Origin of the sequence: Sphingobium sp. LMC3-1-1.1, assembly GCF_040676285.1 — a bacterium.
In the GTDB taxonomy this organism is placed as follows: Bacteria; Pseudomonadota; Alphaproteobacteria; order Sphingomonadales; family Sphingomonadaceae; genus Sphingobium.
In genome coordinates, this window is the sequence record NZ_JBEGHQ010000056.1 from 1 (window position 1) to 111895 (window position 111895).

Below are 111895 nucleotides of genomic sequence, written 5' to 3' on the forward strand. Positions count from 1 at the left end.
CCAAGTTCATCCCGGCCTGCACCCTGCCGCTGACCGGCAGGAATGTGGTCGACATGATCGTCACCGACCTCTGCGTCTTCCAGCGGCCCGACCATGACAGCCCCTTCCGCCTCGTCCAGCTCGCTCCAGGCGTGACAGAAGACGACGTCGCCGAAAGGACAAGCGCGCATTATCTGGCTTAGGGCTTCGATCGGATTCATTCGCATCGAAGCGCCAAGCTTTTTTGTTTACCGCGATTTCCCGATCGGCGATCCAGTCGGATCAGTTGGAAATCGCTCTGAGGAAGCACGATGAGCCTCGACGGCACTTATGACGAGGGCAATGTCTTTGCCCTGATCCTGGCAGGGAAGATCCCTTCGATCAGGCTTTACGAGGATGAGCACAGCTATGCCTTCCTCGACATCCAACCGCAGTCCAAGGGGCATAGCCTGGTCATTTCCAAATGGTCGAAGGCGCGGAACATATTGGAAGCCGAGGATGAGGCGCTGGCGCAGGTGATTGCGACGGTGAAGAAGGTCGCCAACGCCACCCGCAAGGCGCTGGATCCCGACGGCATCCATGTCGCGCAGTTCAACGGCGCGCCCGCCGGGCAGACCGTGTTCCACCTGCATTTCCATATCGTGCCGCGCTGGGAAGGGCAGCAGCGCGGCTTCGTCGCCCATGCGCAGGGCGATTTTGCCGATCCGGTGGAACTGCAGAAGCTGGCCGAAGAGATACGCGCCCAGTTCTGATGCGCCAAATGCTCGTGAAAGCGCGCTGACATGGCGCTCAGGCCGTTCAAGGTTCCGGGCTGGCGCGGATCGCGGCATGGCGGGCGTCGACATGGCGGGATTATCTCGACATCGTCACCGGCATGCGGGACGAAATGACGCTTCGCGCTTCCGCTTGACGTCCTTGTCCCGGGCCATCACAGAAGCTGTTGTATGGATTGCGTTTTCGAGTGGCTGAAGCGTCGCTCCATTCGCGCTAATATAGTCGTGACGGGGGACGGCTTTTCAACGTGAACGCGACACCATTTCTGCGCTCTCCCCCCTTTCCGGGCGTCGCGCCCGCGAGTGCGGCGATAAGCCGCGTGCGCCGGGATGGGGAAGGCGTCGTCGCCGTCCCTGACGCGCTGCTTGATGCCGTTGCGGAGGCGCGGGTCGGCGGCACCTTCTGGGGGCGCAGGCCCGACGGTATCAGGCTGGTCGCACGGGCCGGCGTGGCTGTCCCGCAGGCCCTGATGGACGGACTGGCGCGGCGGGAGATCGGGATAGTGGGGAAATCGGGGGGCGGTGCCGGCCCCGGCCCCGATCCCGATCCCGGCCATGCCCTGCCGGAACCCACCGACCTTTGGACCCTGGTCGCGGGCGCGCGCTCTGTCCATGCCGCTGCGGACGACGAACTGGCGATCATCGCCGGACTGCTGCATGTGCCGGTCTTCGGCGCGGACGGCGCGGCCATCGAGCCGGCGACCCTGCGCGACAGCGCGCGCGCGGCGATCGCGGCGGCGACCTATCACGACTGTTTCAGCGGGGAGGATGTCGACGCCGCGCAGGCGGTCGCGCAACTGGCCGACTGGCGACGTCATCTGGACGGCAATCACGGCATTGCGGCGGCGAGCGGCATGGCGCTCTGGAAGCGGGAGGCGATCCGGCGGTTCCTGTGGGACGGTGTGGGGTCACCGCCCTTCCTGCCTGCGCGCAAGGGTTTGCGGCGGGCCGCCAGGCGGGATGGCGTGCTGGCGGTCTGGCCATCGCGCGTGACGCCGGACATGCTGGAGGAAGCGCGCCGGCAGGGCGTGGCCATTGCCCGGGTAGAGGATGGCTTCCTGCGGTCGAAGGGGCTCGGCGCGGCGCTGCATCCGCCCGGATCGGTGGTGATCGACCGGACAGGCATCTATTATGATGCGCGTTCGGCCAGCGATATGGAAAAGCTGTTGTCGACCACGGTCTTCACGCCCGCGCTGGAACGGCGGGCGGCACGGCTTCTGACGATGATCCAGGCGTCGGGCGTCACGAAATATGGCGCGGGCGGGGGGCAGATGATCGATCTGCCTCACGGTCGCCGCACGGTGCTGGCGGTCGGGCAGGTCGAGGATGATCTGTCGGTCGAATATGGCGGCGCGGGGGTGACGGGCAATCTCGACCTGCTGGAGCGGGTGCGCGCGGCCGAGCCAGATGCCTATATCGTCTATCGCCCGCATCCCGACGTGCAGGCGGGCCTGCGCAAGGGGCATCTGAGCGATGCGGCGGTGCTGGGGCACGCCGATGCCATCGATACCGGGTCGCCGCTGATGGAGCTGGTGCAGACGGTGGACGAGGTCCATGTCCTCTCCTCCCTCACCGGGTTCGAGGCGCTGATGCGCGGCCGGCCGGTGACGGTCCACGGCATGCCCTTCTATGCCGGCTGGGGGCTGACGCGTGATCTGGCGGCGCCCAATGAACGCCGCGGGCGCCGGCTCACGCTCCATCAGCTCGTGGCGGGAGCCTTGATTCTCTACCCACGCTATCTGGACCCGGTCACGCGTTTGCCATGCGGACCTGAAATCATGGTCGAGCGCTTGGCAAGCGGGGCGCCGTCCCCGACGTCATGGTTGATCCGGCTGCGTACCTTGCAGGGGAAGTTGCAGAGATTCATGACTTTGTCCGCGGATTATTTCCATCGTTGATGCCCGGCGCAGGACCTTGCTCTTCCTCCGTCGCCTTTCCCGTCAAAGGGCGATGATCTGATCGGCCAGCCGGTCGACTTCGTAGCGGTCGTGGCTGACATAGAGCATCGGCATGGCGAGATCGCGCTTCATCCGTTCGATCACGGTCAGGATTTCCTCGCGCCGTCCCGGATCGAGCGAGGAGAGTGGCTCATCCAGCAGCAGGAACCGGGCCCCGGACAACAGCGCCCGCCCGATCGCCACGCGCTGCGCCTCCCCGCCCGAGAGGGTCGCCGGCCAGCGGTCGAGCAGATGGCCGATGCCCAGAAAGTCCAGGACCGCGTCGAACGATAGCGGCGCGTCGCCATGGCGGCCGTAGAGCAGATTGGCGCGCACGCGCATATGCGGGAACAGGCGTCCGTCCTGGAAGACATAGCCGGCACGCCGCCGGGCAACGGGAATGTCGATGCCCGCGCTGCTGTCGAACAGCGTCTCGCCGTCCACCGCGATCCGGCCGTTATCGGGAGTCAGGATGCCCGCGACCATGTTGAGGATGCTGGTCTTGCCCGCGCCGGAGGGGCCGAAAAGTGCGACAAGGCCTGCACCGGCCTGTGCCCGCAGGTGGATGGGACGGTCGCCGATGCGATGGTCGATGGCAATTTCAAAGGACATGGTTGGTCCGTCCGCCGCTCGCCCGACGCGCCAATGCCTCCGATGTCACGAGCGCGCCGAGTGACAGCAGGATCGAAATGACGGCAAGCCGGGTCACCGCCGCTTCCGCGCCCGGCAACTGCAAGGCGGAATAGATGGCGATGGGCAGGGTGCGGGTTTCGCCCGGAACGTCGGAAACGAAGGTGATGGTGGCGCCGAATTCCCCGATGGAGCGGGCGAAGCCGAGCACCAGTCCCGCCACTATGCCGGGCAGCGACAGCGGCAGCGAAATGGTGAGGAACACGCGCCACCGGCCCGCGCCCAGCGTCTGCGCTGCCTGTTCCAGCCGCCGGTCTATGCCCTCGATCGACAGCCGCATCGCGCGCACCATCAGCGGCATCGCCATGATCGCGGAGGCAAGCGCCGCGCCGGTCCAGCGGAACATGAAGCTGAGGCCGAACGCCTGTTCGAACAGCCTGCCCAAAGGACCGTTCGCGCCGAAGAGGACGAGCAGCAGCCATCCGGTGACGACCGGCGGCACGACCAGCGGCAGATGGACGAGCGCGTCGACGAGCAGCTTGCCGGGAAAGCGCCAACGGGCAAGCAGCCAGGCGAAAGCGAAGGCGACCGGCAGCATCAGCCCGACGGCCACCAGGCTGACCCGGAGCGAGAGCGTAACGATGCCCCATTCTTCGGGAGAGAGGATCATGCCGCCCTCTTTCGGGCAGGATAGGGGAAAACACCAGCCCCCATCATCAACCCCGTCATCGGCATTGCGTCGCAGGGAGCCAGAGGGCAAAGGCGAACGGCCCTTCAGACCGGAGCATGCGCATGAAAGACCTGATCGCCTTCGACCTTGACGGAACGCTGGCGGAGAGCAAGCAGCCGCTGGGCGAGCCGATGGGCGACGCGCTGGCGCGGTTGTTGCAGGTGGCGCATGTCGCGGTGATTTCCGGCGGCGACTGGCCGCAATTCGACAAGCAGGTGGCGAGCCGACTGCCGGAGCGTGCCGACCGTTCGCGCCTGTGGCTGATGCCGACGACGGGCACCAAGCTGTACACCCATCGCGAAGGGCAGTGGGCGCCGGTCTATGCCGAACTGTTCGAGGAGGCGCAGAAGCAGGCGATCCTGGCGGCGTTCGACGCCTCGCTGGAGGCGACGGGCTTCGTGCCGGAAGAGGTGTGGGGCGAACGGATCGAGGATCGCGGCAGCCAGATCACCTTTTCCGCGCTCGGCCAGCAGGCGCCCATCCATGCCAAGGAAATATGGGATCCCGACTTCGCCAAGCGCAAGGTGATCCAGGCCGACCTGCGCCAGCGCCTGCCGGGGCTGTCCATCAACATGGGCGGCGCGACCTCCATCGACATCACGCGGGAGGGGGTGGACAAGGCCTATGGCCTCAAAAAGCTGCGCGATGCCAGCGGGATCGCGCTGGAGGCGATGATGTTCATCGGCGATGCGATCTTCCCCGGTGGCAACGACTATCCGGCCAAGGAGCTGGGGCTGGATACGGTGCGGGTGCGCGATCCGCAGGAAACGCTGGCGGTGATCGACGCGATCGTCGCCTGCCAGAAATAGGGCATGAACATCCCTCGCGCGCTGGCGGGAGGGTGGGATCAACGCCGGCTGAACCCGTAGCGCGCGAGAATATCCTGTCCCGCCCGCGACAGCAGGAAGCGGCGGAAGCCTTCCGCCTCCGGGTTCCGGCTCGCGCTCAGGCGGGCGAGCGGATAGCGGATCGGCGCGTGGCTGCCCGCCGGAAAGCTGTCGACCAGCACAACCGCCTTCGATGCCCGGGCGTCGGTCGCATAGACGATGCCCAGCCGGGCTTCGCCCCGTTCCACCAGGGTCAGCGCGGATCGCACATTGTCGCCCAGCGCCAGCCGGTTCGCGACGTCGGGCCAGACGCCCAGCGCGGTCAGCGCGGCCCTGCCATATTTGCCCGCGGGCACGCTGTCGGGATTGGCCATGGCCAGCCGCGAGCCGCCCAGCGCCCTGGCGATCGGCATGCCGCGCGTGATCCGAAGCCGCAGCGGCGCGCGCGCCGGGGCGATCAGCACCAGGCGGTTGCCCGCCATGTCGGCCCTGCTGCCGCGCTGGACGAAGCCGGCCTTCTCCACATCGTCCATCCACTCTTCATCGGCCGAGACGAACAGGTCGGCCGGGGCGCCGCTCCTGATCTGCCGCGCCAGGGCGGAGGAGGCGGCAAAGGACAGGACCGGCCGGGCATGGCGCTGGGCTACCCAGGCATTGGCGGCGGCGGTCATCGCCTCCTGCAGGCTGGCGGCGGCCAGCACCAGCGGGCCACGCTGCTGCGCCATGGCTGGCACCCATGATATATGGAAGAATATAGAGATGCAGGTGAGAGTGCGGAGAATCAGTTTCGACATGGCCGCGCTTCTGCCAGATCCGCGCCCATTTGTCTCGTTCTGCCATTGGTCAGGCGGAGGCGCATGAGGATGTCACGACGCCGGCGTGGACGGCAGGCGACGATCAGCCCGGCTGACCGGCGATGGAGCGCAGATGTTCCAGCAGGGTGTCGCCATTCGCGGCCCAGGTGAAACGCAGTGCGGCCTGGCGCACCGCCTCCCGTTCGGGCGGCTCGACCAGAATTTCGCTTATGGCGGCAGCCAGCGCTTCGGGTTCGCGCGCGACGATCCGCCCGGCCTCTGGACGGTCGAGCAGTTCGCGCGCGCCGCCGACATCGCTGATCACGATGGGGGTGCCGCAAGCCAGCGCCTCGACCCAGGCATTGGCGAGGCCTTCGGACGAGGAGGGAAGCGCCATGACGTCGGCCGCGGCATAGATGCGCGGCAGACGGTCGTGCGGAACCGACCCCAGAAAGCCGATGCGCCGGTCGACGCCCAGCTCCTCCGCCTGCTTTTCCAGCGCCCGGCGATATTGCCCCTGTCCGGCGAACAGCAGCGTGACGCCCGGCAGTTGCGGCAGTGCGCGGACGAGCAACTCCTGCCCCTTGCGGGGAATGAGCGCGCCGACGCACAGCACCACCGGCCCTTCGAAACCCAGGCTTTCCTTGGCAGCGGCGCGATCGCTTATTTCGAAGCGATCAAGGTCGACGCCGGTATAATGAACCCGAATCTTGTCGGCATCGATGCCCATGTGCGCCATCGATCGGCGCATCGCACCCGACACGGCAAGCAGTCCGGCGGCATCGTCGGCGGCGCGCTTCACCATCTTGCGGGTGCCTCTGCGCGTGCCCCAATAATGGATGTCGGCGCCGCGGGCCTTCACCGAATAGGGAATGCCGAGCGCGCGGGACAGGCGCTGCGCCACCGGGCCGTCGGGGAAGAAGAAGCTGGCGTCGATGACGTCGAAGGGCTGCTGCGCATGGAGGTGCCTGACCAGCGGCAATATGGCGCGCGTCATGCTGTGGACGTTGAAACGGCCGCCGAATTTGGGAACGATCGGGAAGACCGGGCGGTGGACGGTCAGGTCCTGCCATCTCTCCTTGGCCGGCAGGGCGCGCAGGGCGGCGTAGCGCTTCGCCATCGACAGCGGCCATGGCGGAATGCCGAGCGGCGCGACCACGGTGACGCTGACGCCGTCCCGGCTCGCCAGTTCGCGTGCCTGCCGTTCCACGAAGACCCCGAAATTCGGGCGGCTCATGTCCGGGAACAGGGTCGACAGCATCAGGACGTTCAGGGTCATCGCATCCAACTATCTCTTTTTCCCGCATTGTCCGAATCGTCAGGCAAGGCGGCCTGACGTGAAAATGCATGGGCGGATCTGTTTTCGGCAGACATGATCAGGACAGGGTTAAGGATGAAACCGCCTTTGTCTACAGTCGTCTGACCAGTTGGACCGCCACGGCGCCCCAAGGTGGATCACTTATCACCTGCTGGCGCGTGCCGCTGCCCAGCGGGAGGATGTGCAGCCGGTCATCCTCCCGCCCGATCAGCCGCCCGAACAGGAAGCGTCCGGCGTGGCGCGGCAGCAGCAGGTCGCGGTTCAGCACGCTGGAAAATTCCTCCGGCGTGATGCGGCGGCACCAGATTTCATCACCGCTGCGGTAATCCCCGATGCTGCCCGACACCTGCACGCCCAGCATCGCATCGGCCGGGGCGGGCGGGGGAAGAGAGAGCGGGCGGGTCGGCGCGCGGGCGCCCTCCGGACCCAGCAGTGCGGCGACGGGAACCACATTCTGGCCGGGCAGGGCGACCAGTTCGGAAGAGGCGACGCCCAGCGCCTGGGCGATGCGGTTCAGCCAGTTGACCGATACGGTTCGGGTGCCGGTTTCCAGGCGGCCGATGGTCTGGGCCGTGGTGGGCGGGATGCACAGGGCGCCGACTTGTTCCAGCGTCAGCCCCTTGGCCTTGCGTACCTCCCGGATACGGGTGATCATGATATGTCCTGCTTTACCTATTTGGTTTTAATGCTTTCCTACAAACAGGCTGGCATGGCAAGCCCCCGCTTCCGATTCCTGCAGGGAGAAGCGCCATGGCCACGCAATGCATCGAACAGACCATAGAGGATCCCTTCGGCCGCGCGCAGAAGGTCGCGGTCAACCTGCACGAATCGCCGCTCGCCTGGCTGCATGCGCGGGGGCATTTGAGTGAGCGGCATTATCTTGCCGGGGACAGGCTGCGGGGCGATTGGGAAAAGGCGGGACTGGGGCCGCGCGTCACGATGCGCTGGGATGCCGCGCCGGGGCGGCAGCGCGGCGGCGCAGCGGCGGCCGAGCCGGGCCTGGCGCAATTGTCCGCCCGGGAGCGATTCGACGGTGCGATTCGCGCTGCGGGTCCGGGCCTGGCCGACGTGCTGTGGCGGGTCGTCTGCGCGGGCGAGGGATTGAGTGCGGCGGAAAGGGCGCTGGGCTGGCCGACGCGCGCCGGCAAGCTGGTGCTGACGCTGGCGCTGGATCGCGTGGCGGCATGGTACCGCATCAGCTGAAGCGATTTCCGACCGATCTGGTTCAATCAGATCGAAATCTGCCCTTGGAGAAACAGGAAAGGGGCGCTGACCGGGTTCCGGCAGCGCCCCTTTTCCGCGATGGTCGCGGGTGTCGCCAGCCTGCTTACTGGGCGCGCGGCGCCGCGGCCGCAGCATTGGCGGGCAAGCCGCCGAGCTGCGTCACCAGCTTGGTATAGGCGTCCAGATAGGCGAGCACGATCACCTGGCCGATCTCCGTATTCTGGTAGCCGCCGCCGCCGGCCGCGGCGAAACCGCCCCACCAGCCCGCGCCGCCGCCGCCGCCGAAGCTCAGGTCCGACTTGCGGGCATAGCCCTCGGTCAGCGCCTCTTCCTCGGTCGTGCGGGCGTTGACGATCGACAGCGTCACATTGGCCTCGCTCTTCTTGATCGAGATGCCGCCAGCGAGCGCGCCGAAGGTACGGCCGCCCAGCATTCCACCCAGCATTCCACCCAGCGCGTTGCCGCCTGAATTCTTGTTGGAGGAGACGATGTCGGGCTGAAGATAATAGTCAGCCGCCTTCACCTGTCCCTTGCCCAGGTTCGACCCGGCCTGAAGCTCGCCGGAGTCGGCCATGGCGCGCTCCATATTGCGGCTGGCCATGGCGCGGCCGCGATTGACGATGCCGAAGCAGCCCGACTGCTGGATGAACACCTTGAGGATCGCCTCCGGGCTGCCCAGGTTCAGTTCCCGCCACCACTGGTTGTCGGGCTCGACGATCGCCACCGTGCCGAGGCGCCGGGTGCAATGAGGAATTTCGGCGGTTTTCTTCGCCTGCTGCTGGCGGGCGGACGAACCCTTGTCGGCGGCCATCGCCGGAGAAGCCGCGACAGCCAGGCCGGCTGCGGCAGCGATGAACTTCGCGAACACACGCATTGTCATGCACCCCTGAAAGTTGCTGAACTGGTTTTGATTTGTAGCGCCCCGATATTGGACCCATCCTCTAGCACAACCGCGCAGACGCGCAAGCAATGCAAACGGTTATCGCCGCCATAGCCTTAACGGGCGGGCTCACGGCGAGAGCCTGCTGACAGGCCCGCAAATGACTGCTATCGGCGCGGGCCATGACCGACCTTTCGCACATCCGCAACTTTTCGATCATCGCCCATATCGACCATGGCAAGTCGACCCTGGCCGACCGCCTGATCCAGCGCACCGGGGGCCTGACCGACCGCGAGATGAGCGCGCAGGTGCTCGACAACATGGATATCGAGAAGGAGCGCGGCATCACCATCAAGGCGCAGACCGTGCGCCTCGACTATGTCGCGAAAAACGGCGAGACCTACGAACTGAACCTGATGGACACGCCGGGCCATGTCGACTTCGCCTATGAGGTGAGCCGATCGCTCGCCGCGTGCGAGGGCGCGCTGCTGGTGGTGGACGCCGCGCAGGGGGTGGAGGCGCAGACGCTCGCCAATGTCTACCAGTCGATCGAGCATGATCATGAGATCGTGCCCGTCATCAACAAGATCGACCTGCCCGCCGCCGAGCCGGAGAAGGTGAAGGCGGAGATCGAGGAAGTGATCGGCCTCGACGCATCGGAGGCGGTGCTGGCGAGCGCCAAGGCCGGGATCGGCATTGACGACATATTGGAAGCGGTGGTCGCCAAGATCCCCGCGCCCAAGGGCGATCGCGAAGCGCCGCTGGAGGCGATGCTGGTCGACAGCTGGTACGACCCCTATCTGGGCGTCGTCATCCTGGTGCGCGTCGTCAACGGCGTGATCAAGAAGGGCCAGAACATCAAGTTCATGATCGGCGGCACCGAGCATCTGATCGACCGTGTCGGCTGCTTCCGGCCGAAGATCGAGCAACTGAGCGAGCTGGGGCCGGGCGAGATCGGCTTCATCACCGCGCAGATCAAGGATATCAGCCAGACCCGCGTCGGCGACACCATCACCACGGTCAAGAATCCGGCGAAGGAGCCGCTGCCCGGCTTCAAGGAAGTGCAGCCGGTGGTTTTCTGCGGCCTGTTCCCGGTGGACGCCAATGATTTCGAGAAGCTGCGCGAATCGATCTCCAAGCTGCGGCTGAACGATGCCAGCTTCTCCTTCGAGATGGAGACGTCGGCGGCCCTGGGTTTCGGCTTCCGCTGCGGCTTCCTGGGGCTGCTGCACCTGGAGATCATCCAGGAGCGGTTGAGCCGTGAATATGACCTGGACCTCATCACCACCGCCCCGTCGGTGGTCTATGAGATCCACATGAATGACGGGACAACGCGGCATCTGCACAATCCCGCCGACATGCCCGATGCCAACCATATCGACTATATCGAGGAGCCGTGGATCGAGGCGGTGATCTATTGCCCCGACGAATATCTGGGTTCGATCCTGAAGCTGTGCCAGGATCGGCGCGGCATTCAGAAGAACCTGACCTATGTCGGCGGGCGCGCTCAGGTGACCTATGAACTGCCGCTCAACGAGGTGGTGTTCGATTTCTACGACCGGCTGAAGTCGATTTCGCGCGGCTATGCCAGCTTCGACTATCACCAGATCGGGGCGCGGGAAGGCGACCTGGTCAAGATGAGCATCCTCGTCAACAATGAGCCGGTCGACGCGCTCAGCATGATCGTCCACCGTGGCACCGCCGAATCGCGCGGGCGCGGCATGTGCGAACGGTTGAAGGACCTGATCCCCCGGCACCTGTTCAAGATTCCGATCCAGGCGGCGATCGGCGGCAAGGTGATCGCGCGCGAGACGATCGCGGCGATGCGCAAGGATGTGACCGCGAAATGCTATGGCGGCGACATCACGCGCAAGAAGAAGCTGCTGGAGAAGCAGAAGGAAGGCAAGAAGCGGATGCGGGAATATGGCTCGGTCCAGATTCCCCAGGAAGCGTTCATCGCCGCGCTGCGCATGGGGGATGACAGCTAGGCTGTTCCTTCCGCCGCCAGACGGTTGCAGTTGCAGTGTCCCGCGCCCTTGACGGCGGCGGGGCGTCCATGGTCAATGCAGGCGGCAAGCTATAGGAAACCGGCATGAGCGAGACATGGCTGTATGACGAGCATCCCGCGATGTTCCGCGCCCATCCCTTCCTGTTCATCCTGCTGCTGATTTCCGTTGTTGGCATCCTTGCCATCGGTGTGTGGTGGGTGTTGCACAAGGGGGAGCGTCTGGCGCTTTCCGACAGGGAAGTGCTGCTGGAACGGGGTCTGCTCGCCAAGCAGCGGACGGAAATCGCGCTTTCCAGCATCCGCAGCGTGCGCATCACCCAGACGCTGGGCCAGCGGATCTTCAACGTCGGCAATGTCGAGCTGTTCAGCGCCGGCGACATGGCGGAAATCGCCATCAAATCCATGCCGCGGCCCGACCGCATCCGGGCGATCGCCGCATCGCGCAACCTCGACCTGCTGCCCCAGCGGTAGGAGATCGGTGAGCAGCCTCTTGACTTGTCCGCATTTATTCCAACGATAGCGCAATAGCGAGAAGGGGCGCGTTGGAGCGCCCACGGCCAGCAGGAAGGACGCCGGAGGAACGCCGGTCCGCAGTGGCGCGGGCAGGCGATAGCAAGGGGTCGTCGTGCATGGGCTTGCGTGTGATGCCGTCGCTGCCAGAACTGACCGCGCAGCAGCAGGACGAGATACGTCAGGCTTGCGGTTTCGCCTGCGTCCGGTGCGGCGTGACCATCTACCGCTATCTTCGCCTGCCCGAAGGTCATGGGGTGACGCTGCTCTGCCCGACCTGTCACGGGCTGGTCGAGGAAGGTCGCCTGACGCCGATGCAGGTGCAGGGGTTCCACGCCAATCCGGTGGTGCGGCAGCGTCATTTCGCGCGGGACCGCCTGCCCTTTTCACCGGATCTGCCATCGCTGATCATGGGCGGATCGCAACTTTTGAGGGATACGCCGATTCCGCTGACGCTGGAGGGAGAGCCGATCCTGATCTTCGCTCCGCCCCGCCGAAGCAATGGCGCGACGCGGATCAGCGTGCGCATGGGCGGCGCGGATGGCGAGCCGGTTCAGGTGGTGAACGGCAATGAATGGATACCGACCGACGGTAGCTGGCATTTCCTGCTGCGCGGCGACCGTTACAGCATGATGGCGGCGCGTGGCGAGGGGCTGGCGGTGCTGCGCATCGTCGCGCGCAACCGGATCGCCGTCGAGCATCTGCGCACGACCATTCGCGGTCGCCGGCTGGAGGTGACGCCGGACTGGCTGGAGATTGACGGCAAGCGCTATGTCGGCCGGATCGGAAGCGGAACGTTGATAGGGCTGGAATGTTGATCAGGCGCGCGCTGCATTCTCGCAGCATGTGATCGACCCTGAGATGCGTACGCCAGCGAGGAGAGGAGCGCCGGCTCCCGATCTCAACCCTTCTTCTTCTGCTTGCTCCGGTTGAGGGCGACTGCGGCGTGGATCAGCGCCTTGAACGCGTCCGCATCGATCGGCTCATCCTCCCTCAGATCGATGGCGCGGCGCACATTGCCGTCGAGGCTGGCGTTGAACAGGCCCGCCGGGTCCGCCAGCGCCGCGCCCTTCGCGAAGGTCAGCTTGACCACCGCCTTGTAGCTTTCGCCGGTGCAGAGGATGCCGTCATGCGACCAGACAGGAACGCCGCGCCATTTCCATTCCTCGACCACCTCGGGATCGGCTTCCCTGATCAGCGCGCGAACATGGGCTAGCGTTTCGCCGCGCCAATCGCCGAGTTCCGCAATGCGTTGGTCGATCAATGCGGAGGGAATGGGGGTGTCGGTCATCGAGCGGTCCTTTCGCCGGCTGCGCAAGGCGATTTCATCAGCCGGAAGAACGCTTTAGAGCGATTTCCAGGCGATCGGAACCGATCGCTGGTTAAGAAATCGCGGAAACAAGGAATCCGGAGCGGCGATCTGGTTCAATCAGATCGAAACCCGCTTTGGACCGATCGCGGCGAACGAAAATGGCGTAGCGATGGTGCCGGGAGGGGCCTGCCTCCCGGCCCCACCGCTACGCTGCCCTTTGGGGACCACCCGTGGGGACGGCCGGCCGCGATCGGGAGGATTGCGACCGGCACCACATCGAATACGGTTGTGCGTAAAGTTTTATTCCATCGCGATCTTCAGCCGCATCGCGCGGTCGTGATCACCATCTTGCCGTCATAGCTGACCGTCAGCCGGTCGGGGCGGAAATCCATGGTCATCGCCATGCCCGGCGCGCCCCAGCGCAGCGTGCGTGCGCCGGAAGCCCTGAGCATGTCCGCGCCGATCGCCGCACTCGCGGTCTGGCCGATGAAGCGGTCCAGCCCCTCGTTGCGGCATGACCCTTCAGCGGTGGGTGGAGGCGTGGCGGGGCCCTGGCCGCTCACGCCCGCGCAGGCGGCAAGCAGGGAAAGAAGGGGCAGCACGGCGGTCCGCATCGTCCTGAACTCCTATTGCGTGCGCGTCATCTTGAGACGGCCATTCTTGACCGCGAAGGCCAGGCGCCCCTCGACCAGGTCGACTGCATCGCGACCGAACTGTTCATAGCGCCAGCCTTCCAGTATGGCGAGGTCGTCCCGCACGCCCGCCGCCAGTGCGTCAATGTCGTCGCTGCGGGCGATGAGGCGCGCGGCGACATTGATGTCGCGCGAACGGATTTTCAGCAGCAGCTTCAGAAGGTCCGCCACCAGCGCGCCGTCCTTGCCCAGGCCCGGCCTTTTGGGGTCGCGCTCGGGCATTTCGTCCTTGCCCAGCGGCTTGTGTTCGGCAAGGGCGAGCATCAGGCGGTTGCCGATATCGTTGGTCTTCCAGGTGGCGGACAGGCCGCGCACCTTGCCCAGATCCTCCTGCGTGCGGGGCGGGTGGCTGGCGATGTCGGCCAGCGTCTCGTCCTTGACGATGCGGCCGCGCGGCAGGTTCTTGTCCTGCGCCTCCAACTCGCGCCAGGCGGCAAGCGCCTTGAGCCGGCCCAGCACATCGGCCTTGCGGCTGGCGATGCGCACGCGTTGCCAGGCCTCGTCCGGCTTGTTCTCATAATTGGAGGGGTCGCTGATCCGCTCCATCTCCTGGTCCAGCCAGTCGCCGCGGCCGGTGCGGCGCAGCTCCTCCAGCATCTTGGGGAATATCTGGATCAGGTAAGTGACGTCGCCGATCGCATAATCGATCTGCCGCTTGTCGAGCGGGCGGCGCGCCCAGTCGGTGAAGCGCGCGCCCTTGTCGAGCTGCACGCCGAGCCAGGCGTCGACCAGATTGCCATAGCCGATCTGCTCGCCCAGCCCCAGCGCCATCGCCGCGATCTGCGTGTCGAACATGGGATGGGGCGTCTTGCCGGTCAGGTTGTAGATGATCTCCAGATCTTGCCCGCCCGCATGGAAGACCTTCAGCACATCCTCATTGTCGACCATCAGGTCGAGCAGGGGCGAAAGGTCGAGGCCGGGCGCCTTGGGATCGATGGCCGCCGCCTCATGTTCGTCCGCGACCTGCACCAGGCAGAGATCGGGCCAATAGCTGTTTTCGCGCATGAATTCGGTATCGACCGCAATATAGGGCGATTTGGCGATCCGGGCGCAGAATTGAGCGAGAGTCTTGCTGTCGGTAATCAGCGGATGGATTTGCATATGGTCTTCGATCTTATTATGGGCTGGCCCGTCGCGCACGGGCTCGTCAATGCTTGACAGCACTGCCCATAGCGGCGCCGCAACAATTTGTCATTTCCGTAAAACGAAGCTGAAAGACCAAAAACGCCATGCATGCCTATCGCACCCATAACTGCGGCGCCCTTACGACGGCGGAGGTCGGCAATGAGGTGCGGGTGTCCGGCTGGGTGCATCGCAAGCGGGACCATGGCGACCTGGTCTTCATCGACCTGCGCGACCATTATGGCATGGTGCAGATCGTCACCGAGGTCGACGGCCCGGTGTTCAGGGTGATCGAATCGCTGCGGGCCGAAAGCGTCGTGACGGTGACGGGCAAGGTCGTCGCCCGCGCGCAGGAAGCGGTGAACCCGAACCTGCCCACCGGCGAGATCGAAATCCGCGCGCTGGACGCCGTGCTGCTGTCCGCTGCCGCCGATCTGCCGCTTCCCGTGGCGGGCGAGCAGGAATATCCTGAGGATATCCGCCTGCGCTACCGCTTCCTCGACCTGCGGCGCGAGACGCTGCACGCGAACATCGTCAAGCGCACGCAGATCATCCGCGACATGCGCCGCCGCATGGAGGATGCGGGCTTCACCGAATATTCGACGCCGATCCTGACCGCTTCCTCGCCAGAAGGCGCGCGCGACTTCCTGGTGCCGAGCCGCATCCATGCGGGCAAATTCTACGCGCTGCCGCAGGCGCCGCAGCAGTACAAGCAGCTGCTGATGGTCGCCGGCTTCGACCGTTATTTCCAGATCGCGCCCTGCTTCCGCGACGAAGACCCGCGCGCCGACCGTCTGCCGGGCGAATTCTACCAGCTTGATCTGGAAATGAGCTTCGTCACGCAGGAAGACGTGTGGAACACGATGGAGCCGGTGATCGCCCAGGTGTTCGAGGCGTTCGCCGACGGCAAGCCGGTGACGCCCGCGGGCAGCTTCCCGCGCATTCCCCATGCCGAGGCGATGATGAAATATGGGTCGGACAAGCCTGACCTGCGCAACCCGATCATCATCCAGGACGTGACGGAGCATTTCCACGGCAGCGGCTTCGGCATTTTCGCTTCGCTGGTGGAGAGCGGCAGCGTGATCCGCGCCATTCCCGCGCCGGGTGCGGGCGCGGGCAGCCGCAAATTCTTCGACGACATGAACAATTGGGCGCGCAGCGAAGGCTATTCGGGGCTGGGCTATATCAACATCAAGGACGGCGTGCCCGGCGGCCCGATCGCCAAGAATCATGGCGAGGAACGGACGGCAAAGCTGATCGAGGCGCTGGGCCTTGGCCCCAATGACGGCGTGTTCTTCGCCGCGGGCAAGGAAAGCCAGGCGGCCAAGCTGGCGGGCCTTGCGCGCATCCGCGTGGGCGAGCAGCTCGACCTGATCGACAAGGATCGTTTCGAGCTGTGCTGGATCGTCGATTTCCCCTTCTACGAATATGACGAGGATACGAAGTCGATCGACTTCGCGCACAACCCCTTCTCCATGCCGCAGGGCGGGCTGGATGCGCTGGAGAACCAGGACCCCCTGAGCCTCAAGGCCTATCAATATGACATGGTCTGCAACGGTTATGAGATCGCTTCGGGTTCGATCCGCAACCAGTCGCCGGAACTGATGGTCAAGGCGTTCGAGAAGGTCGGCCTGTCGCAGCAGGATGTGGAGGAGCGCTTCGGCGGCCTCTATCGCGCCTTCCAATATGGAGCCCCGCCCCATGGCGGCATGGCGGCCGGCGTGGATCGCGTCGTCATGCTGCTGTGCGGGGCGCAGAATCTGCGCGAGATCACGCTGTTCCCGATGAACCAGCGCGCGGAAGACCTGCTGATGGGTGCGCCCAGCGCGGCAGAGTTCAAGCAGTTGCGCGAACTCAACATCCGGGTCGTGGAGCCGCAGGCCAAGGCCTGATTGCCCCGATTTGAGGAAGCTGTGCTCCTGCCCTCGCGGGAGCATGTCGTGCGTGGGGCTTGTCTCTTCTCCTTCCCTTCTATGTAAGGGAGGAGAGGGGACCAGATCATGCTCGACGAACAGATGCTGCCGGACAAGCCGCCGGCCCTGGCGCGCAGCCTGGGCGTGGCGGGCGTGCTGTTCCTGACCCTGTCCGCGACCACCCCGGCATCCTCCGTCTTCGTCATCATTCCTGGCATGTTGCAGGCGGCCGGGACGGGCGCGATCTGGGCGATGATCCTGGCCAGCCTGATCTGCGTCGCCACCGCCTTCATCTATGCCGAGCTCTCCTCCGCCTGGCCGGTGGCGGGCGGGGAATATGTCGCGGTGGCGCAGACGCTGGGCCCCATGGCCGGTTTTGTCATGCTGGGCGTCAATGTCTTCAACAATGTGCTCTTCCCGCCCGTCGCGGCGCTGGGCATCGCCTCGGTCATGGCGACGGTGGTGCCGGGACTCCCCGCCGTGCCGGTCGCCGTCGCGGTGATGATCGGGTCGACGCTGGTGGCGATCCTCAACATCCGCGTGAATGCGGTCATCACCGGGCTGTTCCTGCTGGTCGAGCTGGCGGCGGTGGCGGTGGTGATGGTGCTTGGCTTTGCCGATCATGCGCGGCCGGCGCTGCAATTCCTGACCCATCCAATGGTGGCGACGGGGCAGGGCTTTGCCCCGGCCAGCGCGGCCTCCGTCGGGGTGGCGACGACGATCGCGATCTTCGCGCTCAACGGCTATGGCATGGCGGTCTATTTCGGCGAGGAGATGCACGAGGCGCCGAAAAGGATCGCCCGGACCATCCTCGCCGCCCTGGCGCTCGCGCTGCTGTTCGAAGGGGTGCCGTTGCTGGCGCTGCTGCTGGCGCGGATCGACCTTGCCACCCTGCTGACCGTCGATGATCCCTTTGGCCTGCTGGTGCGGCAACGGGGAAGCGCGGGCCTTTCGGCGCTGGTGTCGGTTGGCATCGTGCTCGCCATCGTCAACGCCATCATCGCCTGCATCCTGGCCTGTGCGCGCTTCTTCTATTCGACGGGGCGGGACCGCGCCTGGATTCCGCGCATCGACGACTGGCTGGTGGCGATCCATCCACGTTTCGATTCGCCCTGGATCGGCACGCTGATCGTCGGCGGGATGGGGACGCTTGCCTGCTTCCTGCCGATGTCGATGCTGCTGGTGCTGAACGGTACGGGGCTGGTGGCGATCTATGGCGGCATCGCGCTGGCCGCCATGGCCGGACGGCGCGGCGGGGCGAGCGCCCATGCGCCCTATCGCATGCCGCTTTATCCGCTTGCGCCGGCCGTCACCCTGCTCGCGCTGGCCTATGTCGTCTGGACAAGCTGGCTGGACGTCGGGGAGGGGCGGCCAGGACTGATTGCAACCGCTGCGCAGATTGCGGGTTCGGTCCTTTGGTATAAGCTCGTGCTTTGCCGCCGTGGCCAATGGAAGGTGCAGACATGACCATCGACCTTGCCGATTATGAGAAGGGCGCGACGTTCAAGGGCGATTATGAGGCGAAGCTGGCCGAATTGCAGCAGCGGCTCGCCAAGATCCAGGTCGCGCACATCATCCACGACCGGCGCAGCGTCATCCTGCTGGAAGGGTGGGACGCAGCGGGCAAGGGCGGCATCATCAAGCGCATGACCGCCGACTGGGATCCGCGCTATTACAAGGTGCACCCCATTTCCGCCCCGACCGAGGAGGAGCGGGACAGGCACTTCCTCTGGCGCTTCTGGACGCGGCTGCCGGCGGGACGCAACATCGCGATCTTCGACCGGAGCTGGTATGGCCGGGTGCTGGTCGAGCGGGTCGAGGGCTTTTGCTCCAAGGGCGAGTGGAAGCGCGCCTATGAGGAGATCAACGCCTTCGAAAAGCAGCAGGTCGATGCCGGGACCAATATCGTCAAGCTGTTCGTCCACATCACCCAGGAAACGCAGGACGAGCAGCTCGCCCAGCGGCTCGACACCCCCTGGAAACGGTGGAAGACCGGCGCGGACGATTATCGCAACCGCGCCCGGCGGGCCGATTATCTCGACGCCATGCACGACATGTTCCGCAAGACCGACACCAAGGCAGCGCCCTGGCAGGTGATCGACAATAATCACCGCCGGGCGGGACGGATCGCGGCGCTTTCCCATGTCGCCAAGCGATTGGAAAAGCTGGTGCCGATGAATTTTCCCGAAGCCGATCCGGAAGTGGTGAAGCTGGCCGCCAAGGCCTATGGCTATAAGGTGCCATAGAAAAATCTCTTTTAATCAGTGACTTGTAACAAAACTGTCATCAAATGCTAACGGCTCATTTACCATTGGGGGCTTAATCGGTGCCCATGTACGCGCCGTCCTTGCTCGACCGTTCCCTGGCCCATTCGGCTGGTCCGACCCTGGTGACGCCCAGCCCCGCGATTCGGCTGGGGCGGCCGCTGTGCGAGGCGGTCGACCATTTCCAGCATGACCCGGCGCTGCGCCTGTTGCCGGTGCTCGATGCCGCCGACCGGCCCGTGGGGGCGATCTATGAACGGGACATGCGGCGCATCCTATTCAATCCCTTCGGCCATGCCCTGTTGCGCAATCCCAGCTTTGGCGGGCGGCTGGACGATCATGTCCGGCACTGCGCCACGGTCGAGCGGTGCGCCAGCATAGAGGTGCTGATCGATCTCTATGCGGCGCAGGGGCAGGGTTGCGAGGGGCTGATCGTGGTCGATGGTGATCGTTATGCCGGAATTGCGGGAGGGCAGCTTCTGCTCAAGCTGGCGGCGGAGCGCGATGCTCGGGTGGCGCTCGCGCGGGTGGAGCGGCTGGAACGGGTGACGCGCGAGAGCGCGGTGTTCCGGGGCGATATCCGGGCCCTGATCAGCGACATGGTGGCGATGGCGGACATGCTGTCGCGCCTGTCCGAGGATGCGGCGGGGCGGTCCGCGCATAATGGGCGTGCCTCGGCCGGCATGGCCGTGGCGGCGGCGCAGACGGCGGACAATCTGGCCGGCATCGCCGCATCCGGGCGGGAGCTGGGGCTGCTGTTCCAGGCGATGGAGGATGAAGTGCGAGAGGCGGGCGCCGCCATTCGCGCCGCCGTCGACCAGACGCAATCCGGCGCGGCGCAGACACGGACGCTGAGCGCGCAGGCCGACGGCATTGGGGAAGTGACCGCGCTGATCGATGCGATTGCGCGGGCGACGACGACGCTGGCGCTCAATGCGGGGATAGAGGCGGCGCGGGCCGGCGATGCGGGTCGAGGCTTTGCGGTGGTCGCGCGGGAGGTGAAGACGCTGGCGGGACAGACCCGCGACGCGGCGGCGGAGATTGCACGGCGGATCGACCATATCCGTACCACCGTCGGCCAGGTGGCGGAGGGGCATGCGCATATGGATGCAGCGATCGCGACCGCGGACCGGCTTTCCGCCTCCGTGTTCGAGGCGGTGGCGCGGCATGGCGCGTTCAGCCGGGCCATTGCGGACAGCGTAGCGGAGGCGGGCGAGGCGAGCGGGCATGTTCGCGCCAGCGCCAGCCAGATCAGCGTCAATGCGGGATCGGCGGTGGAGGATGCCCAGGCCATGCGCGACGCGGCGACGCGCCTGTCGGAAGAGGCGCATCGGCTGGATGATCGTGCCAGCGCGTTCATCCGGGCAATTCAGGCGGCATGAAGGGAAAAGGGCTGGCGTCGGGAGGAATTCGGGCTAGGCTCTTCTTCCAGAAAGAAGGAGAGGATGCATGCTCGTCATGTTCGTGGGCGCCGACCGGACCGAAACCGCCGTCAATGCCGCGCAGGTCACCTTCGTGTCATCGGTGACCGACGGCACCCGCATCCGCTTTGGAGAGGGACGCAGCGTCACCGTCACCGAACCGATCGGGGAAGTGATGGAACGGCTCAACCATTCGCTGAGGCCGCATGATTAGAGTGGGAATGCGGGCGCGCCGCGCGCCTGTTTCCGCAAAAGGCGATCACGCCGGATAGCTGATCGCCATCACCTCATATTCCCTCTCGCCCGCGGGCAGCATCACGCGGCGCAGGTCGCCCACGGCGGCGCCTCGCAACGCGCGGGCTATCGGCGTACTCCAGCCGATGCGGCCCGCAGCGGCATCCGTCTCGTCATTGCCGACCAGCGTCACGGTGCGGTGCCGGTCATCCTCGTCCGCGATGGTGACGGTCGCGCCGAAATAGACCTTGCCCTTGTCCGGTTGCTGGCGCGGGTCGACGACCCTGGCGTCCTTCATCTTGCGGGAAAGGCGCTTCAACTGGCCATCGATCTCCCGCATCCGCTTGCGGCCGTAGAGATAGTCGCCATTTTCGCTGCGATCGCCATTGCCTGCAGCCCAGCTCACCACCTCCACGATCCGGGGGCGCTCGACGCCGAGCAGATGGTCATATTCGGCGCGCAGCTTCGCGAAGCCTTCGGGGGGGATGTAATTGGGGTGAGGGGTGCTCATGATGAACCCTGCCTAGCTTTCCGAACCGCCCTTGTCGAAGCCCCGTGGGTTCCCCAGGGGGTTCAGCCCGGCGTCTGCTTGCCCAGATATCTGGACAGCGGCGTCGTGGTGCCCCGGAAACGGGCGCGCTGCGGGTTCATCGCCTCATAGACGACGGCGTTTTCCAGCACGCGCTGGACATAGTTGCGCGTCTCGAACAGCGGGATCTGCTCGATCCAGCGCAGCATGTCGGCGCCGGGCAGGCGCGGGTCGCCATTGGCCGCGATCCAGCGATTCACATTGCCCGGCCCGGCATTATAGGCCGCCACCGCCAAGGGATAGCTGCCGCCATAATAGTTAAGCATCCGCTGGAAATAGGCGGAGCCGAGCATGATGTTGTAGCTGGGGTCGTTGAGCGAGCTGGCATCATAGCTCATCCCCAGCTTTCCCGCCTGTTCGCGGGCGGTGCCGGGCATGAGCTGCATCAGCCCGCGGGCGCCCGCATGGCTGACGATCTGACGGTCGAACTGGCTTTCCTGGCGGGCGATGGCATGGACCATGGTCCAGTTAAATTGCGCCTCGGACGGGACAGGTACGCGTGGGAAGGCGCTTTCGCCATAGCCGGTGAGGCCGCTCGACACGGCGCGGCGGCCGACCATCACGCCCATGTCCGGCCGACCGATGCTCTGCGCGAGCTCCACCGCCAGATAATGATCTGCATCGCTGTCGGCATTATTGGCGATGGCGCGGGCGAATTTGCTCTGGTCTTCCCAATAGCCCATCTGGCCCAGCGCCTTCACCGCACGGACGACCGAGCGGTTGGCGAAGGCCGCGCGTTCCGCGGCGGAGATCTCGACCGGGCGTTCGACGGTGGCGGGGGCCGGGATCGGCCGGCCCAGCCGTTCGAGCGCGAGCTGCCCGTAAAACTGGTCGGGAAAGGAGCTGGCGCGGGCGAAATAGCTGTTGGCGGTCGCCGCGTCCCCGGCCTGGAGCGCGGCGCGGCCCGCCCAGTAGAAGCCCTTGGATTGCGTCTGCGGCGACTTGGCGGCGGTGGCGTAGCGGCGGAACATCTCCATCGCGTCCAGCGGTCTGCCCAGATTGTAGAAGGCCGTCGATCCCGCAAGCCAGGCCAGGCTGGTATAGTCGTCGCGCTCGCCTATGGGCCGGGTGTTGACGTCGGTGCCGGGCAGATAGGCGTCGTCCAGCTTGCTGGCGATGCCATAGGCGAAGCTCCACTGGCTGTCATTGGCGGCGGCGCGCGCCTGCGTCAGCAGCGCTTCATACCATTTTTCCGGATCGCCCGGACGGAAGGCCAAGGCCGGGCGGTTGGCGAGATACTGGCGACCGGCGACCCAGTTGCCCGTGTTGAGCAGCCATGTCGCCTTGTCAGCGACGAAGCCGGCGTCGGTCGCGCCCACGGCCTCCGCCAACTGCATCTTCATCGCCGCGTCGGGCGCCTTCTGGCGGAAGGCGATCCGCGCCTCATAGACCGGGCGGCGCGCCGGCGAGACATAGGCGAGCCTGCGCTGCGCGCCGATGATGTCGCCCTTCCACAGCAGCGCGTCGGCGCGTAGGTCATGCTCGACCGCGGTCCAGCCCGAACCGAAGAGGGAAAGCAGTCGCGCCTCGTCATCGGGCGAGAGCGTGCCGCCGATCCATGCGTTGCGGGCGGCGACCCGCGCCTCGCCCATGCGACCCTGCTGCATCAGCGCCAGCGCGTAGCGGGCATTGCCGGTCGCGGTGCGCGGCGGGAAGCGGGTGAAGAAGGCGATGACCTGCGCGGGATCGTAGCTGTTCGGATTGATGCCGGTTTCCGCCAGCCGCCGCATCCGGTCCTCGCCCGGCCAGCCCGGATTGGCCATGATGAAGCTCATATAGGTGGAGGAGCCCAGGCCGTCGCTCTGCTGGAGCGCGCGCCACTGGCTGATCGTGCCGGAGATCGAAGGATCGCTCGCCACGCCGATTCGGCTCTGCGCGCGCTGCCAGGGGCTGGGTTCGCTGGAGCTGGGGACCGCCTGAACCACGGCGCCGGGCGGATAGGCCGCAGCCGGCGCAGGGGCAGTGGTTTCGGTCTGGGCGCTGGCGCCGGCTGTGAAAAGCAAAAGGGCAATCAGAGGCATACGAACCGTGAGGGCTTCCGAAGCAGTTTCAAGGCAGAAGAGCGACACCCTACTGGACATTATCGCAATTGCATCCTTATCAGGCCCTGAATGACGCGCTATAGCGCGCCCTTCGCGTGTTTCACGCTATTATGCCCCGGAATCCCGGTGAGTTGAAGGAGTTTGTTGCATGTTTTCCGGGTCGATTCCGGCGCTGATCACGCCCTTTCGCAACGGGGCAGTGGACGAGGCGGCTTTCCGCGCCTTCGTCGACTGGCAGATCGAGGAAGGCAGCAGCGCGCTCGTTCCCTGCGGCACCACGGGCGAAAGCGCGACCATGACGGTCGAGGAACATAATCGCGTCATCGCCGTCTGCGTCGACCAGGCGGCGGGCCGCGTGCCGGTGATCGCAGGATGCGGTTCCAACGACACGCGAATCGCGCTGGAGCACATGTTCGCCGCGCAGGCGGCGGGCGCCGATGCGGCGCTGGTGGTCGCGCCCTATTACAACAAGCCCAATCAGGAAGGGGTCTACCAGCATTTCGCCTATCTGGCCGAGCGCTGTTCCCTGCCGATCATCCTCTACAACGTGCCCAGCCGCACGATCACCGACATCGGCGTCCCGGTGATCCACCGCCTGTCGGAGGAATTCCAGACGATCGTCGGCATCAAGGACGCCACCGGGAATCTGGGGCGGGTCAGCGCACAGCGCCTCGCCTGCCGCGCCGATTTCTGCCAGCTTTCCGGCAATGACGAAACGGCCTTGGGTTTCAACGCTATGGGCGGCAAGGGCTGCATTTCGGTCACGGCCAATGTCGCGCCGCGCCTGTGCGCCGAATTCCAGCAGGCGATGGCGAGCGGCGACTGGCATGGCGCCCTCGCGATCCAGGATCGTCTCTACCCGCTGCATGACGCGCTGTTCAGCGATGCTTCACCCGGCCCCGTCAAATATGCCCTTACGCGCGTTCGGCCCGACATGCCCGGCGACGTCCGCCTGCCGATCACCTGGCCGTCGGAATCGAGCCGGACCGCCGTCGACAGGGCGCTGGAGATCGCGGGACTGGTTTGAGCGCCCTGCGGGCCTATATGATGAAGCGAGTTGATAGAGAATAATGGCCCGTCCCCGTCCCGAAGCCTTCGACAAGAAGAAGATCGTCGCCGAAAACCGGCGCGCCCGATTCGAATATTTCCTGGAGGATGTGTTCGAGGCGGGCATCGCCCTGCAAGGAACCGAGGTGAAGTCCCTGCGCTTTGGCGAGGGCAATATCGCGGAAAGCTATGCCGAGGTGAAGGGCGAGCAGGTGTGGCTGGTCAACAGCAACATCCCCGAATTCAGCCATGGCAACCGCTTCAACCATGAGCCCAAGCGCCCCCGCAAGCTGCTGCTGCACCAGCGGGAGATCGCCCGCATGCACGGCGCGGTCGAGCGCAAGGGCATGACGCTGGTGCCGCTGTCGATCTATTTCAACAGCCGCGGCAAGGCGAAGGTCGAGCTGGCGCTGGCCAAGGGCAAGAAGACCCATGACAAGCGCGACACGATCAAGGAACGCGACTGGAAGCGCGATCAGCAGCGCATCATGAAGGCGCATCGCTGATGGGTGCCAAGGAAGGGATGGGGAGGCTCTCCCGCTGGTGGCACGCCAATGCACCCACCCGCGAATCGCTGGAGAACAACCGCTTTTTGGCCCCGGTGGCGCACCGGGTGCTGGAACCCTCGCTGTGGCGCTTCACGCGGCGTTCGGTGCCGCGCGGCGTGGCACTGGGGCTGCTGGTGGGCATCTTCCTGCTGATCCCCGGCGTGCAGATTGCGGGCGCGGCGCTGCTGGCGCTGCCGTTCCGGGCGAACATCCCGCTGGCGGCGGCGATGACCTTCCTTTCCAATCCGGCGACAACGCCGCTGTTCCTGATGGCGTCCGTCTATATGGGCAACTGGCTGCTCGGGCGGTCGGCGGATGCTTCGGGCTTCATGGCGCTGATCGACCGGCATGCCTCGATCCGCGAATGGTGCGCCTGGCTGTTTTCGGAAGCAGCGCCTGCCATGTTGCTGGGGCTGGCGCTGATTTCGCTGGCCTTTGCGGTGGTCGGCTACTTCCTGGCCGACTGGATCTGGCGCCATCGCATGGGCCGGAAATGGCATGCGCGCAAATTGAGGATTGGCAAGGCACGCGAAAGCAGCGCATTGGAGGAAATCGCTTCAGCCTGACCGGCGGGAGCGGGCAGTCCATTGTGAATGCAGGGGGATAGCCGGGCCGTGTCCGTGCGTGTGATCAGGGATGGAGACGCCTGGGCGGCAGACCGATCGTCGCCCCTTGCCCTGCCGCTGCTCATCCTGATGGCGCTGATGTCAGCCGGGCTGGTCGTCTATGCCGCGGGCAACTGGGCGCTGGGCGCCGGCTTCGGCGCGGCGGTGCTGGCCGGGGCGGCGCTGCTCGGCTGGTATCGTCGGCTTTATCCGCAGGAAGTGGCCATGGGCGAGGCCGTGCCGGACTGGACCGTGGCGCGGGCCGCGGCCGACGCCTCCAACATGGCGATCGCGGTCACCGATCGTGCCGGCCGGCTGGTCTGCGCCAGCGATCTGTTCGGGGAATGGTTTCCCGGTTTTCCGACGCCGCCGCAAATCACCGGCGACAGCAGCCTGTCCGACAGTCTGGGCAACGCCGCCCGCACCGCGTGGCGCGACGGCGAAGCACGGGTCGAGGGCATCGTCCAGGGTGCGTTGCGGCTGGATGCCTTCCTCTGCCGCACCGGCCGTTCGGAGGATTATCTGCTGTGGCGCTTTTCCCCGGTGCGCCAGCCAAGCGCCTTGGATGATGTGCATCGCCTGCTGATCGGAGAGGCCGGGCGGCAATTGGGCGAAGCGGGCATCATGGCGGTGATGATCGGCGGGGAAGGACGCATCCGGGCCGCCAATGGCGCCTTCCTGCTGCGCGCGGCGGGCCGGATCGACGCCAATATCACCGGGCGTGATTTCGCCGCGCACATGCGGGTGGACGACAAGGGGCGGCTGTTCCTGGCGCGGGAGGAATCGGGCGGCATTCCGCTGCGGCTGTTGCAGGTACCGCTGAAGCGCGCCGTCCAGCCGACGGGCGCGCAATCGGGCGCGCAGGATGGGCCCATGCTGCTGTTGCTGATCGATGAGCCGGCGGGCAATGCGGGCGGCACGTCGGCGCTTTCCTATATCGAGACGCTGTTGTCGCTGCTGCCCTTCGGCCTGGCGATGGCGGATCGCGACGGACGCGTGCTGTTCATGAACAAGGCCTTTTCGCGGGCCGCGGGCGTCAAGCCAGAGGAGAAGCCAAGCTATCCCGGCGACCTGGTGGTGCGGGAGGACCAGGCGGCGGTGGCCGATGCCGTTCGACGCTTTGCGGTGGGGCCGCAAATGTCGGGCGACGTCGCCGTGCGCATGCGCAACCAGCCCGACGAGCCGATCGCGCTCAGCCTGGCCGGCGTTCGGGGCCTGGGCGAGGCGGCGGTGCTGCTCTCGCTCAAGGACAACAGCGAGGAGAGCAAGCTCAAGCGACAGGTGGCGCAGGCGACCAAGATGCAGGCGATCGGCCAGCTGGCGGGCGGCGTGGCGCACGACTTCAACAATATACTGACCGCCATCATCGGCCATTGCGACCTGATGCTGATGCGCCATACGCCCGGCGACAGCGACTATGACGACATCCAGCAGATCAAGTCGAACAGCAATCGCGCCGCGGGGCTGACCCGCCAGTTGCTCGCCTTCTCGCGCCAGCAGACGCTGCGGCCGCAGATATTGCAGTTGCCCGACATCGTCGCCGACGTATCCAACCTGTTGAAGCGGCTGCTGGGCGAGAGCGTCAAGCTGGAGGTCAGCCATGGCCGCAATCTGGGGGCGGTGCGGGCCGATCCCGGCCAGTTGGAGCAGGTGATCGTCAACCTGGCCGTCAATGCCCGCGATGCCATGCCGGACGGCGGCACGCTCAACATCCAGACCTATGGCGTGCCCGCCGCCAAGGTAAGGGAGATGCGGTCGGACATATTGCCGCCGGCCGACTATACGGCGGTACGGGTGTCCGACACGGGGCTGGGCATCCCGCCCGACATTCTTTCCAAGATCTTCGAACCCTTCTTCACCACGAAGGAACTGGGCAAGGGAACGGGGCTTGGCCTTTCCACCGTCTACGGCATCGTCAAACAGTCGGGCGGGTTCATCTTCGCCGAGTCCGAACTGGGGCGCGGGGCGAGCTTCGTCATCTACCTGCCGGTCTATCAGGGCGCCGATGTCGATCAGGCGGCCCAGCCCAAGGCCCCGGCCCGTCGCAGTGAAACCTGGGGCACGGGCACCGTGCTGCTGGTGGAGGATGAGGATATGGTGCGCGCCGTCGCGGAAAGGGCCTTGTCGCGCCAGGGCTATAAGGTGCTGACCGCCAATGACGGCGAACAGGGGCTGGAGGTTCTGGGCGGGGACGAGAAGATCGACCTGCTCATTTCCGACGTCGTGATGCCGAACATGGATGGTCCGTCGATGGTGGCGCGAGCGCGGGCGAGCCATCCCGACCTGCCGGTGCTGTTCATGTCGGGCTATGCCGAGGAACAGTTGCGCAAATCGATCGACATCGCCAATGTGGCTTTCCTGCCAAAACCCTTTTCTGTCAGCCAGTTGGCGGAAGCGGCACGGGATGCATTGGCGATGCGGCCGACGGCGGAGTGAATTTGGACAATGAACTTCTGCGCGGTTTGTCGATTATGCCTGTGGGAAAAGGCCTTTGGGGTTGCGATGGGTAAGATTGGGGACCGCAAGCATGTCTGATGGCAAGACCATCCTGGTCGTCGAGGATGAGGCAATGATCGGGATGATGCTGGAGGATTATCTCGATACGCTCGGCTATCGGCTGCACGCCATCGCCGAATCGGTCGATGACGCCTGCGCCAGGGCGCGCGAGGGCGGCTTTGATGCGGCGCTGCTCGATTGCAACCTGCATGGCGAGAAAAGCTGGCCCGTGGCAGATATATTGGCGCAGAGCGGCATACCCTTCATCTTTGCGACTGGCGGCATGGCCGACGATCTGCCGACGGGCCACGCCGACCGGCCGACTTTGGCCAAACCCTTCACCATCGGGGCGGTGGAACGCGCGCTGAACAAGGCGTTGGGCACCGCTTAAGAAAATTTCGTTCACCCCTTGTTCCATAAGAACAAACAGGATACATGGTGGCCACGCGCCATCCGGACCGGCGCGTTCCGCTTGACAGGGGATAGGCCGATGACCGCAATGCTCTCACTCATCGATTCCAAGAAGACAGGGACAATGGACAGACAGAAAGCATTGGAAGCGGCCCTTTCCCAGATCGACCGCGCCTTCGGCAAAGGTTCGGCCATGAAGCTGGGCAGCCGCGAGAAGATCGAGATCGAGGCGATCTCGAGCGGATCGCTGGGACTGGACATCGCGCTCGGCATTGGCGGCCTGCCGCGCGGACGCATTGTCGAGATTTATGGACCCGAAAGCTCGGGCAAGACCACGCTGGCGCTGCACGCCATTGCAGAGGCGCAGAAGACCGGCGGCATCGCGGCCTTTGTCGATGCGGAACATGCGCTTGATCCGGTCTATGCCAGGAAGCTGGGCGTCGATATCGACGAACTGATCGTGTCGCAGCCCGACACGGGCGAGCAGGCGCTGGAGATCGTCGATACGCTGGTGCGTTCGAACGCGATCGACGTGCTGGTGATCGACTCGGTCGCCGCGCTGGTGCCGCGCGCCGAAATCGAGGGCGAGATGGGCGACAGCCATGTCGGCCTGCAGGCCCGCCTGATGAGCCAGGCGCTGCGCAAGCTGACCGGCTCCATCTCCCGCTCGCGCTGTCTGGTGATCTTCATCAACCAGGTCCGCATGAAGATCGGCGTCATGTACGGCAATCCCGAAACGACGACCGGCGGCAATGCGCTCAAATTCTACGCCTCGGTCCGCCTCGACATCCGCCGCACCGGCCAGATCAAGGACCGTGAGGACATTGTCGGCAACGCGACCCGCGTGAAGGTGGTCAAGAACAAGGTCGCGCCGCCCTTCAAGCAGGTCGAATTCGACATCATGTATGGCGAAGGCGTGTCCAAGATCGGCGAACTGCTTGATATCGGCGTGAAGGCCGGTCTGGTCGAGAAATCGGGCGCCTGGTTCTCCTATGACTCGGTCCGTATCGGCCAGGGTCGCGAGAATGCGAAAACCTATCTGAAAGAACATCCCGAAATGGCGGACAAGCTGGAAAAGGCGATCCGCGGCAAGACCGAGGAAGTCGCCGAAGGGATGATGGCCGGACCCGAGGCGGAGGATGATGGCGAATAAGCGCTGACAGGCTTTCCGGCCAGATCAACCGGAAGGCTCCAGCGCGGTTCTGCCCGCCTGCTGCTTCACGCACTGAAAAGGCCCGCTGCGCCACTGGCGCGGTGGGCCTTTTACCGTGGGTCAAATTAGCATGAACCGGGCGCTGTCTGTGGGCGACCTCAACCCGATCCCGGCTATTTGTCGTCCGTCAGACCTGGATGTCGATCGGCTCTGGGCGCGCTGTGCTCCTGCGGAGGCGGGCCCCCAGTCCCGCCTTGGAGGAACATGACGACGCTTGAAGTCGGCGCTGTGGAGCGGCTTGTTTCATTCGGCGCCTTTCGCTGGGGTGGTGTGCGAAGGGGCAGGAATCGCGCGCGCCGGCTACTGTCCGGCCGTTCCAGCCGTCGACCGCAATTGCGCAGCTCCATCGCTTGCGGCATCCTGAAGCAATGACCGATCCCATGCCTGTCATCCAGAGCCTGCTCTCCGGATTGCCGATCTTCCTGCTCCACCTGGCCTCTGCCACCCTGGCCTGGCTGGCGGCGCTGGCACTCTATATGTGGATCACGCCGCATGATGAATTTGCGCTGATCCGGGAGGGCAATGCGGCGGCGGCGATCTCGCTGGGCGGGGCAGCGATAGGACTCGCGGTGCCGCTGGGCTTTTGCCTCGCGGGTTCGGTGAATGTCTGGGACATCATGATCTGGGGGAGCGTCACCCTGATCCTGCAACTCATCGCCTTTCGCATGGTCGATTTCCTGCTGGGCTCGCTACCCACCCGAATCGAGGCGGACGAACGGTCCGCTGCCATCTTCCTTGCCATGATGAAGGTCGCCATCGCCTGCCTTACCGCCGGCGCGGTCGCGGGCTGAGCCATGGCGCGCGGGCGCTTCGGCTGTCTGCCAGGCCTGCTTGGCATCATCCTGGCGCTGCTGTGGATCAGCGAGGTGACCAGGCCTACGCCGCTGCGTGTCGAGGCGTTCGACCCCCGCTCCCCCCGCCGCCCGATGCCGCAATGGAGCGATGAGAGCTTCGTCATCGAGGAACGGGCAGAGGCGCCCGCCGACAGCATGGGCACGACCTTCTCAATCGATCGTTCCGGCGCCTGGCTGACCGCCGAGCATGTCACCCATGGCTGCACCCGCGTCGGCATAGAGCAGGGCGGCTTTGCCCGACCCGTGTCGCGGCTGGTGGAAAGCGGGGAAGCGGACGCCTCGCTGGTGCGCGGCGGCGTTGCGAGCGACCAGGCCCTGCCGCTGTCGGAACGCATGCCGCCGCCCGGATCGGTCGGCTATCATATGGGTTTTCCCGGCGGCCAGCCGACGCTGGTCATATCGGAGCTTATTGGTGCAGCGCGCGCCCGGCGCGGGGTGGGGGAGGAGACGCAGCCGGTGCTCGCCTGGGCCGAACATGCGCGCATCCCCATGGGGGACGGCACCTTGTCCGGCATCAGCGGCGGACCCGTCTTTGCCGAGGACGGGCATGTCGTGGGCGTCAACAGCGCCGCCACGGACCGGCGCGGGCGGATATTGACGACGGCACCCGATGCCATGATGCGGCTGGTCGTCGCCAGCCGGGCGGTGACGGAACGGCCGGTGGCCTACCCCTTCCTGGACGTCGCCGATGCGCACGCCCGCTTTGAATCCTGGTTGGCGCAGGGGGTGATCCGGCGCATCTTCTGCGACGTGGATGATGGGCCGGAGCAGTTGACGGCAGGTAGCCCCAAGGGCTAGGTCGCGCCAAATTCACAGGATCTGGACCATCATGAGCGATACGCCCCCCGACCGTCTTTCCACCAACCCGAAGAGCCCCTTTTTCGACATGGACGTGCTGCAGCGGGGCATCGGCATCCGCTTCAAGGACCGGGTCCGCAATGACGTCGAGGAATATTCCATCTCGGAAGGCTGGATTCGCGTCGCGGCCGGGAAGACGCGCGACCGTCATGGGCAGCCGCTGACGATCAAGCTCTCCGGCCCGGTCGAAGCCTGGTTCGAGAATCCTGCGGAGGACGCCGGGCAAAGCGCGGACAAGGCGGAATAGCCTTTTCGATCGCGGTGGACGAAAGGTGCGCTCTCCTGGTTGGGGTGGCGTCTTTCGACGCGAAAGGCGCCAGCGATCCCCGCGCCTCAACGCAAGGCCGCGTCCCGTTTCACCTCCGCGATGATGTCGCGCAGCGAGCGGGTCGAGGGCGTCGAATCGGCATAGCGGATGGCGCGCAGGTCAATCGTCAGGCGCGGCTGTCGGGCAACGACCGTCCGCGCCGACGGCGCCTCCGGCTCCGGATCGTCTTTCGCCACGTTCATGCTCGCAAGACGAACGCTGTCGCCCAGTGCGGGGTCGGGCTGGAATTCATGCAATTGCGGCTTGTCGGGATAGATGAAACCGAAGGTCGGGTTGCTGCGCGCGCCCATCTGGTTGGTCGGACTGTGCCAGACGCGCACCGCGCTCCAGTCGCCTGCTTCGGACACGTCGATCGCGAGAACGTCTTCTTCGATCGCGCCAGGTACCGACCAGTTGGCGTGCCGGATCAGCACGCGCCGGTCATCCAGGACCCGGCTGACCACTGCGACATGACCCAGCACCATCGGGCCGACGGGACGGAAGGCCAGCACTGCGCCCCTGCGCGGTGAATGGCCGCGTTTATAGTGATTTTCCGCCTGGTCCCACCAGGTCAATGCGTCGCCATGGATCTGAACGCCCGATACGGTGCGCGCATAGGGCACGCATTGCAGCATGGTCGCGCCCAGCGCCGGCGTCGTGATCATCAGGCCGGCCAGCAACAAGGCCGCCCAGCGCGTTTTTCCCAATTTCATGCGACCCCAAAAAAGTCAGAATCGCCCCACCGGCCCTGAAACTAGGCGCTGGCGTTTAGGAAATGGTTAAAATGTCAGAAAGCAGTCTGGGCACCGTCGACGCCGACGGTTGCGCGATCCGCCATGGCGATCTGCACCGGAGCAGCGGTCGGCTTTTGCGTGTAAATGAAGCCCTTGGCGGCGTTCGGCCGCAGACCCAGATCCCCGATCGGGCCATACCATACGCGCACGTTGGTCCAGTCGTTGTTGGGGGAAACGTCGATAGCGCGGACATTGCGCTCAATGCCGCCGCGATAGGACCAGTTGGCATGGGTCAGCAGCACTTCGCGCTCGTTGATCACCTTGCTGACCATCGCGACATGGCCGACCGGCATCGAACGGCTGGCGGCGAAGGCGAGGACGGCACCGACCCGCGGTTCATGGCCGCGCTCATAGCGGCCCTCGGCCTGGCCCCACCAGCTATTGGCATTGCCGTACAGCGCGATGCCGGAAACCTGGCGGGCGAAAGGAGCGCATTGCAGGACACCCGCGGCGGCCGGGGTCGTGATCAGGGCGCCAAGCACAAGCGTTGCCGCTGCGACAATAGCGCGAAAACCACCGATCATAGAAATGCGACCCCCGACTTCTGGAACGACTGACCCCGTGGAGGCTTTAGGACAGACGCCGGACTTGTTGGGAAGCGCCCAGCGACGAATCGTTGTTGCGATGCGTCAATCTGCGGAACGAACGACCTGGCCAGCCGTTACGCAAAATCGGCTGGCTTTACCCAACTCATTGAAAAGACTGCCTTCCGTTCCCGTCATCCAGACCTGACCGCCGGGTTCGCGCAGCCGGTCGAACAGCGCAGCCCGTCGCGACGGGTCGAGATGCGCCGCCACTTCGTCGAGCAACAGTATCGGGGGCTGGCCGCGATGCGCCGAGACCAGCGCGGCGTGGGCGAGCAGGATGGAGAGCAGCAGCGCCTTCTGCTCACCGGTCGAACAGAGCGCGGCGGCCTGCGCCTTGGCAGCATGGACAACGGCGAGATCCTGGCGGTGCGGGCCGGACAGGGTGCGGCCGGCGGCGGCATCGCGGCGGCGCTCGCGCGCGAGGCGAAGCCCCAGGGGCTCCTCGCTCGCTTCTTCCTCGATCGCCAGCAGGGGACGGGCGAAGGGCTGGTCGGGCTGGCCCTGCAGCGCAGCCTGAAGGCGGCTGACCAGATCGGCACGGGCAGCGGCCAGGGCGGCGCCATGTTCGTCCATCTGCGTTTCCAGTGCGCTCAGCCAGGAGGGATCGGCGGCGGACAGATCGTTCAGCAGCCGGTTGCGCGCGCGCATCGCCGCCTCATAACGGGCGCTGTGCACGGCATGGGCGGGATGCAGCGCCAGCGTCAGCCGGTCCAGGAAACGCCGCCGCCCGCCGGGGCTGTCCATGAACAGGCGGTCCATGGCGGGCGTCAGCCAGACGATGGAGAGATGATCGGCCAGCGCGTTGGCGGAGGAGGCAACACCGCCGATCCGCACCTGCCGCCGGTCGGGCGCGGAAGCGAGAACCCCCGTGCCCAGCATCACGCCGTCCACTTCCGCCGCAATGCCGAAGCCGCCAGCCCCGTCCTGCCGGACCATGTCGCGCAGGGCCGCGCCTCGCAAGCCGCGCCCGGGCGCCAGCATCGACACGGCCTCCAATATGTTGGTCTTGCCCGCGCCATTGTCGCCCGTCAGCACGATGAAGCTGTGATCGGGCATGATCAGCGCATCCGCATGGTTGCGGAAATCGCTCAAGGTAAGACGGCCGATCATGGGGTGGCTCTATCCAGTGCGAAGGCTTTGGGAAAGCGCGGAGTAGAGCGCCTCCGGTTCCTGCGACGGCAAGGATCGGGAAATCAGCTACACCGCTTGCGTGTCACAGCCCGGCCCCCGTCGATCACCGTCAATTCGCGGCCGCCCGCCGACGGGCGCAGTTCCAGTTTCCTCTTCCAGCTCTGCCCTTCGCCGGTAAAGGCGGCGTCGATGCGGATGCGCCCGTCCGGGCCGTGCGACACGCCGGTCGCCTTCCCCTCGCTTTCCAGGAAGACGAGGCTGGTGGGCGTGATCGTCAGTTCAAGGTCGGCGGCGCGATCGGCGCAGCTTTCGTCCAGCCCGGTCCAGCGCCCCTGCAGGCTGGCGGGAATGGTCGACCCCACCGTCGCCGGCGACGAGGGAATTTCCGGTGCGGGCTCGGCGGTCTGAATCTCGTTCGCGTCCTGCGGCACCTGCTGGATGTCGTTCATCGCCTCATCGACGATATTGGTGGCCATACCGGGCTGGTCACCCGGCTTGTCGTTGCACGCCGCAAGGACAAGCAGCGGCAGGAGGATCATTGCGCGCATGGGAAGAAAACCGGCGCTTCGCCAATGGGTTCCGGGCCGCCCGCCTTCCTGCTTCATTCCTGCTGTCCTCCAGTCGAGAGGGGCGTTATGCCACGGCCGGGCTGGGAAGGGAGATGTTTTCTTTGCTCGCGGTGGAAGCGAGCGCACTGGCGGGCTTGCGCGCGTCGAGCGTTGCGGCCATCACCATGGCCGAACGCGATGGCATGTCGGCGTCGCCTGCCCGAGCCTGAGCGAATATGCCTGGAAGAAGAGGAAAGCGATGATGAGAAGCCTGAAGATCGCGCTCGCCCTTGCCGCTGCCGCCGCCGGTTCGCAGGGCGCCATGGCCGCGCTGGCCGTCGGGGCCAAGGCGCCCGACTTCACCACCCGCGGCGCGCTCGCGGGCAAGACCTTCACGCTGACGCTGTCGCATCAGTTGAAGCGCGGCCCGGTGGTGCTGTATTTCTTCCCGAAGGCGTTCACGCCCGGTTGTTCCGCCGAAGCGCGGGAATTTGCCGAACATATCGAGGATTTCAGGAAAGCGGGCGCAACCGTCATCGGCATGTCGGGCGATCCGGTGAACGATCTCGTCGCCTTCTCCACGAAGGAATGCGCGGGCAAGTTCGCCGTGGCATCGGCCGGGCCGGCCATCGTGTCGGGCTATGACGTGGCGCTGAAGATGCAGCCGGGCATGACGGACCGTACCTCCTATGTCATTGCGCCGAGTGGCCGCATCGCCTTCGTCCATAGCGAGATGAACTATGCCGGCCATGTGAAGAGCACGCTGGCGGCCGTTCAGGCGATGAAGCAGAAATAGGGCGTTCGCGCCGGCGGCGCCCTTATTTTTTCACATATTTGCCGAACCAGTCGAGCGTCGCCTGCCAGGCGGCCTTGGCGGCGGCTTCGTTGTAGCTGGGACGATAGTCGGCCATGAAGCCGTGGTCGGCGCCGGGATAGACGGTGATCGCGTCGGGCGGCGATTTGCCGGCGATCTTCAGCGCGGCCTGCATCTTCTCTACGTCGGCCACCGGAATGCCCTTGTCGAGCGCGCCATATTGGCCGAGCACCGGGGCCTTGAGCTGGCTCACCTGCTCGATGACGCTCAGCGGCTGCAATTCCGTCTTGTCGCTGATCAGCCGGCCATAGAAGGCGACGCCCGCGTCCAGTTCCCTGCTATGGGCGGCGTAGAGCCATACCACGCGCCCGCCCCAGCAGAAGCCCGTCATGCCCCGCCGCCTGCCGTCGCCGCCATGGCTGCCCGCCCAAGCATAGGTGGCGTCGATGTCCTTCAACACCTGCTCGTCGGAAGCCTTGGAAACGATGGTGCCAATCAGTTGCTTGAAGTCCGCGACCTTGGTCGCGTCGCCATGGCGCGCGAACAGGTCGGGCGCGATGGCATAATAGCCCGCCTGGGCGAAGCGGCGGCAAAGATCGCGTATCCACTCATGCACGCCGAATATCTCATGCACCACGACGATGATCGGTGCGGCCCTGGCGGCGGCAGGCCGGGCGACGAAAGCAGGCATGGCGAAGCCGTCGCTCGCCCTGATCGACACGGCCTCTTCCTTCAATCCTTCGCCGGAAGTCTGGACCGCGCTGCTGGATATGGGACGGCAGGCGGCAGCGAACCCGGCAGCGAATGCCCCGCCCATCAGCAGCTTGCGCCGGTCGAGTCCGGTCGAGCCGATCCAGTTTCTGTCCTCCGGCAAGCGTTGGGGCTGATCCTGTCCGTCGGTCATGCGCGTCTCTCCTCAAGCCATTGCGGCAGAGCCTGAGCCTTTTCACATGGAGCGAGAACGCCCTGTCCCCGGATGCCGCATTTTTCCGAGTCGTTGATCCTGGCGCGCCGCGTCAGATCGGACGCGGCCATGCCCTCCGAATTTTCGTCGTGGCATCGTCAATCGGATGATCGCTGTCCGGTTTTTCGCACGATGCTTGAAGTCCCCTTATAATCCAAGAGCAAAAGGAATGATCATCCCGTGACCGGGACAGCCGCGCTCCTCTCATTCTCCGCTTCCAGCGCCTTCGACCGCTCCTCCAGATAGACCTTGATCATCGCGATGATCGGGTCGGCGAGAAACAGACCCATGATCCCGAACAGCGCGCCGAACAGGATTTGCGCCGCCAGCACGAGCGCGGGGGCCAGATCGGTGGCGCGCTTGGCCACCATCGGCACGATCAGGTAACCGTCGACGATCTGCACCACCAGATAGACGCCGAACGCATATAGCCCGGCATTCACGCCCGCCGAAAAGCCGACCAGCACGATCAGCACGCCGGAGATGATCGACCCGATATTGGGGAGGAAGGCGAACAGTCCGGTCAATATGCCGAGCAGCCCGGCCATCGGCACCCCGCCGGCCCAAAGCAGCAGCCAGGTTCCCACGCCTTCCACCGTCATGCCGATCAGCCGGCCGAACATCAGCCGCCGGAGCGTCCAGCCCATCCGGTCGGCAATGGCGTAGAAGCGACCGCGCCTGTCCATCGGCAGCATCCAGGCGACGCCGCGCTCATAGAGCTTGGGTTCTATCGCGATGAAGATGGCGAGCACCAGCATCATCACCCCGCTGGTGACCGCACCGACCATCGTCCCCACCGCCGCCGTCACCCGTCCGAGCGAACTCATCGCCTGTTGCGCCAGGCTCTTGAAATCCTCTGGCGTGGTGGTGATGCCGAGCTGTTGCAGCCATTGGCCAATGCGGTTGATCTGCGTCTCGACGATGACCCGCATCGCCTGTGCCTGCGCAGCCAGGCTCGATCCCGTCAGGTAGAAGGTATAGATCAGGAAGGCGAGGGCGGCGATCAGCACCAGGGCCAGTCGCCAGCCGCGCCCGATCGGCAGGACCCGGCCCAGCAGCCGGGTGCCACCATCCATCATCGTGGTCAGGACCAATGCGCCCATGATGAGCATGATCGGCTGCGCGAGCAGCACGAGCAGCGCGATGGCGATGCCGATGGCGAACCAGACCCCCGCGCGCTTGATTTCATGCTGGACCAGCGGGCTGCGCAATTCGCTGGGGCCGGGTTCCTCAATGTGGATTTTCGTCCCGCTCAATCCAGGCCCCCTGTGCAAGGCTTATTTCGGTGGAGTAACGCTCGCCGGGCGCAGGCTGTTCCCGGCTCGGCCACCGCGCAGGGCATGGAGCCAGCTTAGCGGGTTCCAGGATGAATCGCCGTCGAGCGAGAAGGTGATGAACTCCGCCCGGCCGCCAATGGCTTCCCACGGCACTGGTCCGCCCAGTCCGTTCTCCTCCAGCGGCGCGCGGCTGTCGGCGCTGTTGTCGCGATTGTCGCCCATCAGGAAGACGTGATTCGGGGGGATCCGCACCGGGCCGTACCAGTCGAGCGTGCTTGGGCCCATATCGATGATGACATAGGTCTTGCCGTTGGGCAGCACTTCCTGCCGCACCGGCAATTCGCACCAGCTTTTGCCGTTCGCATCCGTGACCAGCGCGCCGGGGAATTGCGCGGGTGGGCAGGGGGCGTTGCCGTCAACAGGGATGCGGATGGGCTTCAGTACCCTTTGCGGCACCGGCACGCCGTTCAGCACGACCTGTCCGCCCCGCACCTCCAATATGTCGCCAGGCAGGCCGATGACCCGCTTGATATAATCCTCCCGCTTGTCCTGCGGCGAAACGATGACGATATCGCCACGGTCGGGCATGCGGCCGAAGATCCGGCCCTTCAGGAAGGGCAGCGGATGGAAGCTGGGCGAGACGTAGGACCAGCCATAGGGATATTTGCTGACCACCAGCCGGTCGCCCTTCAGCAGCACGGGCATCATCGATTCGCTGGGAATGTAGAAGGGCTTGGCCACGAAACTGTGGAAGGCCAGCACCGCCAGGATCAGCAGGGTGATGCTTTTCGCCTCGTGCCACCAGTTCACGGACGCCTTTTCCGGCTCGGAAACCGGGCCGGGCTGGTCGGATGGGGCAGAATCGTTTTCGGTCATGTCGGCTGCCGTCATGGGAGGATTTCCGGCTGGAGAGATGCGGCGCTTATAATGGCAAGGCTTCGATAATCACAAAGGCTTGTGCCCATGGATGATCGTCGGTGAGCGTCAGGTGAACGACGGGCCGATGTCCGGCCGGCACCAGCGATTCGAGCCGGGCGAGTGCTCCGCCGCTCAGCTGCAGCGTCGGGGCGCCGCTTGGGCTGTTGACGACGCCGATGTCCTTCATGAAAACGCCCCGTTTGAAGCCGGTGCCCACGGCCTTCGAAAACGCTTCCTTTGCCGCGAAGCGCTTGGCGAGCGTGCCCGCCTTGGTGAAGGGACGGCGGTTGGCCTTCGCCCGCTCCACATCGGTGAACACGCGATTCTCGAACCGCTCCCCGAAGCGGTCGAGCGAATTCTGGATCCGCTCGATATTGCAGAGGTCGGAACCGAGGCCGACGATCAACGGGCCAGGTCCATCTGGCGGCGCATTTCGCGAATGCTGCTCTCCAACCCGCTGAAGATCGCCTCCCCGATCAGGAAATGGCCGATATTGAGTTCGGCGACCTGCGGGATCGCGGCGACCGGCCCGACATTGTCGAAGGTCAGGCCATGGCCCGCATGCGGTTCGATGCCATTCTTCGCCGCCAGCGCTGCCGCATCGGCCAGCCGCCGCAGCTCCTCCGCCCGTTCGGAACCCTCCAGATGCGCGTAGCGGCCCGTATGCAGTTCGACCACGGGAGCGCCTAGTCGAATGGCTGCCTCGATCTGCGCGGCGTCAGGTTCGATGAACAGGCTGACACGCACCCCGGCATCGCCCAGCGCGCCGACGATGGGGCGGAGAGCGTCGATCTGCCCGGCGGCGTCCAGCCCGCCCTCGGTGGTCCGCTCCTCGCGCTTTTCCGGCACGATGCAGGCGGCATGCGGCCGATGCCGGAGCGCGATGCCCAGCATTTCCTGCGTCGCCGCCATTTCCAGGTTCAGCGGCACCGTCAGCGCCGCCATCAGCGTGGCGATATCCTCATCGCGAATGTGCCGCCGATCCTCGCGCAGATGGGCGGTGATGCCGTCCGCGCCCGCCTTGGCCGCCAGCAGCGCCGCCTTGACCGGGTCGGGATGCGTTCCCCCGCGCGCGTTGCGAATGGTCGCCACATGATCGATGTTGACGCCCAGGCGCAGATGAGCGGGGGTTTGCGACATGGCTACTGCTTCCGGCTGCCGGGCTTGATCGCGGGGATCGCCGCCAGTTCGGGCGGGACCTGGTCCGCGTCATAGACGGGGAAATTGATGCTGACGAGCGGGTAGAAGGGAACGCCCAGATCCACTTCTCCGGCGGAACGGTCGACCAGCGCGGCTTCCGCGATGACGATGCCGCCCTCCGCCTCTACCGCCTCGATCGCCTGGCGGGAGGAGAGGCCGGTGGTGACGACGTCCTCCACCATCAGCACCTTCTGTCCCGGCGTGATGGCGAAGCCGCGGCGCAGTTCGAACGTGCCCTCGGGACGTTCCAGGAAAACGGCGTCCTTGTCGAGCGCGCGGCCGATTTCATGGCCGATGATGAGCCCACCCATCGCAGGGGACACCACCAGATCGATGTCCTGCCGCAATTCGCGGGGCAGCTTCTGCACCACGGCGCGCGCCAGCCGTCCGGCCCGCTCCGCGTTCATCAACACGCGCGCGCACTGAAGATAATTGGCGCTGCGGCGGCCCGAGGAAAGGATGAAATGCCCCTCCAGCAACGCGCCCGCAGCCCTGAATTCCGCTAATACTTCCTCGTCGGTCATTCTTGTCTTGATCCATTCGCCCACGCCGCCCCGCTCGGGCGCGATGCGGCACGCCTTTTCACCATGGGTCGCCCCATGATCTCGCCCCATATATGCGCAATTGCGCGCGGGGTGCGAGATAGGCTCACCAACTAGGCGTTGCAACAGCGAAGAAAATCTGGTTGTGGAAGCTTGAGGCGTAAAAAAAGATGCTTATAAGCCGCGGCAGACCGATACGGGCGGGGGGGACGTGTATGCGTGTGTCTTCGTTGCTGCGGCGCCAAGGGGTTACGGGGTAAGAAGACGCTTATGAACAAGGTGAAATCGCTCGTTCTCGCCGGGTTGTTGGCCTTTGCGCCCACGCTCGCCATGAACGGTCCGGCGCTGGCCCAGGAAAATGCCGCGGTGGCGGCTCCGGCCGCCGGGAACGAAACCGCAGCGGCTGATTCGGCCGGCAATGCAGCAGCGCCCGCCGCACAGGCCGCGCCAGCGGCGAAGGTCGCTGCGCCGCCCCGGATGAAGCCCACTCTTGGCGTCGGCATGCCGATGCCGGGTGAAATCACTCTTCAGAAGCAATTCTCGCCAACCGGGCACACCGCGCGCTGGCTGCATGACAAGATGCTGCTGCCGATCATCACCATCATCTCGATCTTCGTTCTGGTCCTGATGCTCTATGTCATGGTCCGCTTCCGCCGCAGCGCCAACCCGACGCCGTCCAAGACCTCGCACAACACGGTGATCGAGGTGATCTGGACGGTGGTGCCGGTCGTGATCCTGCTCGCCATCGCTATTCCCTCGATCGGCCTGCTGGCGGACCAGTACAAGCCTGCGCCCAAGGATGCGCTGACCGTCAAGGTCACCGGCTACCAATGGTATTGGGGCTATGAATATCCTGACAACGCCATTCCGGAATTCGTTTCGAACCTGCTGCCCCGCGACAAGGCGGAGGCGAATGGCGAGCCCTATCTGCTGGCGCCCGACAATCGCCTGGTCCTGCCGGTCGGCCGTCCGATCAAGCTGATCATCACCGGGGCCGACGTGATCCACAGCTTTGCGGTCCCTTCGCTCTGGGTGAAGATGGACGCCGTGCCGGGCCGCCTCAATGAGAAGAGCTTCACCATCGAGGAGCCAGGCGTCTATTACGGCCAGTGCTCGGAACTGTGCGGCGCGCGCCATGGCTTCATGCCGATCGCGATCGAGGCGCTTCCGCAGGACCAGTTCAACCAGTGGGTGCTCTCGCAGGGCGGCACGCTGAAGGCCGCCCCCGCGACCACGGCGCAGGCCCCGGCTGCCGCGCCTGCCGCCAAGCTTTGATGTAAGGGCAAGACGCCATGACCACCATTACCGCAGATCATCACGGCGATCATGCTCATGAGCATCATGACGCCGACCACAAGCCGGCCTTCTTCCAGCGTTGGTTCATGTCGACCAACCACAAGGATATCGGCACACTCTATCTGATCTTCGCGATCATTGCCGGTATCATCGGCGGCGCGATCTCGGGCCTGATGCGTGCCGAACTGGCGCAGCCCGGCATCCAGTATCTCCAGACCTGGGCGCAGTTCAGCGATGGCCCCACCGCCACGCTGGACCAGGCCTATCACCTCTGGAACGTGCTGATCACCGCCCACGGCCTCATCATGGTCTTCTTCATGGTGATGCCCGCTATGATCGGCGGCTTTGGCAACTGGTTCGTGCCGATCATGATCGGCGCGCCGGACATGGCCTTCCCGCGGATGAACAACATCAGCTTCTGGCTGCTCATCCCCGCCTTCGCCCTGCTGCTCGGCTCGACCTTCGTGCCCGGCGGCACCGGCAATGGCGCGGGCACCGGCTGGACGGTCTATGCCCCGCTGTCCACCAGCGGTTCGGCGGGTCCGGCGGTCGACATGGCGATCCTGTCGCTCCACATCGCGGGCGCCAGCTCGATCCTGGGCGCGATCAACTTCATCACCACCATCCTGAACATGCGCGCACCGGGCATGACGCTGCACAAGATGCCGCTGTTCGTCTGGTCGGTGCTGGTCACCGCCTTCCTGCTGCTGCTCGCGCTGCCGGTTCTCGCTGCGGCGATCACCATGCTGCTGACCGACCGCAATTTCGGCACGACCTTCTATGACGCGGCCGGTGGCGGCGATCCTGAACTGTACCAGCATCTCTTCTGGTTCTTCGGCCACCCCGAAGTGTACATCATGATCCTGCCGGGCTTCGGCATCATCAGCCAGATCGTCTCGACCTTCAGCCGCAAGCCGGTCTTCGGCTATCTCGGCATGGCCTATGCCATGGTCGCGATCGGCGTGGTCGGCTTCGTTGTCTGGGCGCACCACATGTTCACCACCGGCATGTCGGTGAACGTGAAGATGTACTTCACCGCCGCCACCATGGTGATCGCGGTGCCGACCGGCATCAAGATCTTCTCCTGGATCGCGACGATCTGGGGCGGTTCCATCAGCTACAAGACCCCGATGGTCTGGGCGCTGGGCTTCATCTTCCTGTTCACTGTGGGCGGCGTCACCGGCGTGGTGCTGGCCAATGGCGGCGTCGACGACGTGCTGCACGACACCTATTATGTGGTCGCGCACTTCCACTACGTCCTTTCGCTGGGTGCGGTGTTCGGCCTGTTCGCCGGGTTCTACTACTGGTTCCCGAAAATGTCGGGTCGCATGTACAATGAATTTCTGGGCCATCTCCACTTCTGGGTGTTCTTCGTCGGCGTGAACATGCTGTTCTTCCCGATGCACTTCCTGGGCCTGTCGGGCATGCCGCGTCGCTACCCCGATTATCCGGAAGCGTTCGCCTATTGGAACAAGGTGGCGAGCCACGGCTATGAAGTCATGACCGCGGGCATGCTGATCTTCTTCGTCAACCTTGTCTGGTCGCTGGTCGCCGGCAAGAAGGCGGAGGGTAATCCCTGGGGTGAAGGCGCCACCACGCTGGAATGGACGCTGTCCAGCCCGCCGCCCTTCCACCAGTTCGAAACGCTGCCGGTCATCGACTGATCATCGGCGGGCGTCCCGGTTTGCCGGGACGCAAGGATTGGGGTAAAGGCCGCCAGTCCTGGAATCAGGGCAGTCCCGGCGTGGCCGTCGCGCCGGGACGCCGCGTGAGGAGATTATGGCAAGTTCGCCGATCATGTCCGAAGGTTCGGCTTTCACGATTCCCGCGCACTGGCGGGACTTCGTCGCGCTGACTAAGCCGCGGGTGATGACGCTGGTCGTCTTCACCGGGCTGTGCGGCCTGCTCGCGGCGCCTGGGCATATCCATCCGGTTCTCGCCTTCACCGCAATCCTGTGCATAGCTTTGGGGGCGGGCGCGGCCGCCGCGCTCAACCAATGGTATGAAGCCGATATTGATGCGAAGATGAAGCGCACGGCCAACCGTCCGTTGCCCGCGGGCCGGATGGATCGCCAGTCCGCGCTGCATTTCGGTGTAGGCCTGTCCTTCTTCTCGGTCCTGCTGATGGGTATCGCGACTAACTGGCTCGCGGCTGCCGTACTGGCCGTGTCGATCCTCTTCTACGTGTTCGTCTACACCATCTGGCTCAAGCCCCGCACGGCACAGAATATCGTCATCGGTGGTGCGGCGGGCGCCTTTCCGCCAGTCATCGGCTGGGCGGCGGTCACGGGCGACATCAGCGCGCTTCCGATTGCGCTGTTCATGCTGATCTTCTTCTGGACTCCGCCTCATTTCTGGGCACTGGCCCTGTTCGTGAAGACGGATTATGCCGCCGCCGGCATTCCCATGCTGCCGGTGGTTTCGGGTGAAGTGGCGACGCGGCGCCATATCTGGTTCTACACCGCCATCATGGCCGTGGCCGCCATGGCCCCGGTCCTGTTGCGCCTGACGGGCCCGATCTATGGCACGACGGCGCTGCTCGGAACGGCGCTGTTCGCATTGCTGGCCTTCCAGGTGTTGCGCCGGCGCGAGAGTGATCCTGCGCGGATGGCGCCGGAAAAGCGCTTGTTCAAATATTCGATCCTGTACCTGTTCCTCCTTTTCGGTGCGGTGGTCGTCGACCGCTGGGTGGCCGCATGACCCCCGAGGAGGACGGCCAGATTCGCGCGCGGCAGAAGGCGCGCGCCATCGTGACGGGGCTGCTGCTGGGCGCTCTGGTCATTCTCTTCTACGCGATCACCATCGCCAAGATCGGTGGGGGTCATTGATGGCGAGCCTTCCGCCTTCACCCTTCGACCGGGATCGCCGCAACCGGCGCACCATGATCGGCATGGCTGGCGTAGGCCTGGCGATGCTGGGGCTGGGGTTCGCTTCGGTGCCGCTCTACCGGATCTTCTGCCAGCGGACGGGCTTTGGCGGCACCACGCAGCGCGCCGCTGCCGGCGTGCAGGTGGCAGAAGCGGTCGGGCATCGCATGTCGATCCGCTTCGATTCCAACGTAGCGCCCGGCATGCCGTGGAAATTCTACCCGGAGCGCAGCACCCAGACGGTGACGGTCGGCGCGCGCACCATGGCGATATTCATCGCGAAGAACATGTCGGACAAGCCGGTCACCGGCTCCGCCAGCTTCAACGTCACGCCGCTCCAGGCAGGGGCCTATTTCACCAAGATCCAGTGCTTCTGTTTCACCCAGCAAACGCTGAAGCCGGGTGAACAGGTGCGCATGCCGGTGATCTATTATGTCGATCCCAAGATATTGACGGATGCCGACAATAAGGACACGCAGGAAATCACGCTCAGCTACACCTTCTATCCTGTTGAGCAGGACAAGAAGCCAAGCTAAGGCACAATCATAACGCGAACGGGGATGAGAAACGTCATGGCAGGCGCCAAGAACCACGATTATCATATTCTTCCGCCCAGCATCTGGCCGTTTTTCGGCTCCATGTCGGCGCTGGTCATGGCTTTCGGCGCGATCATGTGGATGCATCCCGATGCGCTGCCCGCCGGCGGCGGCTGGGTGTTCCTGATCGGCGTCGCTGGCGTCCTGTTCACCATGTACAGCTGGTGGGCCAATGTCATTGCGGAGGCTCATGCGGGCGATCATACGCCGGTGGTGCAGCTTCACCTGCGCTACGGCATGATCCTGTTCATCGCATCGGAAGTCATGTTCTTCGTGGGCTGGTTCTGGTCGTTCTTCGACTTCTCGCTCTTCCCCAGCCAGCTGGCGCCGATCGAGGGCATGTTCCCGTCCAAGGGCATCGAGGTGATGAACGCCTTCGAACTGCCGCTGCTCAACACCCTGATCCTGCTCTGTTCGGGCACGACCGTCACCTGGGCGCACCATGCGCTGATTCATGGTGATCGCGACGGCCTGAAGAAGGGATTGACGCTGACGGTTATCCTGGGCGCCCTCTTCTCGTCGATCCAGGCCTATGAATATGCCCATGCGCCGTTCCCCTTCGGCGGCAGTCCGTACAGCTCGGCCTTCTACATGGCGACCGGGTTCCACGGCTTCCACGTCCTGATCGGCACCATCTTCCTGCTGGTGAACCTGATCCGCGCGCACAAGGGCGACTTCACCCCGCGCCAGCATTTCGGTTTCGAGGCGGCTGCCTGGTACTGGCATTTCGTCGACGTGGTGTGGTTGTTCCTTTTCGTCGCCATCTATGTGTGGGGCGGCTGGGGCGCGCCGGTGCACGGCGGTTGATCCTTTCGCCGATCGATTTACGGAAAACGGCCGGACTTGCTCCGGCCGTTTTCTTTTCCGGCCGGGGGCATTATGCCTGAGCCCATGTCCCCGCCAGACCCACAATCCCCTGAGCCGCAGCCGCTGTTGATCGCTTCGGCCCGGGGCGCCTGTCCGCAATGCGGCGCGCCGACTCTGTTCGCGGGGCCTGTGGGCTTTGCCGCGTCATGCAGGAACTGCGGGCTGGACTATGGCCAGTTCAATGTCGGCGACGGGCCCGCAGCGTTCCTGACGCTGATCATCGGCGCGCTGATGGTGGCGATGGCGTTGATATTGGAATTGAAGGTCCATCCGCCGCTCTGGCTGCATATCCTGCTCTGGACGCCGCTGACCGTGGTCGCGGTGATCGGCAGCCTGCGCGTGGCGAAGGGCGCGCTGCTCATCCTCGAATATCGCAACAAGGCGCGCGAGGGGCGGTTGACCGAAGGGGAACGCCAGCCATGAGCCGGCGCTTCCCCCTTGTCCCGACGCTGATCGTGGCGGCGGCGGTGCTGGTGATGGTCGGCCTCGGCATCTGGCAGCTTCAACGCAGGGCGGAGAAGGAGGCGATGCTGAGCCTCGTCGCGGCGAATCCGGTCCGGCCCGCCGTCACCTTTCCGGCCTATCCGCCTGTGCCCGCAGACCTTCTGTTTCGGCGCTCCTCCGCCCATTGCCTGCGTGTCGTCCGCTGGCACAGCGAAGCTGGACGGGCGGCCGATGGGTCGGTCGGCTACCGCTACATCGCCGAATGCGCGACGGGTATCGAGGGGCCGGGGGTGCTGGTCGCTGCGGGCGTCGCCAGGACGCCGGACGCCAAACCCCAGTGGCAGGGGGGGCAGATGCGCGGCTGGATCGGGGAGGAGCCCGACCATCGTTCGCTCCTGTCGCGGATCGGCGGCAAGGCCATGCCCTTGCGGCCCATGCTGATCGCCGGAGAGCCGGTACCGGGCCTCAAGCCGCTGGCCCCGCCCAATGTGGCTGACGTGCCGAACAATCACCTGGCCTATGCGGTGCAGTGGTTCTTCTTCGCTGGGATCGCGGCGATCATCTATGTCCTCGCGCTGCGCAAGCGGAAGCCGCGACCTTAAAAGCTTGCCCGGAGGCGCGTCCGGCGTTACCGCGCTACCCCATCATGCACTATGTAAGCACCAGAGGGAGCGCGCCCGCGCTCGGGTTCGAGGATGTGACGCTGGCGGGGCTGGCGTCCGATGGCGGGCTCTATGTGCCGGAAAGCTGGCCCAGCTTTTCCGCTGAGCAGATACGTGCGCTGGCGGGCCTCTCCTATGTGGAAACGGCAGTGCGGGTCATGGCGCCTTTTGTCGCCGGATCACTGGGCGAAGAGGAATTGCGGGAACTGTGCACCGCCGCCTACGGCCGGTTCAGCCATGATGCGGTGACGCCGCTGGTGCAGCTTGACCATCGCCACTGGCTGCTGGAACTGTTCCACGGGCCGACGTTGGCGTTCAAGGACGTGGCCCTGCAACTGCTCGGCCATTTGTTCGAGCGTTTCCTGTCACGCCGGGACGATCATCTGACCATCGTCGGCGCGACATCCGGCGATACCGGGTCGGCGGCGATCGATGCGGTCGCCGGCCGTGCCAAGATCGATATCTTCATGCTGCACCCGGAAGGCCGTGTGTCGGATGTGCAGCGGCGGCAGATGACGACGGTGCGGGCACCCAATGTCCACAACATCGCCATTGACGGCAGCTTCGACGATGCGCAGGCGCTGGTGAAGGCGATGTTCAACGACGCCGATTTCGCGCGCCGCTTCAACCTGTCGGCGGTGAACAGCATCAACTGGGCGCGGTTGATGGCGCAGGTCGTTTATTATTTCTACGCCGCCGTCCGCCTGGGGGCGCCGGAACGTTCCGTCGCCTTCTCCGTCCCGACAGGCAATTTTGGCGACGTGTTCGCGGGTTATGTCGCGGCGAAGATGGGATTGCCCGTCGCGAAGCTGATGGTGGCGACCAATGTCAACGACATCCTCCACCGCGCCCTGTCCGATGGCGACTACAGCCAGGGGCAGGTGGTGGCGACGGCTACTCCCAGCATGGACATCCAGGTCAGCTCGAACTTCGAGCGACTGCTGTTCGACGCGGGCGGGCGCGATGGCAAGGCGCTGGCCGAACAGATGAGGGGTTTCGAAACGAGCAGGGCGATGCGCCTCACCAATGCGCAGCGGGACGGCGCGGCGGCGCTGTTCACGTCCGCGCGGATCGACGCCGACGCCATGACCATGGCCATGCGCTGGGCCTATGATGCGGCCGGGCAGGTGATCGATCCACACAGCGCGGTCGGCCTGGCGGCGGCGCGGTCGGCCGAGCTCGACCCGGCGGTGCCTGTGGTCACGCTGGCGACGGCGCATGCTGCGAAATTCCCCACGGCGGTCGAGCGCGCCACGGGCATTCGCCCCTCCTTGCCCTCGCGCGTGGGTGACCTGTTCGCACGGGAAGAGGCCTATGCCAAGCTGCCCGGCACCTTCGACGCGGTCACGGCCTATGTCGCGGAGCGCGCGACGCCGAGGGGCTGAGGTGAAACTCCAGACCCTTATCGGTGAGCCCTGGTCCGATTATGGCCTGATCGATTCGGGCCACGGGCGAAAGCTGGAGCGCTATGGCCGTTTCCGCTTCATCCGGCCGGAACCGCAGGCGATGTGGGCTCCGGCGCAGGATGACTGGCAGGCCGACGGCGAATTCGTCCCCGGTTCCGACGAGGAGGGCGGCGGGCGCTGGTTCTATGAGCGACCGGTGCCTGCTGAAGGCTGGCCGTTGGATTGGAACGAAGTCACCTTCCAGTCGAGCTGCACCCCCTTCCGTCATCTCGGCTTCTTTCCCGACATGGCGCCGGTCTGGGAATGGATGCGCGGCCGGATCGCGGACAAGGTCAGCGCAGGTGATCAGGCGCAGGTGATGAACCTGTTCGGCTATACCGGCGTGGGCACGCTGGCGATGGCGGCGGCGGGCGCGCAGATGGTGCATGTCGACGCGTCCAAGAAGTCGGTGGCGCAGGCGCGGGCCAATGCGGCGTTGTCCGGGCTGGAGGATCGGCCGGTTCGCTGGATCGTCGACGATGCCGCAAAGTTCGTGGCGCGCGAGGTACGCCGCGGGCGCCGCTATGACGGCATATTGCTCGATCCCCCCAAATATGGCCGGGGCCCCGATGGGGAAGTGTGGCGGCTGGAGGAGGATCTGCCGGGGCTGATCGCGCATTGCCGGCAATTGCTGGACGCGGACAGCCGTTTCCTGTTCCTGACCGTCTATGCCGTCCGCATGTCGGCGCTGGCGATCGGGGAATTGTTGCGCCAGGCGTTTGCCGATCTGCCGGGCACCGTCGAAGCAGGTGAACTGGTGGTGCGCGAAGAGGCGCGCGGATTGATGCTGCCTACTGCGATCTGGGCCCGCTGGAGCCGCTGAGGCGATTTTGTGCCAGGCGGTGACGCTCCGGCCTCTGGCGTCGCAGCGTTTGAAAGGGAAAAGCATGGCCGCTTTTCCCCGCAATGCTCAGAAACTCGCCTTCAGTCCATCGATCACGAATTGCGCGGCCAGCGCGGCCAGCAGGACGCCCAGCAGTCTTGTGATCACCGCCTCGATCTTGGACCCGAGCAAAGCCATGATCGGCCCCGCCGCCAGCAGCGACCCCAGCATCAGCGCCAGCGTCACGACCACCGCGCCGATCACCACCAGCCGCTCGCTCAACCCCTCGGCCCGCGACATCAGCAGCATGACCGTGGCGATCGAACCCGGCCCGGCGATCATCGGCATCGCCATGGGGAAGACCGACACATCCTCGACCTCGGGCGTTTCGGCGATCTTCTGCGCCCGGTCCTCTCGCCGCTGGGTGCGCTTTTCGAACACCATGTCCATGGCGATGATGAACAGCATGATGCCGCCCGCGATGCGGAAACTGTCCAGTGCGATCCCCAAGGTGCCCAGCAACTGCTTGCCCCACAGCGCGAACAGCAGCAGGATGCCTGCCGCGATAGCGACGGCGCGGATCGCCATGCTGCGGCGCTGGATCTGCGTCGCCCCGGTGGTGAGGCTGGCATAGATCGGCGCGCAGCCCGGCGGATCGATCACGACGAACAGGGTGACGAAGGCGGAGATGAACAGTTCCGTCATTGCGTCGCGGCCACCCTGTCGTCGATCACCATGTCATAGTCGGTCCCGTTCCACATGCGTACGGTCACGCGGCGGCTGCCGTCGGCAGCGACGTCGGCGGTCCAGCTCAGGCTTTCATCGCGAGGGGCTGGCGGTGTCTCGCCCTTTGTCGCCTTGCGGTCCGGCGGCGAGGCGGTGGGTCGAGGGCCGTCCCCGGCGCGGCCGCGCTTGCAGGTCGCGACCTTGCCGATGAGGAATTCGGGCGCTTCACGGGCGCTGGCGAGCGTGTCGCCATGGTCCATGATCCATTTCCACTCGCCCTTCTTGTCCCGCTGCCAGATAGTGGTGAAATAGCCGACCGATCCGTCCGGCCGCTTCCAGCCGCCGGTGCTGGCCGCCAGATTGCCGTCGCAGGACACATAGATGGTCGAGGGGGTCCAGCTTACCGGGGCAGGCGGGTCGGCGCGCCCCTTCAGCCATTGCTTCGCCAACACCCGCTGCGGCACGAACATCACCGCCTCGTCCGCCGCCGTTTCGCGGAAGGCGGTCCATTGCCCCTTCTGCTGCGCGAGCCGGTTGAAGGCGAGTTCGGCCGCGAACACGGAACTGGGGTCGGGCTGATAGCGCATAGGCGGGCGTGCGCCCGCCAGCGCCAGCAATGTCAGGGCCAGGAACGCGGCGCGCGCCTTCACAGCCCCTCCGGCTTTGCGAGCCCCGCTCGCGCATGGGCCGCGACCAGCGTATTGCGCAGCAGGACGGCTATGGTCATCGGGCCGACGCCCCCCGGCACCGGAGTGATGGCGCGGACATGGGCCAGCGCTTCGGCCGTGGCGACGTCGCCGACGATCCGGCTCTTGCCGTCCTCCGTATCGGTGACGCGGTTGATGCCGACGTCGATCACTGTCGCGCCGGGCCTGATCCACTCGCCCTTCACCATTTCCGCCCGGCCCACGGCCGCGACCACGATGTCGGCGCGATGCACGACGGAGGCGATGTCCCGCGTGCGGCTGTGCGCGATGGTGACGGTGCAGTTTTCCGCCAGCAGCAATTGCGCCATCGGCTTGCCGACGATGTTGGATCGGCCGACGACGACAGCTTCCAGACCCGAAAGATCGCCCAGTTCATCCTTGAGCAGCATGATGCAGCCCAGCGGCGTGCAGGGCACCATCGCCTCCTGCCCGGTGGCGAGCAGGCCCGAATTGACGACATGGAAACCGTCGACATCCTTGGCGGGATCGATCGTGCCGATCACCGATGCCTCGTTGATGTGCGATGGCAGCGGCAGTTGGACGAGGATGCCGTCGACCCGGTCGTCGGCATTCAGTTCCTCGACCAGGTCCAGCAATTCCTCCTCGCCTATGGAGGCGGGCAGCTTGAATTCCATGCTTTCCATGCCGGCGGCGACGGTCATCTTGCCCTTGTTGCGGACATAGACGGAACTGGCCGGATCCTCGCCCACCAGCACCACCGCCAGCCCCGGCTTGCGCCCGGTCTTCGCGATGAAAGCGCCGACCCCGTCCGCGACCTTGCCACGAAGCGTCTCCGCAAAGGCCTTGCCGTCGATGATCTTGCCGATGGTCATGATGCTTCAACCTGTTCCTTGATGATGGCGCAAAGCCCGGCGCTGCGGCTACCGCATTTCCTGAGATGTCAGCTGCTCGCATCTCGATTGGAAATGCTCCAGCGTCAACGCCTCACCGCCCCCCTTGATCCGCAGCCGCTTTAGCCGGTTGGTGTCACCCGATTCCAGTGAAATCGCGCTGCGTGGCCACTCCAGCCGCTTCGCCAGCAATGCGACCAGCGCCGCATTGGCCTTTCCCTTTTCCGGCACGGCGCGTACGCGTGCACGCAGCCAGGTTGCGCCCTTGTCGTCCGTCCAGACGCCGCCAATCTCTTCCCGCGTCGCGCCCGGCGTCAACCGGACCGAGAGGATGAGATCGTCGCCGTCCCGGTGCCAGACCGTCACACCAGGCCGAACAGCGGCGGCAATATGGCCTGGCGGATGATCAGAATGCCCAGCAGCACGACCATGGGCGAGAGGTCGAGCGCCCCCAGGTCCGGCAGCACCCGGCGGATCGGATTGTATATCGGCGCCGTCATCCGATCCAGCGCGACCATCACCGTGCGCACGAAATCATTGGAAAGATTGACGACATTGAAGGCGATCAGCCAGCTCATGATGGCCTGGATGATGATGATCCACCACAGCACATCGAGCAGGATGACGATGATCTGATAGAGGGCGTAGGCCATGCGATCTCCGAATTGATGGCCAATCGCTCTAAAGCGATTTCAAGTCAGATGGAACATCTGAACGCCCGGAAATTGCGGAAAACCCATAAGATAGCCTGGGTGCGGACTTCATCAGGCCCGTTGCCGCACCGCGCCCATGGATTTTCGCGACGCCGCGCACGGCGCCCCCGACCGCCGCCTGCCATGCGGCACGCTGGCGGGCCGCCCATGCGCTTTGCTTCAAGCCCGAAGGGGCCCGGTTCACCGGCGGACTAACGTACCCGCACCGCGATCGGTGAAGATTTCCAGCAGCATTGCGTGCGGCACCCGCCCATCCAGGATGACGGCGGCGTCCACCCCGCCTTCGACCGCCCGGACGCAGGTTTCCAGCTTGGGGATCATGCCGCCGCTGATGGTGCCGTCCTCTTCCAGCCCCCTGATCGCATGCGGGTCCAGGTCGGTCAGCAACTGGCCCTGCTTGTCCAGAACGCCGGCGACATCGGTGAGGAGGAAGAAGCGGGCCGCCTGCAATTCCGCCGCGATGGCGCCCGCCATGGTGTCGGCATTGACATTGTAGGTGTGCCCATCCGCGCCGATGCCCACGGGCGCGACCACCGGAATGATGCCATTCTGGGTCAGCGTGTCCAGGATGCTGCGGTCGACCCTCACCGGATCGCCGACAAAGCCCAGGTCGACATTGCGCTCTATGCCGGAATTGGGGTCCGCCTCACGCTTGCCCAGCACCTTTTCGCACAGGACCAGCCCGCCATCCTTGCCCGAAATGCCGACGGCCCGGCCGCCCGCGCCGGATATCCAGCCGACGATTTCCTTGTTGATCGATCCGGCCAGCACCATTTCCGCGATCTGCGCGGTTTCCTTGTCGGTGACGCGCAGGCCGCCGACGAACTGCGACTCGACGCCCAGCTTCTTCAGCATCGCGCCGATCTGCGGACCGCCGCCGTGGACGACGACGACATTGATGCCGACCGCCTTCATCAGCACGACGTCCTCGGCGAAATCGCGCGCCGCCTCGGGATCGCCCATGGCATGGCCGCCATATTTGACGACGAAGGTCTTGCCCGCATAGCGCTGCATATAGGGGAGCGCCTCGACGAGCGTTTCGGCCTTGGCGAGGAGCGCCGGATCGGGGGCGTGCTTGCTGTTCATGCGCGGGCGCATAGGGCACTATGCGCGTCGCCGCAAGCTAACGGTCCAGGCGGCGCCCCAGCGCGACCAGCGCATAGAGGACGGGCGGCACAAGCAGCGCCGACAGCGTGACCTTCGCCAGCATCTGCCCCAGCAGCAGCTCCCCGATCGGGAACACCCCGTAAAAGGCGATGGAGACGAAGAGCAGCGTGTCCGCGATCTGCGACAATATGCTCGCCACCGCGGCGCGCAGCCAGAGCAGGCGGCTGCCCTCGCGCCCCTTGAGTGCGGCGAAGAGGGTGACGTTCAAGGTCTGGGAAATGCCATAGGCGATGATCCCGCCGAGCCAGATCCGGGGCGTGCCGCCCATCATCAGCGCAAAGGCATCGCGCCGCGCCGGGTCCATGTCGCTCGCGGCGGGTACGGACAGCACGGCGATGGAAAGCAATATGGATGCGATCAGCGGCAGGAAGCCGATCCGCACCAGCCGGTTGGCGACGGCCGGGCCGTGCAGTTCCGCCACCGCGCTGGAAATCGTCACCAGCAGCAGGAAGGCGAAGATGCCCGCCTCCACCGCCAGCGGGCCGAGGCCGAACCAGGGACCGATGGCCGACAGGGGCCCCAGCGTCACCTGCTTGTTGCCGAGCACGCCGGCAATGCAGACCATGCCGCCGTAGAAGATCGAAAATACGAAGAGCGAACGCGCGATCGGTGCGGGATGCGAAGCCATTGCCGGCACTTACCGGGCTTTGGGCGGAGTGGAAAGCGGTTAGAGGAGGCGCGGCTTCGGCGAAGGGCTATCCGGCGCCGCACGCATGGGCTTCAGCCCTCCAGAACGCCCTTGGCGGCGCGCAGTCCGGCCTTGCCGTTGCGGGCGAGGGCGCGTTTCAGCGCATCCGGACTGGGCGCCACGAGAAAGCCGAAGCTGACGCAGCCCTGCTTCGTCTCGACCGCATGATGCAGGCGATGGGCCTGGACGATGCGCTTCATATAGGCGGAGCGCGGCACATGGTGATGGCGGACGCGGCGATGGACGATGATGTCGTGGAAACCCAGATAGATGGCGCCATAGGCCGCGATGCCGGCGCCGGTCGCCGTCGCCCAATCGCCCCAATGCCATTGCGCGCCCCCCAGCAGCAGCAGGATGGAGGGCATGGCGAAGATCACGAAATACAGGTCGTTCGCTTCCCAGCGGCCGGGGCGTTCCCGATGGTGGCTGGCGTGCAGGAACCAGCCCGGCCCGTGCATGACCCAACGGTGCATGACATAGGCGAAGCCCTCCATCGCGGCGACGGTCACGAGGAAGAGGAGGATCAGCGAGAAGGCGGTCATGCGCCCTTTATAGGGCGCGGCCCGCACCCAGGCGAGCCGCAAAGCGCAAAAAAGGCCGCGCCCACGGGGAGCGCGGCCTCTTCATCCTTTTTCAGGCGATCAGAAGGATGCGGTGACCGAACCGACCACTGCGCCCCTGGCCGCATCGCGGAAGTTGCCCGCAGCAGCCTTGGGACGGAAATGGGTGTCCGTGTCGACATAGCTGACGCCGAAGGTCAGATGGCTCCACGTATAGGTCGCGCCGACGCTCCAGTCGGTGTAGCCCTTGCCGACCGGGACCAGATAGCTGGGCCCGAAGCTGTGGGCCAGATGCGCCGTCACGCCCAGCGGGGTGTTCGGGATGCTGGCCGACAGGTCACCGGCGAGGTACAGGTTGTCTTCCTTGTGAATGCCGTCGACGGTGAGCGCCTTCTGCTTGGGCGCATAATTGGCGGTCACCTTGGCGGTCGCCGGGCCGAACGTGCCCTTGATGGAGGCATAGGGCTCGACGAAATCGGTGTTCGCGCCGGCCGAACCGGGATAGTAGTAATAGAGAACGCCGACGTCGAAGGTCGCCGCGCCGACGGTCTTGGAATAGCCGGCGATCAGGTCGAGTTCCTGGTCGCTGCCATTGGCGACATAATCATCGATCGAGCTGCCCCAGGTCGAGACGTAGAAGCCCGAGCTGTGCGTCAGGGTGATGCTGCCCTGCAGCGCGAAACGCTTGTCGGTCTGCGAGATGCCGCGGAAGCGATAGTCGGTCACCACGGCGGCCGTGCCGGTCACGGTGAGATCGGGCGTGGGCTCGTCCTGAGCGAAAGCGGGTGCCGACATGGCGGCAAGGGCAAGGGCCGAGAGGCCGAGTATGGACTTACGCATATGATGTCCCCTTGATGGTATCTGCGATGGTCCCACCTGCGTCATGGTCCCGGATCTCTATTGCCCTGTGCGGGATGGACCGGGTTGCCTCAACGAAGGAGGAGATGCCCGCCGCCGTTGCAGCGCACAAGATTTTATTGCGGAACGATGACGTTTGCGTCTGTAATGTTGCTGGTCTGCAACAAATTTAGGCATGATTGTGGCACGGCGCGGCGTCGCGCGCGCTTTTTGCCGCAATTGGGGATCGTTGCGCTACGGCAGGGGCGGTGCCGCATCGCGCGGTGCATGAATGACGCGCTGCGGATAGGGGATGGTGATGCCATGGTCGCGGAACAGCCGCCACACTCGGCCGAGCACATCCGATTTCACACTGCCGATGCCGCTTTCCGGGTCGCTGATCCACACCAATATGTCATGTTCAACGCGGTTTTCGCCAAAGGCGGTGAGCCAGACATTGGGTTTGGGATTGCGAAGCACGCGGGGGCTTTCCTGCGCGGCGCGCAGCATCAGTTCCTGCGCGAGCTGGAGGTCGCTGTCATAACCGATGCCGACGGGAATGCGGACGCGGACATTGCGGTCGGAATAGGACCAGTTCTCCACCTCCTGCGTCATCAGATTCTCGTTCGGGATCAGATGTTCCTTGCCGTCGCGGGTGATGACGCTGACGGCGCGCACGCCGATCTTGTTCACCCAGCCGAAGCTGTCGCCGACGACGATGACGTCGCCCGGCTTGATCGACCGGTCCATCAGCAGGATGATGCCGGCGATCAGATTGCCGAAGGTCTTTTGCAGGCCGAAGCCGACGGCGAGGCCCAGCGCGCCGGAGAAGACGGTGAAGGCGGTGAGATCGACGCCGAGCAGGTCCACGCCGATGAAGAAGGCCGCGACCACCACGACGATGGCGGCCAGCTTCTGCGCCAGCAGCTTCTGCGTGGCGTCCAGGCCATGGGCGTGCGTGATGCTGCGCCCGATGATGCGGTTGGCAAGGCGCACCAGGGCGAACAGCGCGACGCAGATCGCAGCCATGCTGACCAGCCCCAACAAGGTGACGCGCCGCTTGCCAAGGTCCAGGCCAACGCCGTCGAGCATGTCCGCCACGGGAGCGAAGCCACCGCTGCTGCCGGAAAGAACCATGACGAACAGCAGCAAGGCGATCGGCAGCACGGCAAGGCGCGGAATGGCGAGGCTGCGCAGGACATGCACGGCGAGCAGCGACAGCGACAGGGCGAGCGCGGCGCTCAGCACCAGATGCGCCAGATCCCCGACCGGCCAGAAGGCGACCGCCAGCGCCGTGACGGCTGCGGCGATGCCGTGGCGCAGGATCGGGCGCAAATGCCCCGCCAGCGCCTCCCCCAGGCCGCGGAATCGGCGGCGCAGGCGCGGCGCGGCGATGCGGGCGACCGCGCCGGCAATCAAATGGATGGCGATGGCCAGCGCCAGCGCGACCAAGGGATGGACGATGGCCGGATCGCCCGGCAACAGCGGCAGAAGTTCGGGCAAGCCCGGCGTCATCCGCGCGCGGCCCGGAAGCGGGCAAGGCCCGCGTCGAGATCGGCGATGAGGTCGTCGGCGTCCTCCAGCCCGATCTGGAGGCGGACGACCGGCCCCTCCGCCTGCCAGGCGGTGGCCGTGCGGTAGCGGGCGGGATCGACCGGAAGCGCGAGGCTTTCGAAGCCGCCCCAGCTATAGCCGATGCCAAAATGCGCGAGGCCGTCGATCAGGGCGGCACGGGCCGCTTCATCGCCGCCCTTGAGGACGAAGCTGAACAGGCCACTTGAACCGGTGAAATCGCGATCCCAAAGCGCATGGCCGGGACAGGAGGGCAGGGCCGGGTGGAGAACGCGGGCGATGTCGGGCTGCTGCGACAGCCATTGCGCGATGCGCAGCGCGCTCGCCTGATGCTGGTTGAGCCGGACGCCCAATGTCCGCAGACCGCGCGCCGCGAGCCAGGCATCGTCGGGGCTGGTCATCTGCCCGAAAAGATAGGCGGTCTGGCGGATCCTGGGAAAGAAGGCGGGAGTGGCCGTGACCGACCCCATCATCACGTCGCTATGGCCGACGATATATTTGGTGCAGGCGAGAATGCTGATGTCGACGCCATGGCCGAGCGCCGGGAAGAAATAGGGGGTGGCCCATGTGTTGTCGATCAGCGTCGTTATGCCCCTGTCCCGCGCAATGGCGGTGATAGCGGGCACGTCCTGCACCTCGAAGGTCAGGCTGCCGGGGCTTTCCATGAAGATGGCGCGGGTGGCGTCGGTGATGAGCGCCGCGATCCCCGCGCCCACGGTCGGATCGTAATAAACCGTCTCCACGCCGAAAGGACGGAGCATCTGCTCGCAGAAATTGCGTGTCGGGTCGTAGGCGCTGTCGACCATCAGAAGCTGGTCGCCGGGTTTCAGCACCGCCATCAGCGCGCAGGCGATGGCCGCGACTCCTGACGGATAGAGCATGGTGCCTTCGGCGCCCGGCTCCATTTCGGTGAGGGCGTCGGCCAGGCTCCATGCCGTGGGCGTGCCCTTGCGGCCGTAGAACAGCCGTTCATGCGTGCTGCGCCCTGCCGCGCCGCGCAGATGCGCGACATCGTCGTAAAGAATGGTCGAGGCGCGCCAGACCGGCGGGTTGACGATGCCTCCGGGCTGGCCGGGCATGCCGGTCCATTCGGGCTTGCGGCCCGCCTGGGCGATTTGGGTCAGGGGCTTGCGGTCCCCGTTCTTGCCCGACTTCCGGGTCATGCGGCGGGACCGGTCGCTTTCGGCGTGGCCGGGTCCAGCCCCCATTCGGACCAGCTTCCATCATAGAGGGTGACATCGGTCTTGCCGAGCAGTTCCAGGCCCGCGAGCAGGATCGCGGCCGTCACGCCGCTGCCGCAGCTGGTGATGATCGGGCGGTCGAAATCCGTCCCGGCGTCGAGAAACAGGCGGCGCAGTTCCTCGCCCTGCTTCATGCTGTTGTCGGCATGGTAGAAGGCAGAGGAGGGGATGTTGCGGCTGCCCGGAATATGGCCCGACGCCATGCCGGGGCGGGGTTCCCGTTCCTCGCCCGTGAAGCGCGCGGCGCCCCGTGCATCCAGTACCTGTTCCGACCCGCTTTCGAGATTGGCGAGAATATCCTCCTTGGTGCGGACCTGGCCTGCGTCGCGCCTTGCGATGGCATTGCCGGGCGCCGTTTCGGGCATGCCGCTTTCCGTCGGCCGTCCCTCCGCCAGCCATTTCGAAAGGCCGCCGTCGAGGATCGCCGCGCCCTTGCCCACGCCATAGAGGCGCATCATCCACCAGCCGCGCGCCGCGCTGTGGGTCGGGCTGTTGTCATAGACGATGATGCGGCTGTCCGCGTCGATGCCAAGGCGCCGGCAACGCTCGGTCATGAAATCATCGGTCGGCAGCATGCCGGGGCGCGGATCGTCGGGGTCGGCCAGGCTGGGAAGGTCGAGGAAGACGGCGCCGGGGATATGGGCGGCCTCGAACTCGGCCTGGGGATTGCGGGGCACACCGGGCAGGAACAGGCTGGCGTCGACGATCCGGAGGTCGGGCTTGCCCAATTCCCCCTCAAGCCAGTCGGTCGTCACCAATATGTCCATGCGCGCCCTTGCTCCCTCGCTCGTTCGGCCACCTGCGACGGGTGGCGCAGACCTGTTCTAGAGCATCGCGGGGAGAAGTGGGAACCGGTTTTCCGCTTTTGAAGATATGACGGCTTCAGCGGAGGTGGGAAGGGCCGTTCACCTTAACTGGAGAGGCTGAGCGCGGTCGCGCGGCTGCCGGGGGCAGGATATTGGCGCGGGCCAAGATCCAGCCGGAAGGGGGATAGGCGTTCGACCGGCGGCGATCGTTCTTCCCCGATGATGAAGACGCGCCCGGTGCGTCCGGCGCCTTCACTGTCACTCGTATTGGCGCCCGTCCAGCGATAATGCGCGTCGAAGGCGATCAAGGGGATCAGCAGCGCCCGCTCGCCCATGGGGATCGCGGCGATCGCCTGCGCGTCGAGCCGCATTTCCCCGATGAGCGCCTGAGTCTCGCCCGGCGCGATCGACACGACCGAATGAACCGGAAGGCCGGTTTCACCTGCGAAGAAGGGCTGGAAAAGAGCCTGCTGCTGCTGTGGATCGGCATTGGTGATCAGGCTGCGGACCAGAATATCCTCCGCCGCACGGTTGCCGCGATTGTGGAGCATCAGCCGATAGCCGATGGTCGCGCCCAATAATGTCAGGCGGGCGGCCTGCACTTCCATGGCAAGTTCGATCCATGGCCGGTCGCTGGTTGCCGGTGCGGTAGCCTGCGCGGTTGCTGGTTTGGGCGACGCAGGTACCGCCCTGGGCTGGGGCTGGGGCTGGGGCTGGGGCTGGGGCTGGGGCTGGGGTGGAGCCGGCATGGACGGCGGTGCCGTTTCGGCTTCGTGCGGCTGGTCCTCCACCGCGTCTTCCTTGCGGCGACGCAGCCAGAAAAAGGCCCCGATCAGCAGGATGGCGACCCCCGCTGCCGCGGCGATCCACGGCCATGCGGGCGCGGGCTGCTGCACGACGGCGGGCTGGGCAGGCGGCGGGCTGGGCGCCGCGTCATTGGCGGCGGGGGGAGGGCCTTGATTGTCGACCGGCGATGATGGGGCCGGCGACGATGGAGGAGGTGCTTCGCTGCGGGCTGGGCCTTCGGCCGGGGTCCCACTTTGCGGCGCGGGTTGCGGCGTGCGCGCTGCCCCGGTGGGACGCTGGTTGGGCTGGCTTTGCGGCTGCGGCTGCGGTTGTGTCTGTGTCTGGGGTTGAGCCGGTGCCGGGACAGCGATGGGCGGAAGCTGGATCGTTGGCGTCACGACCACCGGCGGCGTCACCGGCGTGGGCGCGCCGCGGAACACGTTCAGTTCCGGCCCCTGCGCTTTGGGATTGGCCTGCGGCGGCGGTGCGGTGCGCGGCAGGTTGAAGACCGGATCGCTGCTATTTTCCTGCTGGGCGAAGGCAGGCGCGGCCAGCAGCAGCGGCGCGGCGAGCAGAAGCGAAAAACGGAACCCCATGGGTGGCAGCCAAGGCATTTGCCCAGGTGAACCCGCCATGAACGAAAGGCAAGAGAGGCGTGACGATGACATCTGCCGTGCAATGGCGTAGATGGCCTGCCATGACTGACATGCCGACTCCACTTCATCTGGGCCGAACCAGTGCCCTGCCCGCACGTCCCGAAGAGGCCGTGCTGGATTATGTGCCCAATCCGCGTCCGGGGAAGCCCTATCTGGTGCGCTTCACCGCGCCGGAATTCACGTCCCTCTGCCCGGTGACGGGGCAACCCGATTTCGCGCATCTGGTAATCGACTATGCGCCCGCGGCGACCATCGTCGAATCCAAATCGCTGAAGCTGTTCCTCAGCGCCTTTCGCAACCATGCCGCCTTCCATGAGGATTGCACGGTAGGGATCGGCGAAAGGCTGTTCGCGGAGATGAACCCGATATGGCTGCGCATCGGCGGCTATTGGTATCCGCGCGGGGGCATTCCCATCGACGTGTTCTGGCAATCGGGCGAGCCGCCGGCGGGGCTGTGGCTCCCCCCGCAGGACGTGCCGGGTTATCGCGGGCGGGGTTAACGCGCCCGGAGGGAATGGCGTTCCTGCCGGCGCGGCGGCAGGAAGCTTCACCTCCGCTTTTGTTTGACAAACGAACAACAAGTTTCGACCAACGACATGTGCGGCGGGGCGCCCGGCTTGACCGACGAGGTGAAACGGACGATCCCCCTGACATCCTGGCGCGCGACTTTCGCCGCGCCGTTCCAACCTGTCGGAGTTGCGAACCTCATGTCCTTTTCGAAAATCCTTCCGCTGATGCTGGCGGCCGCGCCGCTGGCCATGGCTGTCCCGGCATGGGCGCAGCCGGTGGCCCCGTCCGGCCCCGCCGCGGGTGTGACCACGCAACTGCCGCGCGGCGCCGCGCCCAGCCATTATGCGATTGAGGTGACTCCCGATGCGGCCAATCTGAAGTTCACGGGCAGGACCACCATCGATGTCACCGTGACTCAGGCGATGCCTGCCCTGGTGCTGAACGCGGCGGACCTGACGATAAGTTCGGTGACGCTGACCCCGGTGAACGACAAGGCGGCAAAGGGTAAGGCCGCAAAGGGGACCGCCCGGATCGACGCCGCCGCGCAGACCGTCACCTTCGATTTCGGCAAGCCGCTCCAGCCAGGCAGCTACAAGCTCGACATCGACTATGCAGGTGTCATCAACCAGCAGGCGAACGGCCTGTTCGCGCTCGATTATACCGACAATGCCGGCAAGGCGAAGCGCGCCCTCTTCACCCAGTTCGAGGCGCCCGACGCCCGTCGCTTCGTTCCGAGCTTCGATGAGCCGAGCTACAAGGCGACCTTCGACCTGAGCGCCGTCGTTCCCGCCGATCAGCTTGCCGTCAGCAACATGCCGGTCAAGAGCAGCGCCGATGCCGGGTCGGGCAGGAAGCTGGTGACCTTTGGCACCAGCCCGAAAATGTCATCCTACCTCCTCTTCTTCGGCCTGGGCGAACTGGAACGCGCAACGAAAATGGCCGGCGCAACCGAAGTCGGCGTGATCACCGGCAAGGGCAACACCGGCAAGGCGCAACTCGCGCTCGATGCGTCGGCGGCGATCCTGCCTTATTATAACGACTATTTCGGCGTGCCTTTCCCCTTGCCCAAGCTGGACAATGTCGCGGGGCCGGGGCAGAGCCAGTTCTTCTCCGCCATGGAGAATTGGGGCGCGATCTTCACCTTCGAGCGGGCCTTGCTGGTCGATCCGCGCTTCACGTCGGAAAGCACGCGTCGGACCATCTATTCGATCGTCGCCCATGAAATGGCGCACCAGTGGTTCGGCGATCTGGTCACCATGGCCTGGTGGGATGATCTCTGGCTGAACGAAGGTTTCGCAAGCTGGATGGCGACCAAGGTCACCGACAAGCTGAACCCCGAATGGGAAATGCTGCTGTCCCGCGTCAATGGCCGCGAGCGGGCGATGAGCCTGGATTCGCTGGTGACGACCCACCCGATCCTCCAGAAGATCCACACCGTCGATGAGGTGAACCAGGCCTTTGACGACATCACCTATGAAAAGGGCGAGGCCGTCATCACCATGCTCGAGGGCTTTGCGGGGGAGGATGCGTGGCGTTCGGGCATCCGCGCCTATATGAAGCAGCACGCCTATGGGAACACCGTGACCGACGACCTGTGGAAGGCGGTCGAGGGCGCGGGCGCCAAGGGCGTGGTCGGCATCGCACATGATTTCACCAGCCAGCCGGGCATCCCGCTGGTCAAGGTGGACAGCGCGCAATGTCAGGGCGGATCGACCATCCTGTCACTGTCGCAGGGAGAATTCAGCCGTGACCGGAAGGACAAGGCGCCGCTCAAATGGAATGTGCCGGTGATGGCGCAGGCGATCGGCCAAGGGGGCGGCGGGACGCAGCAGCGGCTGATCCTGAACGGATCGGCGCAGGTGACGCTGCCGGGTTGTGGCGCCTATCTGATCAACGCCGGGCAGACGGGCTATTACCGCTCGCTCTATCCGGAAGCGAATCTCAGATCCCTGGTCAGGGACTTCACCAAATTGACGTCCATGGACCAGATCGGCCTGATGGCGGACAATTTCCAGCTGGGCCTCGGCGGCTATCAGCCCATGGGACTGGCCCTCGACCTGATCGATGCCGTGCCCGCGACCGCCAGCCCCGCCGTGCTGGCGGAGGTGCCGGGCTATCTCGACAGTGCCCACACCATGCTGGAGAGCGACAAGGCGAGCCAGGCGCGGGTCGCGGCCTATGCGTCGAAGAAGCTGAGCCCCGTGCTGGCAAGCGTCGGATTCGATGCCAAGCCGGGCGAGAATCCCCAGGTGCCGGTGTTGCGCTCGGCCCTGGTGTCGACGCTGGGCGGCATGGGCGACAAGGCGGTCGTCGCGGAAGCGAACAAGCGTTTCGCTGCGCTGGCGACCAATCCGTCCGCGCTTGATGGTCCGCTGCGCAATGTCTGGCTCCGCATCATCGCGGAAAATGCCGATGCCGCGACCTGGGACAAGCTGCGCGCAATGGCTAACGGCGCCAAGTCGGACCTCGAAAAGAGCACCACCTTCGCCCTGCTGGGCGCGGCCAAGGATGAGAAGCTGGCTGCCAGGGCGCTCGACCTGGCGATGACCGACGAGCCGGGCAAGACGACCAGCGCGGCCATCATATCCGCCGTGGGCGGCGAGCATCCGATGCTGGCCGTCGACTATGTGCTGGCGCATCGCGAGCAATATGAGGCGATGATCGACGTGTCGGCGCGCAGCCAGGCGATTGCGCGGCTTGGCGGCAATTCCGCCGATCCGGCGATGGTGACGAAGCTGGACGCCTATGCCACCCAATATCTGACGCCGGAATCGCGCAAGGTGGTGGATCGCTCCATCGCCGCGATCAAGACACGGATCGAAACCCGGGCGCGGCTGAAGCCCGCGCTGATCGGATGGTTCGCGAAGAAATAGGCGCCGACGGTCCCTCCCGGAAACGGGAGGGACTTTCCGGATCAACGGGGCAGGTCGAGTGCCCTGGCGATGTCGTCCCAGGCCACCAGCTTGAAATTCTGCGCCGCCGTGGCGTTGTGACCGTCCTGCGCCACGAACAGCCCACCGGGATAGCCCGGTCCGAAATCGCCCAGCATCAGGTCGATGCCATCGGTTTCCTCCGACCCGCCAATGCTGCCGTCGACCGCGCGAAAGCGGCCGGCATAGCTGTCGTCCGACAGCCGATAGGCGACATAGGCATTGTCCCCCTGGCTGGAGACCAGGACATAGCCGTCCTTCTCGCCCATTGGCGCGATGGCGACGCCTTCGGCATCCATGACGAGGTTCCTGCCGTCCGCCGCTGCTATCCTGGTCAGGGTGGTGGGGGCGTCGGCACGGGCATCGAAGCGCCAGAGGCCGACATCCTCCTCCGCCACATAGGCGATGCCGGTGCGGTCGTCGACCGCGCAGCCTTCCGACTGGGTGCCAAGCTTCAGGCTCCGCACGATGCGGCCCTTGGGCGTGGCCCCGGAAGTGTCGAGCGCGACCTGGTTCACCGTGCCGTCCTTCAGCACGATGAAGGCATAGGCCGCCGTCGCCGCGCGGTAGAGGCAGATGCCATAGGCCTCGCCCTTGCCGGCATCCACCTTGCCGATCGCCGTCAGTTTCGCGGTGCCGGGATCGAGGCGGAACAGCGCCAGCCTGGCATGGGCAATGTCGTTGCGGTCACTCGCGACGACCAATATCCCGCTCCGGCCATTGATCATCACCCCGTCGCGCAGATCGACATTGTTGACCCGGCCCGCGTCGAGAAAGTCGCGGGTCTTCCCATCCAGCGCGTAGACGTAAAGGCCCGCCTTCTTGTCGGTGCCCACGATCAGGCTCTGCGCCGGATCGGCGGCGTTGCGCCAGATCGCCGGATCATCTGCCGCATCGGCATTGGGCGTGCCGACGGGCGTGGTTTCTCCGCGGGCCGTCACGGTGACGGCCGGCGTGGCGTTGGCGATGCGTTCCATCAGCGGGCGCTCTGGCGCCGCGCTGGCGCAGGCGCCGAGCAGGAAAGCGGCGCAAAGGCCGGCAGTGGATTGTCTGGTCATGGAATGCCCCCGTTTGCGGCACCTCTTGGACGCACTTTATGACGGGGCTGTGACGGAAGAGGGCGAGTAGCGCCTGGCATGTCACTGTTCTGTCACCATAATTTCACGGGATTGTATTTCCGCCGCTCTACGTGCGCCGCCAGGCCCTTTTTTGAAGGGCCGTTTCAACAGGGGATCCTATGCAACATGATTTCGTCCGGCCGCGCGCCGGCGCACCGTTCGTTCGTCTCGCGCTGAGCTGCGGCATTGCCGGTTGGGCCTTGGCTTCGTCTCAGGTCATGGCCCAGGCGCCGGCCGTGGATGACGATATGGGAGCGATCGTCGTCACCGGCACCCGCCCGATCGCGGAGTCCGAGGCGGCGGCCCTGGAAATCCAGAAAAACAGCGACTCGCTGGTCACGGCTGCGGCGTCCGACTCGGTCGGTCGCCTGCCTGACCAGAACATCGCGCAGGCCGCCAGCCGCCTGCCCGGCATCAGCGTCGAGCGCGACCAGGGCCAGGCCCGCTACATCAATCTGCGCGGCGCGCCCAAGACCTGGACCACCCTGTCGTTCGACGGCATCAACGTGGTGAGCCCGGAAGGCCGCGACGCCCGTTTCGATTCCATCCCGTCGGCCATTGCCGGCAAGATCATCGTGTCGAAGGCGGTGACGCCCGACATGCCGGGCGAAACGGTCGCCGGCAACGTCAACGTCATCACGCGGTCGGCCTTCGATTATGACGGCTTCCATCTGGCGGGGAAGGGCGGCCTTGGCTTTGCCGAACTGGGCGACAGGAAGGAATATGAAGGCGCGCTGGTCGTTTCCGACCGCTTCCAGACCGGCATCGGTGAGATCGGCGTGCTGCTGTCGGGCAGCTATTATGAGCGCAACATGGTCACGGATAATTTCGAGACCGATTATGAGCGCGTCAGCCGGGATGCCCGCCCTGGCAACGAAACGCGTTTTTGGGCCCATGAAGCCGAAAACAAGCTCTATCGTCTGACCCGCAAGAACTGGTCGGTTTCCGGCCGCCTGGATTGGAAGCCGGACGCGCGGAACACCATCTCGCTGCGGTCGATCTATACCATCTTCACCGATGACGAGGCGCGGGACAATTACCGCTTCGATCTGGACGACAGGGAATCCGACCTGTCGAGCAGCAGTGCTGCCTGCACGATTACGCCCAACGCGACGCCGACCACTTCGGGCTATGCCGACGTCTGCATCGGCAACACGCCGCAGCAGGGCACGATCTATGGCATCGACATCCGCCAGCGTTCCACGCTGCGCGCCTTTCGCCAGTCGGTCTTCACCAATACGCTGGCGGGCGATCATGAATTTGCCGACGGCTGGAGGCTGAGCTGGGTCGGCAACTATACCGAATCGAAGGACGACCGATCGGTCGTGGGGGAGGCGACCTGGGACAGCCCGGGCACGCGCAACCTGCGGCCGACCGTCGCCTATGATTTTTCCGACCCGAACCTGTCGCGCCTGACGCTCTACCGCACGCTGCAACTGGCCAGCCCGACCCGCTATGCCGCCGGTGCGCAGGTCGTGGACGTCGACAGCTTCACCAAGCCGCTTTCCGGCTTCACGGTGCTGGACGCGGTGGACACGACCAAGGCCTATACGGGTCGCCTGGTTCTGGCGCGTGAGCTGGAACATGCGACGCTGAAGGCCGGGATCCAATATGACCGCCGCACGAAGATCGCGGACGAACGGCAGATCACGCTGAACGCCGCGCAGGCCGCGACCGTCCTGCCCACGGACTATAACCAGTTCTCGACCGACCAGAAGTTCCTGGGCGAGATCCCGATGGGCTACACCTTCCATTATTTCGACACGGACAAGATGCGCGCCGCGTCGAAGGCGGCGCAAGCGGCCTATACCTTCGCGCCGAATACCGGCAATAATTACGATGTGCGGGAGGAGATCATCGCCGGTTACCTGATGGGTACCTTCCGCTACGACTGGGGTTCGGTGGTCGGCGGCGTGCGCGTCGAGCATATCAAGAACCGGGGTTCAGCCGTCGGCACCATTGCGGGGGTCAGCGGTCTCGTCACGGCAGAGGCCACGCAGACGCTGGCCTTCCCCAGCATGCACATCAACTATAATATCGACGACACGAAGAAGCTGCGCCTGTCCTTCAACAGCGGTGCGGCGCGCGCCGATTATGACCAGTTGCGGCCCAATGTCGTCGTCAACGACAGCAATGAGACGATCTCGGGCGGCAATCCGGCGATCAAGCCCGAGCGCGCCTATGGCGTCGACGCCTATTTCGAATGGTATCTGCGTCCGCAGGGCTATCTGATGATCGGCACCTTCTACAAGAAGATCGAGGATTTCCTCTACACCTCCTCCCGCACCTTCAATTCGGCCGCGCTCAACAGCAACGGCATCGACCGGTCCGGCTATACGTTCAGCGGCCTCGTCAATGGTGGTTCGGGCCGCATTTATGGTCTGGAAGCGGCTGCGCAGTTGCAGCTTGAGCCATGGACGGACGATCTGGGCCTGCCAGAATTCCTGGGCGGCTTTGGCGTTTCGGCCAACATCACGCTGAACAACAGCAAGGTCGATCTGGGCAACCGCAAGCTGCGGCTGCCCGGCACGTCGGACTTCGTCTACAATATTGGCGGCTATTACGAGAAATATGGCCTGTCGATCCGCCTGCAATATCAGAACCGCAGCAAATGGCTCGACACGGTGGGTAGCCTGGCCGATGCGGGCGACACCTATTGGGATTCGGACGACGAACTGGACTTCTCGGCGCGCTATGCGATCACCCGGAATTTCGAGATCTATTTCGACGCATCGAACCTGCTCAACCATCCGGGCCGCCGTTTCTCCGATCCGGGCAGCCTGCTGCGCGCAAGCGGCGTGCAGGCGCCCAACAGCAGCAACCAGACGATCGAGTGGGAACGTTTCGGTCGCCGTTATACCGGCGGCATCCGGTTCAACTTCTGATCCGCAGAAGCTTCAGGAATAAAGAAATTAGGGGGTCACCTGAGGTGGCCCCCTTCATTTCATCCTTCGGCCCCTGTCGGAGGTTTGTCAGGCTGGTCCCAAAGGTGCGCTGGCCCAGCGACGAAGGCGCGCGTAAAGCGCCCAGATCACGCCGAAGAAGGCGATTACCGACAGCGGCACGGCCCAGGGGTTCTCCGCCACCAGCGCCATGGGGGCGTCGCTGTCCGTCGCCGCGACGATCCCGGCAAAGGCGACGCCGAACAGGCTTTCCCCGACGATGAAGCCGGTTGCCATCAGCACCCCCATGCGCTCGGCAAATTCGGGGCTGGACTGGCGCAACGCCCAACGATTGTAGAGATGCCCGATCACCGCGCCGACCGGGATCAGCAGGGTCAGCGCCATCGGCAGGTAAATGCCCATGCCGACCGCCAGCGGCGGCAGGCGCAGCCTGCCCGCCTTGCCCAGCAGTTCGTCGATGGCGACGACGACCACGCCGATGCCCGCGCCGAAGCCGATCAGGCCCCAGTCGAGATCGCCGCCCAGCACGCCCTTCGCCAGGGCGGAGATCAGCGCGGCCTGCGGCGCGGGGAGGGCGGTCGCCTTGGCGCCGGGCGCGCCCGCGAAGCCGAAGGCGCTGTTCAGCAGGTCCAGCACCGGGGGGATCACCAGCGCGCCGAAGATCACGCCCAGCACCAGCGCGATCTGCTGCTTCCACGGCGTTGCGCCAACCAGCTGGCCGGTCTTCAGATCCTGAAGATTGTCGTTGGAAATGGTTGCGACGCCGAAGACGATGGCAGTGACGAACAGCGCATAGGCGATCAGCGCCTGCGCCTGCTTCGGATCGCCGCCCGACCCGTAGATGGCCGCCAGGATCAGCGAGGCGCCCAGCACCGCGAGAATGCCGACGCCGGAAATCGGACTGTTCGATGCGCCGATCAGCCCCGCCATATAGCCGCAGACCGATGCGATGACGATGCCCGCCACCAGGATATAGGCCAGCGTCAGCACGATGATCGGCAGGGGGTTGAGCGCGATCGGCCCGCCCTGCGCGAAGATCCAGAGCAGCACCGCGATCGGCAGCAGCGAAGCGAGGATGGTGCCGCCGACGACGCCGATGGGAAGATCGCGTTCGCTAAGGTCGAGCAGGCCGGCATTGCCGGACTTGCGGACCTTCGCCGCCGCCATGGCGGACCGGATGCCGCTGACGATCGGTCCCAATATCTTGAGCAGGGTCCAGATGGCGGCGATGCCGATGGTGCCGGCACCGATGAAGCGCGCCTTCATCCGGAAAGTGGTGCCGACGAGCTCGCTCAGATCGGCGCCCGTCGGAAGAGGGGCGGTAAGGTAGGGCACCAGGCCGACCCAGCTTATCAGCAGGCCGAAGAACATGGCGATGCCCACCGACAGGCCCACCAGATGCCCGACGCCGATCAGCGCCATGGAGAAACTGGTGGAAACGCTGGACGCGCCCGCGCCGAATTTGAAGAAGGTTGCGGCTTCCTCCGCGATCAGCCTGGTCTTGGCCAGGATGGCGAAGGCGGCTGCGGTGACGGAGCTGGCGACGATGGCGGCCAGGCCGCGCTTGTTCTCCTCCAGCCCCTCGCGCGAACCGGCGCCGACTTTCAGCACTTCGGCGGCGGCTACGCCCTCCGGATAGGGCAGGTCGGAACCTGTCACCAGTGCGCGGCGCAGCGGCACGGAATACATGACGCCCAATATGCCGCCCAGCGCAATGGTGAAGGCGCTCAGCCAATAGGGAAAGCCCTGCCACCAGCCGATGATGACCAGGCCCGGCAAAACGAAGATGATGGCCGACAGCGTGCCGGCCGCCGATGCGATAGTCTGGACGATGTTGTTTTCCAGGATCGTACCGGTCGCGAACAGCCGCAGCACGGCCATGGAGATGACGGCGGCAGGGATGGAGGTGGCGAAGGTCAGTCCGATCTTGAGGCCCAGATAGACGTTGGCGGCCGTGAACAGCAAAGTGATGAGCGCGCCCAATATGACGCCGCGAAGCGTCAGCTCCGCCATGGGGGCCGCCTTGGCCGAATCACTTGTCACTCGTCTGTCCCCTTGCCTGCGGCTGTTTTACCGATGCCTGGTAATAATGTTGCTTGGCTGTGGATCAATCGGAAAGTGCGCGCGAAGCGTCACGAGGCGGCGCCCCTGGTGTCGCCGGCGACGGCGGCATCCAGATAGGCGTCGACCAACCGCGTCCAGAGCGTGTAGCCGCGCGGATTCATGTGCAGCCCGTCAGGCCGGAACAGAGATGCGTCGGGCAGGCCGTCCGGCGCCAGCAATACGCGGCCAACATCCAGATAGTCGAAACGGCTTACCCGCGACCGCGCCGCCACGGTCATGTTGACCGCCGCCATTTTCGGCCAGAGCGTCCAGCGCATGGGGCTGGGCTTCAAGGACAGATAGGCGATATGCGCCTTGGGATAATCGGTGCGCAACTGCCTGAGCAGGGCCAGCACATTGTTCGCCACCTCGGCCGGGCTGGCACCGGCGGCCAGATCATTTTCCCCGACATAGACCAGGATGGAACGCGGCTTCGCCCTGGGCAGCAGGCGCTTGTAATAATGCAGGACATCAGGGGTGGTCGCGCCGCCGAAGCCCCGGTTGATGGCACCGATGTCAGGGAAGCTGCCGCCGATGTCCCACAGGCGAATGCTGGAGCTGCCCAGGAACAGCGTGGCGTCCGTGATTGCGGGACCGGCCTCGTTGGCCTTGGCAAATGCCTCGATCTCGCGCGAGAACGGAAAGGCGGGATCGGCATTGACCTTGAGCGCCGGTGCCTGTTCGGCCGCGTGCAACAGGCCGCCAGCCCCCAGCAGCAGCGCAAGGCCGATCAGCGCCCGGCCCGCCCGGAGGCGGCCCCTAGTGGCGATGCAGGGGGCGGAGTTGATATTTGCCGTTGGCATAGGTGCCGAACATGCCGGAGATGGCGGGATGATCGACAGGCTCCTCGCTGTCGTCCGCGATCAGGTTTTGCTGGCTGACATAGGCGACATAGCTGCTTTCGCCATTTTCGGCGAGCAGATGGTAGAAGGGCTGATGCTTGTCCGGCCTGACCTCCTCGGGAATGGCCTGATACCATTCTTCCGTATTGGCGAAGACGGGATCGATATCGAACACCACCCCGCGAAAGCCGAAAAGGCGGTGCTGCACGACATCGCCGATGCTGAAGCCGGCGTGGACGATGGGCGGGGCTGTAACATCGGTTCCGAAAATCTGAATCGCGTCGTTCATGTGACACAATTTAGGATGCTTGCGGTGCGAAACAAGAAAAATGCTCGCCGCTGCTTGGCAAGGTGAAAATCATTCGCTAATGGCCGCCGCTCGACCGGGACGGCACGCGCCGAACCTTCTGCGGAGAGGTGGCAGAGTGGTCGAATGCACCGCACTCGAAATGCGGCGTGCCGGCAACGGTACCGAGGGTTCGAATCCCTCCCTCTCCGCCACTGCCTTTTCCTCTAAGTTAATGATTTTCTTGGAGAAATCGGTCTGTGGGGTGCTGTCAGACAAAGGCGAACTGCTCTCCACGTGATGCACTTTGGATCGCGAGGGTAGGGGATCAGCCCATGAGAGAATGCCACTCAGCAAAGGCAGCTGAGCGTTTTTCCTTATAGGTCTGGCGATCGACGAGGTGGCGTTCCAGTGCGAAGTGGTTGTGGACGTTGGCGTGTACGGATGCGAATTTCTGTAACGACCTGATTTGTCGGAAGCGCAGCATAGCTCTCCAGGATCTCGCCTTCCTGATCGACGGCGTGCCATAGATAAACCATTTCGCCATTCACCTTGACGTACATTTCGTCGAGGTGCCAGCGCCAGTGGCGAAATCCCCGCATGCGGCTGATCCGCTGCCGGCGAATGTCGCCTGCGAACAGCGGGCAGAACCTGTTCCATCAGTAGCGCACCGTCTCGTGGCTGATGTCGATACCGCGCTCGAAGAGCAGGTCTTCCACGTTCCTGAGGCTGAGCGGGAAGCGCACGTACATCATCACCGCCAGCCGGATCACCTCGCGCGACGAGTTGAAGTAGCGGACGGATTGTCAGGCTTGGAGCGGCTCATGCCCTACTTTAGCAGCGCCCAGAGCAACGCGCCATTTTGCTCTGACAGAGCCCTCCGGCGTAATCGCGTGGACTCGCCCTGCCAATATGTCCGAGAACCAGAAGAGCCTATCGCGCCAGCGCGGTCCGTCTGGAAACATCAGGCCGCTCATGCCGCGGATCGATTCGAAGTCCATATGCGGCTCTCCGTTCCTAACGAAGCCCCAGCCGCACAGCCACGAAGCGCCTGACCTCGTCCAAACCACGTTGAAACAGCGCAATGTCGTCGGCTACCAGCCCATTGGGCGGCAGATGGGCCGGATGGACCATAATATTGGTACGTATCAGCATGATCCCGCGTCAGGCGACGGCCGGGATGATCTTGAGCTGCTGGAACCGGCGCGTATATTTCCGGAACATCTCCGCCGTATCCATGCAGTCGTGAAAGCCCGCCTGACGGATCTTGATAGTGCTGGAGAGGCCGTAACGGACGACATGGGCGGGATCGAGCGGATAGGACCAGGCGCCCCCCACCGCAAGCGATTCGCCCAGCAACGCGTCCAGATCCTCAGGCGCTTTCAACCCGTATTTGCGCACCATGCCGCGCCAGAGATGCGCCAGGGCGCGAACCTCCTCCGCAATGTCGAACGGCTGGGGCGCGGCCAGCTCCATGGCCAGTTCCTCCGCCACGATGGGAAATGCGTCGTGCAGCGAAAAGACGTCGCCGTTGACGAGGTTGAACGCCTCGTTGCGCGCATTCTCCGCCCCGGCCGCCCAGTCGAGCCCCTGCGCGAGAAGGTCGGCGTCGGCGATATCGGTTATCATGCTGGCCCCATCCGGCACGAGGAGGGGCAGCCCCGCCTCCTTGCGGAGCGCCGCGAACAGGGCGAGCACCAGAAAGGTGTTCATGTTCGCGCCCACCGCCTCGCCGACGATCATGCCCGGCCGGATAATCGTCCACGCCCAGGACGCGCCCTGCTGCTTCGCCCGGATATAGTCCTCATGTTGATGATAGAAATTTTCTTGGTCTATGCGCGGGAGTGATTCCTTGTAGGGCATGGGCGGCGTGCGCTCGATGAGATGCGAGCCATAGGCCTTGAAGCCATGGACGAGCCCGATGTGGCGAAAGCCGTGCGCGGTGGACAGGATCGGATCGACCACGTTGCGCAGCATCGCCATGTTCCTGGCGTACTGCTCGGGGTCGCGCCATCCGGCGATCATGTTCCCTTGCTGCTCGTTGACGGCACAATAAGCGATATGGGTCACGCCCGGCATCGCGGCGAAGATCTCGGCGCATTTCTCACCGTCCAGCAGGTCGAGCGGGATATGCTCGACATGGTCGGGACAGAATAGCGGCCGCCGCCGCGAAACGGCCGTGACCTTCCAGCCGGGCTTGGCGGCAAAATGCTTGAGCGCCGCCGAACCGGCCAGACCCGATGCACCGATGATGAGGATTTCAGGCATCCGCTATACTCGCGAGCGAAAGCCGTTCCCGCGGCGATCCGTCGTCAGCCATGATAGCCTCCGTCAACCCGCACGACCTCCGCGTTCATATACGCGTCGTCCTCGGACGCGATCATCGCGATGATGCTGGCGATATTCTCCGGCGAACCATAGATCCCATCCGGCCGCGACAAATGCGCGAAGAGCGACATGTCCGCGCCCTCCGGAAACCCGCCGGCCCCCATGGCGTCGGTCATCGGGGTGGCGATCCCGCCGGGCGCGACCGCGTTTACGCGCACGCCGCGCTTGATATACTCCCAGCCCAACGTGTGAGTCAGCGCGGCCACCCCGCCCTTGCTGGCGGCATAGGCCGCCATGTAGGGATGGCCGAAATAAGCCGAGGTGGAAGCGGTATTCACGATGTTGCCCTTCGATTCGAGGAGATAGGGCAGCGCCTCGCGGCAGCACAGGAAGGTGCCGACCAGATTGATCTGGAGGATGCGGACGAAGTCCTCCAACGTCTCCTCCACGCTGTGCACCGCGCGCAGCACGCCGGCGACATTGATCAGCACGTCGAGCTTGCCCTGGCGTTCCGCGAACCCGGCGAAAGCGCTTTTGATCGCCGCCTCGTCGGTGATCGACGCCACTACGGTCTCCACCCGGCCTGCCTGACCCGCCGCGCTACGTGCCTGATCGGCTGATTCGGCCAGCGCGTCCACGTTGACGTCCACCGCGAGGAGGGTCGCGCCCTCGCTCGCCAGCCGGGCGAGCGTCGCCCGTCCGATGCCGGTGGCGGCGCCGGTGACGATCGCCACCTTGTCCACGAACCTTGCTGCGCTGCTCATCAACTTCCCTCCATCGTCCTCTGCGTCATTCTTCGGGTGCGACGCTGAACCCCACTGTCTGCCCGCCGTCCGCGAGCACGACCGAACCGGTCATGAAGCTGGCCGCATCCGACAGCAGGAAGCAGGCGACCTCCGCGATTTCGCTTGGGTCCGCCATCCGCTGCAACGGCACCTTCTTGGCGATGAAGGATTCCAGCGAGGGATCGCGCTCGATGGCGACGGCGGCGATCTCGGTCTTCACGCCGCCGGGGCACAGGCAGTTTATCCGGATGCCCTCCCTCGCATATTCGAGCGCCGCCGACTTGGTCAGACCGACGATCGCATGCTTGGTCGCTGCATAGACCGCGAGATAGCCCGACCCCGCGATGCTGGCGGTGGAGCCGGTGTTCAAGATTACGCCCTTGCGGGCCGGCCGCATGAGGCGCAGCTCGTGCCGCATGCATTCGACCGTGCCATAGAGGTTGGTCTCGATCAGCGAGCGGACCTCCGCATCGGTCGTGTCGCTCAACGCCTTGAAGTCGTTGGTGATGCCGGCGTTGTTGAAGGCCGCATCCAGCCTTCCGAACGACGACTGGATACGGTCGAAGCCGGCGGCGACGCTGGCGGCGTCGGCGACATCCATCTGGACGAACGTCGCCTCGCCGCCCGCGCCGCGGATATGGTCGACGGTGCCCTCGGACTGCGCCGCCCGGCGCGCGGCGACCAGGACGTGCGCACCACGGTCGCCAAGCATGATCGCCGCGGCCTTGCCGATGCCGGAGCTTGCGCCCGTGACCAGCACGACCTTTCCGTCGAACCTGTTCATCCGTCCTCTCCCACTTAGACCTTCGGCCGGTTCAGCCCACAGACGGGTAGGACACGGCCGAGACGATGCTGATGCATGATGCGGTAAAGCCGCCCTCGACGGGGAGGACCGACCCGGTGACGTAGCTCGATTCATCGGAGCACAGCCAGACGGTGGCGGCCGCGATCTCCTCCTCCCTGCCGAAACGCTTCATGGCGATTGCTTCGCGCATCGGGCTCAGCACCGATTCGTCGTTGTTGGTCAGCATCGGCGTGGCAATCGCGCCGGGGGCCACGCTGTTCACGCGAATGCCCTTGTCGGCATATTCCAGCGCCGCCGCCCGCGTCAGGCCGACCGCCGCGTGCTTGGCCGCCGAATAGGCGCTGAAGAACGCGAAGCCGTTGATCGCCGATCCCGACGTCACGTTGACGATCGAGCCGCCGCCATTCTCCAGCATCGCCTGGATCTGATACTTCATCGACAGGAACACGCCGCGGGCGTTTACCGCGAAATCGTCCTCATATTCCTGCAGCGTCAGCTTGTGCATGTAATTGGGCATGTGTGCGACGCCAGCCACATTGGCGGCGAAATCGAGCCGGCCGTAGGCGGAGACCGCCGTCTCGACCATCCGGCGCGTATCCTCCTCGACCGAGACGTCGGCGAGGCAGGCGAGCGCCGTTCCCCCGGCCGCCTGGATCTCGGCGACGGTGCGGTCGATCTTGCTCTGCGTCCGGCCGACCACGACGACCTTGGCGCCGTCGCGCGCGAAGCGGAGCGCGATGCCATGACCCATGCCCTGCCCGCCACCGGTGACGAGCGCGACGCCGTCCTTCAGCTTTGCCATTTCAAATCCTCTCTCAATTTCTTGCCAGACTGGACGACCCGCCTGCTCCGGGCCAGTTGAAAATCAGGATCAGCGCTCCAGCGGAACGTCGAAAGCCTTCAGATAATCGCCGCTGATCCGGTCGATGTCGGCCTCGGTCATGCCGATGTCCGCCAGTGAATATTGATGATGCGCGCGCCCGGATCGCTCGCTCGAATCATTGGCGAGCCAGGCTTCCATCGCCGCCGCGCGGTCTTCGCTGAACTCCAGGCCGAGCCGCGAATAGATGGATCGCACAGTCCCGATCGGATCGGCCCGGAAATCCAGGAAGCGCACATCGACGAACCGCTCCGCCATGCCGGGCCGTTGCCGGAACTCGAGCGCTTTTTCCCAGGTGTCGTCATAATCGCCAACGATGCTCTTTTCGCCCGGCGCCGCGGCGGCGAACTTGCTGTGCAGCACGGTCGCCATGTTCGCGATCGACGGATAGATCTTGGCCGTGTCGCGATGGCAATGGATGAACATCGCGTCGGGGAAGACCTCGATAATTTCCTCGAGGAAGCGCACGTGCAGCGGGGTCTTCAGCACCCACCGGCGCGGCGGCAGCCCATGCTGCAGATATTTGAGGAAATCGCGCTGTTCACGATAGATCGCGCGGAAGTCCTGCTGGAACAGGATCTCCTGATAGGTCGGCAGTTCGGCAAGGGCGGTGAACGTCGCCGAGGCCAGAAGCAGCTCCCAGAAGAACAGGCATTCCTCCGCGCGGTCGGCACCCATGGGGTGGACGCCCAGCCAGTCGTCGTCGAGCAGGCCGAGGTCGCCGAGCCGTTCCTGACACTTGGTCTCACGCAGACCACGGGTGAAAGCATCGTCGGCGCGCGGAGAGGGATAGTGCATCTCGAACAGACGCGGCGCGCGGTTCAGGGGGTCGGACCCCAGCAAGTTATGGAGGAAGGTCGTGCCCGAACGCGGCAGGCCCAGGATGAAGATCGGCGCCTTGACCGTCTCGTCGCGCCATCCCGGATGGCGCTTGCGATCGGCGACATATTTGAGGCGTGAGGTCAGGATATCCATCAGGAAACGGTAGAACCGCACCTCCCCGCGCGGATGCAGGTTCGAGGGCTGGTTGAGATCATTGACGAAAGTGGTCAGCAGGCGCTCGGGCGTGCCGACATGGTCGAGCGCCCAGTCATCGAGCGCGGTTTCGATTTCGGCGGCGCGCATCAGCTCCGCTGCGCTTGGCAAGGACATGGATCGCCCCCTTTCAAATGCCGTACATGCGGCGAATGCCCGCGCCTCGCGCTGTCACGATGGCGCGCCGCTCCTCGGGCGAGACCGTGGACGAGCCGACGTGGAGATGGTTCGGCAGGTCTGCGAGCTTGACCCTGGTGACGACTGGCTCGGGCACCGGATCGCACCAGACCCAGCGCGATGCGCAGACGCCCCGCAGATGACCGACCGTATCCATCCAGTTCGCGATTCCAGGGTCGCGGGCAGAGACGACGATGCGGATCTTGCCGTCCGGATCGACCCTTGTCTGCATGGCGTTCAGCGATGACTGGCTATTGAGATAATCGACCGTGTCATATTGCAGGTTGGCGAGCTGGAATGCCCAGAACGTCGAGGTCTTCGGCGGGTCGAACTCAAATACCAGCCCCTCGTCCTCGGCAATGTCGAACACCATGAAATGATAGGCGGCGTGCTGGATCCCACCCAGGTTCTGCTCCTTGCCGGTCCAGAAGACGTTGACGCCCACGTCGCCGACGATCTCGTCGTTGCGTCCGATCCAGTGCCGCGCCGATTCACGGGCGAAGTTCGTCAGCTTGCGGATGCGGGTGGCAAGGTCGCGGTTGCTGATCTGGAGGCGGGGCTTGTCGAGGCCGTCAAGACGCTCGATCTGGACCACCGCCGGTACGTCGTTCGTCCAGTCGTACATCGCGTCGCGAATAACAAGGAGCAACTGGTTCTCGCTCGGGTCAGTCTTGATCCAGTTGCCGTCATGCTGGTCGGGCGAGAGGATGATCTCGAAACTGCCGTCCGCCTCGACATGCATCTTGCCGAACTCCAGGATGGCGACCTGGCGGAACTTGGGATCGCCCCAGAACTCGCTCTGCACGTGGAGCTCGCTCCAGCGGGTGGTGCCGGTCTTGCCCGTGATCCGGTAGGTGCCCGCGCCGTCGGCAAAGGCGAACTGATAGTGGAAATCGGGGCAGCACAGGCCCCAGGTGAAGATCATCGGGTGATGGAAGGCGTGCGTCTTGCTGAAGAAGGGGTAATCCTGCCTTGGCGCGACGAAGACGTTGAAGCCGGTGTGCTCGATCGACATGACGTGGAACATCGCCCGATCCTGCTCCTCGGGCGTGTCTGCCCATCCCGAGGCGAACCATTGGGCGCGGATGTCGGCCAGAACCTTGGTGTGCTCGTTCCACACATGTTCGTATGAATCGGCGCTGCCGGGAATATTGTCTGCCATCGCTCTCCACTCTCTCTTGCTCGCGCGCCGATGCCCGCATTCGGTGCGGCGGCGATGCCGGATGGCGAGACGATAGCGAATCGTCTGGACAGCGGTGTCCCCATATGGGAGGTTCATCGCGTTATGAATGATGTCGCGGACCGGTTGATCGCAGCGTTGCACGACGGCCCCTTCGAAACGCCGCCCTGGACGACGTTCCTGGAGCTGCTGCGCGCGGAGCTGGACGCCGACTATTCCGGTATCATCTTTAAGCCGCCGGATCGTGGGCCGGGCGGCGTGGTGGAGCTGTTCGCAGGCGACGACGCACCGGTGGAGGTCCATCAATTCTATCGCGAAAGCTTCTACCGCTCCGACCCCGTCATGGGCGGGACCCTGCGCGAAGGGCAGGTCTACGACCTGAACGACGTTTTTGACGAGACGAACGACTATCACCGGAAATATCGCCAACAGATACTGGAGCCGCGTGGCGTCCGGCACATGAAGGTGGTGCGCGTCACCGAACCGAGCGGCGTCACCGGCTGGATGTTCATCGCGCGCCGGGACAAGCCGTTCCACCAGCGTGATGCGGAGTTGCTCGCGCGGCTTTCGGCGCATTTCCGGCGCTCGCTGCGCAATCATATCGCGCTCGAAGGCGAACTGCTCCACGCCCGCGCAGCGGACAGCATCATTGCTCGGCTGAACATCGGCTGGCTGACTCTCGATGCGACCGGCACCGTCGTCCAGACAAGCGCGCATGCCTCCGCGATCCTCGACCACAGCGCCGCGCTCAAGATCGGAAAGGACGGTCGGCTGGTCGCGATGCGCTCCTCGGCGAACGGGGTGCTACAATCGGCCATCGCCGCCATCTCGGCCGAGGGATCGGCCCGGCCTCAGGCGATCTGTGTGTCGGACGATCCCTGGCTCAACATGATGCTGACGCCCTTTGCTGGCGTGCCGGCATCGCCCGACAGGACGTCGGTCATGATCGCGTTCCTGCAGGGCGAAACGCGATTCGGCGCGCGCAGGCACGAACAGATCGCCGAATTGTTCGGCCTGCTCCCCAGCGAGGCGCGGCTGGCCCTGCTCATCAGCCAGGGCGCATCGCTGGCGGAAGCGGCCGACAAGCTGGCGATCACGCTGGAGACGGCGCGGAGCTATTCCAAGAGAATCTATGCGAAGATGGGCGTGCGCGGTCAGGCCGACCTAGTGCGGTCGATCCTGACCAGCGTTCTGACGCTCGCCTGATCGCGCCCCGTGCCACCCGATTGATAAGCGCGCGGCGCCTGCTACTGTCGGCGTTATGTTGGGAGCGATCCGCTAGCAGGAGAGTGAGCCGTGACGTTTGATCCCTTCACGCAATATGACCGCCGCACGCTCGTGGCTTCCGACCCCGTCGAGATCGATGCGCCGGCCGCCATCGTTTGGGAGATCCTGACCGACCTGCCGCGCTACGGCGAATGGAACCCCTATTGCGTGCGCGCCGAATCGACGCTGGAAATGGGCGCGCCGGTGAACATGATGCTGGTCGACTATACCGGCTCCGGCTCGCTCATTCCCTGGTGCGAATATCTCTGCGCGTTCGAGCCCGAGCGCCTGCTGTCCTGGGAGCTGCCCGGCACCCCCGAATTCCCTTATGAGGCCCGGCGGGATCAGGTCATCACTCCGCTCGGTCCCTATTGTTGCCGCTATCTGTCCACCGACGCCTTTTTCGGCGAGAACGCGATCCATGTGATGAACTTCACGCAGGGCTGGGTGAAGCGCGCGTTCGACGACACCGCGCGGGCGCTAAAGCGCCGGGCCGAGGCGATGCACCAGGCGCGCACGACGGTCGCCGCCTGAAGTCAGGGCAGCCGCGCGACGGGTCTCGCGCACGATCCGCGCCATCGGGATTGCGCTGCTTGGGGTGAGGACCTCGCCGATCGCCTCTTGCCTGTCATCCAGGGTGTCGTCCGATTGATTATGAGCGCTGGTATCGCTTCGAAGCGCGCGATGGTACTGTTGCGGCACAGATGCAGCGTTCGCGGAGCTGTGCCGCATGATATGACAAGCGAAGAGGATAGGACCCGAGGCGATGATGACACTGCAGGAGATTTCCGACCGGCTTGAGCTCGAAAAGCTCACCCATGATTATTCCCATGCCATCGACACCCGGGATTTTGATCTCCTCAACGATGTGTTCACGCCCGACGCCTTCGTCGACTACAGCGCGTTCGGTGCCCCGGCGGGCGATTTCCCCTATGTGCGGGACTGGCTGAAGACAGGCATGAATGCATTCGGCGGATCCCACCACATGGTCACCAATCACCGCTTCGTGATCGAGGGCGACCACGCGACCGGGCGGGTGATGTGCTTCAATCCGATGGAAAGCCTCGATGAGAGCGGAACCCGTCCCGTCATGGTCTTCGGCCTCTTCTACATCGACGAATATGTGCGCACGCCTGCGGGCTGGCGAATCAAGTCGCGCGTCGAGGAAGCGACCTACACCCAGAATGTTCCCAAGGGCGCGCTGCCGGACTGATCCGGCGGGGCAGAGAGTGCGAACGACGGAGGAGTCGTCCGGCTCACGAGCGAGACGATGCGATTTCAAGAGCACTTCTCGAAAAGTGGGAACGGTGCTGTCAGACAAAGGCGAACCGCTCTCCACACGATGCACTTCGGGCTTAGAACGGAGAAACTCAGCTCGCGAGAGACTGCCACTGGGCCAAGGCGGCCGAGCGTCTTTGCTTGTAAATCTCTCGATCGACGAGATGGCGCTCCAGGGCGAAGTGATTGTGAAAGTGGGCGTGGACGGATGCGAATTTCTGCAGGGATCGCATCGGTCGGAACTTGAGCATAGCCCGCTCCCGTCGTCGGAAGGAGAGATGGCTGTTTTCAACCCGATTGTTCAGCCACTGCCCCATTTCCTGCTGCAGCGACAGCGGGTAACGGACATACATCATCACCACCAACCGGATCACCTCCGGAGAGGAGTTGAAATACCGAAACGGACTAATGGCGGGCTTGGTCATGACCCACCATTTACCGAACCCCGGTTTGCTTTGACAGCACCGTTCAAGCAGCCGAAAAAGTTCGATCACTGGCGGATTGGATCGAGGACAACTTGATATCGATTGTCGATTATCGCAAATCCCGCGCGACCGATTTGGTGTGAATGACTTAGCTCAGACACGCTCCACCGCCAACGCCAGACCCATGCCGACACCAATGCACAAAGTGGCGATGCCGCGCTTGCCGCCGGTCTTTTCCAGTTGATGCACTAGAGTCATGGCGATGCGCGCGCCCGACATGCCGAGCGGGTGGCCGAGTGCGATCGCTCCGCCATTGGGGTTCACATGCGCAGCGTCGTCGGGCAGGCCGAGGCCCCGCATCACGGCGATGCCCTGGCTGGCAAAGGCTTCGTTGAGTTCGATCGCGTCGAAATCATCGATGGTCAAGCCGAGGCGCGTCAGCAGCTTTTGCGTGGCGGGCAGGGGACCGATGCCCATCACGCGCGGCTCAACGCCGATCGACGCCATGCCCAGGATGCGCGCGCGCGGGGTCAGGCCGTTGGCATTCGCCGCCGCCTCGCTGGCGATGATCATCGCGGCCGCGCCGTCATTGATGCCCGACGCATTTCCCGCCGTTACAGTGCCGTCGGGCCCGAACAGGGGCTTGAGCTTGGCCAGCGTCTCGATCGTGGTGTCGGCGCGTGGATGTTCGTCAACGCTGATCTCCATCGTCTCGCCACGTTTCTTGCCCGGCACAGTGACGGGGATGATCTCCTCCGCGAAGAAGCCGCTTTCCTGGGCGGCGGCGGCGCGCTGCTGGCTGCGCAGGGCGAAGGCGTCCTGATCCTCGCGGCTGACGCCATAGTCGACGGCCACATTCTCGCCCGTGCGCGGCATGGTCTCCGTGCCGTAGAGCGCGTCGAGCGCAGGGTTGACGAAGCGCCAGCCCATGGTCGTGTCCTCGATCTTCTGGTTGCGGCCGAACGCGCCGTCCGACTTGCCCATCACGAAAGGCGCGCGGGTCATGCTTTCCACGCCGCCGGCGATGGCAAGCGCCATCTCGTCGGACCGGATCGCCCGCGCCGCCGCACCCACGGCCTCCAGACCTGATGCACAGAGCCGGTTTAGCGTGACGCCCGGCACCGTGTGCGGCACGCCCGCCAGCAGCAGGCTCATGCGCGCGACGTTGCGATTATCCTCGCCCGACTGGTTGGCGCAACCGTAGAAGACTTCCTCGACCGCAGCGGAATCAAGGCCGGCGTTGCGTTCCAGCAGCGCCTTCATGGGCAGCGCTCCCAGATCGTCGGCGCGAACCTTGGAAAGGCCGCCGGCATAGCGGCCTATGGGGGTACGAACGGCGTCGCAGATAAAAGCATCGGTCATCGAAAATCCTCTCGATATTATACGGCTTCAGGCGGCTTGCAACTGTGCGGCCATTTCCAGCTTCACGCCGGTCAGCCTGCGCAGTTCATCGAGCGTCAGCCCCTCGACGATCTCCAGCACCTGCGCGCCCTGCGGCCCGACATCGAATACGCCCAGATCGGTGTAGACGCGCGACACGCAGGCGAGGCCGGTCAGCGGATAGGTGCAGGCGTCCACCAGCTTGCTCTCCCCCTGCTTGGTCAGCAAGTCCATCATCACGAAGGTCTTCTTTGCGCCGATGGCCAGGTCCATCGCACCGCCCACGGCGGGGATCGCGCCCGGCTCGCCCGTGTGCCAGTTGGCGAGATCGCCGTTCACCGCCACCTGAAACGCGCCCAACACGCAGATGTCCAGATGGCCGCCGCGCATCATCGCGAAGCTGTCGGCATGATGGAAGAAGCAGCCGCCGGTCAGCAGCGTCACCGCCTGCTTGCCCGCGTTGATCAGTTCCCAATCCTCTTCGCCCGTCGCCGGGGCCGGTCCCATGCCGAGCAGGCCGTTTTCGCTCTGGAGGAAGATTTCGCGCTCTTGCGGCAGATAGTTCGCGACCTTGGTCGGCAGGCCGATGCCAAGGTTCACATAGGCGCCTTCGGGAATGTCGCGGGCGACGCGGGCGGCCATCTGGTCGCGGGTCATGCGGTTCATGGTAGTGTCTCCCGGATCAGGCGGCAAGTGCGTGGTTGGTGGCGGACGCGATCTGGACGACGCGCTGGACGAAGATGCCCGGCGTCACCACGACCTCCGGGTCGAGCGCTCCCAGCTCCACGATCTCGCCGACCTGCGCGATGGTGGTCCTGGCCGCCATCGCCATGATCGGACCGAAATTACGGGCGGTCTTGCGGTAGACAAGGTTGCCCCAGCGGTCGCCCTTGTGCGCCTTGATGAGCGCGAAGTCGGCATGGATCGGATATTCCAGCACATGGTGGACGCCGTTGATCTCGCGCGTTTCCTTGCCCTCGGCGAGCAGCGTGCCATAGCCGGTCGGCGTGAAGATGGCGCCAAGACCAGCGCTCGCTGCCTGGATGCGCGCTGCCAGATTGCCCTGCGCCACCAGTTCCAGCTCGATCTTTCCGGCGCGATAGGCCGCGTCGAAATGATGCGAGTCCGACTGGCGCGGGAAGGAGCAGATGATCTTCTTCACCCGGCCCTCGCGGATCAGTGCCGCGACGCCCGCTTCGCCGTTGCCGGCGTTGTTGTTGATGATGGTGAGGTCGCCCACGCCGCGCGCGATCAGCGCGTCGATCAACTGGTCGGGCATCCCCGCCGTGCCGAAGCCGCCGATCATGACCGATGCGCCGTCTTGAATTTCTGCCACCGCCGCTTCGGCGCTGGCCACCGCCTTGTCGCTCATCCGAGTCTCCATAAGGGTCCGTTGCAGACCATCTGATTAGGTCGGGATATTGCGTCAATCGGTAAACGTGATATTGTCCGTTTATCGTTTGATTTGGATGGCGATATGATCGAGAACAGTGACCTTGAGGCGAATGGGGATCCTGAGTTCATGCAATCGCTGGCACGCGGCCTCGCCGTGCTTCGCTGTTTTGCAAACGAGCAGCGGCCCATGACGATTGCGCAGGCCAGCCGACTGACGGGGTTGAGCAGGCCTGCGGTCAAGCGCTGCCTGCACACATTGGTCCGAACGGGCTACGCCGCGCAGGACGGCGTGCAATATGCGCTTCGTCCCAAGGTTCTGGCGCTTGGCTATGCCTACATGTCCTCCAGTACACTCGCGATGCGGGCGCAGCCGTTGCTCGATCAGCTGCGCGACGACCTCCACGAATCCTGCTCTCTGGGCGTGATCGAAGAGGATGAAGTCTATTATGTCGCCAGGGCCGAGGTATCACGGATCATGTCGATTGCTTTGAGGGTCGGAAGCAGGCTGCCGCTCTATTGCACGTCGATGGGGCGTGTTCTCCTTGCGGCCCAGCCGCGTGGCGATCAGGAAGCCTATCTGCGTCGCACGCAGCTGAGGCAATGTACGCCCAAGACCGAAATCAACCCGTCCAGGCTGCTCGCGATTCTCGAGCATGTCGCAGAGGAGGGATATGCGATCGTGGATGAAGAGCTCGAGTTGGGGCTGCGTTCGGTGGCCGTGGCTGTCCACGGCAAAGCCGGTGCGATGGCGGCCGTCAACATGGGGACGCAGGCTGCCAGGGTCTCATTGCCCGATATGCGATCCCGTTTTCTGCCGGGCTTACGGCGCATAGCACGGAACCTCGAAGCCATGGGGCTTGACTGACATGAGGATATCACGCCAGCTTTGCATGTGACGGCGACCTCGCGACCCGGCGGACGGACTTCAACGGGAACCGAGCTCACACGTCCCTGGGGCCCGTGACGCCTGCCGAATTTGCTTCATCGGCCGAGGGTTAACCCCGGCCGATGAAATGCCGGATCTCTCATTCTGGCCGGTGGCTGAACTGGGACGGGGCCAAAAAGCCACGTTCGGTCAAGGGCCGCCTGTTATAAGGTCATCCATCGTTCAATTTTCTGGAACCATCGTCTTCAAATAGGTGGGTGGTACACAATTCAGATCCTGTCAGGTCACCGCTACAAAAACATCGCTGGAGCAGTGATATGGCGAAGGTTCTCGTTCTCTATTATTCGACCTACGGACACATCGAGACGATGGCGCAGGCGTTGGCCGAAGGCGCCCGTTCGGCAGGCGCCGAGGTCGACATCAAGCGCGTCCCTGAAACCGCACCCGAGGATGTCGCACGGGATAACCATTTTGAACTCGACCAGGCCGCTCCGATCGCGAACGTTGAAGATCTGGGGAATTACGATGCCATCATTATCGGGACTGGCACACGTTTCGGCCGCATGTCCTCGCAAATGGCGGCGTTCCTCGACCAGGCAGGCGGTCTATGGGCCCGCGGCGCGCTCAACGGCAAGGTCGGCGCTGCCTTTGCGTCGACCGCAAGCCAGCATGGCGGTCAGGAAACCACGCTGTTCTCTTTGATTACAAACCTGCTTCACTTCGGCATGACGATCGTTGGTTTGCCCTACAGCTTCCAAGGTCAAATGACGATGGGCGAAATCACCGGCGGGACGCCCTACGGTGCCACAACTCTTGCCGGCGGGGACGGCAGCCGCCAGCCCAGCCAGCTCGAACTCGACGGCGCCCGACACCAGGGTGAACTTGTCGCCAGAACTGCCGCCAAACTCTTCGGATAGATTCTCAGGCACCGACGTTGGGACTCGCCGCTGCAACCCATAGAAAAACAAGATTTTTCTCCGAGCGGGCGATCGGTGAGGTAGTTTAGGAGAGGATGAAGTGGGACTTCTGGTCGAGGGCAGGTGGCATGACGACTGGTACGATACTGCGTCTACCGGCGGTCGCTTCGTCCGGAAGGACAGCACGTACCGCAACTGGATAACCCCCGACGGCTCCGCTGGCCCTAATGGCCAGGGCGGCTTCAGGGCGGAGGCTGGGCGCTACCACCTTTATGTCAGCCTTGCTTGTCCTTGGGCACACCGCACCCTGATCATGCGTGCCCTCAAGGGGCTGCAGAAAATGATCGGCATTTCGGTCGTCAACTGGGTGATGGGGGAACGTGGGTGGACCTTCGACGACGCGCCGGGCGTGATCCCGGACCCGATTCACCACGCCAAGTGCCTGCACGAAATCTATACGACGGACGATCCGCACTTTACGGGTCAGGTTACCGTGCCTCTGCTTTGGGATAGGCTGCGCGGACGAATCGTCAATAACGAGTCCTCCGAAATCCTGCGCATGCTCGGTTCGGCATTTGATGGTCTTGGAGCGAAGCTGGGCGATTATTACCCCGAACCGCTACGCGATGAGATCGACGCGCTTAACCTGCGCATCTACGACACGGTGAACAATGGTGTTTACCGGGCTGGCTTCGCGACCACCCAGGAGGCCTACGCCGAAGCAATCGTCCCGCTGTTCGAGACACTTGACTGGCTGGAGCAGAGGCTTGATGCACGTCGCTTCCTCTTCGGCGACGCAATGACAGAGGCCGATATCCGATTGTTTAGCACTCTGGTGCGGTTCGATGCGGTGTACTTCGGACACTTTAAATGTAACCTGCGGCGAATTGTAGATTATCCCGCCCTGTGGCGCTTCACCCGCGAGGTCTATCATCTGCCCGGCGTGGCCGAGACGGTGAATATGCAGCATATCAAAGGCGCTTATTATCAGAGCCATCCGACCATAAACCCGACCGGCATCGTTCCGTTAGGCCCATCTATTGAATTCTAGGGGGCGGGCGTTCGATGCACGGGATCGCAGATTCGGCGCTTCCATTGACGGAGAGGCAGTGTCGGACGGCGAAGTCGGGACCATATCTGTGCGTCAAACACGCTCGACAGCCAGCACGAGCCCCACGCCGATGCCGATGCAGAGTGTCGCAATGTCGCGCTTGCCGGTGCTCCTCTCGAGCTGATGCACCAATGTCATGGAGATGCACGCGCCCGACATGCCAAGCGGGTGATCGAGAGCGATGCCACCACCATTGGGGAGGCTCATCCCGAAGAATGCGCCACCAGCGATGTGCCTGAGCCAGCAGGCGTACGACAGACGGGTCGACTTCTGCGGATGGCCTGCTCCCCCGATCGTCGATCAACCGCCGTGAATATCCGCCGCGCGCCCTCGACCGCCATTCAAAGGCGAGGGCAAGGCGCATCATGGATGGGCTGATTCTGGGCGCCGGGGTGCCAGTCAGGCGCTCCCATTCGGCTTTGAGCGCTGCTGATGACATCCGTTCCAGCGCGGTGATCTGACGCTCTGTCATCCCTGTCGGGATCCGATCTGATAGCAGATCCTGCCGTCACGCGTTCCCCTGTCGATGATATTGCCCTTTTTCCGGAGGCCCGTCAGTGCCGCCCGCACGGTGTGGGGCAGCCAGCCTGTGGCTTCGGTCAGTTCGGCCATCAACGCCCCTCCGGGGCGCTCAACCATGGAGAGCAGCAGTTTTGCCTTGGTGGTCCGCGGAGGAGGGGAGGCAACCGGCAAGGGATCCGCTGCTGCATTTTTCTCATCGTCAGTCTCGGGCTCGACCGGGCTTCCGTCGGCCGGTGGGCGATAGCTGCCGGTCCTCTTTCGAGGTTGACGATCAGTCGCGAGCAGCAACAGCTGCCGGTCAGCCGTCGACCTCAGTCGACGTTCGGCGGTGAATTTGTGCTCCTCAGCTGCCGACCGTCTGCTACCGTACGCAATGACCAAATTTCATTTCTACGAGCCCAGAGAGGGGCATCGGTTACCACATGATCCCCTCAATGCGATCGTTGCCCCGCGGCCGATTGGGTGGATCTCGACAATAAGCGAGAATGGGGTGCGCAATCTGGCGCCATACAGCTTCTTCAACCTGGTCAACTATCGTCCCCCGCTTGTCGCCTTCTCGTCGGTGGGTTGGAAGGATTCAGTAGCGAATGTTCAGGCAACGGGCGACTTCGTCTGGAACCTCGCAACAATGGCTCAGGCGGAGCAGATGAACGCAAGCTCGGCAGCCGTGGATCCCGACGTCGACGAGTTCGATCTCGCCGGACTGAGCGCGCTACCCTCTGTGCCCGTTAAACCACCTCGCGTCGCGGGCAGCCCGGTCCATTTCGAATGCCGTTTGACCCAACTCATTCAACTCAAAACCAAGGACGGTCTCGATCTGGATCAGTGGCTCGTTATTGGGGAGGCGGTCGGCATTCATATTGACATGGCAATGCTCGAGGATGGGGTTTATCAAACGGCGCGTCCAAACCCTATTACCCGCGGCGGCGGGCCGGCAGATTATTTTGAGATCACCCAGGACCGGCTGTTCAGGATGAGGCGCCCCGGCTGACGGAAGGCCTGTGATTTCACGGCTTTTGCTCCGGTTTTGGCAAGGTCGACATCAAGAACTTCTTCGCGCGGAACTGCGCCCGTGTTCCGGCGGGTTCTCGAATATCCTCAATGATTTGAGACTAGGTGGCGGAGCGGGAGTCCGCCTAACTCTTAAGAAAATCCTTTTATTTGGTATACTTTTAAAAACGTTGCGCGAATTTTGCTCCCACACCCGCTCCCACATTCCGTGGATCGACATCCAAACGGTGCAGGATTTTGTTGGGGGTTAAGCCTTCGGTGGCTCCGGATTCTCCCGGCGCTGCAACTCGTTCTCGACCGCTTCGCGAATGAAGAGCGCCAACTGGCGGTTGCCAACGACCGCCTCGATACGACGGATCGTGTCGGTCGATAGCCTGATTGTCGTCGGCTTCATTCCAAGCGGTGGGCGTCCCATCATCCAGTCGCTATCGGTCATCTCCGCTATCTCCAAGCCAAACACGTTGACGCAACCGTATATTCGTATATACGACATCGTTTATTGATTAAACGATGTCGTATATAGCCGCGATGGTGGTTGTGGATTGGGCCAGCGACAGCCCGGCATCGCGAATCGAGCGGAAATCTCGGGACAGTTTCGCATCCGCCCGTGCCCTTCCGCCATCCCGCTTCGGATGCGGAATGGAGGTGCATATGGCTCCCACCACGTCGCGCCGCGCCTTATTGGGCGCCTTTGCCGCTACCCCCGCCGTCGGCTTCGCGGTTCCTTGGAAACATGCCCTGACATCGCTCCACGATCGCTATGGCGATGAACCGGCGGCGCTCGTTCGGACCAAGGAAGGGCGCAATCTTAGCCGCGTCCGCTATCACAATGCCGAAAGATTTTTCGGACCGCTGGATCAGGGATTCCATGATTGCGGCGGCGAAATGCTCTATCGATCCGGCATCGTCGCTCAGCTCGCACTATCCGCCCACCTCCTTGATGTCGGCTTTTCGGACAATTGGAACGCTCGCCATGTCCGGCTCGATGTCGCGAAGGGGCTGGCTTACGCCAATGCAACCGGCTTCGCGCATCATTGTGGCGGCATGGCGCGGCTGGCGGCGGTTCTTTCGCCCTATTGGAAATGGGGCCACGCCCATCAGTTCGACCAGCCGCGACCCGACGATGGCGCGTTCACCGTCGGAGAAGTCCGCCCGATCCTGCGGGCTTTGCTGGACCGGGTGCATGACGTAACCGGCCATCCGCGTCCCAGAGGATGGCGTCGTCGGCCAGAGGAGGCGCGGCCATGACGCGGGACGCACTGGCGCTATACGAAGCCGCCTTGGGCCAGCTTCCGCCGCTGACGCGCTTTGTCTTTCTGCTGAACCGCGTGGACGATCTTTCCTATCAGCAGATTGCCGATCGGCTGGGGATCGAGACTCGAGCCGTGGAATGCGGCATGGCCGAGGCCTTGGCGATGATCGCGACATTTCTCGATCGCGGTACACCGCTGCGCTGGCGGCGCAAGCCGTTGGCGCTGGCCGAGATTGATTTTCGCCGACGCCACCGAGCCTATTGTAAACGCAGATTGCGCCTTTTGGGCATCCACGTCGCTTGGGATGACGATGGCGACGACGATCAAACCGTCAGTCGAATCATGCTGCGAGCCATGCCCCAGCCGCTCCGCGAAACCTTAGCGCTTCACCGCGATCATCTGACATTCGAGCAGATAGCGACCCGCATAAACATATCTCGATGGACTGTAAGATGGCGAATGCGAGGTGTCGTCGGATATCTCACGCTCAAGCCCAAGACGTTCGAAGAATGGCTCTATTCAACGGGATCGCGCCGTTTGTGGAGCAGCTAGCAATCCTTTCGGCCCCGAGACGGGTGGCGGCTGTTTTTTGGACAGCGGCGGCCGCGCTGGTGACGATGCTACCGATCGCCAGACGGAGGCGGTGGCATCTGACATTGTCGGAATATTTTTATTGATATTTGACATTCCGCGGATCGCTGGGCACATTGGGCAAATTGGAGACACCCATGAGCGACGGACCTCATCGCAGTTTGCCAATGGGCAGGCGCTGGAAAAAATTGGCGGAATGCATAGACAACGCCTCCTTCACGGCTGAGGAAGTGTGCGAGCGTCGAGACGCTGCCATCCTCGGTGAGTTTTCGCGCGAGATTCCTGACACTCTGATGTCCGGCCTGCGCAATATCTTATGCAGCTCGGATCAGGGATCACTCTTCGCGCCATCAGGCGATGAAATCGAAAACCTAAGAATGCAGGCAAATGGTTCGCCTGCCGGAAATTTGTTGCTTGATTGCGCGATAGATGCCGTCAATTCTGGCGTTGTCGGTGAAGCGGCACTCTCCTCAGCATATCAAGAAACCGCCAACGAGATATTGGACCGTCACGCTCGTGGTATGGCCGAGCACTATCAGCGAGAAACCGGAGCGAAGCGTGCGGCGCATTTTCAGGCACGCATCGGAACGATTCTTCATCAACAATCCATCACGGATTTGACTTCCCGCCTTGTCCAAGGCGGCAGAGCGATGGTCATTCGTGCGCCCACTCGCCACACGGGTCTTGATGATGGGGTGTGTTTCTAATGAACAATGTTACCCCGAAAGAGCTTCCAAAACTTGATGTCGTTGTTTCGGAGACGCGCAGGCGAGCAAACGCCGGGGTTCCCTGCGTGATAGGCGAGCACATCCAGTTCAATGAGGACAAGCTGCTTTCATATTGCTTCGCTGAATGGAAGCCCGTCGTGTTCGATATGCTGGTGGTCGCCGCTGCCGTTGAGTTTTGTGATCGGCTGCAAAGGCGTCCGACGATAGGTTGGAGCCGCGACATTCACCTTGAGATTCCGGTCCACGAACAGTCGCTATGGGAATCCGATAGCGTCAAAACCGCGCTCATATCAGCCCTTGGTTTCCTGACCGGGGATCGGTGGAATATCTCATTTGTCAGCCGGAAAGCGGCTGAAGTGTCGCGGACGCAAGCAACCTTGGCGTTGCCGAGCGGAGCCAAAGCCATCGTGCCATTTAGCGATGGGATGGATTCGCGCGCGGTCGCGGCGCTGTCCGCAATCAAATTCGGCTCATCAATCATTCGTGTCCGCTTGGGTAGCAAGAAACACGATCAGCCTCGCAAAGACGGTCGATTACAGCCCTTCACGAATATCCCTTACAAGGTGAAGTCGAACGAACGACGTTTTGCCGAGAGCAGCAATCGGTCGCGAGGTTTTAAGTTCTCGATGATCTCAGGAATCGCGGCCTATCTCGCCAATGTCGATACGATCATCGTGCCTGAAAGCGGTCAAGGCGCACTGGGGCCGCCGCTCGTTCCCGTCGTGCAGGCCTATCCCGACTATCGGAATCACCCGCGATTCACGGAGCGTATGGAGAAGTTTTTCGCCGCGCTCCTCAATCATCATGTGTCTTACACGTTCCCGCGCCTGTGGTTCACGAAGGGTGAAACGCTCAAAGCGTTTGTCACGGAATCAGATGAACGGGATGATTGGAGCGATACGATCTCTTGTTGGCAGCAGAATCGCCATGTGCCCGTTGAAGGCCATAAGCGGCAGTGTGGGATTTGCGCCGCATGTATGCTCCGGAGACTGAGTGTCCATGCTGCCGGTCTGACTGAACCTGCTGGTCACTATGTGTGGCAAAATCTGGGCGCGGCGACGTTCGAAGCTGGCGTGGCTCCGGGGTTTTCTAAGATCACTCCTGCCCTGCGGGAATATGCGATCGCGGGCACTATGCACATGGATGACCTCGCGGCTCTGGCAGATTCTCCTCGACATGAATCGCTGATCAAACGCCATGCGGCGCAGATTGCGCAGCCTCTTGGCCTCTCGAACCAAGAAGCAGAAATGAAACTGAACTCCCTCCTTCGCCGCCATCGTGACGAATGGCACGCCTTTGTAGAATCCCTCGGAGCCGACTCTTTCATCCGGCAGTGGACGGGTAGCGTGTCATGAGTTCGATTCTGGAATCATTCCCAGCCGAAGATATGGGCGAGCGACTCCGGCTAGCGCGAGAGGATGCTAAAATGACGCAAGCTGCGGCAGCGAGTGCCGCAGGAATGGCGCGGACGACTCTCGTCGCTATTGAAAAAGGTCAGCGCCGGGTGCGTCTTGACGAGCTTCGGACGCTGACGGGTACCTATCGCGTCACGATCAACGAGCTGCTGCGTCAGGATCCAATCCAGATCAATCTCCTGCCGCAATTTCGGAAGGTAACGGAATCCGAGGATGCAAGCGTCAATCAGGCAATCGCGCTTCTCAATGATCTTGTGCGCGCCGAAGTCGAATTGGAACAATTGCTCGGTATATCCCGACCTGCTGCCTATCCTCCCGAGACGCCGATTTTGCCGGGGGATGTCCGTCAACAGGCTGAACAGGACGCGCTCGATCTTCGGCAATGGCTGGGGCTTGGCCTGAACCCAATCACTGACATTGTGAGCCTGTTGGAGCTGCAACTTGGCGCGCGTGTTTATGTGCGCAGGCTTCCGCCCAGCATCTCCGGGTTGTTCGCGTTCGATGATGCCGTTGGCCCGTGCATTTTGCTCAACGCCAACCATCCGCGCGATCGACGCGCAAACACCGCCGGGCACGAGACGGGGCATTTCATGTCCACGAGGAAATCGGCCGATGTGCTTGATGACGCCACGTCGGAAACCGCCCGCGAAGAGAGATATGCGAATGCGTTCGGAAGGGCATTCTTGATGCCCGCCCGCGCTGTGAAGCAGAAATTTCAGGATGTAACGGCGGGCGCGTCATCGCTGAGCCGCCGTCATATCATCGTGCTGGCAAATTATTTCGGCGTGTCTCGTGAAGCCTTGGTCCGGCGGCTGGAAGAACTTGGCTTGATAAAACGCGATAGCTGGGATTGGTTTGTTGAAAATGGTGGGATCACCAATGAACAGGTGATTCAGGTGCTCGGCGCTCTGCCAAAGGATGAGCACAAGGACGATGCTGATCGCCCGATCTCGCTTCGCATGAGCATGATGGCGGATGAGGTCTGGAGGCGAGGACTTTTGAGCGAAGGTCAGCTCGCGCGAATGCTATGCCTCGATCGGTTGGAGTTACGTGCTCTGCTGGATGGGCTGGGCGATGAAGGGAGCGAGGCCGATGGGGCTCCCAAGCTGCTTGTTTGACCGGTCTGCGCCTTTGGTTCTCGATGCAAGCGTCGCCATAAATCTCAATGCGACCGGCAAATGTGCGCCTATCCTCGATGCCATCCCGAACCCAATTGTGATTCTCGATGTAGTTTTGGGAGAACTGGAGGCTGGCCGTATCAAGGGGCGAACCGATGCAGATATGGTGGAGGCGCTGATCAAATCAGGACGCGCTCAAGCGGCGCCGCTGTCACCCGAATGCGAGGTTAATTTCCTCGCGCTGGTCTGCGGGCGCGGGTCCGCTACTCTTGATGATGGAGAGGCCGCAACAATTGCATGGGCTGTGGCGCATGGCGGAATACCGATCATCGACGAGAGGAAAGGACTCGCAATCTGTCAGGAGCGCTTCCCATCTGTTCAAACCGGCACCACGGTCGATGTCCTTTCACATGACGATGTGGTCGCGGCATTTGGGCGATACGAGCTTGCCGACGCTATCTTCAACGCCCTCACCATTGCTCGTATGCGCGTTCACGACCGACACATTCCATGGGTCGTCCAGCAGATTGGATCGTCGCGCGCGTCATTGTGCCACAGCCTGCCTCTAAGTGCCCGGACCGCCTACTCGTCGGACGATACGCGGGACCTTTCGGCCCAAGGAACGTGACGCCAGCGGAATGGATCAAGCACAGCTCACGGCACCGATTCCAACAAGATTCGCGTTGTCGGGTGAAGCGAAAGTCAGAACCGACAGACCGGCGACGGCATCACGCCGAGCGCCTCGGTTCTGCCGCCGGGTGCTGCGTGCGCGATCAGGATAGTTCGGGCCAGCGGCCATAGCATCGCGGATGGCAATACCGAGCAGCGCGGGCGCTCCACCATGCATTCTGCGGAGATTCAGTCGCCATATTGCTTGACCAAGAAATCCACCGTGATGTTCTCTAAGATGGCATCATGCGGGATCAGAGCGTAGCGCCAAGGCTTGCCGCCATAGCTGCGGGCGTGTTCGCTCGCCCAGCCGCACCACTGGACCGCAACATCGCGCTTCGCCAGCACGTCCTTGTCGGTCATCTGTGTCGCCATTTTTGGCTCTAGCATGACGATGCAGTCGTCCATCTCGGCAACGAAGTCGGGCTGGTATTCGAGATGGTCATTCCCGCTGCGATAGAACATCTGGAATTGCCCCTTGGCGGGTCGCATCCATTTGAGGGATTCACGTTCAAGGATCACCGCGAGCTTGCGTTCGGTGTCCGAGTGGAACTTCGCAACCATCGATAGGCATTTGGTGAAACCGCCAAACAGGTAACGCGCCATGTTGCTTTTGTCGGCGGGCGAAACGCGATAGTCGAGCGGCGGCGAATTGTCGGTCGTGAAGGCGCTTTCCTTCAGCTCCGTGAAGCCCTGCCGAACCTCGTGGTGATATTCCACGCTATCGTCGAGCCAGAAATGATCCTGCATTTGCGCGTGGACGGCACGGGCAATCTCGCGCTGATGCAGAACGAGAACCTGTCCGGCCTCTTCTTCGGAAAGATAGCTTCGCAGGTGCGTGACCACCTGTCCCGCCAATCCATAAAGCAGGTCGGCATGTTCATCATAAGCGATGTCGGGGAAGTCGATCAGCCCGCTGACGATATAGTCCTCCAGCCGCTCTTCGAGCAGATTGGTCTGCGCCAGCCCGATGACATCGACCTGATCCGTGCGGAGATGCTTCGCCCAAAGCTCTTCGCTGGGGGCCGGATAACGCATCCCCGACAAGTCGAGCGTGAACGGTTTGAAGCCCGCTTTCACTTCGCCCTTCGGCATGACGACGATGCGCGGGATGTCGATGGTGCGATCTGCCATAAGTTTCGCCGTTGCGGCGACAACCGCCGCCATGTCGGGGGCTGGCTTGGCGACGCCTTCAAGCTCCATCTGCGCCGATTGAAACTGGCTCCTGACTTCCTTGACAATCTGCGCCTGCACTTCGGGGCGGCTCAGGTAGGATGTGTTAGGAACCTTGTCGGGTTCACGCGCGAGCTTGCGGAAGGCATCGTAAGCGAGCCGGGCCACCTTCATCTCGTCGGGATCGGTAAAGGCAGGTGGCGGCGTTGCCGGACTCGCCTCGCTCTCGGTCGGCGTCGCCGATTGCAGGCCAAGTCTGGAAAGAATGGTGGGCGCGGCCACGACCGTCACGGTTTTGCGGGAAAGCTCCGTCTCATCGAGCACGAGCTGTTTCAGGCGGATCGGCGAATTTGGATTGTTCGCTTCATCGACGATTTCCTGAAAACGGTCATGCGCGACAATGTTCAAACGATCCACGGCGATGACGCCGGTGCGCCTGCCGTATGGCAGGCGTAGCCCGCGCCCGATGCTCTGCTCGATCAGCGTGCGCGCATTCGCTGCGCGAAGCGGGATAATGGTGTAGAGGTTGGTCACGTCCCAACCTTCTTTCAGCATGTTGACGTGAATGACGATCTCGACGGGATTGTCATTCTGTTCGACGGTGAGCAGCTTCTCGACCGTCTCCTCTTCCTTGACGCTGGAATCGACCTGAATCGCCTTGTCGGCATAGCGGCCTTGGAAAAACCGCTCCGACTGGATCAGGCTCATCAATTCAGCGGCGTGAGCCGTATCGCGCGCAATGATGAGCACGAACGGCTTGACGATGCGCTCCCCATTCTCACGGGCATAGGTTTCAAGATCGACCTTCACGCTTTCGTGGAGGCGAACGCCATCCTCCAGCTTCAGTTGCTGGATCGCCTCGGTCGATTTTCCTGCTGGATTGAAATCCTTGCGCGTGACGACAGCCGGTTCCTTGACGAAGCCGTCCTCCATCGCGCGTGCGAGCGGATAGTCGAAAATGACGTTGCTGAACGGCACAGGCCCGCGCGCGCCTTCGACGAATGGCGTGGCGGTCAGCTCCAAGCCCAGCACCGGCTTCAATTCGTTGATCGCCCGCATTCCCGCTGTCGCGCGGTAGCGATGCGATTCATCCATAAGCAGAACCAGGTCGGGCAAGTTCGCGAGATAATCGAAATAGCTCTCGCCAATTTCCTCCCGGAAGGAACGAATGCGCGGGCTGCGCCCTCCGCGCACTTCAGAGGCGATCTTGGCGATGTTGAAAATGTTGATCGTCGTCGGGAAGAGCTGACCGCCCGATGCGATTTGACGCTCATAGGTTTCGCCGGTCGTAAGCACCGGCGGCGAAATGGCGAACTCGGAAATGCCCTTGAATACATATTTAGGCGTGTTCGCGGTGAAGTCGGCGATCAGCTTGTTATAGATGGTGAGGTTCGGCGCGAGCACGAAGAAGTTATTGATGCCGTGCGCCAACTTTAAATACGTGATGAAGGCGCCCATGAGGCGGGTCTTGCCCACGCCGGTTGCCAACGCAAAACAGATCGAAGGAAAATTGCGTTCGAAGTTCGTGACGCCCGGAAACTCGCTTTGGATGATCTCCAGAGCGGCGGCGATGTCGGCAGTTTTTGTCGGCGGGACGATCTTGGTAACGCGGTCGAGGATTTCCAAGCTCCGGCGCTGCGGCGCGCGCAAGCTCAGCCGCCCAGCAACGGCATTAACGTGACGGAGATTGCTCATGCGGCGTCTCCATCATCGAACAATCCGCCCTGCCGTGGAACCGGCGCGACTGGAAGCTCCGCTTGCGGAAGATTGGCGACATTGAGGCTATAATCGTCATGCCCCCATTCGCACCGGTTGCGGATGTGGTTGGGAATCTTGCGAACGGTGAGATTCGGCCAAAGATCGGTATTTCCTCGAAATGCGGCGCATAGGATCAGTAGCGAACGCCCATCGCCCACATCCTCGCTCAATGCCGCCAGTTCCTCCGGCCCCAAGGTTTGGGTCGTCACATATAGGAAGTCGGCTTCGGATGAATGGCCCTGCTGCCAATAGACATCGGGGCTGGGCGCATATGTGAAGCCCTCCAGCTTGCATAGCGCCTGCGCCAACATCTCGGCGTTGTATCCCTTGGAAATAACCTCGCGGCCCCATTTGTCTTTTTCGAGCAGCGACGGGGCGAGTTCGTAGTAGCGGAACCCGCCGCCGCCTTTCCAATCGACCGCCTTGCTAATGCCGCCTTGATCGGTGCCGTCGATCACCTTCCGCAAGCGCGGTGCGACGTGTGTGAAGCAATGATCGCCCAATTCAACCATGACCCAGCGCCGCCCCATCTTGTGCGCCACAGCGCCAGTGGTCCCTGAGCCAGCGAATGAGTCGAGAACCAAATCGCCCTCTTCCGAAGCCAATTCTAGAATGCGCTGAATAAGACGCTCCGGCTTTGGTGTCGTGAATTGCTCAACATCACTAAAGAGGGACTGAATTTCGATCTTCGATGTTCGATTGCTGCCCACGTCGTTATGGGTCCAAATCGTTTCAGGCGGGCGGCCTGTCGAGCTGTCGGCATAAATACGGTAATAAGCGGACCATCCTTGCCGCCCTTTGACCCATTCGATTTTATCAGCCTCCGCCTCAACTTTTTTCGGAGACCATCGCCAGCGTCCTTCGACACCGTCCGGGCGCATTGGAAAGACCTCTGAGCCATCCGGCGCGGTGAGGGCGTAATACATGGTGGGGCGTGCTTCTCTTGTATCGTCACCACTTCCCATCGCCCTCAGCGGCTTGGTGTAATAATGTCGGCCCTTCTCATCGATTTTGTTAAAATGCGTTGCTACTTCCCCCGTGTTTAAACGCGCAAGCTTCGCACGCTCTATATCCTTAGCATATGTAAGGATGTGATCGTGACGCGAGGAGAAAAAGCGGGAGTCCATTTTCGGACTATCTGATTTTTCCCAAATTACATTGGCAATAAAATTTGATCGCCCGAAAATCTCATCGCACAGCACTTTGAGGTAGTGCGCTTCGTTGTCATCGATGGTGATCCAAAGCGAGCCGTCTTCCGACATCAAGCGACGAATGATCTCCAACCGATCACGCATCAGCCCAAGCCAGATGCTATGCTCCAGTCCATCGTCATAGTGGGTGAAGGCGCTGCCGGTATTGTACGGCGGGTCGATAAATACGCACTTCACCTTGCCCGCGCAATCCGCCTCCAACGCTTTCAGCGCGAGCAGATTGTCACCATGAATCAGCACATTGTCGAAAACGTCGTTCTCGCTTACGCGCGCGGCGGCATGATAGCTCTTCTCCGCATCCTCGATCAGAATGCGCGGCTCCAGCCGTGGCCGGTTGTCCTTCCCCACCCAAGTGAGTTCAAGTTTCTGTTTCGATTTCATGTGAGATTACCGATTTGGGGGGCTTGGGTTGAAAGGAAATTGAATAGGCGCACCGGATATGGATCATTGCCAATAGGCAACGCGAGTAGCGGCGGAAGCGCGGGGTTTGCCTGAAAACCGTAATGCTCGGTCATCGACAGCCGGATAATGTCACTGACATCCGCCTGTGTCTTGAAAACACTCAACGGATTACGCCCGGCACTGAACGGCTGGGTCTGCGCCCACACGGTCTGACGGAGGGTGTCCAGTTCAGGGCCAACAACCGCCGTAAGACGTGGCAGGCTAAGAGGCGGGTGCCCCGCAATCTGATTGCGAAGCCGCTTCATCATCACGAAGGCGACGGCATATGCGCCGTGCCGATAGGCCAGTCCCTCTTGGTTGGTGGGCGCGCCCGCAGCCTGCTCGTTCATGTGGGCGATGATATAGCGAAACGCGATCACCGCATTCCGCAGCTGCAGCGCGGACAGCGCGGGCATGAAGATCGTCGAATAAGGATATTGCCCAACCTTCTGCACGCTCGCGGCGTTGCGCTTCGCCATCACCGGAAGGCGGGGATCGGGCTGGAGCATCGACAATGCAAATGCGGCCTCCTCGACACGAATGATCGTCGGGTCGGTGAGGTCAAGGGCCTCGGCCTGATAAGCGTAGCGATAACCGACAATCGCCAGCTCACGGCGGATGCGTTCCTGCTCCGCATCGAGTGCGACGAAATCCGCCTTACCGACATCGTTCTGATGGTTTCGCGCACGGGTGACGGATTGCCCGAAATCATTCTCGGCATCGGCCGCGATGATCGTCACGAGCACGCGCGCGTCCGATATGCTTGCGGCTCCGGCAGTTCCTAAGCGACGCGCCGCCGTGGCAACTGTCTGGGCGCCATTGACGATGGACAGCTTATCGAGCTGAAAATTCTTTCTCTCGCGGCCTCCCCGTCGCCCTTGGACGCTGCTGCACAGGGCGGTGACGCCGTTGTTGAAAAACTCGAAATCGGCCGCATTGTTGGCTAGGCTGTTGTCGATGGAGCGGTTCACATCCGTGCGATGACCGAGCGATGCGCGAATGTTCCGCGCATAAAGCGCCTTCCCATGCTGCAAATGAAGTTGCGCCAACTGCTCCAATTTCACCATGCCGACATAGGCCGTCCGGTTGCCGGAAACCTTGGCCCAATCGAAAAGCGTCAGCCTGCAATCAATCCGCGCATGTGCATTCACGTCGCGGAGCGCGGTCAGAATATCCTGAGCGGAATAATCTAGAACCGGATCGACGAGCCGCTCTTCGCCGTGCGCGGGATCGGCGATCAAGTCGGCGATGGCCTGCGCGGGATACTGTCCGAGCTGATCGCCCGTATGCGCGATGACGAGTTGGATGCGTTCACAATCGTCCAGCGCGGCATCAATCTCCACCTGACGATCCAGCACGTTCTGATTGAAGCCGGTGTAGTCAGACGCGATCAGTTTGCGGATGCCCTGACAGAACGCATTGGCTTCATCCTGCGTGAACTGCGCCGACGCCTTCAATTTGCTTTGGATCAGGAACAGGGTCTTGATGTCGGCCTGATAAAAAATGGCGTCGATGCCAAGATCGCCGAAATCATCGACGACCGACGAGCAAGCGTCAGCAACGCTCGCCCCGCAATGGTGGTGGACGACGAACGCGCTGATGGACCGTGCGAGATTCTTCTGATCGTTCTGCGCCACGTCCTGCGACGGTTGCAGCAGCGGGGGAAGACTCCCGACATAGGCATCGACAAGATGGCGCTTGAGAAGAGTTTGCTGGGCCGCGTCCATGTCGCTCCTAGCCCGGCTTCTTCAAGGGATGGAGGCGACGGCTATCACCGCTGTTGCGCCAGTAACTTCCCGATTTGTCGTTGCTAGGCCAACCATGTTCGGGGTGCGTCAGCGCATCGACTAGAAGCAAAACGTGTTTGGCAAAGCCAACGGCATCTGTGTCGAGTAACTCGAACGAAATAGCTTTGAAATGCGCGCCAAACGCATTGCGCACCTGCGCGATGCGTGTCAGTTCATCAAAGATCGGCTTCAACTCGACGGTACTGGTGGACGCGACGGTTGCGTCGGCAATACCGTCGCGGATTTCCACTTTTAGCGCCTCGCGCAGCTTACTGCCGATAGCAGGCAACAGGTCGCCCAAGGTGTAGGCAGCGCCATGACGGCGTGGCACGGCGCATTCATATTTCAGAGTGAGATAGTCCAGCACCGCCTCAAGGATCACGCCGGCCTTGCTGCAAATGGCCTGCGGATCAATCGGCGATTCCGCCAGAAGCGCCCGCAGCCGGTCAACTTCCGGCAGGGAGCTGATGATGCGAATGCCATCGTCGATTGCCCAGCCGGTCAACTCCACGAACTGGCAGGACTGGCCGGGCTTCAACCAGCCCCAGCGGTATTTCTCACGCCACGGGCGATAATGGGTGGTGACGATGGTATGCTTAAACCGGGTGCTGATTTCGTAGATCATGCCGATCACGCGCTCGACATGCGGTTCGTCCACGCTGCCCAGAACGTCGTCAAGGATCAGCACGGTTTCATCGGCGCGATCCCGCGCGGCGAGCGCCAGGAACACGCAAAGCCCCAGCGTGTCCAGATGGGATTGGCTGAAATAGGCTTGGGGCGGCGCGTCGTGGCCGGAGAAATCGGCCTTCAATTCGATGGAGGCGCGCTTCTTGGGGTCAAGCTCAAGCGCGATGGTGTCCAATCCCTCGCCGGGATGCACCTTTTCGTAGAGCTTGCCGACTTCCTGCGCGATTTCGGTGATGATGCCGTCGGTGAATTTCTGGCGCTCCTCAACGCACTGCGCCAGCGCGGTGTCGACGTTTGGAATCAGGTCGGCCAGTTCTTTCACGCGGGCGGCATTGCTATCGTAACGCTCGGCGGCGGCCTTAAGCTGGGCGAGGAATCTGCTCTCGTCGCGCCAGCCCGCCTCAATCCCGGCCCATGCTGCGGCAATCGCCTCGTTGGCGGCCAGCCACGCGGGTAACGCAGCGCTGTCGGTCGGCGGCGGCGCGGCGGGAAGCTGCACGGTTGCCTTCCACTGGTGGCCGGTCTGGGCCGTGGTGAACGTGGTGACGGCTTTCTGGTAGTCCGCCTGCGTCTGCCCCAATGCCGTTTCGGCATTATTCAATGCCGTTTGCTGGGCATTCTTGTTCGCGTGGGCAGTCCGCAACGCCGAAAGCGCATTGAGCTTCGCGTCGATCTGGGCCGCCAAGCCTGCGATATTTTCATCGCTAGCGCATAGGGGACATTCGGTCGATTGCGGATGCGCGTGGAAGTAAGCACGGCCTGCTTCCAGCACGGGCAATGTTTCACCGGCCCCCTCGGTGGCGGTGGCAATCGCCGCGCCCAAAGCCTGCTCCGCCAGTGCCAATGCGTCCTTGGCGCTCGTCACCGCGCTGTGGCGGGTGGCGAGCTTTTCGAGGTAGCCTTTGAGGGCGTCGAAGACCGCCCGCAATTTGCCAATCGCCGCGATGTCAGCATCCAAGCCGGTGGTCGGCTCAGCCAATTTCTGCTTGGCCCATGTGACGGCATTCAAACCCGCCGGGCTACCCGCAGCTTCATAAAAGCCCTGCAACGCGGCCAAGTTCTCCTGCTCTGCGGCCTGCGCCTGCTGCTTTTCGGTCGCCAGCGTTTTGCCAAGCTGGCGGAGCGTTTCTTCGGAACGCTCATATGCTTCAATGTCGATGAAGCGTTTGATGGCCTCATAACGGGCGGCAGGCTGTGCTTGGATCAGTTCCAGAATCTGCCGCTGGCGCAAAAGCTCGATCCGGGGGCGTGCCGATATAGGCGACACCGACACCTTCTTATCGACGATCCTGCCGGAGCATTTGGCCGTGTGGGTTTCCAAATCCACTGCCAAGGCGCTCGCGGGTTTACCGGCAGTCGGCCAGAATTTTTCCAGCCCTTTGCCCATGCCGCGATTTTCCAGCGAACCAATGCGCTCAAAGGCCAGAAACTCGAACGCATCGCAGATGGTCGTTTTGCCGGTGCCGTTCTCACCATAGATCAAGGTGAGCTTCTTGTTCTTCTCGAAGTCGAGCGTGAACGTTGCGGCGGAGCCGCGAAACGCGGTCAGCGTCAGTGATTTCAGGGGTGCTGACCCGGCCATCAGCTTGTGGCCTTCGCCGACGCGAGGTCGATCTCAAGTTTCCAATCGCTGCCCTGCATGGTGCCAGCGGCGATTTTCGCAATAAGGACATCGCGTTTGTCAGCACGCAGCAAGCCTGACTGAATCAAGCGATCCACGGTCAACGCGGCCAATTTTGCCGATGGCACTGCTTCGTCGCTCATCGCACCCCCCACCGAATCGTGAAGAGCGGCTGGACGTGGATATTCTGCTCCAGCTTCCCTTCGATCTGAGCAATAAGTTGCGTGCGCTGCTCGTCAATTTTATCCTGCGCGTCGAATAGTGAGCGGCGCTTGGTTGAACGTTCCGCTTCCAGCGCCTTGACCGCTTTTTGCCCTGCCAGCTTTTCTTCCAGCGTCAGCGCAACGGTGGCGGCGCGCCGGGCTTCCCTGATCTGGCGATCAAGCTCCTTCAATTCGCGCTCCAGCCCAACCTTCAAATCGTCGGCCCAGCCGTCCAGCTTGTCGGCCTCGGCCTCAAAGAAGCGGGCGTTGCGTTCGGAAATGCCCTGGCGAATATTTGCCTGCTGCGCGAGCAAGGCATCGGCCAATGCCGTCGCAATGTCGCCCGGTTCGCTGGCCTCGCCCGCCACCGATCCGCCGACGGTCATCAGCCGGGATGCGGCTTCGTTGCCAAGCGGCGTTCCGTCGTCACCGATGCCGGACAACAGCAAATGGTCTTCACTTTGGCCAAGGGCATCAACCGACAAGAGCGATGCGACGAGCCAGCCGGATTTGCCGACGAGCGGCTCGACCTGCGAAATGCGGCCTTCATGATGCGAGTAATCGAACACGATCTCGGCGGTCGGCAAGGCGCGGGAGCGCGCCCGCGACACGATGGCTTCGCCGAGGGGGTGATTGACGCGGAAGAAATGCGCATCGCCGGAACGGCGGGGCAATTCATAGAGGCCGATGGGAACGTTGCTGCCAGCGATCCAGTCCGGCAAAGCGTTGAGCCGGAATGAGGATGAATCGACGAAATCCGCCGCTCCATCCAGCTCATGCTTGGCCAGCCGCATCAACTGCGCTTCAAACTGGCTAAGGTGCAGGTTGGTGTCGGCGTTGCGGACTTTCAGCTTCTCCCGAACCTCGTCGTCGAAATTCTCCAGCAGCTTTTGCCGGGCGTGGGTCATCGCCTCGTTGATTTCCAGCGTCAGCTCCTGCTGGAGTTCATCGAACGCTGCCTTGATCTCGCCGGTCTGGCGGCACTGCTGATAGATACCGGCAATGCGCTTTTCAAAATCGACGCCGGATTCAATGACGCCCAGCACCTCGTCGCTCGCGCCGAAGACGCCCTCGAACAACTGGAATTTTTCGGACAGGAGCTGATAAACGCGCTGGTCCGCTTCGTTCTTCCGGTTGAGGAAGTTGACGACCACGACATCGTGCTTCTGGCCGTAACGATGACAGCGGCCGATGCGCTGCTCGATGCGCTGCGGGTTCCACGGCAGGTCGTAATTCACCACCATCGCGCAGAATTGCAGGTTGATCCCCTCGGCACCGGCTTCCGTGGCGATCATGATTTTGCCGCGTTCGCGGAAATAATCGACCAGCGCGGAGCGCATGTCGGCGGTCTTGGAGCCGGTGACGCGATCCGATCCGGCGTGGCGGGCCAGCCATTCCTTGTAGATGGCCTTCGATTCTTCGTCGGTGTTGGTGCCGTTGAACAGGACAATGTGGTCGGCATAGGGGCTGTCCGCCAGCACGCGAAGCAAATAGGATTGCGTGCGGCGGGACTCGGTGAAGATGATGGCTTTTTCGTCCGCGCCAAACTCACGCGCCTTGGCGAAGCCAACCTCCAGCGCCTTTAGCAAGGCACGCCCCTTGGCGTTCTGTTCGATGGAGGTTGCCAGCGTTGCAAACTCCCGCAGCTCGGCGATTTCAAGCTCCAATGCCCGCTGGTCGGCTTCGGTTAGCGGCTCGGCTTCGTCATCCGCCCACTCTTCTGCCGTTTCGTCCAGCGCCTCGTAATCCTCGTCCAGTTCCTCGACGAGCGAGGCGGGCTTGCCCTGATCGAGCCGCTTTTGAAGCCTGTTGGAGATGGAGGTGAGCGCCCCGGCAATGGCGAAAGTCGAAGATGCCAGCAGCTTGCGCAGCACGAGCGTCATCAGCGAACGCTGGCTGGCCGGGAGCGCCTGTAGATTGTCACGCTGCAAATAGGCTGTGACGAGATTGTAGAGCCGGTCTTCGGCCTCGTCCGGGCTGAACTCCTCAAGGATTGCATGGCGCTTGGTGTAGGGAACATAGGCCGTGACCTGACGTCGCAAGGTGCGGTGGCAGACCGGCTTCAAGCGTTCCTTCAAAATCTGGAATGTGCGCTCCTGCGCGCCGCCGCCGAATTGCTCGCGGAAGCTCTTCAAATCGCCGAACGTGTGTTCGTCGATGAAGCTGACCAGTCCATAAAGCTCCAAGAGCGAATTTTGCAGCGGCGTCGCCGTCAACAGCAACTTGTTGCGTTCGGCGAGCGCGCTTTTTAGCGTGTTGGCGATGACGTTGGACGGCTTGTAGACATTACGAAGCCGGTGGGCCTCATCGATCACCACCAAATCCCACGGAGTGGCGTGCACGTCCGCCGCCTTGTTGCGCGCGAACTGATAGGAGCAAATGACAATGCTGTCGGTGCGGTCGAAGGGGCGGAAATTTCCGGCTTTGACCTCGGCGTTATAGGGCTTAGATTCAATGATCGTGCAGGGGATGAAAAACTTCTCGTTGAGTTCCTGATGCCACTGTTTGCGCAGGTTGGACGGCGCAATGATGAGGATGCGCCGCTTCCCTTCCGCCCAGCGTTGGGAAATGACCAGTCCGGCTTCGATGGTTTTGCCAAGGCCGACCTCATCCGCCAGCAGCGCCCCTTTGGACAGCGGCGAGGCGAACGCGAACAGGGCTGCGTCCACCTGATGGGGATTCATATCGACCTGCGCACCAGCGACAGCGACGGCGAGCTTTTCGCTGCTATCGGAGGAGCGCTTTCTTGTTAGATCAGCCGCGATATATTTCGAGTGATAATCGGTGATCACTTACTCTGCCCCCCGACAACCACCCTGTAAGGTTTGGTTGATCCCCACAACGATTGATTGGAATGGAACTCGCCTTTTAAAGCGCAGCAGAAGGCCCCGCCTCGGTAGGTAGCCCCTTAAAGGGCGCGACATTGATCTCGCCCTCGCGCTTACGGGCTTGCGCGATGTCATAGCTGTTCTGCATCCGCATCAGCGTGTCCATCGAAACTCCGAACGCCTTCTCGACGCGCAGCGCCATTTCGGAGGAAAGCTGCGAATGCTCGTTGAGCAACGTTGAAAGCGTAGCGCGGGTGACACCCAACACCTGTGCCGCCGCCGTCACCGACAGGCCCAGCGGCTCGATGATCTCATGCTTGATGAAACCGCCGGGATGGGCCGGGTTCTTCAAGCGGATGCCTGCAATCGAAGCCATAGCCACCTCCTAGTGGTAATCTTCGTAGTTGAGGTCGATGATCTCGATCTCGTCGCGGTCGATCCGAAACGTCATCCGCCAGTTCTTGGTGACGAACAGGCTCCACGTTCCCTTGCGGTCGCCGGTCAGCATATGGGCCTTCCAGCTTGGCACGGTGCGAAGCTCGTCCTCCCGCTCCATGTCCTGAAGGAAAGTGACCATGCGCCGGACCTTGGCGACAACGGCGGGTTGAAGGCCGCTTTCATCGTCATCCTCGATGAATCGCCGCAATCCCTTGTGGATCACGTTTCTGATCTTCATGATTGCTCCTATCCCAAGATTCGTTCGGCGTCAAGTGACGCAATACAGTCTGAGGGTGCGACGTGGCCGGTCAGCCCATCCCGGCCCCCACCTCCTTGTCGGCGGCAGGCGTGGGCATGACTGCCTGCGCGATGGCGGTTTGCACCTGTCCGGCGCGCTCGTTGATCGCGGATACCAGCTTGCCGCGATCATTGGTGAAGATGGTCGCCGATTCCTTGGCGCGAGAAATGCCGACATAGAAACTCTTTTGATCGACAAGGTTGGTCGCCTTGCTGTCGGCATGGATCATCACATGATCGGCGGTGCGACCTTGTGCGGCAAAGGCGGTATCGACATAGGCATGGGCGATATGCCGATCGCGCGCGGAATCGAGATTGAGCGTTTCGGTCGTCCCTCGCGCAGTCTGGATCGTGGCGGTACGGGTCTGCTCGTCCACCGCGATCACCTCGCCACGCCCGCCGTTGATCCTGCCTGCCTCACGGTCGTTGCGGGTGAAGCGGATGGCGTCGCCGGTATTCAGGTCCATCGGCTGCGGCGCGAAGGCTTGGACGTGGTCCGCACCCCATTGCCGCAAGCGCCAATCCACCTCGCGGCCATCCTCGGATTTGAGCGCGATGGCGGCTTTCGCCCGGTCGATGCTCTCCACCCGGTAGGCTTCTCCCCGCGTCACCCCTTTGTCGGCATAATCGCGGGTGAAGCGCACAACATCGCCTTTGTCGTAGCTCATCGGGTCGCGGGCCTCGGCGCGGGTCAGCCCCTTGTTGGCAAGGCTCTCCACGGTGATGGTGGGGCCGGTCAGCGCGCCCGATCTGGTCAGCGCCGCGCGAATATCGGCGGTCAGCGCGTCGCGCCCCTCGCGTGACGGCTCGATAACAAGGGTGCGGGCGCGGCTGGCTTTGTCGAGTCCGGCATATCGCTCGGCCATGGCGGCGAAGCGTTCGGTGCGGTCGGCACTCTCGACGATCTGGCCGCCGCCCCGGTCCAACGCCGCGAGCGCCTTTTTGGCGTCCCCCTCGATCGACGCCAGCACGGCCTCCTTGGTGGCGTCATTGGTCTGCCGGACGATCTCGCCCAGTTTGGCGGTCTCCATGCCTGCGCCTTGCAACTGCGCGAACGCCGCGCCCGCCTCGACCGATCCAAGCTGCTTCAAGTCGCCGACAAGGATGATGCGGGCATCTTTCTTGTCGGCCAGGTCGAACAGCCGCGCGGTATCGCGCGCCGACAGAAGTGATGCCTCGTCCACGATCCACGCGGCGGGCTGGCCCAGATGCGAACGCTCGGGCGACAGCAGGTGCCGCGCGACGGTATCGCTGCGCGTGCCCAGCGCCTCGCCCAGCACCATCGCGGCCGATGCCGTGGGTGCAAGCACGACAACAGCTACACCGCGCGCCTCGGCCTCGCGAGCGAAGGTCGCGAGAACCGTCGTGGTCTTGGCTGTTCCCGCATAGCCCTGAACGGCGGTAACGCGGTTGCGGCTGGTCAGAAGCTGGGTGGTCGCGCTGCGCTGCTCGGCATTCCAACCGAAACCCGCGCGCTCCGATTGCGCCGCTGCGCCGGCGACGGCCTTGGCGGCGGCAAGCGGTGAAGCGATAGAGGAGAGACTGCCGCGCCCCTCGGCTTCGATCCGGAGCATCTTGGCTTCGGTCTCGATGTTCTGGCGGGTGGTGAACCCGTCGAACGCCGCGCCTCGGCGGTCCAAAAAGGTCCGGTCGATCAATGCGCCCTCTTTGGTCGCGGCGTCGATGGCCGCGCCGATCTGCGCATAACCGATCTTGCCCAGCCCGATCCGTCCGGCTTCCTCTTGCAAGGCAGTAGCGGAAAAAACCGACTGACGTTCTGCCAACTTGTCGGCGGCATGGGCAACGGCGCGCGCTGCGGCTCCGTCGCCCTGCATGTCGATGGCTGCACGGCAGGCAGGGTCGACGGCCTTGGCCTCGGCCTGCGCGATCATCGCCAGCCGCGCCTCCGCGCTAAACCCGGCTCTGCTGGCCGTGTCACGCCAGTCGGCAACAAGGGCAGCATGATCGGTCTGGGCCTTCGCTTGCCGGGTATCGAGCGCGGCGATCTGCTTTTCGGCGGCGCTGGCGGTATCGCGGGACGTGCCGCGCTCTGCAAGCGCCGCCTCGATCTCGGCGCTGCGGGTGCTGAACGCCTCCATGACCCTGCCGGGCACGCCTTTGATCTCGAACAGCGAGTCCTTGCCGGTCTCGATCTCATAGCCGAGTTCGCGCACCTTCAGCGCCAGTTCCTGCCGGTAGATCGCGCCGATCTGCTTTTGAAGCTGGTAGATGGCGCGCGGCTCGAGGCTGCGCCACGCGCCGTCCTCGTCCCGCGTCGCGTTCATGATGACATTGTGGGTGTGAAGCTGCGGGTCTTGCGCGCGGCTGGCGCCGTGCTGGAAGCTGGCAACTATCAGATTGCCGGTCGCCTCGCGGGCAACGGTGCCCCCATCGCGGATGCGGGTGGCGGCCATATGCTTTTCGACATGCGCCATCGCGGTTTTGACCGCTTTACCATGCGCCGCGATCAAGCGCCGATCGCCCGCGACCTCGGCCATGATCGACACGGACTTGGGGGCGCTCAAGGTCACATCCCAGCCAGGGCGATGCTCAAGCTGGCCGTCGCGGAAGGTGCCAAGCCGCTGATCGCCGACCCTGCCGTCGAGCAAGTCCCGAAACTGGTCACGGTCGACCTCGCCCGACAGGCCAAGCGCGTCCGCGCCTTGGCCCTGCCATTCCGAAGGCGACAGCCCGTCTTCGGCATAATAGTCGTCGGCCTCGTAATAGCTGGCGGCCTGCGCCGAACTGGTCAGCGCCGAAACGGACGCGACCATCAGACCGGCCCCTGATCGTCGTGTGATGGCGGCGGGGGCGGCGATGGCTCGGGCGGGGCCAGCCCCATTTGCTCCCAAAGCGTCATGCCCGGCTTGCCCGCGACGAAACCTGGCTGGCGCGCAGCACCGCGCCACGCGACATGATCGGCGGTCAGCCTGATCCGCGCGACCGGCAAGCCATCAGGAAACAGCAGGAAGCCCTCGAACTTAGGCAGACGCAATTCGCTTTCCAGCACGGCGGGCCGCGTCCGCCGCATCCGGCCCAATGTGGTGCGGGCCGCATCGTCGCCCTCGGCCAGCGAATCGGTCATGGTCTGGATCTCGACCTCGCATTCGCCGATGGTCTGGCTCGCCCATACCCGGGTTTCGCTGTCGATGGTTTGCAGGAACAGCTTGCTGTTGCAGCAGCCCAGCATCGCTTCGGCGATCTGCGGCCCGTAGCGATGCCGCATCTGGCCGAGCGCCTGAAAGGTCAGCACCACCGCCGCGCCGAACTTGCGGCCCTCGGGCAAGAGCCGCGCGAGATTATCGACGCGCGGCAAATCGGCCAGCTCGTCCAGCACGAACCAGATGCGCCGGTCGGGCGACGGCGGCAGGCCCAGCACGGCGCTGGCCGCGCATTCGAGCCAGCAGGCGAGCAAGGGCTTGGACGCTTCGAAATAATCCTCCTTGCGGGGGACGAATATCCAAGGCTTCGCGCCCGTTCGCTTGTCGAGTCCGGTGATGAAGTCGCGGAAGGCGAAGGGCGTCCCGCCGCTGCCCTCGGCGCGCAGGAACTGGATCAGGTCGGCGGCCTTGGCGAGCATGAACAAGACGCTGCCGGTCGCCCGGTCGGCGTCGTCGGCGAAGGTGCGCGCCGATGACGTGTCTTTCAGCCGCTCCTTCAATTGCTCCTTGGTCATGTTCTGCAGCATGGCGAGCAGGTCGGGCAGCGTGGGCTTGCCCTTTTTCCAGAGTTCGCGAAGCATGTTGGCGACAAGAATGCGGCTGGTTTCCAGCCACACGTCATTTTCGTGCTGGCCCGTCTCGGTGATGAACTGGCGCGCGATGCGCGCCGCGTCGGCGGGATGGACGATCTCGGAAAAGGGTGTCCAGAAGGCGCAGCGGTCATCGAACGGATTGAGGATGATGTCGCCACGTTCGGGCCGGTAATAATGGGCGATGAACTCGCCGCTGGTGTCATAGACCAAGGCGGCTTCGCCGCGCGCTTCGATCCCGTCGAGCAACTGGCGCAGCGCCGTGGTCTTGCCGCTGCCGGTCGTGCCGATCATCGCCATGTGGCGGGTTTCCAGCCGCGACGGGATCGGCACCCTGCCGATCGACAAGGCATGGCGACCGGCTTCCTTGACGGTCAGCTTCGCCAGCTTCTTCTCGGTCGTGACCAAGGTTCCGGCAATCACGCGATCCTGCAAGGCCCGCTCGCGCCGCCGCCGCATGGCCCCGCGCAACAGGAACAGGCTGGCGAGCCAAGCGGCAAAGCCGAATTCCGCGCCGCGTTTGGCATAGGACAAGGCAATATCGACCGACTGGCGATAATAGGGATGCGCTATGGTCGCGCGGGCTGACAGGCCATCATAGGTCCGGCCTCGAAGGCGGATGCTGACGGCGGTATCGGCGGTCTTGTCCGACAGCACCCATAGTTTTGCCGCCGCTGCGGCATAGGCGCTGATGGCGTCGATCCGGGCTTGATCCAGCATCATATAGGGCACGGCGACCGCGCCCAGGACGACCGACGCCAGCATGATAGCGGCCTGCCGTTTGAGGCGGTCCCACTGATGGCCGAGTCGTTGGTGACGCAGGGCGTCGGCATGGATGCGCTGGTCATGGGGTTGGGCCTGTCCCGAGCCTTTCGAACGGGTCACGGCCGCTTCTCCTGTGAGAGCCGCCGTTGGCGATCGTAGGCGGCGTTGATCTCGGCGGTGATGATTTCATCCGTCTTGCGCGCGCCGGTCGCCGCGCTGCGGGCGTAGCAATAGGCCGCGCACGCGGTGAACAAGGCACGGTCCAGCATCCGCTCCACGTCTACGATGCGGGTGCTGACCGATGCCAGTTCGGCGACGAGTTCCCGGTTGCCGGTGTCGGGCGTCGGCGGGTTGGAGAGCGCCGCAATGCCCGCTTTCACGCTGCGTTGAAGCACGGCGTAAGCGCTCATGCCGTGGCGCTCGGCCAGCGCCCGAACCGCCTTGTCGAGCGAGACAGGTAGGCGG

111 protein-coding genes, 1 tRNA gene and 2 pseudogenes (1 of these 114 cut by a window edge) are annotated in these 111895 nt (G+C 63.8%); 50 read left to right on the plus strand and 64 right to left on the minus strand.

The features are described 5' to 3' along the window. From MRBLMC3_RS18740 to MRBLMC3_RS18750, 3 genes and pseudogenes are all read left to right on the plus strand, one after another. Positions 1-182 (plus strand): annotated as a pseudogene (locus MRBLMC3_RS18740) (succinyl-CoA--3-ketoacid-CoA transferase); the annotation flags it as partial. Positions 183-290: 108 nt separating this feature from the next. Beyond that, a complete protein-coding gene (locus MRBLMC3_RS18745) occupies positions 291-731 on the plus strand; it encodes an HIT family protein (protein ID WP_363753342.1) in 441 nt (146 codons plus the stop codon). A gap of 269 nt (positions 732-1000) precedes the next feature. Beyond that, complete coding sequence (locus MRBLMC3_RS18750) at positions 1001-2650, plus strand: beta-3-deoxy-D-manno-oct-2-ulosonic acid transferase (protein ID WP_363831276.1); 1650 nt, start codon at positions 1001-1003, stop codon at positions 2648-2650. Between the two features lie 42 nt (positions 2651-2692). Here the strand turns inward: MRBLMC3_RS18750 and MRBLMC3_RS18755 are convergent, their stop codons facing one another. Beyond that, entirely contained in the window at positions 2693-3301 is a 609-nt protein-coding gene (locus MRBLMC3_RS18755; protein WP_363831279.1) for an ATP-binding cassette domain-containing protein, read from the minus strand. Further along, entirely contained in the window at positions 3291-3989 is a 699-nt protein-coding gene (gene modB, locus MRBLMC3_RS18760) for a molybdate ABC transporter permease subunit (RefSeq protein WP_363753333.1), read from the minus strand. Before modB ends, MRBLMC3_RS18755 begins: the two co-directional genes overlap by 11 nt. A 122-nt stretch (positions 3990-4111) precedes the next feature. Between modB and MRBLMC3_RS18765 the strand changes: the two genes are divergently transcribed. Then, the gene (locus tag MRBLMC3_RS18765; RefSeq protein WP_363753330.1) at positions 4112-4858 is read left to right on the plus strand and encodes an HAD-IIB family hydrolase; all 747 of its coding nucleotides are present in this window, start codon (positions 4112-4114) and stop codon (positions 4856-4858) included. Between the two features lie 38 nt (positions 4859-4896). Here MRBLMC3_RS18765 and modA read toward each other — a convergent pair whose 3' ends face one another. The 3 genes from modA to MRBLMC3_RS18780 all read right to left on the minus strand — a co-directional run bounded on the left by modA (position 4897) and on the right by MRBLMC3_RS18780 (position 7643). Next, positions 4897-5670 carry a molybdate ABC transporter substrate-binding protein gene (gene modA, locus MRBLMC3_RS18770; protein WP_363831281.1) on the minus strand — a complete coding sequence of 258 codons (774 nt, stop codon included), beginning with the start codon at positions 5668-5670 and terminating at the stop codon, positions 4897-4899. Positions 5671-5773: 103 nt separating this feature from the next. Further along, complete coding sequence (locus tag MRBLMC3_RS18775) at positions 5774-6949, minus strand: glycosyltransferase (RefSeq protein ID WP_363831284.1); 1176 nt, start codon at positions 6947-6949, stop codon at positions 5774-5776. 130 nt (positions 6950-7079) lie between these two features. After that, a complete protein-coding gene (locus tag MRBLMC3_RS18780) occupies positions 7080-7643 on the minus strand; it encodes a helix-turn-helix domain-containing protein (RefSeq protein WP_133653944.1) in 564 nt (187 codons plus the stop codon). A 95-nt stretch (positions 7644-7738) separates the two neighbouring features. Here MRBLMC3_RS18780 and MRBLMC3_RS18785 point away from each other — a divergent pair, with 95 nt between their 5' ends. Continuing rightward, positions 7739-8191, plus strand: coding sequence for a DUF6456 domain-containing protein (locus MRBLMC3_RS18785; RefSeq protein WP_363738061.1), 453 nt, complete (start codon positions 7739-7741; stop codon positions 8189-8191). A 124-nt stretch (positions 8192-8315) separates the two neighbouring features. Here the strand turns inward: MRBLMC3_RS18785 and MRBLMC3_RS18790 are convergent, their stop codons facing one another. After that, positions 8316-9086: a CsgG/HfaB family protein gene (locus MRBLMC3_RS18790; RefSeq protein WP_133653964.1), complete on the minus strand. Its 771-nt coding sequence runs from the start codon at positions 9084-9086 to the stop codon at positions 8316-8318. Positions 9087-9274: 188 nt separating this feature from the next. Here MRBLMC3_RS18790 and lepA point away from each other — a divergent pair, with 188 nt between their 5' ends. The 3 genes from lepA (at position 9275) to MRBLMC3_RS18805 (ending at position 12428) form a co-directional block, all read left to right on the plus strand. Further along, positions 9275-11080, plus strand: a complete 1806-nt coding sequence (gene lepA, locus MRBLMC3_RS18795; RefSeq protein WP_363831287.1) for a translation elongation factor 4 — start codon at positions 9275-9277, stop codon at positions 11078-11080. A 104-nt stretch (positions 11081-11184) separates the two neighbouring features. Further along, positions 11185-11571: a PH domain-containing protein gene (locus MRBLMC3_RS18800; protein ID WP_044660367.1), complete on the plus strand. Its 387-nt coding sequence runs from the start codon at positions 11185-11187 to the stop codon at positions 11569-11571. Positions 11572-11744: 173 nt separating this feature from the next. Further along, positions 11745-12428, plus strand: coding sequence for a hypothetical protein (locus tag MRBLMC3_RS18805; RefSeq protein ID WP_363738237.1), 684 nt, complete (start codon positions 11745-11747; stop codon positions 12426-12428). Positions 12429-12511: 83 nt separating this feature from the next. On the opposite strand, the gene MRBLMC3_RS18810 is transcribed toward MRBLMC3_RS18805, so the two are convergent. The 3 genes from MRBLMC3_RS18810 to rnd form a co-directional block, all read right to left on the minus strand. Then, positions 12512-12901, minus strand: coding sequence for a DUF1801 domain-containing protein (locus MRBLMC3_RS18810; RefSeq protein WP_363831290.1), 390 nt, complete (start codon positions 12899-12901; stop codon positions 12512-12514). A 338-nt stretch (positions 12902-13239) separates the two neighbouring features. Then, positions 13240-13536, minus strand: coding sequence for an I78 family peptidase inhibitor (locus tag MRBLMC3_RS18815; RefSeq protein WP_363831293.1), 297 nt, complete (start codon positions 13534-13536; stop codon positions 13240-13242). A 12-nt stretch (positions 13537-13548) separates the two neighbouring features. Then, positions 13549-14715, minus strand: a complete 1167-nt coding sequence (rnd, locus tag MRBLMC3_RS18820; protein ID WP_133653938.1) for a ribonuclease D — start codon at positions 14713-14715, stop codon at positions 13549-13551. Between the two features lie 128 nt (positions 14716-14843). Here rnd and aspS point away from each other — a divergent pair, with 128 nt between their 5' ends. The 5 genes from aspS to MRBLMC3_RS18845 all read left to right on the plus strand — a co-directional run bounded on the left by aspS (position 14844) and on the right by MRBLMC3_RS18845 (position 20548). Continuing rightward, positions 14844-16628, plus strand: coding sequence for an aspartate--tRNA ligase (gene aspS / locus MRBLMC3_RS18825; protein ID WP_363831296.1), 1785 nt, complete (start codon positions 14844-14846; stop codon positions 16626-16628). Between the two features lie 108 nt (positions 16629-16736). After that, positions 16737-18116, plus strand: coding sequence for an APC family permease (locus MRBLMC3_RS18830; RefSeq protein ID WP_363831299.1), 1380 nt, complete (start codon positions 16737-16739; stop codon positions 18114-18116). Further along, on the plus strand, positions 18113-18895 hold the full coding sequence (locus tag MRBLMC3_RS18835) for a polyphosphate kinase 2 family protein (protein ID WP_363738076.1): 783 nt from the start codon (positions 18113-18115) through the stop codon (positions 18893-18895). The genes MRBLMC3_RS18830 and MRBLMC3_RS18835 overlap by 4 nt, the downstream gene beginning before the upstream one ends. A gap of 86 nt (positions 18896-18981) precedes the next feature. After that, on the plus strand, positions 18982-20295 hold the full coding sequence (locus MRBLMC3_RS18840; RefSeq protein WP_363831301.1) for a methyl-accepting chemotaxis protein: 1314 nt from the start codon (positions 18982-18984) through the stop codon (positions 20293-20295). Positions 20296-20362: 67 nt separating this feature from the next. Next, positions 20363-20548, plus strand: a complete 186-nt coding sequence (locus MRBLMC3_RS18845) for a hypothetical protein (RefSeq protein ID WP_133653934.1) — start codon at positions 20363-20365, stop codon at positions 20546-20548. A 45-nt stretch (positions 20549-20593) separates the two neighbouring features. Here the strand turns inward: MRBLMC3_RS18845 and greB are convergent, their stop codons facing one another. After that, the gene (greB, locus tag MRBLMC3_RS18850; RefSeq protein ID WP_363831304.1) at positions 20594-21079 is read right to left on the minus strand and encodes a transcription elongation factor GreB; all 486 of its coding nucleotides are present in this window, start codon (positions 21077-21079) and stop codon (positions 20594-20596) included. A 62-nt stretch (positions 21080-21141) separates the two neighbouring features. Continuing rightward, positions 21142-23178: a lytic transglycosylase domain-containing protein gene (locus MRBLMC3_RS18855; protein WP_363831307.1), complete on the minus strand. Its 2037-nt coding sequence runs from the start codon at positions 23176-23178 to the stop codon at positions 21142-21144. A gap of 169 nt (positions 23179-23347) precedes the next feature. On the opposite strand from MRBLMC3_RS18855, the gene dapA reads away from it, so the two are divergent. The 9 genes from dapA to MRBLMC3_RS18900 all read left to right on the plus strand — a co-directional run bounded on the left by dapA (position 23348) and on the right by MRBLMC3_RS18900 (position 31478). Then, positions 23348-24226 carry a 4-hydroxy-tetrahydrodipicolinate synthase gene (dapA, locus tag MRBLMC3_RS18860; RefSeq protein WP_363753301.1) on the plus strand — a complete coding sequence of 293 codons (879 nt, stop codon included), beginning with the start codon at positions 23348-23350 and terminating at the stop codon, positions 24224-24226. Between the two features lie 43 nt (positions 24227-24269). After that, complete coding sequence (smpB, locus tag MRBLMC3_RS18865; protein WP_007683053.1) at positions 24270-24752, plus strand: SsrA-binding protein SmpB; 483 nt, start codon at positions 24270-24272, stop codon at positions 24750-24752. Continuing rightward, positions 24752-25360 (plus strand): DUF2062 domain-containing protein, encoded by a 609-nt coding sequence (locus tag MRBLMC3_RS18870; protein WP_363831310.1) that lies wholly within the window; start codon positions 24752-24754, stop codon positions 25358-25360. Before smpB ends, MRBLMC3_RS18870 begins: the two co-directional genes overlap by 1 nt. Before the next feature lie 129 nt (positions 25361-25489). Then, complete coding sequence (locus MRBLMC3_RS18875) at positions 25490-27835, plus strand: hybrid sensor histidine kinase/response regulator (RefSeq protein ID WP_414714672.1); 2346 nt, start codon at positions 25490-25492, stop codon at positions 27833-27835. Between the two features lie 91 nt (positions 27836-27926). Continuing rightward, positions 27927-28286, plus strand: a complete 360-nt coding sequence (locus MRBLMC3_RS18880; RefSeq protein WP_363738083.1) for a response regulator — start codon at positions 27927-27929, stop codon at positions 28284-28286. A 99-nt stretch (positions 28287-28385) separates the two neighbouring features. Further along, on the plus strand, positions 28386-29459 hold the full coding sequence (gene recA / locus MRBLMC3_RS18885; RefSeq protein ID WP_363738085.1) for a recombinase RecA: 1074 nt from the start codon (positions 28386-28388) through the stop codon (positions 29457-29459). A gap of 428 nt (positions 29460-29887) precedes the next feature. Further along, the gene (locus tag MRBLMC3_RS18890) at positions 29888-30310 is read left to right on the plus strand and encodes a DUF350 domain-containing protein (protein WP_133653927.1); all 423 of its coding nucleotides are present in this window, start codon (positions 29888-29890) and stop codon (positions 30308-30310) included. A gap of 3 nt (positions 30311-30313) precedes the next feature. Beyond that, a complete protein-coding gene (locus tag MRBLMC3_RS18895; RefSeq protein WP_363831315.1) occupies positions 30314-31171 on the plus strand; it encodes a S1 family peptidase in 858 nt (285 codons plus the stop codon). A 31-nt stretch (positions 31172-31202) separates the two neighbouring features. Further along, entirely contained in the window at positions 31203-31478 is a 276-nt protein-coding gene (locus MRBLMC3_RS18900; RefSeq protein WP_133653925.1) for a DUF3297 family protein, read from the plus strand. A gap of 86 nt (positions 31479-31564) precedes the next feature. On the opposite strand, the gene MRBLMC3_RS18905 is transcribed toward MRBLMC3_RS18900, so the two are convergent. The 4 genes from MRBLMC3_RS18905 to MRBLMC3_RS18920 form a co-directional block, all read right to left on the minus strand. Continuing rightward, a complete protein-coding gene (locus tag MRBLMC3_RS18905) occupies positions 31565-32251 on the minus strand; it encodes a CHAP domain-containing protein (protein ID WP_363831318.1) in 687 nt (228 codons plus the stop codon). 74 nt (positions 32252-32325) lie between these two features. Next, complete coding sequence (locus MRBLMC3_RS18910; protein WP_363831321.1) at positions 32326-32856, minus strand: CHAP domain-containing protein; 531 nt, start codon at positions 32854-32856, stop codon at positions 32326-32328. A 105-nt stretch (positions 32857-32961) separates the two neighbouring features. Further along, positions 32962-34029, minus strand: a complete 1068-nt coding sequence (recF, locus tag MRBLMC3_RS18915) for a DNA replication/repair protein RecF (RefSeq protein WP_363831324.1) — start codon at positions 34027-34029, stop codon at positions 32962-32964. 83 nt (positions 34030-34112) lie between these two features. Continuing rightward, positions 34113-34655, minus strand: coding sequence for a hypothetical protein (locus MRBLMC3_RS18920; protein WP_363753286.1), 543 nt, complete (start codon positions 34653-34655; stop codon positions 34113-34115). A 202-nt stretch (positions 34656-34857) separates the two neighbouring features. Here MRBLMC3_RS18920 and MRBLMC3_RS18925 point away from each other — a divergent pair, with 202 nt between their 5' ends. Further along, positions 34858-35394 (plus strand): peroxiredoxin, encoded by a 537-nt coding sequence (locus MRBLMC3_RS18925; protein WP_363753283.1) that lies wholly within the window; start codon positions 34858-34860, stop codon positions 35392-35394. Between the two features lie 22 nt (positions 35395-35416). Here the strand turns inward: MRBLMC3_RS18925 and MRBLMC3_RS18930 are convergent, their stop codons facing one another. The 6 genes from MRBLMC3_RS18930 to pyrE all read right to left on the minus strand — a co-directional run bounded on the left by MRBLMC3_RS18930 (position 35417) and on the right by pyrE (position 40295). Next, positions 35417-36316, minus strand: coding sequence for a dienelactone hydrolase family protein (locus MRBLMC3_RS18930; RefSeq protein WP_363831327.1), 900 nt, complete (start codon positions 36314-36316; stop codon positions 35417-35419). 233 nt (positions 36317-36549) lie between these two features. Continuing rightward, the gene (locus MRBLMC3_RS18935) at positions 36550-37632 is read right to left on the minus strand and encodes an AI-2E family transporter (RefSeq protein ID WP_208108099.1); all 1083 of its coding nucleotides are present in this window, start codon (positions 37630-37632) and stop codon (positions 36550-36552) included. A gap of 21 nt (positions 37633-37653) precedes the next feature. After that, complete coding sequence (lepB, locus tag MRBLMC3_RS18940; protein ID WP_363831330.1) at positions 37654-38544, minus strand: signal peptidase I; 891 nt, start codon at positions 38542-38544, stop codon at positions 37654-37656. 31 nt (positions 38545-38575) lie between these two features. Then, on the minus strand, positions 38576-38977 hold the full coding sequence (gene acpS / locus MRBLMC3_RS18945) for a holo-ACP synthase (protein WP_363738102.1): 402 nt from the start codon (positions 38975-38977) through the stop codon (positions 38576-38578). Then, complete coding sequence (locus MRBLMC3_RS18950) at positions 38974-39711, minus strand: pyridoxine 5'-phosphate synthase (protein WP_363753274.1); 738 nt, start codon at positions 39709-39711, stop codon at positions 38974-38976. Before MRBLMC3_RS18950 ends, acpS begins: the two co-directional genes overlap by 4 nt. 2 nt (positions 39712-39713) lie before the next feature. Further along, complete coding sequence (gene pyrE, locus MRBLMC3_RS18955) at positions 39714-40295, minus strand: orotate phosphoribosyltransferase (RefSeq protein WP_363753348.1); 582 nt, start codon at positions 40293-40295, stop codon at positions 39714-39716. Between the two features lie 288 nt (positions 40296-40583). Here pyrE and coxB point away from each other — a divergent pair, with 288 nt between their 5' ends. The 10 genes from coxB (at position 40584) to MRBLMC3_RS19005 (ending at position 49313) form a co-directional block, all read left to right on the plus strand. Beyond that, positions 40584-41588: a cytochrome c oxidase subunit II gene (gene coxB, locus MRBLMC3_RS18960; RefSeq protein WP_363831333.1), complete on the plus strand. Its 1005-nt coding sequence runs from the start codon at positions 40584-40586 to the stop codon at positions 41586-41588. 17 nt (positions 41589-41605) lie between these two features. Beyond that, on the plus strand, positions 41606-43273 hold the full coding sequence (ctaD, locus tag MRBLMC3_RS18965) for a cytochrome c oxidase subunit I (protein WP_363831337.1): 1668 nt from the start codon (positions 41606-41608) through the stop codon (positions 43271-43273). A 115-nt stretch (positions 43274-43388) separates the two neighbouring features. Next, complete coding sequence (locus tag MRBLMC3_RS18970; RefSeq protein ID WP_363831340.1) at positions 43389-44309, plus strand: heme o synthase; 921 nt, start codon at positions 43389-43391, stop codon at positions 44307-44309. Next, the gene (locus MRBLMC3_RS18975) at positions 44306-44437 is read left to right on the plus strand and encodes a hypothetical protein (protein ID WP_363738112.1); all 132 of its coding nucleotides are present in this window, start codon (positions 44306-44308) and stop codon (positions 44435-44437) included. The genes MRBLMC3_RS18970 and MRBLMC3_RS18975 overlap by 4 nt, the downstream gene beginning before the upstream one ends. Next, the gene (locus MRBLMC3_RS18980; protein ID WP_363738113.1) at positions 44437-45012 is read left to right on the plus strand and encodes a cytochrome c oxidase assembly protein; all 576 of its coding nucleotides are present in this window, start codon (positions 44437-44439) and stop codon (positions 45010-45012) included. Before MRBLMC3_RS18975 ends, MRBLMC3_RS18980 begins: the two co-directional genes overlap by 1 nt. A gap of 36 nt (positions 45013-45048) precedes the next feature. Beyond that, on the plus strand, positions 45049-45879 hold the full coding sequence (locus tag MRBLMC3_RS18985) for a cytochrome c oxidase subunit 3 (protein WP_363738115.1): 831 nt from the start codon (positions 45049-45051) through the stop codon (positions 45877-45879). Positions 45880-45963: 84 nt separating this feature from the next. Further along, on the plus strand, positions 45964-46362 hold the full coding sequence (locus tag MRBLMC3_RS18990) for a DUF983 domain-containing protein (RefSeq protein WP_363738117.1): 399 nt from the start codon (positions 45964-45966) through the stop codon (positions 46360-46362). Next, positions 46359-46985, plus strand: coding sequence for an SURF1 family protein (locus tag MRBLMC3_RS18995; RefSeq protein ID WP_363831343.1), 627 nt, complete (start codon positions 46359-46361; stop codon positions 46983-46985). The genes MRBLMC3_RS18990 and MRBLMC3_RS18995 overlap by 4 nt, the downstream gene beginning before the upstream one ends. 44 nt (positions 46986-47029) lie before the next feature. Next, a complete protein-coding gene (gene thrC / locus MRBLMC3_RS19000; protein WP_133653909.1) occupies positions 47030-48430 on the plus strand; it encodes a threonine synthase in 1401 nt (466 codons plus the stop codon). Between the two features lies 1 nt (position 48431). Continuing rightward, positions 48432-49313 (plus strand): class I SAM-dependent methyltransferase, encoded by an 882-nt coding sequence (locus tag MRBLMC3_RS19005; RefSeq protein ID WP_363738118.1) that lies wholly within the window; start codon positions 48432-48434, stop codon positions 49311-49313. 87 nt (positions 49314-49400) lie between these two features. Here MRBLMC3_RS19005 and MRBLMC3_RS19010 read toward each other — a convergent pair whose 3' ends face one another. From MRBLMC3_RS19010 to MRBLMC3_RS19070, 13 genes are all read right to left on the minus strand, one after another. Next, complete coding sequence (locus tag MRBLMC3_RS19010; protein WP_363738120.1) at positions 49401-50018, minus strand: MarC family protein; 618 nt, start codon at positions 50016-50018, stop codon at positions 49401-49403. Continuing rightward, the gene (locus tag MRBLMC3_RS19015) at positions 50015-50689 is read right to left on the minus strand and encodes a hypothetical protein (RefSeq protein ID WP_363831346.1); all 675 of its coding nucleotides are present in this window, start codon (positions 50687-50689) and stop codon (positions 50015-50017) included. Before MRBLMC3_RS19015 ends, MRBLMC3_RS19010 begins: the two co-directional genes overlap by 4 nt. Next, positions 50686-51579, minus strand: a complete 894-nt coding sequence (folD, locus tag MRBLMC3_RS19020) for a bifunctional methylenetetrahydrofolate dehydrogenase/methenyltetrahydrofolate cyclohydrolase FolD (RefSeq protein ID WP_363831349.1) — start codon at positions 51577-51579, stop codon at positions 50686-50688. The genes MRBLMC3_RS19015 and folD overlap by 4 nt, the downstream gene beginning before the upstream one ends. A gap of 48 nt (positions 51580-51627) precedes the next feature. Next, on the minus strand, positions 51628-51963 hold the full coding sequence (locus MRBLMC3_RS19025) for a DUF167 family protein (RefSeq protein WP_363753254.1): 336 nt from the start codon (positions 51961-51963) through the stop codon (positions 51628-51630). After that, complete coding sequence (locus MRBLMC3_RS19030; protein WP_007688568.1) at positions 51960-52250, minus strand: YggT family protein; 291 nt, start codon at positions 52248-52250, stop codon at positions 51960-51962. Before MRBLMC3_RS19030 ends, MRBLMC3_RS19025 begins: the two co-directional genes overlap by 4 nt. Before the next feature lie 240 nt (positions 52251-52490). Continuing rightward, positions 52491-53408 carry an acetylglutamate kinase gene (argB, locus tag MRBLMC3_RS19035; protein WP_363738126.1) on the minus strand — a complete coding sequence of 306 codons (918 nt, stop codon included), beginning with the start codon at positions 53406-53408 and terminating at the stop codon, positions 52491-52493. Positions 53409-53433: 25 nt separating this feature from the next. Further along, positions 53434-54105 (minus strand): queuosine precursor transporter, encoded by a 672-nt coding sequence (locus MRBLMC3_RS19040; protein ID WP_133653902.1) that lies wholly within the window; start codon positions 54103-54105, stop codon positions 53434-53436. A gap of 92 nt (positions 54106-54197) precedes the next feature. Next, positions 54198-54707, minus strand: a complete 510-nt coding sequence (locus tag MRBLMC3_RS19045) for a beta-carotene hydroxylase (protein ID WP_363831352.1) — start codon at positions 54705-54707, stop codon at positions 54198-54200. A gap of 99 nt (positions 54708-54806) precedes the next feature. After that, on the minus strand, positions 54807-55565 hold the full coding sequence (locus MRBLMC3_RS19050) for a TorF family putative porin (RefSeq protein ID WP_363738130.1): 759 nt from the start codon (positions 55563-55565) through the stop codon (positions 54807-54809). A gap of 252 nt (positions 55566-55817) precedes the next feature. After that, complete coding sequence (locus tag MRBLMC3_RS19055; protein ID WP_363831355.1) at positions 55818-57077, minus strand: mechanosensitive ion channel family protein; 1260 nt, start codon at positions 57075-57077, stop codon at positions 55818-55820. Beyond that, the gene (gene metC, locus MRBLMC3_RS19060) at positions 57074-58297 is read right to left on the minus strand and encodes a cystathionine beta-lyase (protein ID WP_363831684.1); all 1224 of its coding nucleotides are present in this window, start codon (positions 58295-58297) and stop codon (positions 57074-57076) included. Before metC ends, MRBLMC3_RS19055 begins: the two co-directional genes overlap by 4 nt. Next, a complete protein-coding gene (sseA, locus tag MRBLMC3_RS19065) occupies positions 58294-59142 on the minus strand; it encodes a 3-mercaptopyruvate sulfurtransferase (protein ID WP_363831357.1) in 849 nt (282 codons plus the stop codon). Before sseA ends, metC begins: the two co-directional genes overlap by 4 nt. Before the next feature lie 143 nt (positions 59143-59285). After that, positions 59286-60563: a hypothetical protein gene (locus tag MRBLMC3_RS19070; protein ID WP_363831360.1), complete on the minus strand. Its 1278-nt coding sequence runs from the start codon at positions 60561-60563 to the stop codon at positions 59286-59288. A gap of 101 nt (positions 60564-60664) precedes the next feature. On the opposite strand from MRBLMC3_RS19070, the gene queF reads away from it, so the two are divergent. Both queF and MRBLMC3_RS19080 read left to right on the plus strand, forming a co-directional pair. Then, the gene (gene queF, locus MRBLMC3_RS19075) at positions 60665-61123 is read left to right on the plus strand and encodes a preQ(1) synthase (RefSeq protein WP_133653895.1); all 459 of its coding nucleotides are present in this window, start codon (positions 60665-60667) and stop codon (positions 61121-61123) included. Between the two features lie 207 nt (positions 61124-61330). Next, positions 61331-64006, plus strand: a complete 2676-nt coding sequence (locus MRBLMC3_RS19080; protein ID WP_363831363.1) for a M1 family metallopeptidase — start codon at positions 61331-61333, stop codon at positions 64004-64006. Between the two features lie 41 nt (positions 64007-64047). On the opposite strand, the gene MRBLMC3_RS19085 is transcribed toward MRBLMC3_RS19080, so the two are convergent. Further along, positions 64048-65121 (minus strand): phytase, encoded by a 1074-nt coding sequence (locus MRBLMC3_RS19085; RefSeq protein ID WP_363831366.1) that lies wholly within the window; start codon positions 65119-65121, stop codon positions 64048-64050. Positions 65122-65300: 179 nt separating this feature from the next. On the opposite strand from MRBLMC3_RS19085, the gene MRBLMC3_RS19090 reads away from it, so the two are divergent. After that, entirely contained in the window at positions 65301-68066 is a 2766-nt protein-coding gene (locus tag MRBLMC3_RS19090) for a TonB-dependent receptor (protein WP_363831369.1), read from the plus strand. A gap of 87 nt (positions 68067-68153) precedes the next feature. Here the strand turns inward: MRBLMC3_RS19090 and MRBLMC3_RS19095 are convergent, their stop codons facing one another. From MRBLMC3_RS19095 to hspQ, 3 genes are all read right to left on the minus strand, one after another. Then, on the minus strand, positions 68154-70097 hold the full coding sequence (locus MRBLMC3_RS19095; RefSeq protein WP_414714673.1) for an OPT family oligopeptide transporter: 1944 nt from the start codon (positions 70095-70097) through the stop codon (positions 68154-68156). A gap of 119 nt (positions 70098-70216) precedes the next feature. After that, positions 70217-70990: a GDSL-type esterase/lipase family protein gene (locus tag MRBLMC3_RS19100; protein ID WP_363831375.1), complete on the minus strand. Its 774-nt coding sequence runs from the start codon at positions 70988-70990 to the stop codon at positions 70217-70219. Further along, positions 70947-71318, minus strand: coding sequence for a heat shock protein HspQ (hspQ, locus tag MRBLMC3_RS19105; RefSeq protein ID WP_133653889.1), 372 nt, complete (start codon positions 71316-71318; stop codon positions 70947-70949). Before hspQ ends, MRBLMC3_RS19100 begins: the two co-directional genes overlap by 44 nt. Before the next feature lie 122 nt (positions 71319-71440). Between hspQ and MRBLMC3_RS19110 the strand changes: the two genes are divergently transcribed. Continuing rightward, positions 71441-71530, plus strand: a tRNA-Ser gene (locus MRBLMC3_RS19110). Positions 71531-71643: 113 nt separating this feature from the next. Here the strand turns inward: MRBLMC3_RS19110 and MRBLMC3_RS19115 are convergent. From MRBLMC3_RS19115 to MRBLMC3_RS19150, 8 genes and pseudogenes are all read right to left on the minus strand, one after another. Further along, positions 71644-72070, minus strand: a pseudogene (locus tag MRBLMC3_RS19115) (DDE-type integrase/transposase/recombinase). Positions 72071-72332: 262 nt separating this feature from the next. Further along, positions 72333-72470 (minus strand): hypothetical protein, encoded by a 138-nt coding sequence (locus tag MRBLMC3_RS19120; protein ID WP_363752887.1) that lies wholly within the window; start codon positions 72468-72470, stop codon positions 72333-72335. Between the two features lie 9 nt (positions 72471-72479). After that, complete coding sequence (locus tag MRBLMC3_RS19125; protein WP_363831378.1) at positions 72480-73583, minus strand: NAD-dependent epimerase/dehydratase family protein; 1104 nt, start codon at positions 73581-73583, stop codon at positions 72480-72482. 44 nt (positions 73584-73627) lie between these two features. Then, positions 73628-74407, minus strand: coding sequence for an SDR family NAD(P)-dependent oxidoreductase (locus MRBLMC3_RS19130; protein WP_363831381.1), 780 nt, complete (start codon positions 74405-74407; stop codon positions 73628-73630). Positions 74408-74432: 25 nt separating this feature from the next. Continuing rightward, positions 74433-75212: an SDR family NAD(P)-dependent oxidoreductase gene (locus MRBLMC3_RS19135; RefSeq protein ID WP_363831384.1), complete on the minus strand. Its 780-nt coding sequence runs from the start codon at positions 75210-75212 to the stop codon at positions 74433-74435. Positions 75213-75243: 31 nt separating this feature from the next. Further along, positions 75244-76035 carry an SDR family NAD(P)-dependent oxidoreductase gene (locus tag MRBLMC3_RS19140; RefSeq protein WP_363752896.1) on the minus strand — a complete coding sequence of 264 codons (792 nt, stop codon included), beginning with the start codon at positions 76033-76035 and terminating at the stop codon, positions 75244-75246. 69 nt (positions 76036-76104) lie between these two features. Next, complete coding sequence (locus MRBLMC3_RS19145) at positions 76105-77265, minus strand: sulfotransferase family protein (protein WP_363831387.1); 1161 nt, start codon at positions 77263-77265, stop codon at positions 76105-76107. 13 nt (positions 77266-77278) lie between these two features. Beyond that, on the minus strand, positions 77279-78487 hold the full coding sequence (locus tag MRBLMC3_RS19150) for a DUF1214 domain-containing protein (RefSeq protein WP_363831390.1): 1209 nt from the start codon (positions 78485-78487) through the stop codon (positions 77279-77281). A gap of 123 nt (positions 78488-78610) precedes the next feature. Between MRBLMC3_RS19150 and MRBLMC3_RS19155 the strand changes: the two genes are divergently transcribed. The 3 genes from MRBLMC3_RS19155 (at position 78611) to MRBLMC3_RS19165 (ending at position 80984) form a co-directional block, all read left to right on the plus strand. Continuing rightward, positions 78611-79711 carry a helix-turn-helix transcriptional regulator gene (locus MRBLMC3_RS19155; RefSeq protein WP_363740029.1) on the plus strand — a complete coding sequence of 367 codons (1101 nt, stop codon included), beginning with the start codon at positions 78611-78613 and terminating at the stop codon, positions 79709-79711. A 90-nt stretch (positions 79712-79801) separates the two neighbouring features. Next, complete coding sequence (locus MRBLMC3_RS19160; protein WP_363752905.1) at positions 79802-80305, plus strand: SRPBCC domain-containing protein; 504 nt, start codon at positions 79802-79804, stop codon at positions 80303-80305. Positions 80306-80537: 232 nt separating this feature from the next. Next, complete coding sequence (locus tag MRBLMC3_RS19165; RefSeq protein ID WP_363740027.1) at positions 80538-80984, plus strand: nuclear transport factor 2 family protein; 447 nt, start codon at positions 80538-80540, stop codon at positions 80982-80984. Between the two features lie 157 nt (positions 80985-81141). Here the strand turns inward: MRBLMC3_RS19165 and MRBLMC3_RS19170 are convergent, their stop codons facing one another. From MRBLMC3_RS19170 to MRBLMC3_RS19185, 4 genes are all read right to left on the minus strand, one after another. Beyond that, complete coding sequence (locus MRBLMC3_RS19170; protein WP_363831393.1) at positions 81142-81474, minus strand: DDE-type integrase/transposase/recombinase; 333 nt, start codon at positions 81472-81474, stop codon at positions 81142-81144. 153 nt (positions 81475-81627) lie between these two features. Continuing rightward, a complete protein-coding gene (gene pcaF / locus MRBLMC3_RS19175; RefSeq protein WP_363831396.1) occupies positions 81628-82836 on the minus strand; it encodes a 3-oxoadipyl-CoA thiolase in 1209 nt (402 codons plus the stop codon). 27 nt (positions 82837-82863) lie between these two features. Beyond that, a complete protein-coding gene (locus tag MRBLMC3_RS19180) occupies positions 82864-83520 on the minus strand; it encodes a 3-oxoacid CoA-transferase subunit B (protein ID WP_363831399.1) in 657 nt (218 codons plus the stop codon). Between the two features lie 16 nt (positions 83521-83536). Further along, complete coding sequence (locus MRBLMC3_RS19185) at positions 83537-84226, minus strand: 3-oxoacid CoA-transferase subunit A (protein WP_363831403.1); 690 nt, start codon at positions 84224-84226, stop codon at positions 83537-83539. A 150-nt stretch (positions 84227-84376) separates the two neighbouring features. On the opposite strand from MRBLMC3_RS19185, the gene MRBLMC3_RS19190 reads away from it, so the two are divergent. The 3 genes from MRBLMC3_RS19190 (at position 84377) to MRBLMC3_RS19200 (ending at position 87103) form a co-directional block, all read left to right on the plus strand. Continuing rightward, entirely contained in the window at positions 84377-85114 is a 738-nt protein-coding gene (locus MRBLMC3_RS19190) for an IclR family transcriptional regulator domain-containing protein (protein WP_363831687.1), read from the plus strand. A 338-nt stretch (positions 85115-85452) separates the two neighbouring features. Then, complete coding sequence (gene wrbA / locus MRBLMC3_RS19195; protein ID WP_363831405.1) at positions 85453-86052, plus strand: NAD(P)H:quinone oxidoreductase; 600 nt, start codon at positions 85453-85455, stop codon at positions 86050-86052. 100 nt (positions 86053-86152) lie between these two features. Next, positions 86153-87103 carry a glutathione S-transferase family protein gene (locus tag MRBLMC3_RS19200; RefSeq protein WP_363831408.1) on the plus strand — a complete coding sequence of 317 codons (951 nt, stop codon included), beginning with the start codon at positions 86153-86155 and terminating at the stop codon, positions 87101-87103. Positions 87104-87196: 93 nt separating this feature from the next. On the opposite strand, the gene MRBLMC3_RS19205 is transcribed toward MRBLMC3_RS19200, so the two are convergent. Together MRBLMC3_RS19205 and MRBLMC3_RS19210 are read right to left on the minus strand one after the other, a co-directional pair. Then, positions 87197-87370, minus strand: coding sequence for a hypothetical protein (locus MRBLMC3_RS19205; protein WP_363831410.1), 174 nt, complete (start codon positions 87368-87370; stop codon positions 87197-87199). 261 nt (positions 87371-87631) lie between these two features. Next, the gene (locus MRBLMC3_RS19210) at positions 87632-88066 is read right to left on the minus strand and encodes a DUF3489 domain-containing protein (protein ID WP_363831413.1); all 435 of its coding nucleotides are present in this window, start codon (positions 88064-88066) and stop codon (positions 87632-87634) included. Between MRBLMC3_RS19210 and MRBLMC3_RS19215 the strand changes: the two genes are divergently transcribed. Continuing rightward, positions 88059-88676, plus strand: coding sequence for a flavin reductase family protein (locus MRBLMC3_RS19215; protein WP_363831416.1), 618 nt, complete (start codon positions 88059-88061; stop codon positions 88674-88676). The genes MRBLMC3_RS19210 and MRBLMC3_RS19215 overlap by 8 nt on opposite strands. A 267-nt stretch (positions 88677-88943) precedes the next feature. Here MRBLMC3_RS19215 and MRBLMC3_RS19220 read toward each other — a convergent pair whose 3' ends face one another. Further along, positions 88944-89132 (minus strand): hypothetical protein, encoded by a 189-nt coding sequence (locus MRBLMC3_RS19220; protein WP_363831418.1) that lies wholly within the window; start codon positions 89130-89132, stop codon positions 88944-88946. Positions 89133-89347: 215 nt separating this feature from the next. Here MRBLMC3_RS19220 and MRBLMC3_RS19225 point away from each other — a divergent pair, with 215 nt between their 5' ends. The 6 genes from MRBLMC3_RS19225 to MRBLMC3_RS19250 all read left to right on the plus strand — a co-directional run bounded on the left by MRBLMC3_RS19225 (position 89348) and on the right by MRBLMC3_RS19250 (position 94429). After that, positions 89348-89944: a hypothetical protein gene (locus MRBLMC3_RS19225; RefSeq protein ID WP_363831421.1), complete on the plus strand. Its 597-nt coding sequence runs from the start codon at positions 89348-89350 to the stop codon at positions 89942-89944. Positions 89945-89976: 32 nt separating this feature from the next. Further along, positions 89977-90501 carry a sigma factor-like helix-turn-helix DNA-binding protein gene (locus MRBLMC3_RS19230; protein ID WP_363831424.1) on the plus strand — a complete coding sequence of 175 codons (525 nt, stop codon included), beginning with the start codon at positions 89977-89979 and terminating at the stop codon, positions 90499-90501. Between the two features lie 176 nt (positions 90502-90677). Beyond that, positions 90678-91247, plus strand: coding sequence for a hypothetical protein (locus tag MRBLMC3_RS19235; protein ID WP_363831426.1), 570 nt, complete (start codon positions 90678-90680; stop codon positions 91245-91247). After that, positions 91247-92623, plus strand: coding sequence for a 7-cyano-7-deazaguanine synthase (locus MRBLMC3_RS19240; protein WP_363831428.1), 1377 nt, complete (start codon positions 91247-91249; stop codon positions 92621-92623). Before MRBLMC3_RS19235 ends, MRBLMC3_RS19240 begins: the two co-directional genes overlap by 1 nt. Before the next feature lie 32 nt (positions 92624-92655). After that, the gene (locus MRBLMC3_RS19245; RefSeq protein ID WP_363831690.1) at positions 92656-93801 is read left to right on the plus strand and encodes an XRE family transcriptional regulator; all 1146 of its coding nucleotides are present in this window, start codon (positions 92656-92658) and stop codon (positions 93799-93801) included. Next, complete coding sequence (locus MRBLMC3_RS19250) at positions 93776-94429, plus strand: hypothetical protein (protein ID WP_363831431.1); 654 nt, start codon at positions 93776-93778, stop codon at positions 94427-94429. Before MRBLMC3_RS19245 ends, MRBLMC3_RS19250 begins: the two co-directional genes overlap by 26 nt. Before the next feature lie 230 nt (positions 94430-94659). On the opposite strand, the gene MRBLMC3_RS19255 is transcribed toward MRBLMC3_RS19250, so the two are convergent. The 11 genes from MRBLMC3_RS19255 to MRBLMC3_RS19305 form a co-directional block, all read right to left on the minus strand. Beyond that, the gene (locus MRBLMC3_RS19255; protein WP_363831433.1) at positions 94660-97338 is read right to left on the minus strand and encodes a DEAD/DEAH box helicase; all 2679 of its coding nucleotides are present in this window, start codon (positions 97336-97338) and stop codon (positions 94660-94662) included. Beyond that, positions 97335-98993 carry a site-specific DNA-methyltransferase gene (locus tag MRBLMC3_RS19260; RefSeq protein ID WP_363831436.1) on the minus strand — a complete coding sequence of 553 codons (1659 nt, stop codon included), beginning with the start codon at positions 98991-98993 and terminating at the stop codon, positions 97335-97337. The genes MRBLMC3_RS19255 and MRBLMC3_RS19260 overlap by 4 nt, the downstream gene beginning before the upstream one ends. Beyond that, the gene (locus MRBLMC3_RS19265; RefSeq protein ID WP_363831439.1) at positions 98990-100780 is read right to left on the minus strand and encodes an AIPR family protein; all 1791 of its coding nucleotides are present in this window, start codon (positions 100778-100780) and stop codon (positions 98990-98992) included. The genes MRBLMC3_RS19260 and MRBLMC3_RS19265 overlap by 4 nt, the downstream gene beginning before the upstream one ends. Before the next feature lie 7 nt (positions 100781-100787). Continuing rightward, complete coding sequence (locus MRBLMC3_RS19270; RefSeq protein ID WP_363831442.1) at positions 100788-103109, minus strand: AAA family ATPase; 2322 nt, start codon at positions 103107-103109, stop codon at positions 100788-100790. After that, a complete protein-coding gene (locus MRBLMC3_RS19275; RefSeq protein ID WP_363831444.1) occupies positions 103109-103291 on the minus strand; it encodes a hypothetical protein in 183 nt (60 codons plus the stop codon). The genes MRBLMC3_RS19270 and MRBLMC3_RS19275 overlap by 1 nt, the downstream gene beginning before the upstream one ends. Continuing rightward, positions 103288-106143 (minus strand): SNF2-related protein, encoded by a 2856-nt coding sequence (locus MRBLMC3_RS19280; protein WP_363831446.1) that lies wholly within the window; start codon positions 106141-106143, stop codon positions 103288-103290. Before MRBLMC3_RS19280 ends, MRBLMC3_RS19275 begins: the two co-directional genes overlap by 4 nt. Before the next feature lie 76 nt (positions 106144-106219). Next, positions 106220-106555, minus strand: a complete 336-nt coding sequence (locus tag MRBLMC3_RS19285) for a HigA family addiction module antitoxin (RefSeq protein WP_363831449.1) — start codon at positions 106553-106555, stop codon at positions 106220-106222. A gap of 9 nt (positions 106556-106564) precedes the next feature. After that, positions 106565-106855, minus strand: a complete 291-nt coding sequence (locus MRBLMC3_RS19290) for a type II toxin-antitoxin system RelE/ParE family toxin (protein WP_363831452.1) — start codon at positions 106853-106855, stop codon at positions 106565-106567. A 70-nt stretch (positions 106856-106925) separates the two neighbouring features. Continuing rightward, positions 106926-109688, minus strand: a complete 2763-nt coding sequence (mobF, locus tag MRBLMC3_RS19295; protein WP_363831456.1) for a MobF family relaxase — start codon at positions 109686-109688, stop codon at positions 106926-106928. Beyond that, positions 109688-111550 carry a type IV secretion system DNA-binding domain-containing protein gene (locus tag MRBLMC3_RS19300; protein ID WP_363831459.1) on the minus strand — a complete coding sequence of 621 codons (1863 nt, stop codon included), beginning with the start codon at positions 111548-111550 and terminating at the stop codon, positions 109688-109690. The genes mobF and MRBLMC3_RS19300 overlap by 1 nt, the downstream gene beginning before the upstream one ends. After that, on the minus strand, positions 111547-111895 hold the 3' portion of the coding sequence (locus MRBLMC3_RS19305) for a hypothetical protein (protein ID WP_363831461.1). Its footprint extends 23 nt past the window's final position; the window shows 349 of its 372 coding nt (coding positions 24-372); the start codon falls outside the window, past its right edge; it ends in the stop codon at positions 111547-111549. The genes MRBLMC3_RS19300 and MRBLMC3_RS19305 overlap by 4 nt, the downstream gene beginning before the upstream one ends.

Coding starts and splice junctions, on each gene's coding strand:
- MRBLMC3_RS18745 (WP_363753342.1), top strand. CDS start 291: ATGAGCCTCGACGGCACTTATGACGAGGGCAATGTCTTTGCCCTGATC.
- MRBLMC3_RS18755 (WP_363831279.1), bottom strand. CDS start 3,301: ATGTCCTTTGAAATTGCCATCGACCATCGCATCGGCGACCGTCCCATC.
- modB (WP_363753333.1), bottom strand. CDS start 3,989: ATGATCCTCTCTCCCGAAGAATGGGGCATCGTTACGCTCTCGCTCCGG.
- MRBLMC3_RS18765 (WP_363753330.1), top strand. CDS start 4,112: ATGAAAGACCTGATCGCCTTCGACCTTGACGGAACGCTGGCGGAGAGC.
- modA (WP_363831281.1), bottom strand. CDS start 5,670: ATGTCGAAACTGATTCTCCGCACTCTCACCTGCATCTCTATATTCTTC.
- MRBLMC3_RS18775 (WP_363831284.1), bottom strand. CDS start 6,949: ATGACCCTGAACGTCCTGATGCTGTCGACCCTGTTCCCGGACATGAGC.
- MRBLMC3_RS18780 (WP_133653944.1), bottom strand. CDS start 7,643: ATGATCACCCGTATCCGGGAGGTACGCAAGGCCAAGGGGCTGACGCTG.
- MRBLMC3_RS18785 (WP_363738061.1), top strand. CDS start 7,739: ATGGCCACGCAATGCATCGAACAGACCATAGAGGATCCCTTCGGCCGC.
- MRBLMC3_RS18790 (WP_133653964.1), bottom strand. CDS start 9,086: ATGCGTGTGTTCGCGAAGTTCATCGCTGCCGCAGCCGGCCTGGCTGTC.
- lepA (WP_363831287.1), top strand. CDS start 9,275: ATGACCGACCTTTCGCACATCCGCAACTTTTCGATCATCGCCCATATC.
- MRBLMC3_RS18800 (WP_044660367.1), top strand. CDS start 11,185: ATGAGCGAGACATGGCTGTATGACGAGCATCCCGCGATGTTCCGCGCC.
- MRBLMC3_RS18805 (WP_363738237.1), top strand. CDS start 11,745: ATGCCGTCGCTGCCAGAACTGACCGCGCAGCAGCAGGACGAGATACGT.
- MRBLMC3_RS18810 (WP_363831290.1), bottom strand. CDS start 12,901: ATGACCGACACCCCCATTCCCTCCGCATTGATCGACCAACGCATTGCG.
- MRBLMC3_RS18815 (WP_363831293.1), bottom strand. CDS start 13,536: ATGCGGACCGCCGTGCTGCCCCTTCTTTCCCTGCTTGCCGCCTGCGCG.
- rnd (WP_133653938.1), bottom strand. CDS start 14,715: ATGCAAATCCATCCGCTGATTACCGACAGCAAGACTCTCGCTCAATTC.
- aspS (WP_363831296.1), top strand. CDS start 14,844: ATGCATGCCTATCGCACCCATAACTGCGGCGCCCTTACGACGGCGGAG.
- MRBLMC3_RS18830 (WP_363831299.1), top strand. CDS start 16,737: ATGCTCGACGAACAGATGCTGCCGGACAAGCCGCCGGCCCTGGCGCGC.
- MRBLMC3_RS18835 (WP_363738076.1), top strand. CDS start 18,113: ATGACCATCGACCTTGCCGATTATGAGAAGGGCGCGACGTTCAAGGGC.
- MRBLMC3_RS18840 (WP_363831301.1), top strand. CDS start 18,982: ATGTACGCGCCGTCCTTGCTCGACCGTTCCCTGGCCCATTCGGCTGGT.
- MRBLMC3_RS18845 (WP_133653934.1), top strand. CDS start 20,363: ATGCTCGTCATGTTCGTGGGCGCCGACCGGACCGAAACCGCCGTCAAT.
- greB (WP_363831304.1), bottom strand. CDS start 21,079: ATGAGCACCCCTCACCCCAATTACATCCCCCCCGAAGGCTTCGCGAAG.
- MRBLMC3_RS18855 (WP_363831307.1), bottom strand. CDS start 23,178: ATGCCTCTGATTGCCCTTTTGCTTTTCACAGCCGGCGCCAGCGCCCAG.
- dapA (WP_363753301.1), top strand. CDS start 23,348: ATGTTTTCCGGGTCGATTCCGGCGCTGATCACGCCCTTTCGCAACGGG.
- smpB (WP_007683053.1), top strand. CDS start 24,270: ATGGCCCGTCCCCGTCCCGAAGCCTTCGACAAGAAGAAGATCGTCGCC.
- MRBLMC3_RS18870 (WP_363831310.1), top strand. CDS start 24,752: ATGGGTGCCAAGGAAGGGATGGGGAGGCTCTCCCGCTGGTGGCACGCC.
- MRBLMC3_RS18875 (WP_414714672.1), top strand. CDS start 25,490: ATGGCGCTGATGTCAGCCGGGCTGGTCGTCTATGCCGCGGGCAACTGG.
- MRBLMC3_RS18880 (WP_363738083.1), top strand. CDS start 27,927: ATGTCTGATGGCAAGACCATCCTGGTCGTCGAGGATGAGGCAATGATC.
- recA (WP_363738085.1), top strand. CDS start 28,386: ATGACCGCAATGCTCTCACTCATCGATTCCAAGAAGACAGGGACAATG.
- MRBLMC3_RS18890 (WP_133653927.1), top strand. CDS start 29,888: ATGACCGATCCCATGCCTGTCATCCAGAGCCTGCTCTCCGGATTGCCG.
- MRBLMC3_RS18895 (WP_363831315.1), top strand. CDS start 30,314: ATGGCGCGCGGGCGCTTCGGCTGTCTGCCAGGCCTGCTTGGCATCATC.
- MRBLMC3_RS18900 (WP_133653925.1), top strand. CDS start 31,203: ATGAGCGATACGCCCCCCGACCGTCTTTCCACCAACCCGAAGAGCCCC.
- MRBLMC3_RS18905 (WP_363831318.1), bottom strand. CDS start 32,251: ATGAAATTGGGAAAAACGCGCTGGGCGGCCTTGTTGCTGGCCGGCCTG.
- MRBLMC3_RS18910 (WP_363831321.1), bottom strand. CDS start 32,856: ATGATCGGTGGTTTTCGCGCTATTGTCGCAGCGGCAACGCTTGTGCTT.
- recF (WP_363831324.1), bottom strand. CDS start 34,029: ATGATCGGCCGTCTTACCTTGAGCGATTTCCGCAACCATGCGGATGCG.
- MRBLMC3_RS18920 (WP_363753286.1), bottom strand. CDS start 34,655: ATGAAGCAGGAAGGCGGGCGGCCCGGAACCCATTGGCGAAGCGCCGGT.
- MRBLMC3_RS18925 (WP_363753283.1), top strand. CDS start 34,858: ATGATGAGAAGCCTGAAGATCGCGCTCGCCCTTGCCGCTGCCGCCGCC.
- MRBLMC3_RS18930 (WP_363831327.1), bottom strand. CDS start 36,316: ATGACCGACGGACAGGATCAGCCCCAACGCTTGCCGGAGGACAGAAAC.
- lepB (WP_363831330.1), bottom strand. CDS start 38,544: ATGACGGCAGCCGACATGACCGAAAACGATTCTGCCCCATCCGACCAG.
- MRBLMC3_RS18950 (WP_363753274.1), bottom strand. CDS start 39,711: ATGTCGCAAACCCCCGCTCATCTGCGCCTGGGCGTCAACATCGATCAT.
- pyrE (WP_363753348.1), bottom strand. CDS start 40,295: ATGACCGACGAGGAAGTATTAGCGGAATTCAGGGCTGCGGGCGCGTTG.
- coxB (WP_363831333.1), top strand. CDS start 40,584: ATGAACAAGGTGAAATCGCTCGTTCTCGCCGGGTTGTTGGCCTTTGCG.
- ctaD (WP_363831337.1), top strand. CDS start 41,606: ATGACCACCATTACCGCAGATCATCACGGCGATCATGCTCATGAGCAT.
- MRBLMC3_RS18970 (WP_363831340.1), top strand. CDS start 43,389: ATGGCAAGTTCGCCGATCATGTCCGAAGGTTCGGCTTTCACGATTCCC.
- MRBLMC3_RS18975 (WP_363738112.1), top strand. CDS start 44,306: ATGACCCCCGAGGAGGACGGCCAGATTCGCGCGCGGCAGAAGGCGCGC.
- MRBLMC3_RS18980 (WP_363738113.1), top strand. CDS start 44,437: ATGGCGAGCCTTCCGCCTTCACCCTTCGACCGGGATCGCCGCAACCGG.
- MRBLMC3_RS18985 (WP_363738115.1), top strand. CDS start 45,049: ATGGCAGGCGCCAAGAACCACGATTATCATATTCTTCCGCCCAGCATC.
- MRBLMC3_RS18990 (WP_363738117.1), top strand. CDS start 45,964: ATGTCCCCGCCAGACCCACAATCCCCTGAGCCGCAGCCGCTGTTGATC.
- MRBLMC3_RS18995 (WP_363831343.1), top strand. CDS start 46,359: ATGAGCCGGCGCTTCCCCCTTGTCCCGACGCTGATCGTGGCGGCGGCG.
- thrC (WP_133653909.1), top strand. CDS start 47,030: ATGCACTATGTAAGCACCAGAGGGAGCGCGCCCGCGCTCGGGTTCGAG.
- MRBLMC3_RS19010 (WP_363738120.1), bottom strand. CDS start 50,018: ATGACGGAACTGTTCATCTCCGCCTTCGTCACCCTGTTCGTCGTGATC.
- folD (WP_363831349.1), bottom strand. CDS start 51,579: ATGACCATCGGCAAGATCATCGACGGCAAGGCCTTTGCGGAGACGCTT.
- MRBLMC3_RS19030 (WP_007688568.1), bottom strand. CDS start 52,250: ATGGCCTACGCCCTCTATCAGATCATCGTCATCCTGCTCGATGTGCTG.
- argB (WP_363738126.1), bottom strand. CDS start 53,408: ATGCGCCCGCGCATGAACAGCAAGCACGCCCCCGATCCGGCGCTCCTC.
- MRBLMC3_RS19040 (WP_133653902.1), bottom strand. CDS start 54,105: ATGGCTTCGCATCCCGCACCGATCGCGCGTTCGCTCTTCGTATTTTCG.
- MRBLMC3_RS19045 (WP_363831352.1), bottom strand. CDS start 54,707: ATGACCGCCTTCTCGCTGATCCTCCTCTTCCTCGTGACCGTCGCCGCG.
- MRBLMC3_RS19050 (WP_363738130.1), bottom strand. CDS start 55,565: ATGCGTAAGTCCATACTCGGCCTCTCGGCCCTTGCCCTTGCCGCCATG.
- MRBLMC3_RS19055 (WP_363831355.1), bottom strand. CDS start 57,077: ATGACGCCGGGCTTGCCCGAACTTCTGCCGCTGTTGCCGGGCGATCCG.
- metC (WP_363831684.1), bottom strand. CDS start 58,297: ATGACCCGGAAGTCGGGCAAGAACGGGGACCGCAAGCCCCTGACCCAA.
- sseA (WP_363831357.1), bottom strand. CDS start 59,142: ATGGACATATTGGTGACGACCGACTGGCTTGAGGGGGAATTGGGCAAG.
- MRBLMC3_RS19070 (WP_363831360.1), bottom strand. CDS start 60,563: ATGGGGTTCCGTTTTTCGCTTCTGCTCGCCGCGCCGCTGCTGCTGGCC.
- queF (WP_133653895.1), top strand. CDS start 60,665: ATGACTGACATGCCGACTCCACTTCATCTGGGCCGAACCAGTGCCCTG.
- MRBLMC3_RS19080 (WP_363831363.1), top strand. CDS start 61,331: ATGTCCTTTTCGAAAATCCTTCCGCTGATGCTGGCGGCCGCGCCGCTG.
- MRBLMC3_RS19085 (WP_363831366.1), bottom strand. CDS start 65,121: ATGACCAGACAATCCACTGCCGGCCTTTGCGCCGCTTTCCTGCTCGGC.
- MRBLMC3_RS19090 (WP_363831369.1), top strand. CDS start 65,301: ATGCAACATGATTTCGTCCGGCCGCGCGCCGGCGCACCGTTCGTTCGT.
- MRBLMC3_RS19095 (WP_414714673.1), bottom strand. CDS start 70,097: ATGGCGGAGCTGACGCTTCGCGGCGTCATATTGGGCGCGCTCATCACT.
- MRBLMC3_RS19100 (WP_363831375.1), bottom strand. CDS start 70,990: ATGCCAACGGCAAATATCAACTCCGCCCCCTGCATCGCCACTAGGGGC.
- hspQ (WP_133653889.1), bottom strand. CDS start 71,318: ATGAACGACGCGATTCAGATTTTCGGAACCGATGTTACAGCCCCGCCC.
- MRBLMC3_RS19120 (WP_363752887.1), bottom strand. CDS start 72,470: ATGCTGATACGTACCAATATTATGGTCCATCCGGCCCATCTGCCGCCC.
- MRBLMC3_RS19125 (WP_363831378.1), bottom strand. CDS start 73,583: ATGCCTGAAATCCTCATCATCGGTGCATCGGGTCTGGCCGGTTCGGCG.
- MRBLMC3_RS19130 (WP_363831381.1), bottom strand. CDS start 74,407: ATGAGCAGCGCAGCAAGGTTCGTGGACAAGGTGGCGATCGTCACCGGC.
- MRBLMC3_RS19135 (WP_363831384.1), bottom strand. CDS start 75,212: ATGAACAGGTTCGACGGAAAGGTCGTGCTGGTCACGGGCGCAAGCTCC.
- MRBLMC3_RS19140 (WP_363752896.1), bottom strand. CDS start 76,035: ATGGCAAAGCTGAAGGACGGCGTCGCGCTCGTCACCGGTGGCGGGCAG.
- MRBLMC3_RS19145 (WP_363831387.1), bottom strand. CDS start 77,265: ATGTCCTTGCCAAGCGCAGCGGAGCTGATGCGCGCCGCCGAAATCGAA.
- MRBLMC3_RS19150 (WP_363831390.1), bottom strand. CDS start 78,487: ATGGCAGACAATATTCCCGGCAGCGCCGATTCATACGAACATGTGTGG.
- MRBLMC3_RS19155 (WP_363740029.1), top strand. CDS start 78,611: ATGAATGATGTCGCGGACCGGTTGATCGCAGCGTTGCACGACGGCCCC.
- MRBLMC3_RS19165 (WP_363740027.1), top strand. CDS start 80,538: ATGATGACACTGCAGGAGATTTCCGACCGGCTTGAGCTCGAAAAGCTC.
- MRBLMC3_RS19170 (WP_363831393.1), bottom strand. CDS start 81,474: ATGACCAAGCCCGCCATTAGTCCGTTTCGGTATTTCAACTCCTCTCCG.
- pcaF (WP_363831396.1), bottom strand. CDS start 82,836: ATGACCGATGCTTTTATCTGCGACGCCGTTCGTACCCCCATAGGCCGC.
- MRBLMC3_RS19180 (WP_363831399.1), bottom strand. CDS start 83,520: ATGAACCGCATGACCCGCGACCAGATGGCCGCCCGCGTCGCCCGCGAC.
- MRBLMC3_RS19185 (WP_363831403.1), bottom strand. CDS start 84,226: ATGAGCGACAAGGCGGTGGCCAGCGCCGAAGCGGCGGTGGCAGAAATT.
- MRBLMC3_RS19190 (WP_363831687.1), top strand. CDS start 84,377: ATGCAATCGCTGGCACGCGGCCTCGCCGTGCTTCGCTGTTTTGCAAAC.
- wrbA (WP_363831405.1), top strand. CDS start 85,453: ATGGCGAAGGTTCTCGTTCTCTATTATTCGACCTACGGACACATCGAG.
- MRBLMC3_RS19205 (WP_363831410.1), bottom strand. CDS start 87,370: ATGAGCCTCCCCAATGGTGGTGGCATCGCTCTCGATCACCCGCTTGGC.
- MRBLMC3_RS19215 (WP_363831416.1), top strand. CDS start 88,059: ATGACCAAATTTCATTTCTACGAGCCCAGAGAGGGGCATCGGTTACCA.
- MRBLMC3_RS19220 (WP_363831418.1), bottom strand. CDS start 89,132: ATGACCGATAGCGACTGGATGATGGGACGCCCACCGCTTGGAATGAAG.
- MRBLMC3_RS19225 (WP_363831421.1), top strand. CDS start 89,348: ATGGCTCCCACCACGTCGCGCCGCGCCTTATTGGGCGCCTTTGCCGCT.
- MRBLMC3_RS19235 (WP_363831426.1), top strand. CDS start 90,678: ATGAGCGACGGACCTCATCGCAGTTTGCCAATGGGCAGGCGCTGGAAA.
- MRBLMC3_RS19240 (WP_363831428.1), top strand. CDS start 91,247: ATGAACAATGTTACCCCGAAAGAGCTTCCAAAACTTGATGTCGTTGTT.
- MRBLMC3_RS19245 (WP_363831690.1), top strand. CDS start 92,656: ATGGGCGAGCGACTCCGGCTAGCGCGAGAGGATGCTAAAATGACGCAA.
- MRBLMC3_RS19250 (WP_363831431.1), top strand. CDS start 93,776: ATGGGGCTCCCAAGCTGCTTGTTTGACCGGTCTGCGCCTTTGGTTCTC.
- MRBLMC3_RS19255 (WP_363831433.1), bottom strand. CDS start 97,338: ATGAGCAATCTCCGTCACGTTAATGCCGTTGCTGGGCGGCTGAGCTTG.
- MRBLMC3_RS19260 (WP_363831436.1), bottom strand. CDS start 98,993: ATGAAATCGAAACAGAAACTTGAACTCACTTGGGTGGGGAAGGACAAC.
- MRBLMC3_RS19265 (WP_363831439.1), bottom strand. CDS start 100,780: ATGGACGCGGCCCAGCAAACTCTTCTCAAGCGCCATCTTGTCGATGCC.
- MRBLMC3_RS19270 (WP_363831442.1), bottom strand. CDS start 103,109: ATGGCCGGGTCAGCACCCCTGAAATCACTGACGCTGACCGCGTTTCGC.
- MRBLMC3_RS19275 (WP_363831444.1), bottom strand. CDS start 103,291: ATGAGCGACGAAGCAGTGCCATCGGCAAAATTGGCCGCGTTGACCGTG.
- MRBLMC3_RS19285 (WP_363831449.1), bottom strand. CDS start 106,555: ATGGCTTCGATTGCAGGCATCCGCTTGAAGAACCCGGCCCATCCCGGC.
- MRBLMC3_RS19290 (WP_363831452.1), bottom strand. CDS start 106,855: ATGAAGATCAGAAACGTGATCCACAAGGGATTGCGGCGATTCATCGAG.
- mobF (WP_363831456.1), bottom strand. CDS start 109,688: ATGGTCGCGTCCGTTTCGGCGCTGACCAGTTCGGCGCAGGCCGCCAGC.